The organism is Pedobacter polysacchareus, assembly GCF_019802255.1.
Taxonomy (GTDB): Bacteria; Bacteroidota; Bacteroidia; order Sphingobacteriales; family Sphingobacteriaceae; genus Pedobacter; species Pedobacter polysacchareus.
This window is the reverse complement of sequence record NZ_JAHYSS010000003.1, coordinates 288,358-403,700: the sequence shown is the minus strand read 5'-3', so window position 1 is coordinate 403,700 and position 115,343 is coordinate 288,358. Positions and strand designations below refer to the sequence as shown.

The following is a 115,343-nucleotide window of genomic DNA, read 5'->3' as shown; positions in this document are numbered from 1 at the left end:
ATGTGAACAAACACTGATTTTTCATGAAAGAGTTTATCCAGAACCTCGATGTTTTTGTCGGCCATCCAGGTCCATTTATCTTTGGAAAGTTTAATAATTTCCTGCTCTGCAGCAGGGCTTTGTGCAAAAGAGAATTGTGTACCCGTTAGCATTAGGAATAGTCCGATCGTTAATGATTTCATATGGTCTGTTTATAGCGTTTATAATAGAATGAATGTGTTCTGGTCAGCTTTTATTGGAGGTGCTGATCAAAGAAATTAACCAGTTTAGTGACCGCCTGATTTACGTACTTAGGTTTCCAGTAAGTTTCGATATGTGTGGCTCCATCAATCACAAATAATTCTTTAGTTTTTGCATTGCTCGCTTTTACGAATGCTTCATCTGTCATGTATTTTGTATCGGCTTTGCTTCCTGCAATCATCAATAGGGGTTGAATGATCAAATCCATATTGGTGGCGGCATCAAAAGTCATTAAATCCAGCAGGCTGCTTAACGTATATTTAAAGGTAGAGTTGGGATGTGCATGGGTTCTGTAATAGTAAATAAATCCTTCACGATATAGATCCGTTGGGATCTTGGCAATTTCTTCATCTGTTGGCATGACCAGACCGGTATAAATTACTTCTGCTCCAGCGGCTTCCTGTGCACGGGCATCTGAAGCTTGCTTTAACCGATCCTGAATCGTAGTGAGCTGGGAATTCTGAAAACCATTACGTCTTACCTCACCGGAATTAAACATACTCAAAGTCGCTACAGCTTTAAAGCGTTTATCACCCTGTGCGGCCTTTAAGGTATAACCACCGCCACCGCAGATTCCTAAAACACCAAGGCGATTTAGGTCCACTCCGGGATACTGGCTAATAAAGTCGGCCATTCCATGAATATCTTCAATACGATTTGCAGGTTTATCTACGTTACGCGGCTTTCCACCACTTGCACCCTGATAAGCTGCATCGGCAGTAATAGTGATATAACCGGATTCTGCCAGACGTTGCGCATATAAACCGGTAGTCTGTTCTTTCACGCCGCCATTGGGATGAGCAAGCACTACTGCCGGGTATTTCTTTGTGGGACCATAACCTGCCGGGGTATACACATTTGCTGCAATGTCTATCCCATTCAGTTTGTAGGTGACAGGATGAATATTCAATTTTCTGGATATATTTTCTGTAATAGCACCACCATAAACCAATCCGAAGGGGTTTTTTGATGTAGTTTGAGCAGAAGAAATAATGCTTGTGATCATAAACATGACTATTAGGGTTAATCTTATCTTTTTCATACTTATTTTTAATTTATCAGGCCTATTTTCTTTAACCAGCTTTGCAGCTCAGCCTGGACCTGTTTTTCTTTGTCGCCTTTCATAACGAATAAAATGCCTTCTTTCTCTTTTCCGCCATTAGTAATGAAACCTTCCAATATTTTACTATCGGGACATAATTTTTTAAGGGTTTCAAAACTGCTGCCGATGCCATATCCAGCATTGGTATTAAAGGGGATGACTGTTTTTCCAGTCAGGTTATATTGTTTCAAAAAGCTTTTGACGGGAGGTGGCAGCTGCATTCCCCAGGTCGGAAAACCGATAAATACCAGGTCGTATTTTTCTATATGGTCAATTTTCGTATTTAGTGCTGGTAAAAAGTCGCTGTAATTTTCCGAAGCTACCTGATCCACAGTAGTTTGGTAATGGTCAGGATAGGGATTTACCAACTCTAATGCAACGAGATCGCCTCCCACTTTCTTATGGATAATTTCAGCTACAGCCTTGGTGTTTTGGGTCCTTGATAAATAAACGATCAAGACCTTTTTGTCTTTTAACAATTCAGTGAATCGCGGAGCCGTTTCCTGAGCCCTTGAACAGGATGATAACATCTGCAACAGCGTAAACAGGGATAGGCAACATGTTTTAAATGAGCTCATTGATGTTGTATTTAATCCAGATTGTTTTTTCTCAGCCAGCTGGACAGCACATCAGCTACTTCGACATTATTCAGGTCAGCAAAAAGAAAGTGGGTGTTGCCATGAATGCCGATCTCCGGCAGATGTACTACCGTGGCATTGCCGCCGTGTTTGTTGATTGTGGCTACCCATATCCGCGCCATTTCTAGCCCTGATCGCCAATGATCCATATTCCACACCTTGCTGGGTTCTTTAGCGATGTGATCGCCATAGTAGATGACGATAGGTATCCTGGTCAGTTTAATGAAATCTGACAAGGGAATTACTGAAGCTTTCAGCTCGCCAAAAAGCCCTGTAGATTTTATTGGCTTTGGCAGTTCTCCTGCAGGGAAAACGAAACCGCTGTAAGGTTCGTAAGCGACAACAGCTTTCACTTTCTCATTTTTTATGGCAGTTAACCAGCCGGGGCCACCACCTTGTGAATGCGTGATCAATATACCTGCTTCGATCTTATCAAATAATTTCGACACTGCATCAGTGACCACAATGGGATCATAAGCACCGGTATTTGGCGTCATCTGTCTGTAAAACTGCTCAAGGGAAACCGCATCTTTTGGAAACTGGACATTTGGGAAGTAATCAGGATAATTGCCGATTCTGAATTGTGTGAACCAGAACTGTTCGTCCGGGATCGGGCTGATGGTTGCCGCGACAGTGCTTTTTCCAGCTTCACCTCTTCTGGGTTGGTCGAGGAGATAAACACTGTACCTACGTCTCAGGAAGAGGTTTTGAAAGCCTTCTCTTCCGTCTGGCGTAGTTTCCCATGTCTTTTTTGACTGTCCGGCTCCATGTAGAAAAACCAAAGGATATTGGCGGGCTTTTACCGGATTTTGGTAGAAGACATAGGCATGGTCGCCATGGAAAGTCTGTCCCTGTGCCTTCAGTGCATGATCCAACTCGAAATTTCCTGGTTCGGTTTTCAAGGTTCCTCCAATGGCGAAACTGCCTTGCTGAACAATGGTTAAGGCTTTCTGTTTTTGTTGGGCACTGACCGATATGGTCGTTGCCAGCACCAATGTGAGGGCTCCCAGGCACCTGACGAATTCTTTTTTCATCATTAAATATCTAATTTGCGTTCACTCAGCCATTTTACCATGGCAGGGTCTCTGTGATCAAAAAACAAGCTTGTTTTTGTGTCTAAAGTGTTGATGGACTCCAGATCTTCGCTGGAAAGTTCAAAGTCGAAAATGTTAAAGTTTTCTACCATTCTTTCTTTTCTAACTGATTTAGGAATGGCAACAACACCTCTTTGTGTTAACCAGTGAAGGATGACCTGTGCTACACTTTTATTGTATTTATGTCCAATGGCAGCTAATACTTCATTATTGAAAATGTTGTTTTTTCCTTCTGCAAACGGTCCCCAGGATTCAATTTGTACCTTGTTTTCAGCTAGAAACTTTTGTGCTTCAATTTGTTGCTGGAAAGGGTGGGTTTCTATTTGATTGACTGCAGGAGTAAAGCCACTGTTGATGATCAGGTCAATGACCCTATCGGGTTGAAAATTGGCAACTCCGATCGCCTTGATTTTTCCTTCCTGGTAAAGTTCCTGCATGGCCTTCCATGAACCGAAAATGTCACCGTAAGGCTGATGGATCAGGTATAAGTCCAGATAATCTAATTGCAGTCTTTCAATAGATCGCTGAAATGCTGCCTTTGTTTTTTCATAGCCCGTATCCTGCACCCAAAGTTTGGTGGTGATAAAAAGCTCCGCTCTTGCTATATCACTATTTTTAATGGCCAGGCCTACAGCGGCTTCATTCAGGTAGGAGGCAGCTGTATCTATTGATCTATAGCCTGTTTCGATGGCTTCAATTACTGCTTTTTCGCACTCAGCGGCATTTGGGATTTGAAATACACCAAATCCTAAGATTGGCATTTCTATTCCGTTGTTCAATTTGACTGTTTTCATGGCAACTGTTTTTTAGGATAAGATTTTGATCTTTAAAAGATCAGGTTTAGGAGGAATGAATTGTTACAACACAATTGTGCGATTATCGTTTTAATGGCTGCCACTTTAGGTAAGTTCCAGATCTCCAGAGCCATTCCACAGGGCCATAGCGAAATTTTTTCAACCAGTAATGACTCATCTGGATTTGTAAAACGGTGTAAAACAAGCACACCATCACACTTAAAAACACCCCTAATTCATGGTGCAATGCCAGGCCATAGCCATAGAAAATCAGTACACCTAAAACAGACTGCAGCATATAATTGGTAAGCCCCATTCGTCCGTAGCTGACTATTTTTTCCAGACGTTTTTGTATCGTGGTTTTTCTATAAAATTCAGTGATCAGGATCATCCACAAATACGCCGAAAGCAGGTTGATCAAACTCTCTATAGGAATGGCCAGCCAGGCGGAGAAACTCAGCTTTTGGCCTTGTGGTAAATAAGGTTTTAGGACATAGAGTAAAAGCACCAGGCCTAAAGCAATCCAGGCGGCTTTTAGCAGTTGATTTCGGTATTGATCCAGGTCTTGAAACAGTCGAATACGTCCGGCTAGTAAACCCAAGATAAAAAATCCCATGGTCATGTAAGCACGACCAGATTCTCCGAACTGGAAATTGAATTTAAAGTTGAGCTGTTCGGTGGTATTGTGACGAATATTCTCCGAAAAATCTCCATTAAGGAAGATCTCCTGCCATCTTGCTCTTCGTTCTGCAGGTGCTTCCATCTGCTGGGCTGGACTTGATTGAACTACAGATTTATAGCCGGTATAGGCCAATTGAGCACCACCTAACACAAAAAACAGTGCAATAGCAATCAGCCATTTATCAGGTAAACGATACATCAGCACCAAAGGCAGACCCAATACGGCATAAATGATTAAAATATCATTGCGGAAAATAGCACTATGCGCTAGTCCGATCAAAAAAAGTAAGGTTAAACGCCACACAAATCGCCCTCGAAAATCAATTCCTTTTTTAGCTGCGCTATCCATTTGGATGAAGAAACTCAGGCCAAAGAGAAAAGAAAAAATGATAAAGAATTTGCCCATGACCAAATATTGAAGGATCCAGGTGCTGATTTCATCCATTGTGCCAATCCAGGGAAATAGCGGAGCTGCATTACTGGAAAATGCGCCGAAATGCTGGAAGGCATGTGTGGCGCAAATTCCGATTAAGGTAATGCCACGCATGGCATCGATTACTGTAATTCTCTTGTTTGTACTTTCTTGTTTACTGATTGCCTGCATGAAATGTCATCTTCTAAGGTCTGATGATACAAAAATCAAGAAATTAGCAGCTGCATTTTTGAGGTGGGGAACCAAAGCGAAAATCAAGCACTTAAAGACGAAAGCCGATGCGGAAAACTTATTTTCTTACCCATTGACAAACCAATCTTTAAAATCGGCAGCTTTATTTTTACTGATATAAATGCGTTCAGGAACTTCCGTGTCGAGGGTAATGAGTAACCGGCTGTCAAACCATATCGTAATGTTTTGAACGGCATGTCGGGAAAGAATATATTGTTTGTTTGCCCGATAGAAATGGGCTGGATTTAAGCTGTTAAAAATCTGCTCTAAAGTTTTTGGGTAGCTGTAAGTTTTTCCATTTTTCAGACCCACAATCGTATTTTTATCACTAGTATAAAAAAAAGAAACCTCTTGAATATTAATTGGCAGTAGTTTATCATTCAGGGGAATTAATAGTTTGCTGGTATAACGAGCTGTAGGGGCAAGCTGTGGTAATTTGGATAAATATTCGCTGAGCTGGCTGCGGGAAAGTTTCTTGAATTTCTGAATTGCACGTTGCAATTCATAGGTTTTTATAGGCTTAAGTAAGTAGTCGATGCTGTTTACTTTGAATGCTTCGATTGCGTACTCGTCATAAGCTGTTGTAAAAATGATCGGGATTTCTATGTCTATGTGCTCAAATATCAAGAACGCAGTACCGTCAGACAAATGGATGTCCATTAAGATCAGATCAGGTAGGTTACGTTCCTTCAGCCATTTAATGGTTTGGCTGATACTTTCAGTATTTCCGATCACTTCTATATCAGGATCAATTTCGTTTAAAATCTCTACTAAACTTTCGTAAGCAGCAGTCTCATCTTCAACAATCAGTAGCTTCATATTGGTTATCCTAATGGTAAGTAAACGTTGAATCTATCCGCTTTGTTTTCTATCCGGATCTGCTTATTCATCAGCAATAGAAATCGACTTTCTAAGTTTTTAAGTCCTGTTCCGTTCGTTGCCGCAGGAGCTAGTTTCGGGTAAATGGGGTTAGAAACCACCAATTCATTAGCTGCATTAATAGAGAGGTCAACGGTCATTTTATGATCGCTGTCGATCATATTGTGAACCACTATATTGTCAAGCAGCGGAAGAATAGAAAGGACTGGGATCTTCTGTGACAATACTTTTTCATCAATATCTACACGGTATTCCAGTTTATTTGCAAAGCGGACCTCCATCATATAGCGAAAGGCATCCACAAATGTCAGCTCTTCTCCAAGCGTAACTAGTCCTTTTTTGTTGCTTTGAAGGATGTAGCGAAATACATCAGACAGCTTATTTACATAAGTCAGTGTTTCTTCATTGTTCTTTTTCCGGATTAAGGAGGTCAGGCCATTTAGTGAATTAAAAAAGAAATGCGGATTAATCTGGTTGGTTAAAGCATCATACTGACTTTGCAGATTTTTTACCCTTAATTCCTCAATTTCCTGCTCTCTTTTCCGCTGTTCATGGTACAGGATCACGATATGTCCCATTAGCGTACTAAGAATGGATACCACAAAAAATTGGAACAGGACTAAACTCCCAAAATGTTTCAATCGTCCATAGATCAAAAAAGTAAGGCCTCCGTAGATCATGTAGGCCACCGCAGAAATTAGTGTGTTATAGGCGAAACGCTTTTTGAAGAGCACAGTGTTGATCTGATGTAAGTTGATTTTTATCAATAAAAAGACCAATGCGACCAGGAAAGTATAGCGCAACAAAAAGAAAGCAACATAATTGGTTTTCTCCGATTCAGCAATGTTTTTCAGCTCGAATGGCAACCAGGTCATATCTGGATACATCACAAATAATGCGGCGATCAGGCTGATGAAAAGTAACTGGTAAGAATTGTATTTTTTTAGCAATGTGTTCCTTGTTTTTGTAATAAACGATCTACCCATAATATAAGAAATTAAGGCTTTTCGTCTTTTACAAAGATCAGGTTTTTAGTCACAATTTCTCATGATATGCATCAAAGCGAAAATCATGGGGTTTAAGACGAAAGGGAGGAGGTGTACTATTGTCACTTTAGGGAATTTTATTTTATCATCAACTAATTTTGCACCTTTGGAATTCTCCTTCATTTAATTCCCAAAGCTGTAACCTTTAATTGTACTTTAGATTTGAACAATTTTCTTTTCATTTGTAGCCGTAATCAATGGCGTAGTAGAACTGCCGAAGATATATTCAAAAATGTGGATGGCATCAGTGTTCGTTCTGCAGGGACATCGAGCTCTGCCAGAATTAAAGTAAATGAAAAATTACTGGAATGGGCTGACCTGATATTTGTCATGGAAAAGCAGCATAAACAATGGATACAGCAGAAATATCCATCTTTATTGGATCATAGGCAGGTTGTTGTAATGGATATTCCTGATGATTATCAATATATGGATATCGAATTAATTGATATGCTGGAAATGGTGATGAAACCCTATTTAAGGGGTTAATCTTAAAAAATTTCACTAAAGAATCGGTTCCAAAAGCTGCCCTTATTAGAATCGGTTTTTGGTTTTATACTAGGTGTGTCAATTGGAGTGACTTTAGTCTGCTTGGGTTCTGCTTTTATAGGTTCTGGGATAAAAAAAGTAGATTGATCTAAATTTAAACTATGCAAAAACACTTCGAGATCATAATCATCATGAATTTTGACTTCCCTCGCATTACTTCCGCAAAATGGCCCAATTACTCCAGTAGCTTCTAATTGATCAATAATATGGGAAGCACGATCATAATTAATTTTTAGTTTTCTCTGTATAAGAGAAGTAGATCCCTGCTGATGCATCACAATTAATCTTGCCGCATCAGAAAATAACGAATCACGACGAACCGAAGTTAAAGAGGGAAATGGATCCGTCACATATTTTGACAATAAATAGGCTTCGGGATATCCTTGTTGGTAGCCAATAAATTGATTTAATCTAAGCACTTCTTTTGTATCTACAAAAGCGCCTTGCAAGCGAATAATTTCAGCTCCTGTAGATAGCAGCATATCACCGTTTCCATTTAACAGCTCCGCACCATTATGATCCAGAATTGTCCGGGATTCGATAGGAGACGATACTCTAAATGCTAATCTAGAAGTGAAATTTGCTTTAATTGTACCTGTAATAATTTTCACAGAAGGCTGTTGTGTGGATATGATCAGATGAATACCTGCGGCCCGTCCTAGCTGTACCAAACGGCTTATTAGTAATTCCAGTTGTTTATTTGCTGTTAATAATTCAGCAAACTCATCAATCATTACTACAATAAATGGAAGGAATCGATGCTCATGATTCGTATCTAATTTCTGATCTGTAAACTTTTGGTTGTATTCTTTAATATGACGCAGGCCAGCATTCTTCAATAAATCATAACGTAAATCCAATTCAATAGTCAAGCCCGTGAGTGCATCTATCGCACTTTGTTTATCAGTAATAATAGGATCTACCTTACCTGGTAATTTAGCTAGAAAGTGCTGTTGTATTCCCAGGAAAAGACTCAATTCTAATTTATTAATATCAATTAACACAAACTTCAATTGTGAAGGATGTTTTTTATAAATCAGTGAAAAGAGTATGGCATTGAGACATACCGATTTACCTTGGCCAGTTGCACCAGAAATCAACAAGTGAGGTAGTTTAGTTAAATCGACAATTGTCACCTCATTATTCATAGTTCTACCCAGAGCAATAGGTAAATCAAAGTCACACATTTGGAATTTTTCAGTGGCCAAGATGGACCGAATAGATACTATTCCAGGAGTTTTATGAGGAACCTCGATACCCATAGTTCCCATTCCCGGGATAGGGCCTATAATATTAATATCGGCAGCCAAAATTAGGGCTAAATCACCTTTTAAACTTTTAATTTTTGTGACCCTAGCACCTGGTGCTGTAACAAATTCGTAACGGGTAAGTGTTGGTCCAACTATAGCTCTTATACTTAGTATTTCAATTTTGCTATAGCTGAATGTTTGGACTATTTTGTGTTTATTTACTTCAAGTATTTCTGCATCAATAGCGATGCTTTCATCATAGCTTTCTAATAAATCTAGGCTAGGATATTTATAATTTGGCAGGTCAAGCTTAGGATCGTTAGTACGATTTTCTGATTAGGGCAATGAATCTGTGTTCGAGATTTTTTTGTCCATTTAGTATTGTTGGAGATGTTAACTCACTAAATATAAATATAATATATCGAATCACTTAGGGGTTGCTCTGATGTATTCCATCTGAAACCCATCATAGACGTTATCAGCAAGTGTTAAGCTGTCATTTCGCATGGAAATGATATGGTCTCTACTCGGAGCGGTTAATGTCGATCTGAAACGTATCGCATGATCTTCCTTCCCCGAATAAATGCTTTTCACCTTAAATATTTCATAAGATCCCTGGTCGGAAATCTTGTCGTTTATCTTTTGCTGGTAACGGAACCCATTGTTAAATTGAAGAATCACCTTCCGTGATGGATCGGCTTTTTCTTGTTTGCCGGCATAACCCCCGCTTTTTCCAATGTATTTCCATGTGCCAATGAGGCTGTGCTCCAGAGTACTACCTGATTGTGCTTTTCTGCAGGTGGCTGAACTGCAGAACATGATAACCATAAGAGAATAAAAAGCAGTTTTCATAATTAGGATCTCCTGGTTTAATTATACAATTTCTATTTCTTTCTCTTCAAAGGCTTCAAATATCTGCGCAATCACGATGTTCCTGGTCATATCCGCATTGGAAATGTCCTTACACCAGAAGTATATTTTTATGTTGCTGTTCTGCTTACTCACCGGACTGATCATGATCACTGGTTCTTTGTTGATAAAGACGTTGTTGTTATTGATGATAATATCCCTGATCTGATTCACTACCTCCGTTGAATTGAATGGCTTAGCGATCGTTAAAGAGATGTCTATCCGCATCTGGTTATTGCTGAGCGTCCAGTTGATGATGTTGTTTGATAAAATCGCCCCGTTAGGAATAATAATTTCGGCACCTTCTTCTGTGAGCAGGGTACTCGCACGAACACCAATTTCTTTCACCCTTCCTTTTTTATTGCTCAATTCCACCACATCACCTATACGGATCGTTTTATCAAAAATAAGAATGATCCCTGATACGAAATTGCTCACGATATTTTGTAAACCTAGTCCGATACCCACACCAAGGGCACCAAGGATGACGGTAATTTTGTCGATTGGAAGTCCGGATGCGGCAACGGCGATCATGAATCCTCCAATGAGCAGTACCAGGCGTGTAATCAGTAATTTTGAACGCTGCCCTTTATTGTCTTCAATATCATCATCGCCAGTATCTCCAAAGAAATAGGCAATGTATTTCTGTAAAAAGTTGGCGGTCCAGATGATGCCTAAAAACAGGACGATACCACCAAAGGTAAAGGAGAAGTTTCCAATCGTTCTTTTTTCTATAAGGACTTCCATTAAGGACTCGTACAGGCCATTGAAAATATTAAGGTTGGTGGTGAAAATAATAAACCAGATGATGGTTGCACCAATTCCGGTAATCCTTTTAAGACCTGAAATCACCGGATGCCAGTCGAAATATTCAGGATAACCTTTACGGATCCTGCTGCTTTTCATTTGTAGTAAAAAGGCTTCCACAAATACTTTTGCCAGGATGGTTAAGGAAATGGCATTCAGCAAAGAATTGACTCCTGTGGAATAGAAAATCTGTGTCAGTGTGAAACGGCCAAAAAGATTGCAAAAAACAGCAATGAAGGCGAAGATGGTATAAATATATCCAGTTACCAGGATCATTCTATACCTTTTTTCCTGCTCATCCAGTTTCCTTAGGATCATAGTCCCAAAGACCATAGAACTGATGCTTAGGAAGAGCAGCAGCCAGCGCTGAAATTTTGGAGGAATTCCTAATAAACGTAGAAAAACCGGTGCTAATAGTAGTACTGCAAAGATGCACCAATAGTAAAACAGCTTTGAAGAAAGTCTTTTACGGAAGAAAAATGTCAGTAAAATAGCGAGTATAATCTGTACAGATTCGATGTATAATGCCGGTGCCTTGAGGTCGAATATCGGGGCCAGGGTAAACAGCATGATAAAGGTAATCAGGTAGGGCTGTGGATTCAGTAAAGAGAAGTCGTCGAGCGCTTCCAATCGGTCGTGCCGCTTCATGCTCCTGAAATTAAAGAACACCCAGAAGAAGAAAGTGAGGCAGGTAAAGATCAGTAGCATGCGGCTGCTTCGGGTGTAAACGAAGTAATAGCCTGATATTTCTTGTTCGCCATTGATGAACTTACGGAAGCCAAGACCTTTACCTTTACGCGTTGAAGACTCCCAAAGGTAGCGTCGTTCTTTCCCGAAAGCTTTGATGCTGACTGCATCGAGCTGTCTGTCCGTCAGGTACATCAGTTCTTTAATGTTGATCAGGTTCGCTGAAGTTCGCGCCTGCAGGTTATTTATCGATAAAGTGGCCGTTTTCAGGAGGCTATCCATGACCAGGTGTTTTTTCTGGAGCTCTGCAAATTCGTCTTTAAACAGGGTGCGCATGGAGGGCAGTGTGAAAAGCTTGATCAGCACCGTATCCTTACGCAGGTTGAGGATTTCTGTTTTTAGTTCCCTCAATTCTTTTTCATATTCATCGAGATCTGTCAGGCACTCCGTATTGTTGGTTTGAAGCTCTTTCAGTAAAGTCTGATCCATCTGCAGGTTTTGCAGGTTCGGCGTTCTATCACTTTGGCTGAGCCTGCTTTTGAGTAAAGCAAGGGCAGCTTCATCCTGTGTTAAATGTGCGGCTATGGGAGTCAGCTTCTTAAAGGAACCCACGGTAACGGGAACTTTATTAACCGTTTCAAATACTTTTTCAAGATGGCTGAGGTAATCGCTTTTCGTCAGCGTGGCTGAGTCAGAAAGGATCGAAATGTCCTGATGATCCTGATTTATATGTTTGTTTTTTTGCGCAAAAGCAGGAATAGAAAGGCATAAGGCCAGTAATAAGGCGATCGTCTGGCGAATGGATAGGGAAAAAAGAGGTCTTTCTGTCATTGGATTTTTAGGAAGTAGGGTAGAGCGATCCAACAGTATGAAAGCCGTTGAAGTCGCAAAAATAGTTATATAGATTGTGATAACCCATAATTTTTGATAGGAAGGATAAAATTCAGAAAAGCGTTATTATAAATCCTTAACCTACAATAACAAGAAATGTGGTGCTGATTTCTATTGATAGCTATCGCTGCCCAGCGCCGATAAAATCGGTTAATCACAACTAATGTTAATTTAATCCTAACCAGCCCGGTTCTTTAATTAAGAATCGGGCTTTTTTCATCCACATAAACAATGGTTTAGTTATGGTCGTTTACAAATGCTTAACGAATGTTTAGTAGTGTGTTTATAAACAGAGTTTAGTTTTGCTAAACAAATCAATAACTAAATTATGAATCAATTCTACACAAAAGGGAAATTACTATTCACGGTATTTCTCATGTTCTGCAGCATTAACATGTATGGGCAGTCCAAAATAACCGGGACTGTTGCAGATGAATCGGGGCCGATTCCTGGTGCGACTGTGACGAACAAAAATAACGGAAAAAGTACTTCAACTGATTTTAAAGGGGGATTTAGTATCATTGGAGCACTGGAAGATCTTTTGGAAATCAGATCGATTGGTTACAAGACTAAACAAGTAAAAGTGAGCAGTATCTCTGCAAATAACATCACCTTACAGAGCGACAGTAAATCGCTGGATGATGTGGTGGTGACTGCACTAGGCATTAAAAAGGAGAAAAAAGCAGTAGGCTACTCCGTTCAGGAAGTTAAAGGAAGCGATCTGGTAAAGGCAAGGGAACCCAATGGAATCAGCTCGCTGACAGGAAAAGTTGCCGGTCTGACGATTACCCCAAGTGCCAACCTGTTTGGAGATCCTGGGATTTACCTGCGGGGACAGTCTGGGGTGCTGATCGTAGTAGACGGCGTACCGATCAGCTCCGATTCCTGGAACTTAAGTCCGGATGATATTGAAACGTACTCCGTATTGAAAGGTGCAAATGCTGCTGCATTGTATGGAAGCAGGGGTCAGAGAGGAGCGATCCTGATCACCACAAAAAAAGGAGGCTCGATCAGCAAAGGATTTTCGGTCGACTTTAACTCCAGTACACAGTTACAAACCGGCTATAATGCAATCCCTGATTATCAGACTGCTTATGGTGCTGGCGACAATTTTAAGTATGAATTTAAAGATGGAAAAGGTGGTGGTATCAACGACAATGATTATTTTGTATGGGGACCAAGATTTGAAGGTCAGCTCATCAATCAATACAATAGTCCAGTTGATCCGGTCACTAAAGCGCTGGTACCGATCCCATGGCTGGCGAGAGGAAAAGATAACCTGAAGAATTTCCTACGTGATGGACTGTTGAGCACCAATAACGTCGCAATCTCTACCAAAAGTGAAGTTGGTGATATGCGTGTCTCACTTTCGCAGATGCTGCAGCGTGGTACAGTGCCAAATACCAAATTAGGCAGTACAAACTTTAATTTTTCAGGCGGATTAAATGCAGGTAAAAAAGTAAGGTTTGAAGCGAATATCAATTACAATAAACAGATCACACCAAACTATCCGGATGCGAATTATGGGCCCAACAGTTATGTATACCTGATGAACATCTGGGGTGGTGCCGATTACGACGTCAGAGATCTTCAGAACTACTGGAAACCTGGTCAGGAGAATATTCAGCAATACAACAGAGAATATACAATTTATAACAACCCGTATTTTACGGCTTATGAAAACTTGCATAGCTATGCAAAAGATGATATCTATGGACACCTTTCCATGAAATACAGCATTACCGATAAGTTGAATTTTAACCTTAGAAGTAATGTGAGTACCTGGAACAGGTCCCGCACTAAACGTATTCCGGTATCAGGAAACTTCTATAATGATGGCGTAAACCAGGTAGGTGGTTATCAGGAGGTATACGATAAATTCTGGGAAAACAATACCGAAGCCTCATTCAGCTATGCGGATAGATTTAAAGATTTTGGATTCAAATCTTCGGTTTTTGCAAATTTAAGAACCGTAAAAGTAAGCTCATTAAGTGCAAGTACCAATGGCGGACTGATTGTTCCTGGCGTATATGACCTGGCTAACACCGTATTGCCTTCGGTACCAACGAATGATTATGGGCACAGACAAGTAGCCAGTACCTACGGTTTGGTAGACTTGGATTATAAGAATTATTTGTTTCTGAACTTAACCGGGAGGTATGATAAATCCAGCACTTTACCTAAAAAGCACAATGCCTATTTCTATCCTTCAGCTTCATTAAGTGCCGTAATTTCTCAAATGGTTGAACTGCCAAAAGGAATTTCCTTCTTGAAAATGAGAGGTTCTTATGCCAATGTGGCCTCTGATCTTGCTAAAGAAGATGCACAATACGACATCTATAAATTGAACTCCACGTATACACCTTACGCCACCCGATGGAACAACAATACAGGAGTTACTTATAGCGGCGTCCTGACGAACCCTGATATTTTAGCGGCAAGGGTGAAAACAACAGAGGTAGGACTGGAAGCCAGATTTTTAAACAACAGGATCGGATTTGATGCTGCCGCATTCTATAATATTGAAGGGCCGGAAATTGTAAACCTTACAGTGAGTCCGACTTCAGGAGTGACTTCTACTCAAAAAAATGCGTTTACCTATGTGAGAAAAGGACTGGAAATAACGGTAGACGGAAGTCCGGTAAAGACCACTGATTTCTTATGGAATGTAGTGCTGAACTGGTCAACGAATCACCGCTGGCTGAATAAAATTGATGGCATCCTGGAAAGAGATGGATTAATCAAAGTTGGAGATAGAGCCGATGGTTATTTCATTACCGATTTCCAGCGTGATCCGAACGGAAAAATGATTGTAGGTACGAATGGATTGCCTGCTTTAAATCCTTATAGAAGCCTTGTTGGCTATAGCGACAATAATTTTGTAGCCAGTATCAACAACTCTTTCAGATACAAAAGTATTGGTTTGAGTTTCCAGGTGGATGGTCGTTTTGGTGGCAAAATCGCCAATGCTGTGGATGATTCTCAATGGAACTCTGGAACTGCACCAGCATCTGATAGCCCTTACCGACTGTTGGACTGGCAAAACAGAGCAAACTCCAGTTGGAAAGGCAGCGTGATGACGGATGGTTTAAAGATTGTTAGCGGTGCTTTAAATACCGACCAGGATGGCAATGTGATTTCTGATACCCGCGTATTTGCCAATAATGATGTCCCGGTATTGTACCAGACCTGGGCTAGAAACTTTAACAGATCGAATTATGAACTGATGCGCAGCAGAACATTTGTGAAGCTGAGAGAGGTAGTGCTGACCTATAACGTGCCAGCAAACTTCCTGCAAAGAACAAAGATCCTGAGTGCCGCAAGTCTATCATTGGTAGGTAGAAATCTCCTCTATTTTACGGGTAAAGGAACCAGAAATATGGACCTGGATCAGTTTATCTCCGGTGCTGGATTGCAGACACCCTCGGTAAAAAGCTTTGGTCTCAACTTAAATGTTACTTTCTAAAATTAGACTTATGAAAACTAAAATATATTCAATATTAGCAGGCATGCTGATCATCGCATGTTCTTCCTGCAAGAAAACGGAAGAATTGCAAAAAGATCCTGCAGCCATCTTAAATGTTTCGCCGAAGCTGATTTTTACAGGCTTACTGTTAAACAGCTCACAAGCACCATGGACCACAGACCAGCGCCATAATCAGTTTATGGTGATGAACGAAGCTTACTATGGAAACCAGTCTTACAATTGGACCACTTCAGATTATGCAGCTTATACGCAATTGAGAAACGTGCAGCGCATGGAAATCGAAGCGATGAGAGTGGGGGAACCTGCTGCAGCATACCTGGCACTCGCCAAGTTTTTCAAAGCTTATTTCTTTATTTCTGCTACAGAAATGTTTGGCGATATTCCAATGAGTGAGGCTTTAAAAGGTGCGTCAGAGGCTAATTTCAAGCCGAAATACGATGAACAAAAAGAAGTTTACCGCCAGTCGCTGCAATTGCTGGAAGAAGCGAACACGAATTTAACACCTTTTGTATTGGCGCAGACGAAGGTAGATGGTGATTTCTTTTATGGTGGCGATCTTGCCAAATGGCAGAAACTGGTCAACTCCTTACATTTGAGGATCCTGATCTCTTTAAGTAAACGTGCGGAGGATACGCCAGATTTGAAAATAAAAGAACAGTTTGCAGCAATTGTATCTAATCCTGCTAAATACCCTTTGATCCTGAGCAATGCGGATAATTTTCAGCTGGTTTACAATACCTCGAATGTTTCCAATAATTATCCGCTATGGCCTTCTAATGGTGTAGTATTGAAAAAAGACCTTAGAAATAATCTGGGTGCAACCTATATGAACATCCTGACCAAAACAAATGATCCAAGGGTATTTGTAGTGGCTTTGCCGACCGATTCCGCCAAATTAAGCGGTGATCCTGGTTATGCCAGTCAATTTAGCTCATTTAAAGGAGGGCGCACTGGCGAATTACAGACCACTTTAAAAGATCAGGCCATTGCCGGAAAATTGAGCATGATTAATTTTGACTACTGGCTTTCCTCGCCATCGGGAATTCCTGCAGTTCAGCTTGGTGCGTCAGAAACTAATTTTATCATCGCTGAAGGGATCAACAGAGGCTGGGCATCTGGAAATGCAGCCAGTTATTATGAGCAGGGCATTACGGAATCCATCAAGTTTTATGGCATCACAACGCCTCCTGTAATTTCAGCTTTCCTGACAAAAAACGCGTACATCGGAAATACTAAAGCAGGCTTGGAGCAGATTCTGGAACAAAAATATGTGGCTTTCTTTCAGAATTCTGGTCGCGAAGCTTATTACAATTATAGAAGAACTGGTGTCCCAAAATTTGATATTGGTCCTGCAAATGCCAATAATAATTTGATTCCAACAAGATGGGCTTATCCAACAGGAGAATATACCGTGAATGATGTAAATTTAAAAGCCGCATTGCAGCGTCAGTTTGCTGGAGCGGACAATCAAAATGGATTAACCTGGGCAGTAAAATAATGGTGAGCGGCATCCATTGATAAACTTAAACATAAACACTCCTTTGAAATACGTTTCAAGGGAGTTTTTTCTTTTACTGAAAAGTAATTTTACAGCAGTACTTATTTTTTATATTGTTTTCTATAGGCTGAAGGACTGAGTTTGGAGACTACCTTAAACTGTTTACTAAAATTCGCCCAGCTATTGTAACCGCTGTTGTAACAGATGTCTAAAATTGCACGATCCGTATCCCTTAATAACTTACAGGCATGTCCAATTCTGATCTCTTTCAGGAAATCAAGATAGCTTTTTTTTATGTTGCGTTTAAAGAACCGGCAAAAAGCAGGGATAGACATGTTGGTGATTCCGGAAATTTCCTTTAAAGAAATAGGACTCAGGAAGTGCTTAAACGAGTAATCTATGACAGATTCTATAACCGAATTTTCTGCAGAGCTACTTGATGTACTGCTCGCCATCGTGACCACCTGGTATTCATTAGAACTGCCGATGCGCAGCATGGCATTCAAAAGCAGCTGAATGCGATCCAGACCCTCCGCATATTCGAGCTGCCGGATGATGGCAGTGATCTCATCTGACAATGCCCCTTGTAACTGAATGGCGGTATTTTCTTGCCCTAATAGCCTTGCAACAGGTTTCATCTCCGGCAAGGATAAAAAAACGTCACCCCAGAAATCGCTTAAAAACTGAAGAACAATGGCACTGCCAATAGCATTATTCTGTAGTTTTCTGAACCAATGCGGCACATTGCTCTGCAGAAAAAACACATCTCCTTCCTTATATTCTCCTATATAATCACCGATTAAAGCTGTTCCATTTCCTGCGGTGATCAGGATCAATTCACATTCCAGATGCTTGTGCCAGGCCGTTTCAAAATGAGGTGTTTTATAGGTCCGACAAGCAAAAGAATGATGTTCTTCCACATAAATTTTTTGTATTAATGTTTTCATCAAGGCTGCTTTGTGTGTTGTTTCATCTGCTATTCTAACCTAAAATAAGGTTATTTAATCTAATAATTGATCAGATAGCATATTTTTTTAGCTATATAACAGTTGAATGGGAGCAATGTAATTAGGTACATTTAAAATTAACGTTAAGGATGGGTGCAGGCGATTTTATTAAAATAAACCACACACAAATTGGAAAATAACACTTACGATGCCATTGTTGTCGGTTCCGGCATAAGCGGAGGTTGGGCTGCAAAAGAACTCTGTGAAAAAGGACTAAAAGTACTGATGTTAGAACGGGGAGGGCCTTATGATCATGTTAAAGATTATAAGACCGCTCAGAAAAATCCCTGGGAAATGGAACATCATGGCCGTACCACACAAGAACAGAAAAAGAATTATCCGGTGATTCACCGGGGTTGGGCAGCTGCCGAAGAAGTCATGGATGGCTGGGCAAATGAACAGGACTGTCCTTATACAGAAACCAAACCTTTTACCTGGTGGCGCAGCTACCGAATGGGTGGTCGCTCTATTCTATGGGGTAGGCAGTCTTACCGCTGGAGTCCGATGGATTTCGAAGCTAATGAAAAAGATAATGTCGGCGTTCCATGGCCAATTGGCTATGATGACCTCGCCCCATGGTACGACCATGTAGAGAAATTTGCAGGAATCAGCGGCTCTATTGAGCAGCTTCCCCAATTGCCTGATGGTCAGTTTTTACCGCCTATGGAGTTGAATTGTGTGGAAAAAGACATTGCCGAAAGAATAAAAAAAGAATACCATGAAAAAAGGCATTTAATCATTGGCAGGGTGGCCAACCTGACCGCCGGGATTCCCGGCAGAACAAAATGCCAGTTTAGGAATCGCTGCTGGGAAGGATGTCCGTTTGGTGGATATTTTAGCACACAATCTTCTACTTTACCCGCTGCCATGAAAACTGGAAATCTGACCGTTCGGCCTTACTCATTGGTAAAGGAGGTACTATACGATAAGAATGCTAAAAAGGCAACAGGTGTAGAGGTTTTGGATACAGAAACCAATCAAACTATCGAGTTTAAAAGTAAGCTTGTCTTTCTATGTGCTTCGACCTTAAATACCGCCTGGATTCTGATGAATTCCGCAACTGAGGTTTGGCCAGAAGGTATGGGCAGCAGCAGTGGAGAATTAGGGCACAATGTGATGGACCACCACTATAATATTGGGGCTTCTGGAACCGTAGAAGGTTTTGAAGACCAATATGTGTACGGTAGAAGAGCGAATGGTTTTTATATTCCAAGGTTTGTCAATCTAGGTGGCGATAAACGGGATTACCTGCGTGGTTTTGGCTATCAGGGAGGCGCTAGCCGACAAGGATGGGGTAGGGAGATCGCCGAATTACAGCTTGGCGGCGACTTAAAAGATGCTTTAACCGAACCGGGTCAATGGACGATCGGCGCAACCGGCTTTGGTGAAATCCTTCCATACCATGAAAATAAAATATCCCTTGATAAAATGGTGAAAGACAAATGGGGACTGCCGGTATTGAATATGGATGCCGAATTGAAAGAGAATGAGTTGAAAATGCGCAAAGATATGCAGGAGGAAATGCGTGCCATGTTGGAAGCGTCAGGTGTGAAAAACGTGAATACCTATGATGGTGGCCATGCTTTAGGGCATGGGATTCATGAAATGGGCACTGTAAGAATGGGTAGAGATCCAAAAACTTCGGTGCTGAATAAATGGAACCAGGTATGGGATTGTACTAATGTTTACGTGACCGATGGTGCCTGCATGACCTCCTCTGCTTGTCAGAATCCGTCCCTTACTTATATGGCTTTAACCGCCAGGGCAGTGGATCATGCCGTGTCCGAATTAAAGAAAAATAACAGCTGATTTTATGGATAGAAGAGAACTTTTAAAAATGATCGCTTTGCTTACGGGTGGGGCAATGATTGGCGCTGATGTGCTGCTGACTGGCTGCAGTCCTAACAAAACAGCAAGGCCAAGCTTATTTACGGAGCAGGATCAGTCCTTTTTAGACGAAGTAGCCGATACGATACTGCCTGACACGGCTAAGAGTCCGGGTGCAAAAGCGGCAAAAGTTGGCGCATTCATGACTGTTATCGTGGATGATTGCTATGAAGCAAAAGACCAGAAAGTTTTTAAGGAGGGGATTACACAGCTGGATGCAGCCTGCAAAAAAATGCATGGAACAGACTTTCTAAAAGCAAGCGCTGCGCAGCGCCTGTCCCTGTTGCTCGCATTGGATAAAGCAGCAAAAGACTACCAGGTAAACAAAGGAGATTTGCCTTCTCATTATTTTACGATGATGAAGCAGCTGGCTTTCTTTGGATATTTTACTTCTGAAGTGGGGGTAACAAAGGCCATGCGTTATGTGGCCGCACCGGGTCGGTTTGAAGGGAGTGTTCCCTATAAAAAAGGGGATAAATCCTGGGCCTAAATACACCCAAACAAACGTTTGCGTTGAGATATCCCTGGTCTAAATTACTTAAGGCCAGGGATATTTTTCTTTTCAGCAAAACGACCCCGTTTTGTGAGCCTAATCTGTCTTCTACAGGAGGATCTATAGATGAATTATTGGATAGAAAGCAGGGAATGAAAACACGTCGTTAAATTCTGCAAACGTTTGCGCTATATCAGTATGCAAATTCTTTTTTTTAAGCTCCTTCCTGACGTAATATTAGGTATAGAACTGAAATAATGGCAAAAAAGCAAGCGTATGTTCGTTGAGGCCTGGCTTTATGAAAACGATTACATTTTTTTAGCTTCATTAAGCAGCAGAATAAAACAACCAAACACCAAATTAAACCAATGCGTAAACAAACATTTTTAATACTCTTGATTCCCCTGCTGTTAGGTGCAGGGGTTGCCAGGAGTCAAACAACTAAATTATCAGGAGACTCTATTTTCTATCAAATGAAAAAAGTGGCCGACTGGCAATGGAAGCACCTGGAGACAGCCGGATGGAAAAATCCTAAAAAAGACTGGACAAGTGGTGCTATGTATACCGGGATGATGGCCTGGGCCAAGCTGGCCAACGATGAACGTTATTACCGAAAATTGATTCAGATAGGAGAGGATAATAAATGGGAGGTCGGGCATTACCGCCATTTTGCAGACGACTATTGTGTCGGACAGCTGTATTCCCAATTGTATACCATTTATAAAGACCCTAAATATATTGCTGATTTTAAGGCATTGGCAGATACCATTACCATGCTGCCGCATACAGAAAGTCTGGAATGGAAAAACCGCATTCATTTAAGAGAGTGGGCCTGGTGTGACGCTTTGTTTATGGGGCCACCCGCATTGGCTTATTTAACGGAAGCCACTGCTGATCCTAAATACCTCAATAAGGCCCTGCAGTTATGGAATAAATCAACGGAATATCTTTATGATAAAGACGAAGATTTGTACTACAGAGACAGCAGGTATTTTGGCAAAAAGGAAAAGAATGGAAAAAAGGTTTTTTGGGGACGTGGCAATGGATGGGTAATCGGAGGGCTGGTTAGAGTGCTTTCTGTGATGCCTGCAACCCATCCGGAAAGAAAAAATCTAGAGCAGTTATTTGTGAGCATGTCGGAGAAGCTGGCCGCTTTGCAGCAGCCTGATGGGAGTTGGCATGCGAGCTTGCTAGATCCTGAAAGCTACCCATCTAAAGAAACCAGTGGTACCGGTTTCATTTGTTATGCGATGGCCTGGGGCGTCAACAACCACTTGCTTGCAGACAAAAAATACCTGCCAGTGCTGAACAAAGCATGGTTAGCGATGACTACTGCAGTACATCCAGATGGGAAATTAGGCTATGTACAGGCACAAGGTGCTGCACCTGATAAAGTAGGCTATGACGATACGGATGTATATGGCGTTGGGGCTTTCCTGCTAGCCGGGAGCGAAATGCTGCCTTTGTACCTAAACCATAAAGAAAAGGTATTCATTAAAGAAGTTTACAATGGAACTGCAGCAGCAAAAAAAATGGAGGTCGCATTGAACTGGTCTGATCTCGCTAAGAAGGTTAAGAAAAAGAAACCAAAAAAAATATTAGTTAGAGATGGGGCAACAGGCGAATTTATCCCTGTGGTAATTACTTCAGTAAATGAGGTTCCGCAGGCATTGCGTTTTAGCGTAGACCTTTCCAGTGGAACGAGTAGATATTTTCAAATTAGTGCTAAATAACCCTAAAGACCTTGATTAATGAATAAACTTAAAAGCATGTTTTTGATGGTGGCCATTCTTATGGCTAGTCCTTTTGTTCAGGCGCAATCCTCAAAAAAAACGAAACAAAACCACGTGACAACTGGCGCTCAGGACCGTCAATATTGGGCAGAACTCCTGTATAAAATATCCTCACCCGTGATCTTAAATCTCGCGGATGGTACTTTGAAAAAAAATATGCCGGTAGAAGTACCTCCTGGCCAAAGCACAGATTTCTTTAAAAAAGTAACTTACCTGGAAGCTGTCGGCCGCACCATGGCAGGGGTAGCGCCATGGCTCGCTTTGCCTGATGAGGAGACAAAGGAAGGTCTGATGCGTAAGAAACTGCGTTTGGCATTACTAAAAGGCATTGCAAATGCCGTAGATCCGGCAAATCCTGACTACCTGAATTTTAGAACGGAGAGCCAGCCGATTGTAGATGCGGCTTATATGGCTCAGGCATTTCTGAGAGCACCAAAAGCATTGTGGGAACCATTAGATGCCCTAACGAAGTCGAGAATTGCCGAGGAATTTAAAGCTTTAAGAACACGCACAGGCGCTTATAACAACTGGTTGCTTTTTGCTGGAATCAATGAGGCTTTCCTGCTGAGTATTGGCGAACAACCCGATCCCGCACGACTGGATTTCGCAAAAAGGAAAATCCTGGAATGGTATCAGGGAGATGGCTGGTACAGCGATGGCCCCAGCTTAAGTATCGATTACTACAACTCCTATGTGATCCACCCCATGCTGGTTGATTTTTTCAAAGTATTATCAGATAAGAAAAGAATTACTACAGAGATGTATGATACTGCGGTAAAACGCATGGTTCGCTATTCAGAGTTTTCAGAGCGGATCATTGGGCCAGATGGGACGTATCCAGCAATGGGCAGGTCTGTCACTTACCGTACCGCTGCGTTTCAGGCCCTAGGTCAGGTCGCTTTGATGGATAAATTACCCACACAAATCAGCCCTGCACAAGTGAGATCTGGTCTTACCGCAGTGATGCACCGCATGTTTGAGCAATGTGATAACTTTGATAAAGTCGGTTGGTTAGTATTGGGTTTCTGTGGCTCGCAGCCAGGTATTGCCGATAGTTACACCTCAACTGGGAGTTTGTACATGGCAACACTTGGCTTTTTGCCTCTAGGATTACCAGCCGACAATGAATTCTGGACGGCTCCAGCAGCGGATTGGACGGCTAAAAAAGCATGGTCTGGACAGGCATTCAAAAAAGATTATCATGTAGAATATTAAAATCGCATAGCCAACCAAAATGTGCTATTGAGCAAAACCAGCAAACTCTTCGACGATCTTCTTGTTAAAAGCAGGAAGATCGGCTGGACTACGGCTGGTTACCAGGCCCTGATCAACAACGACTTCCTCGTCATGCCAATCTGCACCTGCATTCACCAGGTCAATTTTAATTGTTTTTGTGGAAGTTAACTTTCTGCCGGCTACAACCTCGGCAGTTATCAGCACCTGTGGCCCATGACAAATGGCAGCTACCGGTTTTCCAGCGCTAAAAAATGCCCTTACAAAGGCAATCGCATCTTCATTCTTTCGTAAAGAATCAGGATTCAATACCCCTCCAGGAATAAGCAATCCATCATAATCATCCGAATTGGCTTCCGTAATGGTTTGATCAACATCCACCTCAATCGTCCATTCCTGATCGCCCTTCATCGCCCTTATCTTACCCGGCTTGGAAGAGATAATCCGAACAGTGGCCCCTTCTTCTTTTAACCTTTGAACCGGGCTGGTCAACTCTGTTTCTTCAAAACCACTTTCCGATAAAACGGCAATCGTTTTATTATTTAATTGTCCCATAGTGTTGCTTTTTTATATTGAAAATCTATGCTAACTAAAACAAGTCAATCTGGTATATGTTTTTATCCCGCCTGTCGCAGCGCTCCGCAGATTAGAAGAAACAATTTCTTAGCCTGGCTGTATTTGCTGAAGTAAAGTATGGCCGATGTAGGGCACAGAAATGATCTAATGAGGTGATCATCAATATCAGTGTGAAAGGCATTAGGCACTTAAGCCTGCCCGGAATGCAGGCTGCCAGGGCTTAGCAAATCTTCCATAAATATGCGCAAACGGTTGCGTTACAAAATGTTTGTAATCGCAGTTATTTATAATTAGCATTGCGATGAACCAAATAAAACCGCATGAAACAGAATTTATTGAAGGAAAACAGAAGAAGCTTTCTGAAAGGAGGGCTTGTGCTTGGGGGGCTGGCCATATTAAAACCAGAGCAGGCAATTTCAAGTCCACAGACTCCTCTCGAGGAAGACTTTAAAATCATTACCGGCCCTTATCTGCAGACTAATTTTGGCAATAGTATCACCATCTTGTGGATCACCAGTAAAGACAGTTCCAGTTGGGTAGAATACGGTGAATCGCCAGAGCAGCTCGATAAAAAAGCTTATGGCAAAAGTGAGATGGGGTTTAAACCTGCAGGACGCTTAAACTGTGTTAAACTGGAGCATCTGAAACCTGGTACGACCTACCATTATAAGGTTGTTTCTAAGGAAATCAAAGATTTTCAACCGTATAAATTAACCTATGGAGCTACCATTTCCGGGAATACGGAAAGCTTCTTAAATACAGATCCTGCGAAAGCAGAAGTTTCTTTTGTGATGATCAATGACATTCATGACCGGCCTAAATCTATCGCCCATCTTTTGGAACTGGATAAAGGAAATCAGCGTGATTTTGTCTTCTTCAACGGTGATGTTTTCGATTACCAATCGGATGAAAAACAGATCGTAAATAATATGCTGCAGCCTTGTGTAGACTACTTTGCAAAAAACACCCCTTTTGTTTATGTACGCGGAAATCATGAAACCAGGGGTAAGTTTGCACGTGATTTTGCTGCCTATTTTGACCATGTAGGGAATACGGCATTTACATTGGGACCAGTTCGGTTTGTGATCCTGGATACCGGTGAAGACAAAGACGATTCACATCCTGTATACGCCGGGATTGTGGATTTCGATCAATACAGAGAACAGCAGGCAGTATGGCTGGAACAGGAAATTAGCCGCAAGGAGTTTAAAAACGCAGCCTTTCGTGTGGTGATGATGCACATCCCTCCGCGTTATTCTGGTGAGGAACATGGCGCTGCTCATTGTACAAAACTATTTGAACCCCTCATGAACCGCGGAAAAGTCGACCTGGTTTTAAGCGGACATACGCATAGGTATAAAATCCACCCGCCAGCTAAAAGCCTGAATAATTACCCGATTATTATTGGGGGAGGACCTAAGGATGGCAACAGAACTTTGACTAAAATTAAAGCGACAAAAAAGCAGATTCAGGTCAGTATGCTAGATGATTCCGGCAAAGAGGTGGGAAGTTATTTAGTTGCGAAACGATAAAAGTTAAATCTGAAATATTAAAACAATTAAATCATTGCGCTAAAATTCTTTCAGGAATTTTTAGCGCAATGATTGATTCTACAGCACAGTCTAATTCGTCTGTTATTCCGTTTTCTTTGCTGCATTCTGTTTTCCTCGCTGCATTTATTCCGTTATTTCAAGACATCAATTTTCTTCGGATACGGCTGAGACTTTCGGGCTTCATTCCAAGAAAAGAAGCGATATAAGTAATTGGAACATTGTGCAGAATTCCTGGGTAGTTTTCAATCAGCTTCAGGTAACGCTGTTCCGCAGTCAGACTGGCTAATTCCACAGACCTTTTTTCATTGTAAATAATGGCTTCCTGAAGTACTTCAATGCTGAAATCTTTCATGGCCATGTTTTTTTTGGTCAGCATTTCCAGGTCGGCCTTAGTAATTCGCAGCAGTTCACATTCAGTAATACATTCTACATTTTCAGGCGATTTACACTCATTTATAAAATTGAAATAAGAGGTGAAAAATCCCGGCGGACAATTAATATGTGTGGTCACCTCATCGCCATTTTCATTATAATGGAACAGTCGAAGGTAGCCAGAAACAATATAATAAAGATACTTTGGTACTTTTCCTTCTTCTTCAAGGATGCGGTTTTTGGGATAGAGGACCGGTTCAAAATATTGTATTATCAAATCCTTATCAGCTTTTGACAGGGGATGTCTGGATTTGAAAAAATCAATTAATTGTTGCTGCAGCATAAATGAGAATAATTTGATCGTTGAAATTACAATAACTATTTCAATAGCGCAGTATGCGTCATTAAGTAAGCTAATGCTTCCCGGACTGCCTGCTCAGGCGCTTTCGGGTTAAAACCCAGCTCTTGCCTGGCTTTGCTGATGTCAAAATCCTGCTGTAAGCCTGAAAACATCGAAATGTTATTCCTGGTGATTACGGGAGTCCGACCGCTCATTCTAGCGGAAAACTCCATGATTCCGGCAATCGTAAACAATAGGAATTTAGGCACAGTACCAGGAACTTGAAGTTTCAACTCCGGGTAAAGTTTACGGGCCAGTTGCGTAGTTTCAGTAATGGTCATACATTGCTCATTTGCCAGGATGTATCGCTCAGCATCCCGTCCTTTTTCTGCAGCCAGCCAACAGCCTTCTGCCACATCTTTTACATCGATCCAGTTCAGCGTAATTTTCGTGTCTATCGGAATTTCTTTGTTCAGTATAAGCTTAAGGATGTTGTAAGAGACATTTAGTGGCAAAAAAGCTTCGCCGCCAATCATTGCAGCAGGCATTACAGAAACCAATTCTATGCCGAGCGTTTTAGCCATTTGGAAGGCCAGTCGTTCACCATCATTTTTTGAGTTGTAATAACTTTCCCGGCGGTCAGGATTGTAACCATAGCTTTCTTTGGTGGGTATTTTTGTGTAGTCCAATGCGGCGATAGAACTTACATAGACAATTCGTTTTACACCTGCTTCTGCAGCAGCTTCAATGGTGTTTCTGGTGCCCTCCATATTGACATCGTAGATTTCCTTTTTAGGATCTTTTGCCCATAACTTGAATGCAGCGCCAACGGCATAAAAGGTTTCTACTCCCTGCAGCGCCTTTACAAATGAAGCTTTGTCTGTAATGTCCGCTTGAACTACCTCTACATCCAGTCCGGCAAAAGGAGTTTTATTGCTAAGGTTGCGAACGGAGGCCCTCACCGGAACTCCTTTGTCAATAAGGAACCTCACCAGATTGTTTCCTAAATGTCCGTTTGCTCCGGAAACCATTGCTAATTTTTTTGTAGTCATCATGTTGATATATATTGATGACACAAAGTTCCTTTAGCGGCTCCCAAAAACACTTGACATTTGTTAGGAATATCAGCCCCAACCAGAAAGTTTTAAAGTATTAACCTGAAACAGGTTTCTTTGTCGTCAGAACTGACCACTAGCTTCCCACCATGGGCTTTTGCAATTTCCGAACAGATATACAGTCCTAGTCCTAACCCTTCTGTACCATTTTTTCCTTCTCCTCTAACATAGGGTTGAAATAAATTGGCAATTCGTTCATCCGATATCGGCTTACCCTCATTGCTCACTGAAAGCTGGAAGGAATCAGCGCCGCTAACGGCATGAACTTTAATCACTCCATTTTTATCTCCATGAGTTAAGGCATTACCCAGTAAATTTGAAAATAATTGTGCAATACGACTGCCATCACATTTAACAGCAAAGGCTAAATCTTCTTCAAAATCTATTCTTCTGTCCGGATAAATGGCCTGAAGCTCAGTAATCACCTCCTGGAGCAATTCGCTGATCGGTTGATTTTCCTGAATATTTAAAGCAATACCTGAACCTTGATCTGCCCGGGCAAAATCCAACACATTTTCAATCAGTTCTTTCATTCTAAAGGAACTGTTTTTTACAATCTCCGCAAGCTTTCTGGTTTTATCATCAAGAGGCTGTCTTAAAATCATCTGAGCACTGGTGGAAACCGCACCGAGAGGATTGCGTAAATCATGGCCTAAAATAGCAATGAATTGTTCCCTTAATTTTAGGGCCTGACGCTCTTCTTTTAGCTGTGATTCGGCAAGGTCAACCCGATCCAGACTGTGTAAATGAAAAGAAATTAGGTCACTGTATAATTTGAACATCTCCACCACCTGAAATTCTTTTAACCTCGCTGGTCTGGGGTCAATCGCACATAATGTACCAAAGAAAGTACCGTCTTTGCGGTAAATTGGCATCGAAATATAGCTTTGAAAACCATACCGCAGTGGAGTATGGTGATTCAAGAAAAGCGGATCTTCGGCTACATGGTCAATAATTACTCCATGACCGCTTTGACGGATTTCATGGCAGATCGTGGTTTCTAACTCTAGTTCTCCACCTGGCAGTATACCAAAGTTGATCTCATCTCTTACACTGCAGGCAATCCATTTCTGATCTGTCACTCTGGCTACAGCGGCAAAACCCATACCGGTTGTTTTACAGATCACTTCCAATATTCTTGGGATAACGGAGATATTTGCAATATCCTGGATATCTTTTTGTATGTCTAATGAAAGTGTATGATTTACCATGTTATTAATTTCTATAAAAATTAGCGGAAAAACTCCTCGTAAAAATACTTAAAAAAAAAACGACTGTAATCCAGTGAGATGCCAATGATTTCAAAGCCCTTGTCATGGTACTTTTATCTTTTCTCAGCACATATTTACCTTTAAAATCTGACAAATGAACGATTTTGCCATTTCGTAATCGATGCGCCAATAGAAGATTGCTGGACCTCCTTTGTTAAAGCAGCAAAAAGCTCAGTGGCCACAGGGTAGTTTGGGTAGGCAATAAAAAGATCATAATCTCAAAGCAGATTCACGACCAGAGCTATAGCTGCTACCTAAAAACTCCTGAACCCGATCTTCCCCCACCATGAAGGGTGTTTAATGTCATCAAGAATTAACAAAAACTTAATATAAGATCCAACTATTGTTTATAAACAAAGTTTAGTTTTGCTAAACATTTACTGTATTAGGCATTAGCTTAATTAAACAATGTTTAGCAAATTGATATGAAAAAGAATAAAATAGCAATGGTGGTTTTTGATATGGCAGGAACTACAGTGAATGAAGATAACCTGGTTTATAAGACGCTCAGAAATGCCATTAACAATGCTGGTTTCGAATTTAGTTTGGATGAAGTACTGGCTCAGGGAGCAGGTAAAGAAAAAAGACAAGCCATTCGTTCTGTACTTTCTACTTATGGTGGAATCACAGATGAAGCGCTTACCACAAAGATTTATGAAGAATTTATCATCAGCCTGACCGATGCTTACGCGAAAGAAGAAATATTGCCTCAGCCCAATGCCATCGAAGTATTTTCGGCATTAAAAGAGAGAAACATTCTGGCTGTGCTCAACACAGGTTACGACAGGCCTACTGCAAGCTCCATCATTGAAAAGCTGGGATGGAAAGAAGGAGTAGATTTTGATGCCTTAGTGACGGCTTCAGACGTACCTAGTAACAGACCTGATCCTGATATGATTGATTTTGCAATGAAACGTTTCGATATTACAGACCGGGGCAGTGTAGTTAAAGTTGGAGATTCTACAATTGATATAGAAGAAGGACAGAATGCAGGCTGCGGATTGAGTATCGGTATTACCACAGGTGCACATACCGCTGCTCAGTTGCAAACCGCTAAACCTGATCAGATCATCCATAACCTGATAGAACTATTGCCATTAATTGATTAATAGGATGGGGATGCGGTGATGAATCAGCATCCTCCCTTATGCCTTTTCAGGATTTTACTCTTTTACTTCAGTGGATTTTATCCAGACTAACTTGTTGCCAGATTCAAAACGGTACACATCTTTCCACCACCTGGCACCACCGCGACAAGAACTGTACAGCAGCTTTTTATTTTTATCAATGGAAACATTGTTCAGCCCGGAGCATTTAAGCCTGGAATCACTGGACTCGGCCAACTTTTCAAAACGTTTTTTAGCCGGCTGATAAAGGTATATGCTGAAAGTCCGGTAAACCCCCATGCCAGCATCTGGGATGGAAAAGGCAATGTCATCATAGCCATCAAAATTGTAATCGGCAATGTAGCTGTTCCTGACAGAACTCGGAGAGTCAAAATCCGGTAATTCGAATGCCTTTTTTTGCCCGTCAGGATAAACAATACGGAGCCGGTGGTGGTTCATATAATTGAAGGAAATTAGAGCTTCATGCAATAGGTATTTGTTTTCCCCGTCGTATTCGCCTGTTTCTTGTCTGAGGTATTCCATCGAAAAGCGCTTGCCATCTTTCTTTCTCACATACCAGATGTCGTCCAGATTCCGCAAGCCCTCTACCAATCCATAGCTACCGGTAACCTGGCCGTCAATCACCTCATCCCATACGTAAGTGGTCATATCCGGCTGGCCATTCTTACGCTCAGTACTGTCTACACTACGGCTTTTTATCCGTAATGGGATGATGCCTTTCTGACCGGCATATTGTACAAAAGCGCCTTTTCCCATTGCGCCGTAGTAAATCTGGAAGCGAAAGGGCTTGGCCAGACCTACCGATTTAACAGTGAAAGGCTGTGCATATAAGGAATTTATACTGAGCATCAGGAATGTAATTACTAGGATTCTTTTCATGGTTTGCGGTCTGTTTGATCTAATCAGGTTGCTGGTTTCAGTAACTCAATACCCCAGTTGTTCAGGTTCCAAAGCGCCGCTACCAGTTGATTGCCTGAGCTGGTTAACTGATATTCTACTTCCAGTGGTTTTTGTTTAATGATGGTCTTGAAGATGATGCCACTTTCTTCTAATTCTTTCAGCTGTCTTGTGAGCACTCTTCTGTTCATATCCGCGATGTGCAGAAAAAAATCTGCAGGTCTTTTTACACCCTGATGGAGGTGCCATACAATTGGGATTTTCCATTTACCACTGATGGTATTGACTGCATGTTCTAATGGACAAATTTTATTCTCTGTGATGCGGAGTTTTGTTTTCATAAGCAACAGGTGATTTCACAAAATGGCAGGGACAAATTTGTCCATTATTGTTTTGCATAGATGAGTGACCGAAATTAGCATTTCAAATCACATTCATCAAATGAGAACAAAAATAAATCAGAGAAATGACCAGTTTAATCAGGCAATCCATCATCAGGATGGCCATGCACTTTCATTATTATATACCGTTGACGCGGTACTTTATCCTCCAAAACAAGTCACCGTTAAAAGCAGGGAAGCTATAGCGCAGTTCTTTGATGCTGTTTTTAATTTGGGTGTGTGTAAAGGAGGTTTTAGTACTCAGGATTTGGTGATTTCAGGGAATTATGCTTTTGAAGCTGGTGAATATGTTTTGCTGAATGCGGAAGATCAGCAGCTGGCAAGGGGATTTTATATGTATGTCTGGCAGTATGTGGAAGGAGAGTGGTATATCATAAAGGACATTTGGAATGACTAAAAGTGAGGTATGCTGCGGTAGGAAAGGGGCTTCAAAATCTAAGGATATCCCGGCGGAAGTGCTCATTGAATTGAATAAAGGAACAATTGAAAGCCTGAATCTTACAGAATGGCTTGCTGTTGATCATCTGGTGCTGCTTCAAAATGTGCTGTCTGACTATCCGGTTCTGCTGCAAGCTTGTGAAAATCGGTTGGGGAAACTGCGGAATGCCAGTGTAAGAACATGGGTCCTGGAAATCAGTAAAACATTACTTTCAGGTATAAAAGAGGCTGAAGCGCCTCGGCTGTTTGGATACCTTGCCCATCACCCCTCTGATAGTGTCCGCTGCTGGGCAGTCTATATGGTTGGAATGGATCATGAATTGAGTATAAATGAGCAGTTTAAAGCGATTTCTCCATTTGCAGCCGACACTCATTTTGGGGTTCGGGAGCTTGCCTGGATGGCGATGCGTGAAACTATTGAAAACCATTTGTTGGAAAGTATCTGCATTCTTATGGATTGGACAAATAGTGCGGATGAAAATATCCGACGCTTTACCACAGAAGCGACACGACCTCGTGGCGTATGGTGTAAGCACCTCAAAGTATTAACAGCGCAGCCAGAATTGGCCATGGGATTACTGGAAGCATTAAAAGCTGATCCCTCTGCTTATGTGCAGCACTCTGTGGGTAATTGGTTGAATGATGCCGGTAAAAGTCGGCCTGATTGGCTCATTGATGTGTGTAAATCATGGTTGGCCGACAGCCCGAGTCAGCACACGCTGAAAATTGTGAAACGTGCCACCAGAAATATTAGTTTTCAATTCTGATGGCTTTTTTTCTTAATGTATTAGGAATGTTTTATTTGTTTGTGGCGTTTGTTTATTGTTGGCTCTGGTATAGCGACTGTCGACGAGGCTGAGTTCTGGTGAAAAGAAAAATCCCTTATGAAATCAAGCTTCATAAGGGATTTTAAACAGTCTTTTGTAAGGTATGTTGTTATTTTGTTTTCAAGTCAAACCTATCCAGATTCATTACTTTAGTCCAGGCGGCAATAAAGTCTGTTACAAATTTACGCGGAGCATCTGCACTTGCATATACTTCCGCAACGGCTCTCAGTTCTGAATTAGATCCAAAAACAAGGTCTGCCCTAGATCCTGTCCATTTTACCTCGTTGCTGGCACGGTCACGTCCTTCATAAACTTCTTTGTCTTCTGATATCGCTTTCCATACCGTGTTCATATCGAGTAAGTTGACGAAGAAATCATTGCTGAGTATACCTGGTCTTGAGCTGAAGATACCATGTTTCGATTGGTCAAAATTGGTATTTAGGGCGCGCATACCACCTATAAGAACGGTTAATTCAGGGATAGTCAGTGTCAACAAATGTGCTTTATCTATCAGTAACTCTTCTGTGGATACCGGGATTTTTGATTTACGGTAATTGCGGAAACCATCTGCCAATGGTTCCAGGTAGCCAAATGATTCCACATCTGTTTGTTCCTGTGTCGCATCCATCCGCCCAGCGGCAAAAGGAACAGTTGTAGGATAACCGGCATCTATAGCTGCTTTTTCAACTGCTGCTGAACCTGCAAGCACGATTAAATCTGCCAGAGAAACCTTTTTGCCATCAGTCTGCGCGCTATTAAATCCCTGTTGAATGTTATCCAGGATGCTCAATACTTTTTGCAGTTGCGCCGGTTGGTTCACCTGCCAGTCTTTTTGCGGAGCCAGACGAATCCGGGCGCCATTGGCACCACCGCGCTTGTCAGTGCCACGGAAGGTAGCAGCTGAAGCCCATGCCGTAGAAACCAATTCTGAAGTGCTTAAACCTGTATCCAATATTTTTGCCTTCAATGCGGCTACATCATTTTCATCGATTAGCTTGTGGTCAACTGCAGGAATAGGGTCTTGCCATAGCAATTCTTCCTGTGGTATTTCTGGGCCCAGGTAACGGTCTCGGGGGCCCATATCACGATGGGTTAATTTATACCATGCACGTGCGAAAGCATCTGCAAACTCATCTGGGTTTTCTAAGAAACGGCGGGATATTTTCTCGTATACCGGATCAAACCTTAAAGCAAGATCGGTTGTGAGCATGGTGGGCCGGTGTTTTTTTTCGGTATCAAAGGCATCAGGAATAATGGCTGCTGCATCCCTGGCCACCCATTGGTGTGCACCTGCCGGACTGGTGGTTAATTCCCATTCAAAGCCAAACAGGTTTTCAAAGAAATTGTTGCTCCATTGGGTTGGCGTGGTGGTCCAGATGACCTCCAGTCCACTGGTAATTGCATCCGGGCCTTTGCCTGTACGGTAGCTGTTGGCCCAGCCTAAGCCCTGCATTTCAAGGTCTACAGCTTCAGGTTCTTTGCCTACATTGTCTGCAGGTGCTGCACCATGTGTTTTGCCAAAACTATGTCCACCAGCGATTAACGCTACAGTTTCTTCATCGTTCATGGCCATTCGGCCAAAGGTATCACGAATGTCTTTGGCGGAAGCTATCGGGTTAGGATCGCCGTCCGGGCCTTCTGGATTCACATAGATCAATCCCATTTGTACTGCTGCCAATGGCTTTTCCAGTTTACGGGAGTGGGTTGTACCATCCGTATCATCATCAGAAACCAACACGCCATGATCTTCTGTTACACCTTCTGAGCCTTGTGCATATCTGATATCGCCACCCAGCCATTTGGTTTCAGAACCCCAATAAACAGATTCATCTGCTTCCCATAAATCAATACGTCCACCGGCATAACCGAAGGTTTTAAAGCCCATGGATTCCAGCGCTACGTTACCAGCAAGGATCATTAAATCGGCCCAGGAAATATTGCGGCCATACTTTTGTTTGATTGGCCATAACAATCGGCGTGCTTTATCCAGACTCACGTTGTCTGGCCAGCTGTTAAGTGGTGCAAAGCGCTGCAGTCCTGCACCAGCACCGCCACGTCCATCGCCTACGCGATAGGTTCCGGCACTGTGCCAGGCCATTCGGATGAATAAACCACCGTAATGGCCAAAATCTGCAGGCCACCAATCCTGAGAATCGGTCATGAGTGCATGAAGGTCTTTTTTTACTGCTGCGAGGTCCAGGCTGTTGAAAGCTTTGGCATAATCAAAATCTTCCCCCATAGGGTTTGATAAGGAAGAGTGCTGACGTAGGATACTTAGTTTTAACTGATTTGGCCACCAATCTTGGTTCCTGGTGCCGCCGCCACCAACATTGTGTTTCAAGCTGCCATTATGAAAGGGGCATTTACTGATGTCATTAGATTCGTTTTCCATATTTAAAATGTTATATATTAAATAATGCTTGTTCCTCGCTAATCGTAAAGCAGTATAAAAATAACATAATTGAGGAAAGAATCACAATCAATTCTCCCGAAAATCCGACTCCTTGATGAATAGCAGGATTCTTGTATTGACCTGCAGCTTAGAGCTTTGCTGCGAATTCTTTTGCGAAATCTTCCAGTTTTGTGTTTCCATTCACTGGAGAACCGCTCTTTTGAAAATCTGTGCTTAGTTTTCCTGTAAGAAAAGCATTGCTTATTTCCGTGTATAAACCGGCAATTTCTTCTGGAATTCCAGCCGGTGTGATTCCTTGTAAAGGCACTGGACAGTATCTGCAGCAGTATTAAGCAGGCCATCGCTAACATTCATACTAAAAAAATAAAAGGCTGGATCATTGATTTACGTGTAAATACTGGTGGAAATATGTATCCTATGATTGCAGGTTTGACAGATTTCCTGGGAACAGGAAAAGTGGGTGGATTTTATGTAGATTCTATCCAGGTATCTCCTGTTAAATATGAGGGATATCCCATAAAGAAGGACCTTCCAATAGCGGTTTTAATTAGTGGTTATACCGCGAGTTCTGGTGAAATGACTGCAATTACTACCATCGGTAGAAAAAATGCTGTCCTGATTGGGGAACCTAGCGCCGGCTATACGACAACTAATCTTGGGTTTGAATTAAATGCCTATTCTGGACTTAACCTGGCGGTTGATTATGCAACAGATAGGAAGGGCAGGGTTTACCCTAAAAATATAACGCCTGATCATCTGGTAAAGGATGGTGATCATTTTGAAAAGTTAACTGAAGATAAAAAAGTACAGGAAGCGATTTTATGGCTTAAAAAGCTCAAGAGATAAGCTCATCCGACATTCGAATTTCTATTTTTCTGGTTTTTATACTGCCTCCGTTATTACGGCGAGGGTGTTAAGGTTAACAAAAGGTTAATGTGGAGTTAAACTGAAGGGGGATTAAAGGAAGTAATTTCGCCCTTCAATGAATATTAATTTTCATCGACATAACAAACCGCCTTTAACCAGTATATGAAAAGAAGAGATTTTGTAAAAAGCACGGCTTTTACCGCATTGGGAGCCAGTTTTTTAGCGCCAATACAGGCAATAGCAGCCGATGCAGAAACCCATCTTGAAAGTGAAGATGTTGCACCTAGTGCTGCATTAAAGGATGATTACCCTTTGCATTTTGTGGCTATCGGAGATTGGGGCAGGACAGGTTATGACCATCAGATCCATGTGGCCAGGCAAATGGGAAAATGGGCTACCGAACATCCAAATGATTTTATCCTCTCTTTAGGTGATAATTTTTACCCCAAAGGAGTAGTTAGTGAACATGACCCTTTATGGCATTATTCTTTTGAAAATATTTACACTGATTTCTCACTTCAGGAGGATTGGTTTCCCATCTTAGGAAATCACGATTATCAAAGTGATCCTGATGCTCAGGTGAAGTACAGTAAAGTGAGCAGAAGATGGAATATGCCTGCGCGTTATTATTCGAAAGAAGTAGCGCTGGGAAATAAGGGCGATAAAGTGCTGATGGTTTTTATTGACACTTGTCCACTGATACCAGAGTTTCACAACAACCCCAAATATGCACCCTATATAGATGATCAGCAGCCAGAGTGCCAACTGGCTTGGATTGATGAGACGTTAAAAAATTCCGGACCTCAGGTGAAATGGAAAATGGTAATGGGGCACCATCCCATATATACCGTTGGACCGAGGATAAAAAACTACGATACACTTGCAGTGAGGAAGGTACTTAAAGACATTTTCGAACGCAATAAAGTAGATGTCTATTTGTCTGGACATGACCATTCTTTACAGCATTTAAAGCCGGAAGGTTATACCCATCAATTCATTTCTGGTGCCGGATCTGAAGTGACACCCGTTAGCGCAGGAGTAGCCTATAGTAAATTCGAGGCTGCAGAGCCTGGTTTTATGTATTTTTCGATAGATAACAAAAGGTTAAATGCACAGATTATCCACCATACCGGAAAAGTAATGTATGAAACTACTTTAACTAAATAAGGGGCATTTAACTTATACCGCTAAGACCCTGTTTTCTTCTTTTTTTCTCCTGTTAATACGGTATTGAATGGGGGAAACTTTCATGTTTTTCTTAAACAGTCTGGAGAAATGAAAGGGGTCGTCGTAGCCGATTTCTAACGCGATGTCTTTGATTTTAGTGTTATAACCAGCAAGTACCACACAGGCATGTTGTATCCGCAAATGGATAAGGTAATCCAATGGAGACATGCCTGTTGCTTTTTTAAACAAGCTGGAGAAATGAGAGGTTGAGAGGCTGTTTTTTGTCGCCATGTCCTCGACAGTCAGCTTCAAATCCAGGTTTTCTTTTAAATACAGGATCGTGTCTTTAATCATGTTCTTTTCATCCTGAATTTCTGCATTGGTATGCTGTTCCGGGTATAGAAAAGTGGCCAGGAAGTGATATAAAGATAGATTTACATGACTTAAGTTTTCCTGGCTATAACCAAGTTCCAGGTTCCGGTACATGGATTCCCAGATTTTTATTCCTTGTTCATTCAGTAAAATTTCCCGCGCGCCATCCTCCATTTTTATATTGAACCCTTTGTTAAAGGAAGTCATGTTGTTTCCACTGAAATGTACCCAGTAAATGGTCCAGGGCTCTTGTTCGTCAGCGCCATAACTCATGGGGTCTTTTGTGCTGGGTGCAATGATAAATTCGTTTGGGCTGACTTCAAAGTGCTGGCCATTGAGTTTAAACCAGCCTTTCCCACGGATACAATAAATCAAGATATTGTCTTCACAGCCCTCAGGTCTTTCCCGGTAATGGTAAGCAGCCTTAGGAAAGTATCCAATATAGGTGACATAAAGTTGAGCCATCAGCGGATTTTCTCTGATCGCATTTCTCCATGCACTTTCAGGAACACTGATGTATTTCTCACCCTCAAAACCATCCCTTCTTTTGATGTTGTTCATTCCGTAGTTCTATTTGGTGTGTCTTCCGGATCATTATTTTGGGGAGATCCATGGGATAGGATAAATATAGTATTTTTGGATAGGAATCAGCAAATACTTCATCTCGATTTATTACCGGCAATACCACCCTTATAAAACCCGGAAATTCCAGCATTTTATAAGGGTCTTTTTGGTGTTTAAGAAATAGCATTTATTTCTTGTTTGTTGTACTGTCTGCCCAATCATCTGTTTTGAACGGGGAAGCTGGCAGACCGGCTTGGTTAGTCAGATTAGATTCCGGATTATTCGCCCAGGCGTAACGAACTGCTTTAGGATCTGTAACACTTGGGGAACTCACTATAATCTGATTTCCTACAATCCGGGCATCTGCCCAGTAAAATACCTGATCCGCTCCAGCAATTGAAAAGCCTTTTACTGCCGCGCCATCTTTTGTCTTCAACGCGCCATCACCAGGATTGAAATCCAGTTTAACCGCGTCTTTTTCAATGGTATATTTTTTTAATTCTGGTCCGGAGTAGGGGATTTGTTTTCCATAAGTTTTAGCCAGTGCAATTAAGGCCAGTCTTCGTCCTACTTCCTGTTTGTTTTTAGGGTGGATATCGGCAGGATTTCCGATGTCTATGGCCACAGCCATCCCTGTATTGTTTAGTTTTAAAGCATCTTTTTGAGCATCCCTAAGTTCTGCCCATGGAGAAGCAGCAGGACCAGGTTCTGTTTTCATAAAACCGGCAAGCTGTACAAAGTAAAAAGGGAAATCTCCGATATTCCAGGATTTTCTCCAGTCGTTGATCATCGCTGGAAAAAGTGTACGGTATTGGTGTGCACGATCGGCATTGCTTTCTCCCTGATACCATATTGCTCCTTTAATTGCGAAATTTAAGAAAGGATGGATCATCGCATTGTACAATACTGTTGGCCGATTTGGCTGGTTATCACTGACGGGCATCGCTGGAACTTTCTTTAGATCCAAGCCTACTTTGTACTGCCAATCGCCAGATAAATCCATAATTTCTCCATTTGCAGCAGTAATGGACAGCTGACTAGGTTCTCCATAAATACCTCCGCCGCCACTGCCATCAAAAACTCTGATGGAGATCACATTTTCATCATCCACCAATTGATCGGCCGGGATTTTATAATTCCTGCTCAGGTTATACCCTTTTGTTTCTCCGATTTTCTTACCATTAAAATAAGTCAGGTCGTTGTCATCGATCGTACCCAGGTGTAAGGTTAATTCCTGGCCTTTCCAGGAAGCAGGTAAGGTTACTTTTTTACGGAAATAAACGGCTCCATCAAAACCTGGTAATGCGGAATCTTCCCAAAGGCCAGGTAGACGCATGACTCTCCAATTGGATTCATCGGTTTGCGCATCCAGCCAATGAGCTACACCAGATTTATAACCTTCATCACGGTCTAATACCATTTGCTCCCAGTCTTGCAGCTGTTTTTCGTAATCTACTTTGTTTTGTACTTTTTTCTGTTTTTCAATGGCCTCTGCAAACTCCTGGAAACTTTTCAGTCCGGAGGCACTGGTCCAGGCTTCTGCAATGGTACCGCCCCATGACGTATGAATTAGCCCGATAGGAATACCTGTTTTTTCATAAACTTCTCTGGCAAAAAAGTAAGCTGTGGAAGAGAATTCAGGGATATTTTCCGGACTACAAACTGTCCAGCCGCCATTTGCTAAATTCAATGATTCCAATGGAGTACTGCTTGCGGTATGGTTTACCTGTAATAGCCTGATTTTTGGGTAATTTGCGTCTTTAATTTCCTGCTGGAAATTGTTGATTTTCCCCCAGCCAGCCAATGGCATTTCCATATTAGACTGGCCCGAACAAACCCAGACATCACCCAGCATGACGTCAGAAAGCTGGAAAGGGCTGCCATCGGAAATGTTGATTTGGTATGGGCCGCCAAAACCCGGCGTCGGAATTCTTATCTTCCAGTTTCCGTTTTGATCTGAAGTGGTTTTAAACACTTTTGATCCCCAGCTGGCCTGGAGATCTACCGTTTTTCCTGGGTCTGCTTTACCCCATAAGACTACATGTGTTTTCTGCTGGATCACCATGTGGTCACTAAAAACAGGTGCTAAAGTAATTTTGGCATTTACCTGAAAGCTAGCAGCAACCAAGGCCAAAAGGGCAGCAGTGCTAAGGTACGAGCGTTTTAATTTCATGGAATGATTTAGTTTATTTTGCTTGTTCAATTTTCAAAATGACACTGGTTCTAATCTGCTTTTATAGTAGAATTGGTGCCTGGATATATCCTTTCAATAAAATAGGGGAGCTACTGTTTGCACCATATCTATTGTTGACAAGATAATTAAAAAAACACCAGTTGTTTTATCCTCAATTACATAAAGCATGGAAGCTACATTTGAGGTTCTTGGATCCGATAAACGGTACTGATCTCCAGCCCAAATCGTGCATAAGCGTTTCAGAATTACCACAACTGAAATAGGAGTGCCCTCAGTTAAAGGATTTTTTATATTCTCAGGCGGTTTGAGATAAGTTTTAAGGCCAGCAGATTGCTGTAGCAAGAATAAATTGAGTCAATTCCAACCACATTAGTTTTATTTACAATAATTTTGCGGCGAAATAATAAATTCATAACGCATTATGTTTAGTAAGGATCTGCTGAAATGGGATAACATAAAAGCCAGGTTGATCAGTTTAGTATATGGTGAATATTTTACGGATGCCTTACGAAATACCATCACCATAGTTTTACCTTTTGTACTGTTATTTTATTATCATCAGCCCAATATGGCCATTGGGATGGGAGTTGGGGCATTACTCATCAGTTTAACTGATGCCCCAGGAAACCGCGCAAATAAATTTAAAAGTGCCATTGCGAGTATCTTGTCTTTCTTTTTTAGTGCTTTAATTATTGCTTCATCCTTAGGGAATCCGTGGCTGACCACTGCTAGTATTTTCCTGCTGACTTTTATCTTTTCCATGCTGGCAATGTTTGGCAGCAGGCTGGCCTTAACCGGAACCATGGCCATTATCCTGGGGATATTCACCCTTGGTTTACACCCCGTAAATCCATTGTTATTTAGCTGGTATATTCTGCTTGGTGGATATTGGTATTACCTGATCAGTTTGATTCAGATTGTGATCTGGCCATACCGATCTTTACATCAGGCCATATTTGAATGCATTACTACGACCTCTGTATTTCTAAAATCCAAAGCCCGTTATTATGATCCCGAAGTAAATCTGGAGGATTGTTACAGTGAAACAATTGCTTTGCACATTAAGGTGAGCGAAAAGCAGGAACTGGTAAGAAACCTGCTATTAAGCGATAAAGCCGCGATGAAGCCTGCAAATGAACGTGGGCAGCAATTACTGCGTACGGCTGTCAGCGTAATTGATTTATACGAGCAAGTAACCGCCATTCATTACGACTATACTTATGTCAGAAAAAAGCTGGATCAAACCGGTGCATTGGATCTGATTATTGAATTAATTGAAATTCTGGCAGAAGAGTTACAGGTACTTAGCCATGTTTTTCTAAGACCTAAAAAGGCGCATTCGGATTCGAGATTGCTGAAGTATGAGCAGTGTAAAACGGAACTGAGCAAGCTAGCAGTTTCAACAGATGAAGCCAATGCCCAGATCATATTGAAAGTATTAAAAAACCTGGAAGGAATTGTGCTGGATATTCAGGTGATTAAAAACAGCAGACCAATGTCTGCAATCCCTGCAAATCTGGATGCTGAGGATATCGCCTATGAAGAGTTTTTATCTCCTCAGCTGTTTAGCCTGACATCGTTAAAGCAGTATTTTTCTTTTCATTCTCCTGTCTTCAGGTTTTCTTTGAGGCTGGCGCTGATGTGCGGTATTGCTTATGCATTCACACTAGCATTTCCATTAGGCAAATACAGCTATTGGTTATTGCTCACGATTGTGATCGTTGCAAAACCTAGATTTGGACTTACCTGGAAGAGGAATGTGGAGCGTTTATCAGGAACGTTTATTGGTGCGGTACTAGGGATTATTGTATTATTAACCATTCATCAAACGGCAGTGTTGCTGGTTTTATCGGCATTTATGTTGCTTGGTTTTTTTACTTTCAACCGAATCAAATATTCGGTAAGCGTGATATTTGTAACCGCTATGGTCATCCTGTCGCTCAGCGTTTATGACGGTCATTCTGACCACATCATTATGGAACGGATTTTATATACGATTGTCGGCTGTGTAATTGCTTTTCTTGCTGCTTTTCTTTTTCCTGTCTGGGAGATTAAAAACCTAAAATCACTGATTTCAAATATCCTGGAAGCGAATAGCAATTACCTGAATAAAGTAAGGGAAGAGCTGTTGGGCACTGCCGAGAGTGTAACGGCATCAAAACTGGCCAGAAAAAACAGCTACATCCAGCTGGCCAAATTTTCTGAAACACTGCAATATCTGCACCTAGAGCCGAAAAGTAAAGAAGTGGATATGAAAGGAGTTTTTGCCATTCAGATCCTAAGCTACAGGATCAATTCTATCGTGGCTTCTTTATCATTGTCGGCAAAGCGAAATACAATGGGCGAGTCGGGAATATTATTGGTTTCAGAGGCATTATCCAATATGCAATATTGCGTTGAACATAGTGATAAATTGAACCTGCAAAACATTAAAGATGTGGTGCATAAAGAGAACGTCGAAGAATATAACGATGCGGAAGGTACGCTTCAACATCGGTTAAACCTCTTGCTGGCTTTGTCTTTAGAATTGAAGATGTATTTCATCTAAAAGCGGTATCACTAACTTTCTTTTTACCTGAACAGGACACGATAAGGGCGTTTTTTCCTCTCTTGTACTTAATTAATATCCTTAGTTCTGCTAACTTAGCCGGGCAAGTGTGGAGCTTGTTAACGGAGAAAGAGAGCGGAATATGAGTAGTAAAACGTATTTAATTTATGGGATTAGTAAAGGATTGGGCAAAGCATTTACGCAGTTGCTTCCATCAGCTAATGACCAGATATATGGCATTTCCAGAACTAAGCCTACTTACCTGGAAGATCAGGTAAATCTAACCTGGGTTCCTGCAGATTTGTCGAAACCAATGGAGGCCCTCAATGAAATAAAATCAAAAATAGGGGAGCGAAAGATTGATTACCTTATCTATAATGTTGGGATCTGGGAGCAAAATGCTTTTTCCGACGATTATAACTTTCAGGAATCCAAACCAGAGGAAATGCTAACGATGGTCAATACCAATGTGAGTTCTTGTCTCCTCGCGCTGCAATCCTTCATTGAAAATCTGAAGCTGTCAGAAAACGGAAAGGTGATCATCATTGGTTCTACCTGGGGACTTGATCATCCCAATGGGAAGGAAGTCGCTTTCTCAGCCACAAAGTTTGCCGTAAGAGGCATTGTACATGCCTTAAGGCCTTAGGGAGCATCATATAGGGGTTAGTGTGCTGAATCTTGGTTTTCTGGAAGACATGTCGGTTAAGGATGATCTCCTTAAATCAGAACAGGTTGAAAGCTATGGTATACTTGTTCAAGATGTAATTCATGCGGTTAAATTTATCCTGTCGACTTCCAATGCTTCCTGTGTAAAAGAGATAAATATGCCTGCAATGCAGGATGTGAATATGTAAAGATATCTTGATGCCAAAATCGGCAGGTATTTTATTCCACTATGTAAAGTCACATGAAAAGGAGGTTTTAAGGTTCAAAAATGAACTATATTTAGACCTTAATCAATTTCAATAATAGCCTAAATAAGCATGTCTGATACTAGTCGGTATGAAATTCTAGATTCGTTGCCAAGTTATGGTCCGATGTACATTCCTGTTAGTGAGTACAGTAAGCGTTATTATTCCGAGGGATTTGTTGTTCGCTTTTATACTTCAATCCACACTAATTGGGTGGGTAATTTTGAACCTGGATGGTCTAAACTTAATGCAGTTTACGATTTTGGACCAGAACTTTATGTTTTAGTCATTGCAGGAGGAATTTGTTATTTAATGAATCCAGATGATCATGAACCAATTTCAATATTTGGTGCAGACTGCCAAATGGTGATCAAAGGCTTGGATGGAAAACTCATTCTTAATGAATCCACTTATATAACTGTTTTTGAAACAAGTGGAGAACATTGGTCTACTGAAAGAATTTCTTATGATGGATTGGTTGATTTGAATCTTGAGGGAAATTTATTAACTGGACTTAGTTTTGTTCCTGAATATGAGGACGGAGAATGGCTGGAATTTGCTGTTGATCTTGAAACAAGGGTTGTCAAAGGCGGAAGTTTTAGACATGATGAGTTACAGTCGCTGATTCCAACAGTTCTAAGTATTTCCCAAAAACAAGAAAAAAAGGAGTGGTGGAAAATATGCTTCTATTCTTTGATGAGCATTACAAGCTCAATTAGAATCTATTTTCTAGGAAGATAGCGGTTTCTTGAGCGCAGTTGAAGCAATTGACCGCCTTTACTATCGATCTAGCTTTTAAGTTAATTCAGGAGGGTTACATAATTAGGCTTTTTATTGATAATTAATTTTATAGATTTGTTATTGTTGATTTAATTAATAATATTAGTCCTTTGGTTAATATTAGGAGGTTATTATTCCTGGGGCTTTTGATGCAGGAGGAATAACATTGGGCTCCTTTTGTTTGCCTGACCAATTTGTAACTCATTAATTATAGCGACTTTATTTATGAAGATTGATCGATTAATAATAAAGAACTTCAAGACTTTTGAACTAGTCAGTCTTGATCTCGAGCCCGGAGTCAATGTTTTTGTAGGCAGTAATGGGAGCGGAAAGACGAGTATACTTGAAGCAATAAACATAGCAATCGGTGACTTTTTTTCCTCTCAGGATGCTGGCTTGAGCAGAGTAATCAGGCTTGATGAAGTTAGAATTTCTCAGCACTGGAGACAAGAGGAAGCATCTGTAACTGCAACATCAAAGGATGTGAAAGCTGAGGACTGGATACGCAGTTTTCATGCTTCCGGTAATAGAAACGATCGCAAGGGGTTAAGTGCGATTGCTGAGATGGGACAGGCATATTTTGACAAGTACTTTCTTGATCCTAATGATAGCACAATAGCCCCTTTAATTGCCTACTACTCCAGCCAGCGTGTATTCAAGAATTTCAATCATCCTGAAAAACAGAAGTACGGTCCAGATGTTGGACGGTCTATAGGGTATTTACTTTCATTGGAGGAGATCGGTATTAATGATGTTTTGGAAGAATGGTTGAAAAATGCGATTACGAAGCGGGATTCTAAAGTCGCAATTGGAATTGAGGCTACTGATTTTGTGCTCGAAAATGTAGAGAAAGCAGTTGAAAATACATTAATGTTTGTGTTGGATGAACCAGAAGATCTGGAGCTTCATATTTACCATGATCCAGACTTTGGTGAAATATTTTTGAAGTATGATGAAGACCATGACCTTCCTTTGAGTTATTATTCTGATGGTTTTAAAAACTTACTTTATCTGGTTATAGATCTGGTTTGGCGCGCTTCTCAATTGAATCCATGGATGAATTTGAAAGAACTTTCTGCACAGGTAACCGGAGTAGTGACCATTGATGAAATTGATCTCCATTTTCACCCTAGATGGCAAGTAAAAGCAGTGGATGTGGTGAGTAGATTATTCCCTCATGTACAGTTTTTTATTACGACACACAGTCCTTCTGTCGTAGGAAATCTAGAACATGGTGCTTTGTTTTTGATAGCTGATCATCGTATTGAACGCTATAGTGAAGGATTTTTTGGGAAGCAAATTGGTAATGTGCTGTGTACTATTCTTGGAGGATCAGATCGTCATATCCCTACGCAGTTAAAACTAAATAAACTATTTAGCTTGATAGATAAGGGAGACAGGGAAGCTTACCGCGACTTATTTAATGAGTTGCTTAAGCAATTGGGATATGAGGATATAGACATCAATACGGCCAGAGCATTGATGGCAATGGAAAACATGTAATTGTAAAATTGAAATGCAATATATAAAAAAGCATAATACCCCTCCGAGTGATTGGGACGCATGGTTTACTACAGCGACGAATGTAAGGTCATATAATTATAGGCTAGATCAGGATGCCTTAACACAATTGAAATTTGCAAAACAGCACTTAATAGATGCGCAGGATGGACTTTGCGCTTATTGTCAGAAGAGGATTGATATGGAAACCGCGTCGATAGAACATGTATTGCCAAAAGAATTTAACGTGGAGGGATCTACCAATTATACCAATTTGGTAGCAGTTTGTAAAATACCTTTGATAGATCCCATTGATAAACGTGATCATTGTGATAAAGTAAAGGGAAATATGGTGATCACCCCTTTAATCTTTTTATCTAATTGTGAGGTGACGGAGACCATAAATCATGCTTATTTTGATGTGGACGTCGATGGAAGTATTTTGGCGAAACCTAGGTTGTCAAGTAACCATAAAGGACAAGTTGAAGCCTTTATAGATACCCTTAATTTGAACCACAGTCTGTTAAAGCAAATCCGGGCAAATTATGTATTGGCTTGTTATGTTCGTGCATCAAGACAATTAAAAGGATCACAGCAACGCCAGTATTGGAAGGCTCAATTCGATATTATTTTCAAAGATAAAAGGCAACCATACAGGCAGTTCTTGCTAATTTTTATGGCTAAAAAGTTAGGTATTAACTGACCAATAGTTTTCTTCCTGTTGTTCTTCAGATGCTCATTCAGACCTTCTATAACCCAGTTCTGCACCGCCACTAACCGCTAAAGTTGTTCCCGTGATAAACCTCGCTTTATCAGAAAGAAGAAATACACAGGCATCTGCAATTGCATCGCCATCCGGACAATAACCCAATGGATGGATGTCGTCCAGGTACTTTTCAATTGAACTCGCATTCGGTTGCTCCTTGCTCCATTCCCTCAGCATAGGTGTCCATACTCCGGCAGGCATTACTGCATTTACGCGGATTTTATCCTTCGCATAATCCAGAGCCATAGACTTGGTTAAGGCATTCATGCCTCCTTTTGTAGCGGTGTAAGCTGCATGGTTTTCCTGTCCGATGTCTCCAACCAAACTACTCGTATTTAAGATACAACCTTTGCTTTTCTGCAATGCTTTAAACCCATATCTTGTGGTCAGTAAAACGCTTTTCAGGTTTACATTCATCAGCTGATTCCATTCTTCATCACTAGTTTCATGTAAAGGCTTAGAAGGGGAGGCAATACCTGCATTGTTGTGTATCGCGTCTATTTTGCCATATTTATCCAGGGTTTTCTGTATGGCATTTGCTACTTGCGCAGCATCAGATACATCGCAGCTAATCCCTAAATGTTTTGAACCCAACAGCTCAATCGCTGCGGTTATTGGCCCAGCTGGGAAAGCAGCAATTACTACAATTGCTCCTTCTTTGGCATAACTCTTTGCGCATTCCAGGCCAATACCCATTGAACCTCCTGTGAGGAAAATAACTTTTCCAGATAATAATTCCATATCTTTTTCAGTCCTTAATTTGTGTGGAATACTTCTTCCATATTGGTCCATATTTCGTTTTTTGCGGCTGCTTCCGGGAGGGGCTGCTGACAAGGGTCGGTTTCTTTCCACCAACGTTGGGTATCCGGATCTGCCGCCATCTTTTTCATATCTCCATCAAAATTATCACCTGAATATTCGAAATAACTGAACAGGTAGTATTCGTTGTTTATTTTCTTTAGGTAGATGGAGTAATTATCAATGTGACACGCTTTGATTTTGTTTAAAACTGAGGGCCATGCTTTTGCATGTAAGGCTTTATAAGTGGCTAATTTATCTGCCTTTAAGCCGGTGATCGAGGCAAAGCGCTTTACCGGCTTAGTTTCCTTTTGGCAGGCTGATAAAGTCAGGAATATTCCTGCCAATAATATGGTGATGATCTTTAGTTTCATTTTTCTATCTGAATATATAATATAACACTGCTGTAGTTGCGAGGAGCAAGGCGGAGAGCACTTTGTAATTTCCAATGCCCTTCCAGGCTGGCCCTTGTAATGGCTCCCAAGGTGTTTTCCAATATAGTTTTGAACTTTCTTCGGTATGCTGAACAGGATATACGTAGGAGAAAACTACTTGAATAACCACGCAAGTGCAGAAAAGATAGAAGGCCATCATCATAAAAGGAATATGCCCGATCATGGATTCAGGAAGTAATTTGTTAAGGATAAAAACCAACATGCCTAAGCCGGATCCCATCCAAAGTGTCAGCTTTGCTGACGCAGCTGAAGCACCTTTCCAGAAAACACCGAGTAAAAATACACAGGTAATTGGAGGGGCAATATGTGCTATGATATCGTTTATCCCACTAAATATACTTTCGTATCGGTTGAGTAGAGGGAGCAAGCTAAGGGAAAATACCAATGCAATACCTGCAGCAATTTTCCCTACACGGATCAACTGTTTATCGCTTGCTGCTGGGCGGTAACGCTGATACATATCGTAACTGACCATGGTAGATATGGAATTCAATGCGCCTGAAACCTGACTCATCAATCCTGATAATAAAGCGGCCACCAGTACACCTACCAATCCAGACGGCAGCAGCTGGGTAATCATCAGGGTATAAATTCCTTTAGAGTTCACATTTCCTTGCGCATCTACACCCAGGCTACTGAGGTCCAGGTGTCCGGATTTGGAAAGTGTATAAGCAAAAAGGCCAGGTAGAACAAAGATAAACACGGGCAACAGTTTGATAAATCCACAGAATAAAGGGCCTACACGGGCGTGATTTTCATCTTTAGCACCTAGCACGCGTTGTACAATAGTTTGATCTGCGCACCAATACCAGATGCCCAAAATTGGATAGCCCAATAATACGGTATACCATGGCATTCCACTGCTATCGCCGTGCGGACGCAACATAGAAAGCTTGTCCATCTGGTTGTTGGCTTTTAAAACGTCTGTCATTGGTTCCCAGCCACCCATCTTTTGAAAGGCAGCATAGCTGATAATGAAAGCGCCTCCGAGTAAGACTACTGTCTGAATAGATTCAGTGACGACCACTGCTTTTAGTCCGCCAATGATGGTGTATATAGCCGTGATCACACAGATCACGATGATGCTGACGTACATATTGAGCCCAAACAGTGTTTTTAGCACAATCCCTCCGGCAAGCATCGAAAATGCAATATGAATAATGATTGCAGAAACTACCGAAATTATGGCCAGCCAATCCCGACTGGATCTGTCATACCTTTTTTCCAGGAAATCGGGCAGGGTGGCTACTCCGGATTTAATGTAAAAAGGGACAAAGAATAAGGACAGCAGGATTAAAGTAAATGCGGCCATCCATTCAAAATTTCCATTGAGCAGACCACTGTCGAAGCCACTTTGTGCCAGACTCACCAGGTGTACTGTGGAGATGTTGGTGGCAAACAGGGCAAGTCCGATTGCTGGCCATTTTAAAGTTTTACCGGCCAGGAAATATTCTCCGGCTGCATTGGCTTTACTTTTACGTCGGTGACTGATTCCAGCCCATAGTCCTACTGCCAGAATGCCGAGAATATATAAAATACTAATGCCTAAGTCCAGGGAGTTTAACATCGTCTTATGATTTCAATGATTTTAAATCGCAACTGCTTCCTGGCTCCATAGGAGTTTGATACACGCCATTTTCAATGCGGACAGGGTGGACAAAATGCTTCTGCAAATGGGGGATATGTTCCAGGAATAAAGCTTCATGCCCCATAGAAATATGGTTAAACAAAACCAGGTGTTGGTGCAGCTGTCCCATGTCGCCTACATGCGGCACTACCGGGATATTGAACTTACGACACAGCAAGCTAACTGTAATGAATTCGCTCACACCGCCTACACGAACGGCATCTACCTGCATAAAACCTGCAGATCCGGTTTGCAGATAGTTCTTAAAGATGATGCGGTTTGGCACATGCTCGCCCAAAGCGAGTTTGGTTGGCGCGATGGCTTTTGCTAAAGTAGCATGAGCGAGGACATCATCAGGATGTGTAGGTTCCTCCATCCAGTAAGGATTCATGCTTTGCAATTCCTTGCAAATCTTTATTGCTTGAGGCAAAGTCCATTGCTGGTTGGCATCGAGCATCACTTTGATGTCGGCACCGGCTACTTCCCGCACAATATGTGCTCTTCGGATATCTCTTTCATGGTCAATACTGCCCACTTTTAGCTTCATGGCGGTAAAACCTTCTGCTACTGCTTTTTTACAGTTTTCACGTACTTTCTCGTCTGGATAATTAAACCAGCCGATGGAGGTATCGTATCCTGGATATCCGGATTTAAGAATTGGTAGACGATCGGATTTGGTGCTTATATTGCTTTGCAGTAAAGCCAGGGCTTGTTCGCGCGTCAGTTCGTCTTCGAGGTAAGAAAGGTCCAAAGTATTCAGGATCTCCTGGGCAGTTAAATCGCTGAGGAGTTTCCATAAAGGGACCCCTCTTTTTTTTGCCCATAAATCATAGCAGGCATTGGTTACTGAGGCAAGTGCGAGGTGAACTACGCCTTTATGCGGACCTAGCCAGCGGAATTGCTGTTCGTTAGAAAACTGATGAAAAACAGTGCCGAAATCAGCCATCAGTTCTTCAATATCTTTTCCTTTAAGCTGTTCTGCATAAAAGGCGGCGGCTTTACAAACGAGATCGTTTCCTTCACCAAGGGTAAAAGCGAAACCAGTACCAACAAGACCACTGTCGTCTATTAAATTGGTGACGGCATAAGAATAGATCGGGTCACGGTGTATGGCATCGCTGCCAGCACCTTTACCCAAAGGGAAACGGGCATCGTTAATTTGTATTTTAGTAATCATGGTTTAGTTTAGGAGATGATGGGCAAGTTTTCTGCATTGGTGTTTAGTTCCAGAACAATCACTGAATCTTCTGCATTTGGCAATTGCTGAGGCAGTTGAAGGGTGATGATGCCGGCAGCATCCTGACGATGACTGATTTCAGCACCTTTTAATAGGTAAGCTTTGTTTATTTTAGCGCCTTTTAGTGCTGGTAAGGTTAAATCATTAGATTTTCTTTCGAAAACATGAATGTAAAGTTTGTTGCCTTTGCGTGTAGCCGCAAATACTTCATTAGGTTTAAAAGGACCACCTTTAGTACCATAAATGCTTTCTCCGTAGATTTTTAACCAATCGCCCATCTCTTTTAATCTATCGATCTGACGTTGTTCAATACGTCCATCCAGCATTGGGCCTACGTTAAATAAAAGATTCCCGTTTCCGCCAGAAGTTTTTGCTAAGGTCTGGATACAGGTTTTTAATGTTTTCATTGGATCGTTTGGTTTCCATGCCCATTGATTACAGATGGTCATACAGGTTTCCCATGGATTATTCATGTTCAGCTCACCGATCTTTTGCTCTGGGGTGGCATAGTCTCCGAGCGTTTCAGGGGTTAAATAAGCATGGTCAATGCCTTTTGAAGAACCAATTCTATTGTTAATGATCACCTTAGGATCCAGTTTTTTCAGAAAAGTATAGACCTCTGCACCATATTCGTTTTTCCATGGGCTTTCCCAGTTGCCATCAAACCAGAGCATATATGGATGGTATTGGGTTACAATTTCCTGTAACTGGTTTTTCATGGTCGCTACAAACTTGGTCATGTCTCCTTTTGGGTCTGGCTTTCCACCATTTACGCGGATAGGATAATTGGGGTCATGCCAATCTAAAACGGTAAAATATACGCAAAACTTTAGGTCGTACTTTTTACAAGCCTTAGCGAGTTCGCCAACAATGTCTTTTTTATAGGGAGAATTCATGATATTATAGTCCGAAAACTTTGTCGGCCATAAGCAAAAGCCATCATGGTGTTTGGCAGTGATGGTCAGGTATTTCATCCCTGCATCTTTCGCTGTTTTTACCCAGGCATCTGCATCAAATAAAACCGGATTGAACTCTTTAAATAGGTTGTCGTATTCGTGTGTAGGCACATCAGTACTTCTGCTCCAGCCGATTTCTGTACCGCGCAGGGCAACAGGCCCCCAATGGATAAAAAGACCAAAACGCTGGTCCATAAAATCATTTAAAACGGCTTTGGGTGTTTTTATTGTTGGATTGATTGTAGCAGTCTGGCCCTGGCTTTGAGAAAACAAGCAGAGAATTACCAAAAAGGTGAATAGCTGTTTCATGGTGGTCTGGTTTATATTGGTTTAGGAAATACTAAATTATTGCCTTTAAATTCAGAGAACAATGAACTATCCTTCTTTTTTAATGGATTATTAGATGATTTATGTTACTCAAGATACAGGGTTAGACTGCGTGTGTTTCTGGAAAATGGTTATGGTAATTGTGCGAAGATAGGTATGCTGCACTGGTTGCTAATAGGAGTAGATAGGTATTGTGATCAGGTTGGTGTTAAATAATAAAAGCGCATTGTAAAATGCGCTTTTATTATAGAGTTATTGTAATAGGCTGATTTTCTATCGCTTGTAGTTTGTTCATTACACTTTGATCGGAGAAAACATACGGCAAAATCTGTATCCTATAATAATCGTTTTTCTGTGTCTGTATCTAGCTGTGTTTGCGGTCTATTTTTGTGATCTAATACCTACGTTATGAATACACAAGATCCAAAAACTACGAGTATTGAATTCCGAAAAGTGTACCTGTCTGATTTGAAAGCAGTCATCAGCATTTATCAAAAGAAAACTAAGGCGTCAATAGCAATGGAATTGACTTCAGACTTTGGTCTTCCTTTAAGTGTTGCTGTAGACAATAACGAGGTCATCGGCGTTGCCTTTGCTTCGATTAATGAACTGGGAAAAGTAGTGTTGAATGCTCAGGTGGTATCCACTTTTGAAACTGGTCATATTGGAAATACACTGGAGGCAGAAGCAGAAAACATTCTCTTTGCGACATTTGAAAACATCAATAAAGACCATACGCCATTAAAGAACTCCATTCAACAATTAGTTGGCTGGTTAAACAAGTGTGCGAATTAAAATCTGGAGGATACAGCTTTGTTTTTTGTAAATTTACAGGATACAAGGATCGTGTTTTGGAGTACAAGAATGTAAAACCTATTCACCATAAAAGAAAAGATACTGTATAGCAAATGGCTCAAATGAAAAAGGAATCATTATACCTTAAAATCGCAAAAGTGATGGAGGAGCAGATTGCAACTGAGACCCTAAAACTAGGGGACAAGCTGCCATCGATCCGTATGGTTCAAAAACTCTATAATGTCAGCATAAACACGGCTAAACAAGCCTATTTAGAACTGGAAAGTAAGTCGCTGATTGAGCCAAGGTCTAAATCTGGTTATTTTGTAAGTAAAGCTTCCATGAGAAAGTTTTCTTTGCCTTCTGTAGGTAAAATGAAAAGTTCCAACCAGGAAAAGGAGCCAGTAGATTTAATCAGCAAGGTTTTTAACACGCTGAATGATAAAGAAATTACTCAGTTTTCATTAGGTGTGCCGGCGAATAGTATGCTGCCTATTGCAAAATTAAACAAAGGCGTGATCAGTGCCATTCGTAGAATGGAAGATGGGGGGACGGCTTATGAGCCTGTAGAGGGAAGTACCAATCTGAGAAGGACCCTTGCCAAATGGTCATTTGTATTGGAAGGCAAGCTAACTGAGCATGATATCGTTACCACATCTGGTGCGATGAATGCTATTTTTAACTGCCTGATGGCGGTCACCAAGCCTGGTGATACCGTGGCTGTTGAAAGTCCAGTATATTTTGGGATCCATCAGATGATAAAATCGCTGGGTTTAAAAGCGATTGAGATTCCTACACACCCGGTTACGGGGATAGACTTAGAAGCAGTTAAGAAAGTACTTCCACGATTAAATGCCTGCTGTTTCATTAGCAATTTCAGCAATCCACTAGGTTGTTTGATGCCTGACGAACATAAAAAGGAACTGGTCAGAATGCTGACGGAATATGATATTCCACTGATCGAGGACGATCTCTATGGGAATTTATTCTTCGGCACAGAACGACCAAAACCCTGTAAATACTATGATGAGGCGGGTATTGTAATGTGGTGCGGTTCTGTATCTAAAACATTAGCCCCGGGATACCGGGTAGGCTGGGTGGCTCCTGGGAAATATAAAGAAAAGATCATCAGACAAAAGTTAGTTCAAACGATTTCTACGCCTTCGATGTTTCAGGAAGTGATTGCTGATTTCATGGAACATGGTGGTTACGATCATCATTTACGTACGTTGAGAAGTAAGCTTTACACCAATTGTTTGAAATACCAGGGAGCAATTGAAGCTTATTTCCCTTCTAATACCAAAATATCACAGCCTCAGGGTGGTTTTATGCTTTGGTTGGAATTAGATAAGAAAATAGACACAGCTAAATTATTTGACCAGGCGATCAAGCAAAAGATCAGTTTTGCACCTGGCAGAATGTTCACGCAATACAATCAATACAACAATTGTATGCGATTGAACTTTGCTTTAGACTGGAATGAAAAGCTCGAGTCCGACATCAAGCGCTTAGGTCGATTGGTTAAAGCAAGTATGTAAAAGATTTAGATAAAAGCTTCGGAAAACAGGCCAAAGACGCTGAGCTTATTTTCTGAAGCTTTTAGATAGCAGCAAACAAGCCAGCGTACCTACCGCATAAGCAAGCAAATCAGTCCATAGAAAGCCGTGCCCCAACACCAATGCGCCAAAAGTGTTGTTCCTAATCTGGTTGATCCATGGCGCATGGTAAAGCTGACTAAATTCAATCAGAAAACATATTGATAAACTGATGATGCCGATTTTACGATAATCTGTATTAATGAGCAGAAACTTAATCATCAGAAACATCATCACCGCATACAATGCATCGCCAGTAATGGCTGGTATTAGTGTTGTTTTTCTGGAGAGGAGCCCTGCAATGATGGTGATAATAATCAATAGCCCGCAAATAAGTCGCTTTTTAAGATTGCTGTTTTGTCGTTTCATGTGAAGTGTTAGCGCCATTTTGGAAAACTTGATTTTTAAATATACCGCCTTGTTTTCACAAGTGTCTTTTGATTTCCAGCAATCAGCATAGAAAACAAAAGATACTCATAAGCGATATTTTTCTAATGATCGAAGCTAATGTCCAGATTGTATTGATACAGTAGTCCAGCCAGATTCATCGCCGAGAATTTCGCCTGTTTTACCTTATTCACTGCCGGATCAAGACTGAAGTTTCTTGCTGTACGGAAGTCTGCTTTTTCAAGGATGGACCTGACAAATGTTGCTCCTGAAAGGTCACAATTGTGGAATGTGCTGGAAGTTAAATCTGCCTCTTCAAAATCAGTTTCTTTAAGTGAGCAGTCGGTGAATTTAGTTTTACGCAGTTTGGTGCCGTAAAAAGTGGAATAATCCAAATGACACTGCTGAAATTCGAAGGAAAACAGGAATTTATTACATTTAGAAAAATCTATTCCCAGTACTTTGCAGCCAGTAAAAGTAACATCCTTAAATCCAGTACCAGTGACCACTGTTAATGAAAAATTACACTGTTTAAACTGACAATCCATAAAGTCATTGCGACTTAAATCACTTTTAGAGAAATCACAGTTTACAAATTCACATCGTATAAATTCTCTATTCTCTAATCGTTTTTCTGAATAATTGATCGCAGTAAAAGTTTTGTCCTCATGGACGATATTTGATTCGTTCATCATGTTTTTGTAACGGGGTAGTGGGTGTAGGCTTTCGCCATAAATTAATAGGTTGCAAAAGGATGGGCATTTAAAACGGTACAGCTTAGTTATGTTTCGGCCCTTATAAACTGGCTAGTTTGTTGATAATTTGATACTTTTTCTCCTCGCTGATGTTGTAAAAGCCAAGGTTATCTGCGTACCACAACCCATCAGTAACTAACATAATGATCAGGTTATTGAGTGCTAAATCTTCGGCATTGCCGCCAGAAATGTGCTCTTCAAAAGCATCCTGCCACATCTTTTTGTATTTATCGTTGAACAACGCGGCCTTTAAGATCACCTTCATCGTTCTCCGATAATGTAGATCCTTGCTCTTTTTTACTACAAAACGAAGAAATGCCATCGCTGGAAGCTCATCAGTTGAGTTTTTTTTTGCTTCCGACAGCCATTCAGTTAATTCCAGAAGACTCAGTTTTACCAGCTCTTCCAGCAGTTCTTCTTTATTGCGGAAATGATGTATAATACCGCCTTTACTCAATCCTGTTTTGTCAGCAATGGCTTGGAAAGTGACCTGATTCCAGTCTGCAGCAGCGCCAATCTCGGCCGCAGTCTCCAGGATCAGCTGTCGATTCAACTCAGGCTCTTTCTTGCGTTTATAAGGGTTTTCCATTTAACAAAGATACCGAACGGCTGGTTTGTTTGCAAATAATTTAATACATTTGATGCCCCTACAAGGCAGTATATTATAAAATCATCAACATGTCTAACTACATTATCATAATATCCAGTACCATTGAAAGCCCCGTTGATTTGCAAAATATTGAGCAAGCAATTACCGGTTTCCCGGAAATATCAGCATGGTCTGTGGACCTGGAAGATTGTGATAAAATACTGCGCGTGTCTTGTAGTCGAAATATCAGTGCTGAGCTTGCTGCAGGACTTACAGCAATGGCAGTAAACGCTGCAGTATTAGAGGTTTTTGATGAAAAGGGGAGGTCTATTGCTGTAGTCGTTGATTAGCAATGGGAAGCCACGAGTTTAAGCGTGCTTCTCCATCAATTCTTTGGCTACGTTTTTAATAAATAAGTAATTGATCGTGCCGCCAATTACGCCACCTACTACTGGTATCAAACGGCGACTAACTTTAGAGCCTAAGCTCATGAAAATCTTCTCTGCAACTTCTTCCATAATGTTTTTACTCAAAACCAATTTAGTGTCGGCCTTCACAGAGGAAGCGACAATCTTGAAAAAGTCTTCAAAACTGATCTTGGATTTTCCGGTATGGTGATAGGATATAGCTAGCGTGACGCGAAATTGCTGGGTGATAATGTTGATCATATCCACTGGAGTCCCAATCAGCATGGTACTAATACCGCCTACTCCAGTGATTAAGCCAGAGCCTGCAGCCAGATAGGCGCATTGATTGATGAATTTATCGATGCCAAGCGTATCCACACCTTTTTTGATGTTTAGCTGGTCTATTCGGCTAAAAATCTGCTTAAAGCCCCCTGTAGCCAGGTTGCTTAAACCTTTTCCTACATCTTTCTTTACTTTTTTAAAGTTAATTCGCTTAATCGATGGTAAGTTCATAGTTATTAATTTGATAAATAACACTGTACTACTATCATGCCAGAGCTGAAATACAGGATGTTTAGGGTTAACCTCAGCTGTCGATCCTTAGGTCCTGATCTTTAAATCAGCAAAAGAGTGAAAAAAATAATGGAAAAAACCAGGGCTGCCAAATATTACCCTAGTGTTCTCCATTAACGTGTTTTATACTTTAACAGGTAGAATTTGATTTTACCAGGTATACAATTGGTCTGAATCTTCTAAACCTTTCACTAAAGTTTGTGATGTATTTGAAGTGTAAACAGGTTGTATACTAGGATTAGAAGGGTATGTTTTTCCATCAAACTTGATTAGATGGTCTTTACCATCACTGTGTAGGATTAAATCATTCCAGCCTTTGGTCTTGGTATCAGCAACTAAAATTGGACTGCCGGTCACTGTAAATCTGGTAATCAATGCACCTTTAGCGCTTAATAACAATACCGTACATCCGCCTGAACCGCAAAAATTAGATCCTGTTAGGCCAACAAAGATTTCCTTTTCAGGGTCTTTATTTAGGTTGTGCTCAAAGAGCCTGAATTTTCTGCTTTGTTCGTCGATCAGTTTTTTGGAAAGCTCATCTTTGAACATCTCGGCTAAACTGGCTTTCACTAGATTCACGGTCTTTTCGTTGCCTGTACTGTCTGAATACGGAATCGAATTCGTTGGCGCCGGAGCTGGAATCATGGTTGTAGCTGTGGTGTCACTAGGCACTGCTACGGTATCGTCATTCTTGTTCGTACCACGCTTATCGCTGGTACAGCTAAAAAACAACACAGTGCCAAGCAGGCCGACTATTGGATAAATGATTTTCATAAGATGGATTTTTTGGAAGTTAAATTACGCGCATTTGTAAGTAGATTAACTAGTAATTATAGAAGTTACTAGCAAAATAAATGCCGCTTTTTTTGTAATATTGAAGGGCTATATTTGTTTAACCTATGATCTCAAAAAAAATAAGCTGCTTTTTTTTATGTGTTAGCACGGTTTTTTGTAGCCTCAGTATACTTGCGCAAAACCGGGATACCGCGCATACGTCCAAAGTTGCTGACAGCTCAAAATTGAATTTCGTTGATAAAATGCAGGCCTTTGCAAAGGTTTCTTCTGGAAAAAGCGCAGCAGATTTCAATGCAGATAAAGCCAGGATTGCTCAAGTTAAAACCTTTGATGAAATCAGAAGGACGATGCAAAAAGCAAAGATCTACCTTAAAAGTAACCTGGATACCCCCAGTACCAAAGCGGAATTGCTGCAAACGGAGAAAGATTTTGTGATCGCCGGAGATGGAGTTTTTACCAATAAAGGCACTGCACAAACTTTTAGAAACTTAACCGCGACAGCTAAGATACTTGGAGAATTATTGGATAAAACCAATAAAAGGAAGTCTAAGCTTGATATTCGTCAGCAGGAACTGAATAATTTTCGATACCAGTTAGATTCACTGTTGAGTGTACCGGCTTTGTTTAAGTTCCCGACAGACTCTACATCGCTCATGAAATACCTGCAAAAGATCCAGGTAATTGCTTATGAAACGACTCCGGTAGATAGCTCATTGAATACCGCGAACAATACCGTTCAAACCTTACTAAATCAGGTAAATATGATGGTTTTTAAGCTGCAAAGCAGCTTAGAAGAGATCGAATCCTACCAGCAGGAGATGGTGGGGCATACTTTTAAGAGAGAATTTAGTAACATTTGGGAAGTCCAGGGTTTTTATCGGCCTTTTGAAGAAATTCTGGATTTCTCGACTACAAAAGGACTATTGACACTTAGTTTTTATATAGAAAATAATGCGGGAAAATTCGTCGTATTGATTTTACTGATCCTGACTTCCTTTATTTACCTGCGCTCCCTGAAAAGTATTTATATCCAGGCTAATTTGTTAAAGCCAGACTTTGAAGGACAATTGGTGCTGCGATACCCATTGCTTTCTGCGATGCTGCTGGTGATCAGTATTTTTCAATTTGTATTCATTTCCCCGCCATTTATTCTGAACGTGATTTCATGGGCAATATCCTGCATTTGCCTCAGCTTTATTTTTAAGGGCTATGTGAGTAAATACTGGATGAATATCTGGTTGATCATGGTGCTAGTTTTTTTGATGGCAGCCTTAGGAAATCTGGTGCTCCAAGCTTCAAGAGTAGAACGCTGGTTCATGTTGGTTACCGCTATTGCCGGTGTAGCTGTTGGTTTGTTCAGCTTTCTAAGAGGACCTCAGGAACAATTGAGAGAAAAATGGATCAGATGGTCTATCGCTTTTATGGTGTTTCTGGAATTGGCCTCCATAGCAGCAAATGTTTTTGGCAGGTATAACTTGTCTAAAACCTTATTCATCAGTGGGTTTTTAAACGTTGTGATTGCGATTCTTTTCCTTTGGACTGTGAGGCTGATTAACGAAGGTCTTTTCCTGGCTTTTAATGTCTATTCTGGTCAGGACAGAAAACTCTTTTACCTTAATTTTGAAAAGGTAGGAAAAAAAGCGCCAGCACTATTTTACGTCTTGCTGGTAATAGGATGGGTGGCATTATTTGGACGTAACTTCCCTGCTTTTGACTATTTATCGAAGCCATTGATGAGCTTTTTTAGTCAGGAACGTACCTTGGGGAGCTATACTTTTACCATCAACAACCTGCTTTTATTTATGACGATCATGGCCACCTCGGTCATCATTTCTAAAGTGGTATCTTTCTTTGCAGCGGATCGGCAGGTGGCGAATAATAAGTTAGGACGTCAGGGAATAGGTAGCTGGCTGCTGCTGGTGCGTATTTCTATCTTGTGCATTGGCTTGTTTTTAGCGGTTGCGGCAGCAGGAATACCGGTAGACCGGATAACCATTGTTTTAGGTGCATTAGGTGTGGGCATCGGATTTGGCCTGCAAACCTTAGTGAACAATTTGGTGAGCGGACTGATCATCGCATTCGAAAAGCCTGTGAATGTAGGGGATATTGTGGATATCGCCGGACAGGGAGGAAGAATGAAGTCCATCGGATTTAGAAGCAGTGTGATTTCTAATTGGGAAGGCGCAGATGTGGTGGTGCCTAATGGTGATCTTTTAAACTCCCATCTGATCAATTGGTCGCTTGGTGGAAACCGTAAACGCGTAGCCATCAACATTGGTATTGCCTATGATTCCGACCTGGAGAAAAGCAGGCAATTGCTGATGGATATTTTGAATGCAGAACAACGGATCAGTAAAAATCCTGGTCCGGTGGTTCAATTTGAACAATTTAGTGATAGCTCAATTGATCTTCGGATTTACTTCTGGACCAAACACATCGGAGAGGCTTTAAGTACTAAAAGCGATCTGATTGTAGCTATAGCTGCGGCTTTTAAGGAAAAAGGCATTCTGATCCCATTTCCTCAGCAGGAAATTTTTATTCGAAATTTGGATAAAAACACTGGAGAGGAGAGAGAAAAATTGTAAAATCAAGCTAATTAATTAAATTTGGCTAATTATTACGAAATCAACTAAATTGTATGAACAAAATCTTACTAACTTCTGCTGTCGTTTTAGGTTTAGCATTCGGTGCTAAGGCGCAGGAAGGAAACCACAAATTACAAATTTCAGGTCAGGCAGCAATCCCTACATTCGATCTTTCAGATATCGCAAATGTAGGTTTCGGCTTTGCCGCAAAAGGCATGTATGGCTTCGGATCTGCACCGCAGCATGCTACATTAGAACTTGGCTATAACAGATTTGGTCTTAAAGACATGATCTCTGGAATTGATGCAAGTTTCTCAACCGTACCAATTTACGCTGGATACAGATATACGCTTGGTAAATTCAACCTGGAGCCACAAATAGGTATTTCCATCAACAAAGTTGGTGTATCTGCAGGTAATCAGACGGTAAGCGAGAACAATACCAGCTTTGGCTGGGCAGCTGGTGTAAGTTATAACATCTCTAAAGTGGAGTTAGGCCTTAAATATCAAAGTGCAGAAATGAAAGATGCGGATTCAAGCACTTCTTTTCTAGGCATCCGTTTAGCTTATAATTTCAGCTTGTAACAAAGAATTTTTACAAAGAAACGCTGGTCAAAACATGGCCAGCGCTTCTTTTTTATGAAATTGTTACCGTTTTTTTCTTTTTTAGGAGCAAAGAAACCAATACATTTGAGGAGTTGAAGAAGCACGTATCCATATTTGTAACTATCATCCTCCTCATTTTTTCTACCGGATTGCAGGAATTAATCAAACTGCCCTTACTTTTTCAACACTACTTTGAGCACAAGGCTTTAAATGAGGATATTAGCTTTTCTGTATATCTCTTCGATCATTACAACTCTATTCCTCATACCGATAACGACGAAGACCGCGACAATCAACTGCCTTTTAAATCGATCGATAAAAACTCTGTTTTAACTAGCCCGGCAACCCCACCATTCCATAAATACACCATCAAAGCATTCAGTGCTTTATTGAAATTACATCCGGTGATCTATCACGATGACCATATTCCTTATGCCTACCTGGATACCATCTGGCAACCGCCAAAAGTTTGATTTATGCTACTAAGCCAGAGCAATAATCTCTTGGTTTAGCTTTTATTGTTAGAAGAATAAATCATAATACAATCTTTTTATGTTGAATAAAATCATTGGGTTTTCTGTAAAGAATAAACTCATAGTGGCGCTATTTGCCATTGCGCTAGTTATTTACGGTGTTTTTGAATTGACAAAACTGCCGGTAGATGCTGTACCTGATATTACCAATAATCAGGTGCAGATCATCACCACCGCGCCCTCTTATGGCGCAACGGATATTGAAAGACTGGTCACTTTTCCGGTAGAACAGGCGAGCAGTAATATCGCTGGTATTAAAGAAATCCGCAGTTACAGCCGTTTCGGACTTTCTTTGGTTACCCTGGTTTTTAATGATGATGTAGATGTTTATTGGGCCCGTCAGCAGGTTTCAGAGCGTCTGCTTACCGTGCAGGCCAGTATCCCGGATGGAATTGGAAAGCCAGAAATGGGACCTATTTCTACCGGCCTTGGAGAAATCTACCAATATGTATTGAAGCCAAAAAAAGGCTATGAAAGCAAATACGACATTACCGAATTGCGTACCCTACAGGATTGGATGGTGAGGCGGCAATTATTAGGCGTAAAAGGAGTAGCTGAAGTGAGCAGTTTTGGTGGTAAGCTCAAGCAATATGAGGTGGCCATTAATCCTAATAAATTACAGGCCCATGGAATTACCATTGCCGATGTGTTTAATGCGCTGGAAAGCAACAACCAGAATACCGGCGGTTCCTATATAGAAAAGCAGTCGTCCGTAAGCTATATCAGAAGTGAAGGATTGATCGAAAATAAAGACGACATTGAGAATGTAGTCATCAAAAACAAGAATAATAATGTGCCTTTATTGGTCCGTGATGTTGCAGAAGTGAAAATAGGTTCAGCAACAAGGTATGGTGCTTTAATCTACAATGATGAAGGAGAAGTTTCCGGCGGAATTGTCATGATGCTGAAAGGTGCCAACAGCAATGTGGTGATCGAGAGCATCAAAACGAAAATCGCGGAGATTCAAAAGTCCTTGCCGGAAGGTGTGGTCATAGAACCATTCCTGGACCGTACAGATATGGTGAGCAATGCGATTGATACCGTAAAGACGAACCTGATGGAGGGGGCGTTGATCGTGATCTTTGTATTGGTCTTGTTTTTAGGAAATGTGCGTGCAGGGTTATTAGTGGCTTCTGTAATTCCATTATCCATGCTTTTTGCCATCATCATGATGAACTTGTTTGGCGTAAGCGGTAACCTGATGAGCCTTGGTGCGCTGGATTTTGGGTTGATTGTAGATGGTGCAGTCATTATTGTGGAAGCAGTGATGCACCAGCTAACCCATAGTAAGAAGTTTGCCGGACTAAGGACTTTATCCCAGCAGGAAATGGATAAAGAAGTGAAGAGCGCTTCTTCTAAAATGATGAACAGTGCGGTATTTGGGCAGATCATCATCCTGATTGTCTACCTGCCAATTTTCAGCTTGCAGGGAATTGAAGGAAAGATGTTTAAGCCAATGGCGCAAACGGTGGCTTTTGCTTTGTTAGGCGCCTTTATCTTGTCGCTTACCTATATTCCCATGGTCAGCAGTGTGTTTCTCAGCAAAAAGATCAGTGATAAGAAGAATTTCTCCGATCGCCTGATGGCAAAAATAGAAGCTGGTTATAGTAAAATTTTGAATCGGGCATTGGCGATTCCAAAGCTCATTCTGAGTGTAGTGGTGGTCATGTTTGTCTTTGCTGTGTTTTTACTGACAAGATTAGGCGGTGAGTTTATCCCATCCATCGAAGAAGGAGATTATGCAGTAGAAACGCGGGTGCTTTCCGGAAGCAGTTTAAACACCACAATTGAAAATGTACAAAAAGTTTCAGCGATTCTCAAATCCAGGTTTCCGGAAGTGAAAAATATCGTGACCAAAATTGGCAGCAGTGAAGTACCTACAGAACCGCTGCCTATGGATATGGGCGATATGATCATCAACCTGAAGAAAAAAAGCGAATGGACCTCTGCCAGTTCCTTTGATGAACTGTCTGAGAAAATGAGTAAAGCAGCGTCGGAGGTTCCAGGGGTGACCACCAGCTTCCAGTTTCCTGTACAAATGCGCTTTAATGAACTGATGACAGGGGCCAGGCAAGATGTAGTGTGTAAGATTTATGGGGAAAACCTGGATACTTTGAGTGTATACGCGAAGAAATTGGGGAATATTGTGAGAACTGTAGAAGGGACTACGGAGCATTATGTGGAACAGATTAGTGGAACCCCTCAAATTGTGATTAAATACAACAGACCTGCGATTGCACAGTACGGGCTGAACATTTCCGACATCAATAGAAACATCAATGCGGCATTTGCAGGACAAAGTACCGGTTTAGTTTTCGAAGGTGAGAAGCGTTTTGAACTGGTGGTTCGATTGGATAATGACAACAGGAAAGACCTTGCGGATGTGCAGCAGCTGCTGATTCCTACACCTGCAGGAAACCAGATTCCATTGAGTCAGGTGGCCACTGTAGAGCTGGAGGACAGTCCAAGTCAGATACAAAGAGAAAATACGCAGAGAAGGGTGCTGGTAGGCTTTAACGTGAACGGACGGGATGTAGAGAGTATCGTGAACGAGCTGCAGGAGAAAGTAGAGGAGCAGATCAAATTGCCTGCGGGTTATACGGTGGCCTATGGTGGGTCTTTTGAGAACCTGAATGAGGCTAAATCCCGATTGTCAGTGGCCGTTCCGGTATCGCTGATCCTTATTTTCCTACTGTTATACTTTGCTTTTGACTCTATAAAATATGGACTATTGATTTATACTGCCATCCCTTTATCGGCAATTGGCGGGATTTTCCTGCTCGCGATGAGGGGTATGACTTTCAGTATCAGCGCAGGGGTAGGCTTTATCGCCCTATTTGGCATTGCGGTGCTGAATGGAATTGTATTGGTTGCAGAGTTCAACCGCATTAAAAAATCAGGAGAAACAGAGATGAAAAATGTAGTGATGCAGGGCACGATGACCAGGCTAAGACCAGTATTGATGACTGCTTTTGTAGCTTCTTTAGGCTTCCTGCCAATGGCATTGAGTAATGGGGCCGGTGCCTCTGTACAAAGACCATTGGCTACCGTTGTGATCGGGGGATTGATGATTGCGACTTTATTGACGCTTTTTGTATTGCCGATTTTATATGTGGCTGTGGAGAAGGGGATTAAGCCGGGTAAGCATAGCAAGATTATAGTTTCCGTGATCTTGTTGTTTTTTGTTTTCAGTCCTGCAATTGCACAAAAACCAATTGGCTTACAGGAAGCACTGGACAGTGCAGCCGCTGGAAATATGCTGTTAAAAGGCCAGAAGCTACGGGCTGAACAAGCCCGGTTGTTGATTAAAGCAGGCATGGATATTCCTCAAACCAGCCTGTCAGCTCAATATGGAAAGTTCAATAGTGCTTTAATTGATAATTCAGTTGGAGTTAGTCAAAGTTTCAGTTTACCAGTGGTTTATGGTCGAGAAAAACAAAGGTTATCGGAAGAGTGGAAGCTGAAATTATTGGAGGTAGATTTAAAGCAGTCGGAGGTTAAAAAGATGACTACTTCCATGTTTTACGAGCTTTTGGTAATTGCAGAGAAGCAAACTTTGCTGCGGTCAATGGACAGTACCTATCGGGAGTTCCTGCGGATTGCTGCATTGAGGTTTAAAGCTGGTGAGACGAATATGCTGGAAAAGGCAAGTGCTGAAAATCAGTTGACACAGATCAGCAGACAACAGAAAGAGCTACAAAAGGAATTTAGTTTCCTCCAGCAACAATTCCTTTTGCTGATCAATGCAGGCGAAATGCGCTTACCACAGGCTTCCGCTTTTAAAATGGAATTTGATGCGGTAGATCCGGCTATGCTGGAAAATCATCCAGTATTAAAACTTCATTTACAGGAAGAGCAGCTGGCAAAAAGTAACACAAAAGTGGAGCAGTCAAAATTGTTGCCTGGACTAAGTTTAGGTTATCAGAATATGAGCTTGCAAGATGGCATTCGTTATGATCTGGGATCCAGATTTCATTCGGTTCAGCTGGGTGTTGGTATTCCAATCTTTTCTGGGGCGCAAAAGGCAAGGATAAGGTCGGCAAGAGCACAGCAGGATGTTGCGGCAATGGAAAGCGGTTATGTGCGAAAACAGCTGCAGGCAGAGATGGAGGATGGTATTCAGCAGTTGAAAAAGAACAAAGAAATTGTGCATGACTTTGAAGACAATGCTTTGAAAAATGCCAGAGAAATTACCTCAGTACTCAATCAACAGCTGCAAAAAGGGGAAATCAATTACCTGGAATGGACCCTGTTAAACCAACAGGCTTTAACCCTGCGCATGGATTATCTCAACGCAGTAACCAGCCTGAACAATAGTATTATTCAATTGAATTACCTTTTATCAAAATAACATGAAATCTATCATTTTTAAATATTTGCCAGCATTATTGATTCCCGTATTTATTTATGGATGCAGCAGCAGTGCGCATGAAGAGTCGAAAGTAAAAACAACTACGGACGAAAGTATCGTTCAGTTGAGCCCGGAACAGGCCAAGCAAATCGATTTGCAGCTTGCCGATGTGCAGCAAAAGGAAATCAGTACGGTGCTTAAGCTCAATGGACAGATCGAAGTGCCACCGCAAAATTTGGTGTCTGTAAGCGTGCCTTTAGGCGGCTATCTGAAATCAACGCAGATGCTGCCGGGGACCAAAATCAGCAAAGGCCAGCTACTGGCTACGATTGAAGATCCACAGTATATCCAATTACAGCAGGATTACCTGAGTACTAAAAATAAACTGGGCTTTGCGCTGAAAGAATACAACAGGCAGCGTGAACTCCATTCGGCAAAGGCGGGAAGCGATAAGGTTTTTCAACAGGCAGATAATGAGTATAAAAACTTTAGCATTGAAAGTAAAGCTTTAGCAGAAAAGCTGAGGTTGATCGGCCTTAATCCAGCTAAGCTTACCGAAGACAACATCAGTAGGACGATTGGAGTTTACTCGCCAATTAATGGATATGTGAGCAAGGTGAATGTGAATATCGGGAAATATGTGGTTCCTTCGGATGTGATTTTTGAACTCGTGAACCCGAATAATATTCACTTAAACCTGACTGTATTTGAGAAGGACCTGAGCAAGATTAAAATTGGTCAGCAGGTGATGGCTTATAGTAATGCAAGGCCTGATCAGCAATACCGCACAAAGGTAGCCTTAGTGAGCCATGCCTTAAATGAGGAAAGAAGTACGACGGTTCATTGTGATTTTGAGCAGTACGACCAAAAGTTGGTGCCAGGCATGTATATGAACGCCTCAGTACAGGTCAATAATGACAAAATAGATGCCTTGCCAGAAGATGCCTTTGTAAATTATGAGAATAAAGACTATGTTTTTGTGAGTAATGGCCCTCAAACTTTCAAGATGACGGAAGTAAAAAAAGGGATTTCGGAAAAAGGTTATGCTGCACTAAATTCAGACTTAAAAGGCAAGAAGATTGTCGTAAAAGGCGCGTATTCCTTATTAATGAAGTTAAAAAACACGAGCGAAGAGTAAAAGCTTTGCCATGAATTAAGGGTGCATGCGCATCCTAAGCACCTCAAGCGCTAGTTGTCTTCTCATTGTGCTGCGGTTGTGTTCGGGGTTGACGAGGGCTCATGCCTTGTCAACCCCTGCTCAAGTCGCCATTAAACTCGAATCCTACCCGAAGACCATGCATTCCTCTTATACTTTTTAATTAAGATACCATTATTCCTGCTGCAAACATTTGCGCTAATAAGTAGTTATATTAGTCAGTGTATTTTTAAATCCGTAAAAGCAGCAAGAAATGAAACATTACGATGCGATTATTATTGGAGCAGGGCAAGCTGGGGTACCATTAGCTAAAAAGCTGGCTGAAGCGGGGAAAAAGACCGTTCTTATTGAAAAAAGATGGGTTGGTGGTACTTGCATCAATGATGGATGTACGCCAACAAAAACGATTATTGCTGCTGCCCATGCGGCGCATCAGGCGAGGAAGGCAAGCCTGCTCGGACTAGAAATTGATACAGTTAAAATTGATCTGAAAAAGATCATGAAAAGGAAGGATGAAATCGTTGATTCCTTCCGGTCAGGCGCTAAAAAGGGTATTGAAGCCACTAAAGGTCTGGACCTTATCCAGGGTGAAGCGACGTTTTCAGGGCCAAAGGAATTAAGGATAAAAACTTCAGATGGAGCAGAACTTTTGTTTTCCGCAGATTTGATTTTCATCAATATTGGGGCAAGAGCAAAGATTCCAGCGATTCCTGGCCTAACAGCAGCAAACTACCTGACTTCCACTACTATTTTAGATTTAAAGGAAATTCCAGAACATCTGGTGGTGCTTGGCGGTAATTATATTGGATTGGAGTTTGCTCAGTTGTTTCATCGGTTTGGCAGTAAAGTAACCGTTCTTGAAAAATCATCCAGAATTGTAGGACGGGAAGATGAAGATGTTTCTTCAACGCTCACTGAAATATTAGAAGAAGAAGGGTTGAAGGTGCTGACAAAAAGCACGTTAGAAGAAGTTAAAGGGGTTCAAGGCAAATTAAGTATTCAATTGAAAACCGCTGATGATACAAAAAATATTAAAGCCAGTCATCTGCTGCTGGCCATCGGGCGAACGCCAAACACAGATGCCTTAAACCTGGATATACCAGGTATAAAAATAGATCAGAACGGTTACATCCTGGTCAATGAAAAGCTCGAAACAAATGTAAAAGGAATTTATGCACTTGGGGATGTAAATGGAGGGCCTGCCTTCACCCATATTGCCTATAATGACTATACGATTGTGTATAGGAATTTGATAGAGAAAGAAAAACTGAGTACCACAGATCGACAAGTTCCTTACTGCATGTTTACTGATCCGCAGCTGGCAAGGGTAGGACTTTCCGCAGCGCAAGCAAAGGAGAAAGGATTGGATTTTCTGGTGGCAAAAATCCCAATGACGCAGGTCGCCAGGGGCATAGAAACAGGGCAGACTTTAGGTTTTATGAAAGCCATTGTAGACCGTAAAAGCAGAAAAATATTGGGTGCCTGCCTGCTTGCAGCAGAAGGTGGTGAGATTATGGCGGTCCTACAGATGGCCATGCAAGGCGGCATTACCGCCGATGCGATCCGGTATGGTGTTTTTGCGCATCCTACGTTCTCGGAGTCCCTAAACAACCTTTTTATGAATATGAAAGAGAAATAAATGATTGAATTATTGGGCGTCAGTAAGCACTTTGGAAGTACAGCAGCGGTAAAAGAGGTTTCCTTTACAGTACAGGAAGGTGAAACCATGGTGATTCTAGGAACGAGTGGCTGTGGGAAAACGACCACACTAAAGATGATCAACCGCCTGATAGAACCAGACTCCGGAAAAATCCTCATCGATGGGCAGTCCGCATCTGATGAAAAACCGGAAATGTTAAGGCGAAAAATCGGTTATGTAATGCAGAATATTGGTCTTTTTCCTCATTATACGGTTGCGGAAAATATTGCCGTTGTTCCGAAATTGCTGAACTGGCCGGCCTCCCAAATTGAGACCCGGACACTTGAGCTGCTGGAAAAACTTCATTTATCGCCGGATTGCCTGACATTATTTCCTCATGAATTGAGTGGTGGACAACAGCAGCGGGTGGGGTTGGCAAGGGCACTAGTGGCCGATCCTGCAATCTTATTGATGGATGAGCCATTTGGCGCACTGGATAATGTAACCAGAACAAATATCCAGGTAGAATTTAAAGCTTTAGAAGAACTCAAGCGAAAAACGATCGTAATGGTGACACACGATGTGCAGGAAGCTTTTGAACTGGCCGATCGGATTTGTTTGATGAGTAAAGGAGAGGTCGTTCAAATCGGTACGGCACAAGACCTCCTCTACCGACCAGTTAATGATTTTGCACGCCAGTTTCTGGATGGGGCACGTTTAGTCCTTGAATTCCTATATCAAAACAAGAATATTCATGGATGATCGCCAGCAAACTTTATGGAATTTCATGTGGGAGCAAAAGGATAAGCTCTTAAGTCAGACTTTACAGCACCTTGGGCTCACTTTTACGGCTTTAATACTTGCCATTGCAATTGGCCTTCCCTTAGGCATGTTTATCGCAAGGAAACGTAAATGGGCATCAGGAATTTTGGGCTTCGCAGGTGTATTACAAACGATTCCCAGCATCGCACTGCTTGGTTTTATGATTCCATTATTAGGAATTGGAGCAAAACCTGCTATTGTCGCTTTGCTCGTATATGCGCTATTACCCATCATCCGAAATACTTTTACTGGTCTAACTGGAGTAAATGCCGATGTTGTTGAGGCAGCAAATGCCTTGGGAATGAGTAAAAAACAAGTGCTTTTGAAGGTAGAACTGCCTTTGGCGATGCCAGTGATCCTGGCGGGAATTAGAACTGCGGCCGTCATCAATGTTGGAGTGGCCACACTGGCTTCTTTTATTGCTGCCGGCGGACTGGGGGAGTTTATTTTTGGAGGGATTTCGCTGAACAATAGCAATATGATTCTTGCGGGTGCAATTCCAGCAGCTCTACTGGCGATCTTGATTGACTTCTCCCTTTCCGGACTTCAGCAGCTGAATTTCCTGAAACTTAAAAGATTGGGCTTTGCAGCAGTGCTTGTGATTATCTGCCTGATCGGATATGAATGCTGGCCTGCTGCTGGAGGCCAGCATAAATTGACCGCAGGATTTACACCCGAATTTATGGGCAGGCAAGATGGAAATCTGGGTTTAAAATCTGTTTATGGATTAAAGATCCCAACAAGGGTAATCAGCGATGCGGTGATGTATAAGGCAGCTTATGAAAAGGACTTAGATGTCATCAGCGGCTACTCTACCGACGGGCGCTTAAAAGCTTTTGACCTGGTAGTTTTGAAAGATGATAAAGGAATATTTCCGCCTTATGACGCGGTGCCTATCATCCGTCAAGCAGCTTTGGATAAATTTCCACAGTTGGAAGAAGTGCTGAATCTTTTGGCTGGAAAGATTAATGATTCTACGATGATTTCCTTAAATTACCGTACGGATTACATGAAACAGAGCCCTGAACGTGTGGCCAAAGATTTTTTACAGTCAGTGGGCCTGTATAAAAGTCCGCGGAGAGGAAATGGAACTGTAATAAGGATTGGTTCAAAAATATTTGGTGAGCAATATATTCTTGCTCAGATTTATCGAATGCTGATAGAAGGTAATACCGATTATCAGGTGGCTACAAAATCCGGGTTAGGTGGGACAAAAATCTGCTTTGACGCATTGGTAAACGATCAGATTGATTTTTACCCGGAATATACCGGTACTGGTTTACTGGTACTATTGAACCCAGATCAGTCCGTACTTAAAAGTGTTGGACAAGACAAAAAGAAGGTATACGACTATGTGAAGAAAACTTTTCAGCAGCAGTACAAAATTAAATGGCTTAATCCCATAGGTTTTAATAATTCTTATGCCTTAATGATGAGAGAAAAACAATCGAAAGCACTAGGTGTTAATACCATTACAGAACTTAAAAACTACTTAGAGACCAATTAATGATATTATCGGAAAAGTACCTGAAGATTAGAAAACATTCAGAACAGATTTGCGAACCCTTAGAAACCGAAGATTATGTAGTGCAGCCCATTGTGGATGTAAGCCCTCCTAAATGGCATCTTGGCCATACTACCTGGTTTTTTGAAACATTCATTTTACAGCCTTTTTCTTCTGGTTATGAGGTGTACAACGACGCTTATAATTATGTGTTCAATAGTTATTATGAAACGATAGGAAACAGGGTGATTCGTACGGATAGGGGGAATTTGAGCCGCCCTGGAGTAAAAGAGATTTATCAATATCGGGCTTATGTTGACGAAGCAATGCTGAGGTTATTGGAAAATCCTTTAACTGAAGAGGTTGAGGAATTATTGTTTCTTGGTTTCAACCATGAACAGCAGCATCAGGAGCTTTTGCTCACGGATATCAAATATATTTTGGGAAATAATCCACTCTTTCCTGCTTATCATCCCGAGGTAAAAGAAAGCAATGCACTGCAAACTAAAACACGCGAAATGATCGGTGTCGCAGAAGGGGTGTATGAGATCGGTTATACGGGCACATCATTCTGCTTTGACAATGAATTAGGGCTTCATAAGGTTTATTTACAGCCATTCTCTATCAGTTCAAATCTGGTAAATAATGCGGAATACCTTGAGTTTATAAATAGCGGAGGCTATCAGAATTTTGAGTATTGGCATTCGGAAGGCTGGGACTGGGTAAACAATAACCAAGTAACTGCGCCAATGTATTGGCATCTTATAGAGGACCAATGGTATCGTTATGCCCTTTCAGGTTTAAGGCCAATTGATCTTCAGGAACCAGTTACCCATATCAGTTATTATGAAGCCTATGCTTATGCCAGCTGGGCTGGTCTGCGACTACCTACCGAGTTTGAATGGGAAGTGGCAGCTCAGGCTTTCAACTGGGGCCAGCGCTGGGAATGGACCGAAAGTGCTTATCTGCCATATCCAGGCTTTAATAAAGCACCTGGGGCAATAGGAGAGTATAATGGCAAATTTATGGTGCAGCAGAAAGTGCTCCGCGGTGCTTCTATAGCTACACCTGAAGGACATAGCAGAATCAGTTACAGGAATTTTTTTCATCCACATTTAAGGTGGCAGTTTACAGGCTTACGACTTGCCAAATAATATGATCAACAACAAAACAGCAGCACAAAGCATTGCAGAATGTCAATTCATGCAGGATATTTTAACAGGATTGCAAGCCAGCCCTAAATTTATGCAGGCTAAATATTTTTATGATCGGGAGGGGGATCTGCTTTTTCAAAAGATCATGAAATTGGAAGAGTACTATGTGACCAATGCAGAAATGGACATCCTTTCCAAGCAAAGCGGTGCTATTGCAGATCTGATTACTATGGAAAATACGGCTTTTGACCTCATTGAACTTGGCGCCGGTGATGCCACAAAATCTATTCACCTGCTGAAAGAACTGAGTAACAGGAAATTGGAATTCACCTATATGCCCATAGATATTTCTGCAGGAATGATCAGTCACCTGGAAAATCATTTGCCAAAAACTTTGCCAGGATTGGCGGTAACCGGCTTGAATGGTGACTATTTTGAGATGTTGAAAAAAGGCACTGCACTTTCCGGTCGCAGGAAGGTGGTATTATTTATGGGGGCTAATATTGGTAATATGGACGTTGCGGAAGCAACGGACTTCTGTAAAACACTGAGGGCCTCTTTAACCAAAGGTGATATTTTAATCATCGGTTTTGACCTGAAGAAAGATCCAAAGAAAATCTTGGCAGCTTATAATGATTCGCAAGGGATTACTGCGGCTTTCAATCTTAATTTGCTGACCCGCATTAACAGAGAACTAAATGCTAATTTTGAATTGGATGCTTTTGAGCATTATCCGTTTTATGATCCGGAATCAGGTGCTTGCAAAAGCTACCTGATTAGCTTGAAATCACAGGAGGTTCAGATTGGAAAGGAAGCCCTCATTCATTTTGAGGCCTACGAGCCTATTTATATGGAAATTTCACTGAAATACTCCCTTCAAGAGATAGAGGAGATGGCGATCGCAACAGGATTTCAATTTAACCAGCGCTTCTTTGATGAGCATAATTATTTTGTTGATGCGGTCTGGACGGTAGTCTAATTTATAAAAACTTTATTTCCAATGGATTGTCTTAATAAAAAAAGAGAATCATGTTGAGAAATTCAAAATCATTCAGCTCATTTTCAGTGGATCATCTGGAAAAAGCAAAAGCATTCTATGGAGAGGTTTTAGGATTAGTATTGAAAGATAACCCGATGGGGATATTGGAACTTCATGTGGAAGGATCAACACCTATTGTGATCTATCCAAAGTCCAATCATCTGGCCGCAACCTTCACTGTGTTGAATTTTCCCGTTGAAAATGTTGAGGAAACAGTCGCAGTTTTAGTAAAAAAAGGAGTAAAATTTGAACACTATAATGAACCAAATTTTAGAACAGATGAGCAGGGCATATTTCGTGGTGAAGGTCCCGTAATCGCCTGGTTTAAAGATCCGGCAGGAAATATTCTTTCGATCATTGAAGGGGGTTGAAATATAGTTTTCAAGATAGGGATCGTTTTGTCGTGTTTCCGCTTTTGAACACTATTTAATGGGTTTTGGCATGGGCTTTGTAACTGTTGCGTTACAAATAAAACACATCCCATTATGAAAAAAGCAATTAGAATTTTCAGTTTACTATTGATCGCTACGACGATTTTGATCGCCTGTAAGAAAGACACAGATCCAGCAGAATCAGACTTCTTTGTAGGCACTTACAGCGGTTCTGTTTCTTATCTGAAAGATGGTAATTTAACCAAGAGTTCTGACGGAAAAATCACAGTTAGTAAAGTAGGAGAGACCTACAATTTTTATTTCGGTAATAGTATTCCTGATATCACAGGTGTGAAATTCGAAAAATCAGGAGATAATAGTTATGTAAGTATCGGCAGTGGGTTAACAGGTATTAAGATTGATGCCAGTACCCTAAAAATGCTGGTGACTAGAGACGGGGCAACCTGGACTGCAGATTGTACCAGATAATCAATTAGATAAAAAAAGACTGCATCATGAAATCACGATGCAGTCTTTTTTTATGCTCATTATTTTATTCTGAGCCTATTTATTGCCTTTACCCATGATTCATGCTGGCATTTGTTGCAGGTATGCTTTGGGGATGGTGCTAACTCCTCTACATTGCCGCAATAAGCACAAGCGTATATTCCAGAAGTTTTGATGGATTTGTGACAATCGTCAAAAAGTTCGGGTAGTATTGGAAGGCCATATTTAACCTGTTCATCCGAAAAGTAATAAATACTAAGGTTACCGGAGGTTTCCAAAATAACTGATTCTACCTGTCCGAGATGAGAAATACTTTGCTGACGCATTTCTGAGAAAAACTCATCATAAGCAAGGCCTTCTTTTCCAAAGTCTTCAATAGAAAATTCTCCATCTTTAATGAGGTAAACGCAGGTTCCTTCAATGAGGTCGTCCATTTTTTTACTTTTGGCCATTAAAAAGGTGGTCATGCGGTAGGCGCTTACAATGACTGCAAAGATCAACACGGGTACCAGTAATCCTATTTCTTTGTAAAACATGGGGTCGCCGGCTGCTGAGCCCAGGCTAATGATCACGACGAGTTCAAACACCGAAAGTTGTCTGACGCCACGTTTTCCCAGCAACCGCAAGCCAATTAAGATGATAAAATACATGATGAGGGTACGCAGGCAGATCTCTACCATGAATTCCCAATCTGCCTCCCCAATTAGAAATTTAGTCCAGTCGATGTTTAATAGCATTTAAGATGTGAAGAAAGTTGAAATGATAATTTAAACTATAACAAGTCTGCTGCTTTAAGGTTTATGTATTGATTAAACTTTCAATTTTCTGAAGCAGCAGCTGCATTTCGAACGGTTTTGCCAGAAAATCATCAGCTCCACTATCCATTGCAGATGTTTTGATCTCTCTGCTAGCAGAAATCATGAGAACAGGGATGTTTTTAGTGGTCAAATCGGCTTTCAGCTGCCTGCATATATCCCTGCCATCGATACCTGAAAGCCAGATATCAAGAATTAAAAGATCTGGACTGGGCTGCATTGCTTCTAAAATGGCAGCCCCATTTAAAGTAGAGGCTACATCATAACCCATTAACTCCAGCATTAAGCTGGTCGCATCAACAATTGCGGCATCATCATCTGCTATAAATATCTTTTTCATGTGTAGGATTTCGTTTAATTGCCGTTATTTAAAGGAATAGAAAAGCAAAACGTGGAACCCTTTTCAATCACAGAGTTTACCCATATCTTTCCGCCAAGTTGTTTAATAATTTCTGAGGAAATGTAGAGACCGAGCCCGAGCCCCGGAAATGTATGTTCTTTAGTCCCGCTCACCCGATAAAATTGTTCAAATACACGATCCATCTTATCTCTTGTTAGTCCAATGCCAAAATCCTGTACACACAATTGAACTTCGGTATCGTGATCTTCGGTGTAGATGATGATCCTGTCTGCATTTGGAGAGTACTTTATCGCATTGGTGATCAGGTTAATCACAACTTGTGCAATTCTTTCCCGATCTCCGGTTACCATTCTTTTAAAAGAAAGCTGGTGTTTGATTTGATGCCTGCCGGAAGTGAGCTGCATATCTTCAATAATTTCCAGCATCATTTGGTTAAAATCAAAGGGTACATTGTCAAATTCCAGTCTGCCGGAATTGATTTTAGTCACATCGAGCAGATCTCCGATTAAACTGGTTAATCTATTGATTTGCCCATCCATTTTTGACATTAACACTGCATTTTTAGCGTCTCCTGCACGATTCAACATCATTTCCAATACCTGGGCATATGCTTTAATACTGGTTACGGGGGTTTTTAACTCGTGACTAGCTACAGCAAGGAAGTTATCTTTTTGTCTTTCCAGTTCTTTTTGATCGGTAATGTCGGTATTGGTACCATACCATTTAATGATTTTATCATTGGCATCTTTTAGCGCTAATGCCCTTACAAGCCACCATCTATAATTGCCATGTTTGTCTAACATTCGGAACTCCGTTTGATAAGGATTGCCGGTATCGACACTTAATTTCCACCTTTGCGTTACTCCTTTTACATCATCGGGATGCATCATCCTGATCCAGCCATGGCCAAGCGATTCGGCGATACTTACGTCGCTTCTTTCGTGCCAGCGGTCATTGATATAGTCCAGCATTCCATCAGGATGGCTGGTCCAAACGACTGCAGGAACTGTGTTTGCAAGAAATTCCATCTCCTTAATGGCTTGCTGTAATTCTTCTGTTTTCTTGTCTACTGCTTTTTTTGCATTCAATTCTCTTCTCAGGTCGCGGGCGATTCCGGCAATGGCCACGGGTTCGTTGCTGAACTCCTGACGGATGATGAATAGTTGTTTATGAATAGGGATGATTTCTCCGGTAACCTGATGCACCAGTTCTAATCGTCCTGACCATTTTCCATGGGTATAGAGTTCTGGAATGATCATATCCCGGATTTCAGCAGAGGAAGCGGCACTATGGTACTGGTACAAGTTTGTTTCATTGATATTTTCTGGGTCAATACCAATTAATTTGCCCCCTGCCTCATTGATATAAATGGTATTGCCATGCAGATCGCAGTAATTACAGAAATCTTCAGAGATATCTACTATTGTTGCCAGGCGCTTCAGTTCTGCTTTCGCTTTGATCTCCGGTCGTAGATCTCTTGCGGTGGCGCCTCTTCCAATGATGGCTCCTGAAAATGGATCTTTGATGAGAATATAATTCACATCGCATGGGATTTCCTGTTTGCTTTGGTAATTCCGTAGATGGATGACTCCTTGCCAACCACTTTCTTCAGAAATTTGTGGAATTAAAGTTTGCTGTACGCGGGTTAATTCTTCAGGAGTATAGAAGTCGGCTGCCGTCATAGTCGTAATATCGGCATCTTCAGGAACGCCCAGCATTTTTCTGCCCGATTGGTTCATGTAGATGAGCCTGCCTTCCATATCTGCAATAGACATGTGGTCTGCATTGTGCCTGATTAAAGAAAGCAGCTGCTGTTCACTTAGGTTGGCAGTAATTTCTTTGGTGATGTCCATAGCTATTCCAGCAAAACGGTAAACTTCCCCGCGATCGTTGAGGTACGCTTTCCCCTTACAGTGTACCCACCTAAGGGTTTTATCTGACTGACTCACTGTTCGATAGCGTAAGTCGTAAGCCGCTGTACGATTGGGATCAATAGCAGCTGCCACTGCCATGACTACTTTATGTTTGTCGAGGGGATGAATACAGTTGAGTACCGATTTATATTCGATTTCCTCATGACCATCGAATCCGAAGATTTCCCGGCACCTTTGGTCCCAAAAGACAGTTTCATTTAAGGGGTCCATTTCCCAGGTTCCAATTTCTGCAGATTCAAGTGCAAAACTCAGGCGTTCCTCGGTTTCGCTGATTCTTTTCTTTGTCAGTACGAGTTCCGTGACGTCGATCGCATTGTGAATAATTGCCATCGTCTTTCCATTTTCATCCTTTAATGGTTTATAGGTGAAATTGAAATAAGAAGTTTTCAGCTGCCCGTCTACAATGAGGTCGGCGGCTTCCTGTTCTCCCTGATAGGTGATTCCTGTATCGTAAACTTGCTTCAGCAAGTTGATAAATGGTTGGTTGATCAGTTCGGGAATAGCATCTGCCATTCCTTTACCTATAACGGAATTATTTTTTCCCCAAAGGGCTAGCATTTCTTGGTTTGCAGCTGCTATGGTAATATTCCTGTCGGAATAAATTGCTGTAGCAGTGGGGTAGGCTTCAATAAGCGCATTAAAGTGTTTTAGATCGTTTACAGAATTCATCTGGAGATGGAGATAAGAGCCCTAAGTTACTTTATTTCTGTGCCTTTAAAGAAATAACTTAAACAATAGATTGAGGGTTTGAGATTTGAATTATAAACTATATTTTACTCCTTTAAGTTGTCTAAAGGTGCATTAAATTGATTGGTTTATCCCGCCAGCAAATAAAAAAAGAGGATGATTTAGGTCGTTTATCATGGTATAAGGTCATAATGATGGTGTTTTAACATATATTTAGCCATTGATATGGTCGGATAGCTACACTGTAGTAAGATGACCGGTTAAAATGTTTAAATATTGATATGAAAAAGAATTACTTTGCTGTTATTTTACTATCGCTGGGTGTTTGGAGTACTGTGACATTTGCTCAGGGCAGATCTGAATTGGTACTTGAAAAAAATTGGAAGTTTACCAGAGCAGATCAAGCTGATTTCACTAACGTTAAATTTAATGATAGTAAATGGCAAAATGTGAGTGTTCCTCACGATTGGGCGATTTATGGTCCTTTTAGTGCTAATAATGATAAACAACATGTTGCCATCTCACAAGATGGACAGAAAGAAGCATCAGAACATGCCGGGCGGACAGGTGGTTTGCCATTTGTTGGTGTAGGCTGGTACCGGAATAAATTTATGGTGCCTGGATTTAATAAAGGTAAAAAAGCTTCGATCATCTTTGATGGTGCAATGAGCAACGCCACCGTGTACTTAAACGGTAAAAAGGTAGGGTTCTGGCCGTATGGTTACAATACTTTTCATTTTGATATTACTGAGTTTTTAGAGCCTGGTAAAGAAAATATATTGGCAGTAAGATTGGAGAACTTTCCGGAATCGTCCAGATGGTACCCTGGGGCCGGTTTATACCGAAATGTTCATGTAGTGTTGACTGAAACGGCACACATTCCAGTTTGGGGAACACAGTTGACCACACCGGTCATTCATAAGGAGTTTGCGAAGGTGAATTTGAAAACAAAGGTGATAACTGGATCAGGGGATGTGGCTGGATTCCAGTTGGCAACCGAAATTAAAGATGCGAATGGCAAGGTAGTAGCCAGTATGAAAACCTCATTGAGTAAATATGAGGAGGAGACTTTTAATCAGGAACTGCTGGTCTTGAATCCGCAGCTTTGGGATACGGAAAATCCGGTTTTATATACTGCAGTTTCTAAATTGTACGAAGGAAATGACCTTCGAGATGAGTACAGTACTACTTTTGGTATTCGATCGATAGAAATCATTCCCAATAAAGGTTTTTTTCTGAATGGAAAAAGAACGCAGTTTAAGGGAGTTTGTTTACACCATGACCTAGGCCCCTTGGGCGCGGCAGTAAATGATGCAGCCATCAGAAGACAGATTCGCATTATGAAAGATATGGGCGTAAATGCGATCCGGACTTCTCATAATATGCCAGCACCAGAGTTTGTAAAAGCTTGTGATGAAATGGGAATGATGCTGATGGCCGAAACTTTTGACGAATGGAAAGCACCAAAACAAAAGAATGGTTACCATAAATATTTTGATGAATGGGCGGAAAAAGATGTGGTCAATCTGATCCATCATTATCGAAATAATCCGAGTGTAGTGATGTGGTGTATAGGAAATGAAGTTCCTGAGCAAGGGATGGTAGGAGCTGCTAAAACGGCAAAGTTTCTTCAGGACATTTGTTTCCGGGAAGATCCTACACGTTTTGTTACGCAGGGAATGGATCAGCCAGGATCTGTGATCAACAATAATTTTGCCGCAACGATGCAGGTCGCAGGCTTTAATTATCGCCCTTTTGCCTATCCTGAAGCTTATAAAAAACTGCCGCAGCAGATTATTCTGGGCACGGAAACGGCTTCTACAATTAGCTCAAGAGGAATTTATAAATTTCCTGTAGTCAGACGTGCGATGCCAATCTATGAGGATCTTCAGGTGTCATCTTATGATGTAGAACATTGTGGCTGGTCTGATCTGCCAGAAGATAATTTTATTCAGCATGATGATCTGCCTTATGCCATCGGCGAATTTGTGTGGACCGGTTTTGATTACTTAGGTGAACCGACGCCATATTATACCAACTGGCCAAGCCATAGCTCACTATTTGGAATTGTAGATCTAGCAGGGATTCCCAAAGACCGCTATTACTTGTATAGAAGTCACTGGAATACTGCCGCAAACACACTTCATATCCTTCCAAGCTGGAATTTCAAGTATAGAGCAGGGCAAACTACGCCAGTTTTTGTGTATACCAATTACCCTACTGCCGAATTGTTTATCAATGGTAAAAGCCAGGGAAAGAAAACAAAGGATACAACGTTTACGGTTTACAATACCGGAGATAAGCAATCGCTGGAGAATTTTGACCGTCAGAAAAGGTATCGGTTAATGTGGATGGATACTAAATATGAACCGGGAACGGTTAAGGTAGTCGCTTATGATGCGAAAGGAAATGCAGTGGAAGAGAAAGAAATCCATACTGCCGGAAAACCTCACCACCTGGAATTAAAAGCTGATCGTACGCAATTGACTGCAAATGGAAAGGATCTTTCTTTTGTGCAGGTTAGTGTAGTAGATAAAGACGGGAATCTATGTTCTGAAGATACCAGAGAAATCAGCTTTAAAGCTACTGGAGCTGGGAAATTCCATGCAGTAGCGAATGGAAACAGTGCGAGTCTGGAATCTTTTCAGGCGCCAAAAATGAAAGCTTTTAGTGGTCAGCTGACAGCTATTGTTAAGTCTGAGGAAAAGCCGGGGGTGGTTTACTTTGAGGCCTCTGCAAAGGGATTGAAGTCTACGGTGTTAAAGATTGAAGTGAAATAATTCATTTAAGTAATCAGAAAAGCGCTAGCTGGTTGTAAATGAGCTGAAGCCCAGGAGTTAGCTGAAAACTCTTGGGCTTCAGTTTATTTATCTAATACTTCTAGCTGGCTTTCTGTTTTCAGTTGAGTTTTTTTCTCTATTTCCCGTATCACCATTTCTGCAAAGCCTTTTAAAGTCTCCACTTGTTCAGCACTAAATTCCCTCAATTTGGTGTCAGTAATGCATAAGGTGCCAATCATAAATCCATCTGAAGTGATTAATGGAGCGCTGGCATAGAACTTAAAACCATATTCTGCAGCAATGACTGGATTGGTTAATAAGCACTTTTCTTCTTGAGCATAATGTATGATTAAGGGTTCAGTGTCTAGAATAGCAATAGAACAAAGACTTCTTCCTCTTAATGTAGATTCAGCTCCACTTGTCCCAATCCCTGATTTAAAGAATACCTGATCGAGGTCTACTAATGAAATCAAGGCCATTGGGGTATCAAATGTTTTTGCGGTGAGCTGTACAATCTGATCCAATACTGGTTCATCAAAAGCATTGATTAAATGGTAACGGTTTAAAGCAGCAACGCGCTCAAAGTCATTGGAAGGGATGATGTTTCTGTTAAAAATGTTTTCCATGGCTGCTTTTTAGGGAATGATCACGGTTCCTGAGTGTTTTTAAGAAAAGCATGAATCAAATAAGGTGTTTTTCTTGATTAGATTTTTTTAATTAGGATGTAAAATAACAGAATTATTTTAAAAGGTGGCGATAAAATTTTGTAACCTCTTAGGTAGATAGTCTTTTGGAACAGATTGTTTTATGTCGAATATACTGGCAAAACCTGTTTTTATAACTGTTACTCATTGCAATACTTCCCTTAGTTAATAGGAGGCAATTGCCATTAATTTCAAGCACATGGTCGCTGTTGACTATGAATGACTTATGAACGCGGAAGAAAGTAGGCTGATTTTCAAACCAGATCTCCATCCCTTTAAGCGTATTATAGATGGTATAAGTTTTATTTGCAGTATGTATAGCCACATAATTTTGAGCACCTTGAATATAAAGAATTTCGTTTTTATGGACACGAACTCGTTGTCCGCCTGCTCCAGATGGGAGGTAGTAAGACCCATCATTGAGGTATTCGGTGTTATTTTTTTTGATACTGGATATCGTCTTGCTGATCATGGCTTCGAAATGTAGTTGGGCGATTGGTTTCAAAAGACAATCTTCTCCTTGATATTCAATAGCATGGTTCTGGAAGGTGCTGGTATAGATGTTTTTTTTGATTTTATGCTTCAGACTTTCCGTAAGCCTAAGTAGGACAAGTGTAGGGATATCAATGTTCAGAAACAGCAGATCAATAGTAGGGAGGTTTGACAGTTCAGCGAGCGCGATTATCGGGTTTGTATAGACCTGTTGTAAATTGAGCTGAGGAATTCCTGCGATGTGATCTTTTAGGAGGTTAATGGAAAATTGATCTTCATCGATAATTATACAGTTAATTTTAGTTTTCATGAAATGTCATTTAGGTGGTAATCTAAGCTTATATTTCTTAGTATGAAAGTTAATTGTTTTATTTTAATGCTTTTTTGTAAAAATGTTTTAAATAAAGTAATTATTATTTAGTTAAATGTATTTTTCACATACGCTTGGATGGCTTTCGTGTAGCAGGATATGCGTTTCGTGTAACAAATTATATTTAGTGATGATTTTGTCGGAAATTGTAAGAAACTAAACTAAATGATATGATTTCTGATGGCTCGTTTAATCTATTGCTTGCTGTGTTAAAGGAATATGCTATGCCCAGCCCAGCCTTGGTTGTTAAATTGCGACCATTATTACATGAGATGATGGTTGAAAAAGGAGAGATTTTATTACCTACAGGAGTCAAGCATCACTTAGTTTTTTTTATCATCAATGGCGTTTGTATGGAAGCTTTAATGCATCCGGAAACCAATAAGAAAGAAACCAGCTGGATGTGGTTTTCCGGTGATTTTGTTTATGTCTCACCAGGTTTTTTCAGTCAGCAATTCGCTGGGAATAGTGTAGAAGCACTGCAGGAGTGCAGGTTGATTTATATAACCTATATGGATTTTATTTTGCTGCGCCGTAACTATGAAGAACTGGGGCATTTAACAGAATTAATTCGTGACCATTATACTGTGGCTTTAAAACGTCATGCCTTGGATCTAGCCAGCTTAACCAATCAACAGCGATACGATCAGTTTATTGAAAAACATCCTAAAGCCTTACTGACATTGAGCCATAAGCCAATTGCCAGTTTTCTGGGCATTCTCGACAAAGGATTGGGGCGTTATAGTAAAAGGTAGTTCTCTTTTCCACTTTTGTAATGCATACTGCCACATCTGTGGACTTTCTTTTCCCTTCTGCTCCAGAACTTAGTACTGTAAAAGGAATAGGATCATGAAAGCTCAAACGATGATTAAAATTACAGAGGGGATCGGCTATCTGTTTGTTGCGTTATTCGTTTATACCGCATCCAGCAAACTTATGAATTTAACTGCTTTCGAGAAAGTGCTGAGTAGAAGCCCGCTCATTGCAGATTTTAATGAGCTGTTTGCCTGGATAATTCCCTTAATAGAAATCTTAATCGCGGTGCTGTTAATTATTCCCCTTACCAAAAGAATGGGCTTGTATGCTGCATTAGGGTTAATGGTAATTTTTACCGGATATCTGGGGTACATGGTTTTATCGATGGCCGGTCAGGACTTGCCTTGCAGTTGCGGAGGAGTGATTTCATTCCTCAGTTGGCAGCAGCATGTTTGGTTTAACCTGGTGTTTATTGGGCTTGGCATTATTGGCCTGATTGGACATAAAAGAAGAAATTACGCGTGTGATACAGGCCGAAGGCCGTAACCTGTATAAAGAAATATGGCTATTTAATTAACATCCTAAATTTTAAGAAAATGAAAAATTTATTTTACGGCTTGGCAGTTGCAGCAATTGCTTTAGCGACCAGTGCATTTACAAGTATGCCCGATCAAACTGTTGGGAAAGCGACAAGGGTAGGTGGGATTACAGCAAATTATTTGGTACAGCCAGCACCAGGTTATTTCGAACAGTTTTCCATGGGGACGCCAAATAACCTTAATTGTTTAGGTAGCTCTGATAGGCATTGTATTTACCGCGTTACCTCGGCAGGAAAAGATAGTATTCCGGATTTAACCAACTACGAAAAAAGCCAAATAGATAGTTATCTATCAAATGAATGGATCGAACCTGCATCTTTTTCAGTGAATAACAAGGTTTATAATGTTGAATAATGTGGTTTCAGAAAATACAGGGGGATCATAGATCCCTGCTGTATTTTTTTGTTTTAGAGGTTTTTGTTTATTAATTTTTTGAAAGCCAAAACGGTCTCAGGTTTTCCTTTTACAGGTCTCGGCATTGTTGCTGTAATGATGTGCCCATTCTTAGAAATTAAGAACAAAGCAGGGTAGGATTGGACACTAAAATCGCGTATGATAAGATGTTGCTCACCCAATCCACTTGTGAATAAATTGATTTGGTCTTTATCACTGTAAGTTTCTTCATTTACACTTTTCAACCATACTTCTTTGTGTGTGTCGATACTAATAGAAATAAATTCTATGTCTTTGTTTCCACTATAGGACTGGATGATTGGTTTTAGTTCTTTAGCTAAGACAGAACAGCCTAAACATCCAGTGAACCAAAAATCCAATACAAGCAATTTACCTTTAAACTCACTTAAAGACCTAAGCTTTCCATATTGATCATATAATTTAAATTTATAGATAGTGGCTGAGTAATTTTTTAATAGTTGAGACATGGAAGTTTTAAATATATTGGTACCCATTGCTTTGTAAGCCGGTTCTAAGTAAGCGCCTCCATCTTTAAATACCAGATTAATATAAAAAGTTAAAAGAGTTACCTTATCTCTTATGATTCCGTTGTGGTTATTTTGTATCGAATCATAAAGTGCTTTAAATGTATAAGGGACCTTCTGTATACCATTATCTTTTCGGTTAATAAATGAAGTTTCAAATACTGCTTTATCAAATAGAAAATCACAGTACCGAAATGATTTTACGATTACATTTTCATTTAAACCATCTGTTTTTATATCTTTTAACCATTTATCGTAGGTTTGGATAATTATCTTTTTCTTCTCCTCATCCGAATTCGACGCCATCTTAAGTATTACAAGTAACTCAGAGTAATAATAAGCCAGGCAATCTGCCAGCATTAGATTGTAAATTTCAGGGTTTAACTTTGATTTGTACTGATAAATTAGATTCTTTTTTACCTTAAAGACAGAATCTTCTCGGCTCTTTAAAAACTCAAACATTTCTTTATATTTCTTCTGTGCAGCAAACTTATGGTAGTCAGTTCTATCATAGTTTGAATCTGAATTAATGCTTTGCATACAATTGTACTTTTCTGTTTTTCTCCCTTCAAATCGTATGGTTCTTTTTGTGATAATTAACTGTATGTCATCGCCTTTCTCAAAAATGTAAATGGAAGATCCAGTTTCATCAAATGGTTGCAACCTTATTTGACCATCATAGAAACATTTGATTCTTCCATAATTTACATTTGTTGATAACGGGACTTTAATTCGCGTGTTTTTTTTGTTGATTTTAAATTTGTAAAAGTCCTTATCTAAAGTGAGGTTGGTGTTTACATTGTTCTTATGCATCTCAAATTGAATATAAAAATTGTTCAGCATCGAAGAATCCTGAACGATTAAATCAATAACTACAAACCGTTTTGATGATTTACTCTGGGCTTTCAGATGTAATTGGGAAATGAGCATTAGGAAAGTAGCTAATAAGATCAGCTTTGCTTTTTGTATAGAAAAATGGTTCATAAATATAATTTTAATTGGGGTTTTATTTATCGTTGGTTTTGTGCTATGCCACTAAGAGTAACCTCATCATCTGGAATTGGGAACACCCAGCGTGGGTCGTTTGATGGTAGTGTATATCGGGTTCCTAAAAGTGTACGGCTAATTGTAATTTGAGCTCCCTCTTTATTGAGCCTCTTTAAATCATGCCACCTTTGACCTCTAAAAACTAATTCTTTTCTTCGCTCTTGTAGTATGATGTCAAGTGCGTGTGCATTTGAGCTTGCTCTCAATGGGATAAATACTGATTTGTTTGAATAACGGGTAATTAGTAATTCATTAAGCTTGTCCATTGCCAAATTTGGCATTCCATTTCTTACTAGGCATTCCGCTTTTATGAGATAAATTTCATCAGTAGCGAGCCCTGAAAAAGGGTAGGATCCCAAGCCATAGTAGCCCGACTTTTTTGTGTAATAGCCATTTGTTTGATTAAGTAGGAAGAATATGGTTTTACGCAAGTCATTAATGTCGTAAGATTGAACAAGGGAGTTAACTACCTTTGACGGGCTTAAGGAATACGCGGACGTTAATTCATAATTTGGAACTGTGGCCGTATTGTAAATAAGTTCTTCGTTTGTAATACTGAAAGGTCTACTTGCTGTTAAGCTTAAAGTATTGTAGTCGATTAATTTACTGTATAGATTTAAGCACTTATCAGCATAAATTTCTGCCTGAACGTAACTCCTCATTTCTAGATATATCCGAGCGAGCAATGCATAAACTGCTATTCTTGAAGGTCTATTTAGATTTGAAGAGTTCCTTGTTTTAGGTAGCAAGTTTTCAGCACTTGTTAGATCGCTGATGATCTGGTCAAATGTCTTCTGTAAACTGGCTCTTTTCTCCAGCTTATCAATGCCTGATTTTAGTCTTATAGGTATTCCCAGGTCCGTGGTCGCTGTGCTTTCATCATAGGATTTGCAGAAATTGCGAGTAAGATCGTACATGAAATATGCTCTGTTGAACAAAGCCCAACCTTTTAGAAATTGGCCTCTTTCAGATGAATTGCTGTCGGATTTGACCAAACCCTCAAGCACTGCATTGGAATAAAATATGTTTTTAAAAGGGATGTTCCAATCTGGGATTTCTTTCGTACCTCCGTAAATGTCTTTCGCCCATATATACGAATTTTGTTCTGTAATCGATTTATTAGCTAAATCGGCCTCATTGGCCAGAAAATAATCATCGTCTGCTAACTGAGCTAGAGCAGAAGTACCTTGAATATTAGTGTTATCAAGCAAATATTGAAAATCTGATAGTGTGGTAGGGGTGATGATGGTAGTTGTTGGTTTCATTTCCAAAAACTCTGATTTACTGCAGCTGCTTAAAAGAAAAAGTAGCGTGAACAGGTTAATCCATTTTGTGTATTTTTTCATATTAGGTTTGGATTTTTTGTGAATTAAAGATTTGCTTTCAGTCCTACTGAGATCGTTCTTGCCGAAGAAATACTGTGAGGATAATCAGGATCAAGACCTTGTTTATTGGCTTTCCATAAAAGACCAATGTTATGGACCAGCACAAAAAGATTTAAGTTGTTGAATACGAGACCAGGTCTTTTATTTAGCGTGTAACCTAGTCTAATGTCCTGGAGTCGTAGATGATCTCCTTTTTCAATAAGCCCTTCTGAATAAGTATAGATGGCATATCGGATAGGGATATTTGGATAAACTAAAGCAGGAACTTGAGTTTTCAATTCATCACCTGGATTTTGCCACCTGCTTTGGTAGTCAGCCATCTTATATATATTTCCATTAATGGTATAAATGTTATTATCTACAGAACTCCTGCGGAAATAATAACCAAACTTGTAAATAATGTTAAAGGACAGGTCAACATTTTTATAGGTAAAGGTATTCCTTAAACTTCCAAAGGACGTTGGAATAGCAGAGCCACTATATTTCAGATCATTCCTATTTAATGAGTTTCTAATCGCCGTATAATCTGTGCTTCTTTCTCCATTTAAATAGCCTATTGGATTTCCTTTAGTATCCAAACCAGCATATCGGTAACTGAAAATAGAGTAATAAGGATAGCCAATTAATGGGTTATTGTAACCTGTGGAAATCACATCTGAGTTACTTCCATTATTTACATTGTATGCAGTGACCTTACTTTGGCTATAATTGTAAAGTAATGTAGTATACCATTTTAAACTTCCGTTAAGATTGCTGGAGTTGACCTGAATATCTATTCCTTTGGTCATTGTATTTGCTGAATTTCCTGTGAATAAACTGATTCCTGTTTGGGGGGCAATAGGACTAGTGCCAATAAGTTCCAGACCTTTTTTTGTCCAGTAATCAATGCTTCCGTTTATTCTTCCTGCCTTTGTACTAAAATCCAATCCCAGATTTAGGTTTCTTACCCTTTCCCATTTTAGCCCTGGATTTGGTGGGTTAATGATCTCAGTAGAATATGCTCCATATCTGTTGATGAGATCTCCACCTCTGGCGGTTAAATAGGCGGAAATACCTTGGTTCACATTTCCAGTATAACCGTAAGTAGCCCTAAGTTTTAATTGCGATAACCAGCTGATGTTATAAAATGATTCGTTATTAATAATCCATGCCAAACCAGCACTCCAAAGTGGAACTCCTTTCAAATTACTGCTTACCCCAAATAAATTGGATTCGTCTTTACGTGCGGAAATGGAGGCGACGTATTTATTGGCATAAGTATACGACCCATTGATATAGTAAGAGAAAAATCTGTTTGTGTTACCCACTTGGTCCGAATTTGGAGCAATTCTGCCAGTGCTGGAAGGGTTGTAAAAGATCGGGTTCTCATCTCTGAAGTTTACTGAAGCATTCTGATTACTAGCTGTTTCTGGATAATAGCCGTAAAGTGTGCCCCGGCTATTGAAATTATTAAAATCTCTAATTTCTACACCTGCAATGGTATTCACTTGATGTTGATTCCATTGCTTGTCATAGTTCAACTGAACGCGTCCATTATGCGACTTGATATGGTTCAAACTGGTGTTTAATATTCCTCCATAGGGAATAGGGTAGATCAGGTTCTGGTTGAGCGGATCAATTTGCGTGTAGGTATTGATGAGATCACGGGCATAATAAGATGATACTTCGTTTAATGTGTTCGTTTCGCTGATTCCTTTTTCATAACCGTATAAAGCAGCAACTTTTAGCCCTTTTATGATGGTATAACTTAAGGATAAATTGATTCGGTAATCACTGAGGTTGTTACTGGTCGTACTGTAGCTGTTATTTAATTCTTCCAGCGGCTTGTATAACCAGTTCAATAGCCTTCCGTTCCCTGCTTTACTGGCATAAGTGCGACTTAGATTTCTCGCTACGGTTAAAGGATTGCCATCTGAATCGGCTAGCCGATCATAAGGATAGGCCATAGTGATCCCAGGAGTGGATTTGCCGAGGCTACCTGTATAAATGATGTTTGAAAATAATTCGAGCCTGTTTTTTAAAAAGTAATAGGTATTACTGGCATTCAAAGTAACCCGATTATAGCTGCTATTTTTGGTGTTACCCAAATTTGTGTCATATCCTGCGGAAACAAAGTACTTCTGACTACTGCTGCCACCATTTATACTCGCCTGGTACTGCTGATTTACACTTGGCCTATAATAGTATTTTAGCAAATCCTTTCTGGCATCATAACCTTTTAGCGCCTCAATCTGTGTAATGGAATCAGCTTTCGAAATGGTTTTGTTTCTTGCTGCAAGGAAAATCTCTACTCCTGGTGATAATGCGGCATATCCGTTATTGATATTAGCATTATAAGCACCTTTCCTAAATAGGAATTGCTCAATATCCAGATATTCGGATGAGCTCAGTTGCGGCAATTCATAAAGGTCTGGTTTTTCCCCAACAGTAACGTTTGAATTGATGCTCACAGTTGGAGCGGTGTTTAAGCTGCCTTTTTTTGTCGTGATGACAATGACGCCATTTCCTGAGCGGGATCCCCAGGCAGCTGCTGCCGCTGCATCTTTTAATATAGTGATGCTTTCCACATCATTCGGATTGATGTTGTTTAAATCGCCGTCATAAGGGAAATTGTCGACAATAATTAAAGGGTCTGGATTGGAGAATAAGGTTGCTCTTCCCCTGATTTCAATGTTACTCTGTCGGAATTGCTTGTTTCCCGGCGGGGTGAAGATCAATCCACTGGTCACCCCGTTTAACCTGCTCAGAATATCTGTGCTCAGACTCCTGCTGAGTAAAGAATTGTCTATTTGGGTAAAGGATCCTGTGGCTCTTTCCTTTGGAATGTTCTGGAAACCAGTACTGACTACTGCTACTTCTTTCAGTTGATTAGGATCTGATTGTAGTGTGATCGTAATCCAATCAGAATTTTTGAAGGAGGTGATTTCCCGGGTTAGGTAACCAATACAGCTGATAAATAGTACAGAGGGGACAGGAACTGCATTTAAAGTAAACTGGCCGTTCTGATCCGCTGACACATGGATATTTTCAGCTTTTACCCTGATGGTTGCGCCGGGAATTGGCATTCCTTTCTCGTCAAGGATTTTGCCTTTGATAGACTGACTGCTGCTCTGTGTTTTTGCGTTAAAAAAAAGGCAAAGCGTGGCCACTACGACTAATAGTATCGTTTTTTTCATATTAATGATTTAAGTGCTGGATTATTAAATAGAAACTTGCGACTTACATATAATTAAGTCATTGTTTTTTTGATCTAAGGTTACACAGGGGCCTTGATGATATTCTTGAACCTGTTTTTTAAGTAATAAAGGGGATTAAAAATGTATAAACCGGTAATTGCTGCCAGAAAAGGATGGGTAGTGCTTAAAGTGCTGTGGTAATATTTTAAATTCATGACCTGAGGGTTTTAATTGGATAATTTGAAACGTATTTTGATAAATTTTGAACGATTCCATCAGGAGTACTGTTGAAATGGGTTGATTTCTGACCAAACAGAAACTAACAATTCCTGAACGCTCAAGTTGAAAATCTAAAAGAATCATTTAATGGTTGAAAATTGATCTTACAATTTATTGGTGTAAAGTTTATTTTAGTGTAATATTCAACTAATAGTAGTGTTATTTGATGTCTTATTAGTAACTTATGATGAATATAACGATATTATTTTACTTCTTGTTTATATTAACAGGTATTAATTTTAAAAAAGGTGCGACATTTAAAGAATGAAAGATTTATTCAAAAATGATTACGAGATAGTTGGAGAGAATGTAAGAGCCATCCGCAAGGCATTAGGCTTAACTCAAGATGAATTAGCGCAGAGGTGTTCTGTTAATTCCGCCAAAATTAGTAAGATTGAAAATGCCAGAACTGATTATATGTTCTCTACGTTATTGGAAATTTGTGAAGGACTCAAATGCGATTTGATAGATGTCATCGGGAAAAAAGTGGTGGAGCCGCCCATTGTGGAAGAGGAGCCGATGCTTGCAATTGAAGGGCCTAAAATGCTTTTATTAAATTGATTATTAGCGATCTCGTTATTTTAATAGCTGGTGTTGTCTGGATAAATGGTATACTGATCCCTACCCAAATATAAAAGAACCCATTGGGTAGGGCAGGAATGATTTAAATTCATTCTGTATTCCAAAGGAATTTTATCTATAATTACAGCAACTAAATATAATAGGAATCAATTGGCCTCCTCGGCAATGAATTGATCTCTCCATCTTGTAATGCCAAACGATGAAATTTTACCGCCTTATTTTCCTGTCTACCTTTGCTTTCCTGATTTTTTTACAAATCAATACTAAAGCTCAGCTCCCAGTAAAGATGGATGATAAAGTACCTCATCATATCTTTAATTATGGAGAAATTGAGCTACTGGAAGATACTGCTGGAACACTCAGCTTTCAGGACATCTTAAAACCAGATTTGGATAAACAATTCAGTAAAAGTCAAATTTTATCCCAGTAAAAGGTAAAACTGTCTTGAATGCTTTATCCCTGAGAAAACTAAATTAATCTGTGATGTTATTTAGGAACAGCAGATGCTCCATATAAATTTATTGATCCATAAGCTGATACTTTTTCTAAATTTGAACCTTAACCATTTGATATGAATTTGCTTAAACTCAATTTAGTCCTTCTTTTGCTTTTTTGTACTGCTGCTTTATCTGCACAAGAACCGGATACGGCTACTGCAGGACTTTTTAAACAAGATCAACTCAAATTAATAGCTAGTGATTTTAGTTTTACAGAAGGTTGTTCTCCAAACCAGTATGGAGATGTTTTCTTTACAGATCAGCCAAATGATAAAATATGGAAGTACAGCAGGGAAGGTAATTTATCGATATCTCTGGATCAATCTGGTAGAGCTAACGGGACTTATTTTGATTCAAAAGGAAACCTTGTCGTTTGTGCTGATGCTAAAGGAGAACTTTGGGCAATCCATCCCTCTGGAAAAATTAAGGTGCTATTGGCAGATTTCGAAGGTAAACAGTTTAATGGCCCAAATGACCTTTGGATCAATGCTAAAGGAGGAATCTATTTTACGGATCCTCATTACAAGCGCGACTATTGGACCAGAACGGGGACTGATTTAAGCAGTAACGACGTTTATTATCTTCCCAAAGGAGCAAAACAGGCGAGACGTGTGGCTGATGGGATGGTCAGACCAAATGGTATTGTAGGAACTCCGGATGGAAAATATTTATACATCGCCGATATCGGGGCAAATAAAACGTATCAATATTCGATTAAACAAAATGGCGATTTGGCTGACAAACGGTTATTGATGGAATATGGCTCAGACGGAATGACATTAGATGAAAAAGGCAATATTTATCTGACAACCTCAGAAGGGGTGTTAATTTTTAATGCTAAGGGCCTTCGGATAGCCAAGATTAAACTTCCTCATCAACCTAGTAACCTATGTTTTTACGGAAAAGAGAAGAACATGCTGTTCATTACCGCACGTCAGGCAATCTATAGCTTGCCAATGAATGTAAAAGGAATAGAATAATTCCTTCAGAGGTGAAGGATCGATTAAAATGATCGGAAGACATTAACGGTAAAATAATAAACCCGGTAGCTTAAACAGCCGACCGGGTTTTTCGTATATCATGTATTATTGAGGCAGTGTAAAGTGATTAATTCATGTTCAGGCGTTTCTCACAATCCTTGATGAACTTATTACCAAGTTTCTGAACAATCAATTTTAAGCTCCCATGGCGCCCTGTCGCCGAGCAGAAATAGTAATAAGCAATTGTAGCATCATCCAATGCTCCACGATGAGTAGGAGGAAGTGGCTGATCACAATACTTAGTAAATAAGTCAGTAAAAGTGTCTTCTAATCTATTGTCGGATTTTAAAGTGAGGTAACCTCTGGAATCCCTATAGTTCATAGCCGCATTCAATTCTGCAATGAATTGATCATATTTATGCGAAAAGTCAAAATCAGTCTGGTTCATATTTGGTTAGTTTAAATTTCCGGTAATCCCCTAACTTGCTGATTTGTTGCAGTGTTTTGCTGAGGAATTACAATACAATATACTGAGTTTGTTTTATTTTACCTAATTAATTTCAAAGCCTTGCTCACACGCGCCCAGCTGAATTGCGGAACTTCATTTTTAAAGAAAGGGGGCTTCAGACTGATGAAATCATTTATTTTTCTGAAATTTTAAGGCTTTTGTTTATTATTGATAATCTTTGCGATTTGGGGAATCAGTAGCTTTTATCCCCCAGTAAGTAACCCAATTCTAGCTGAGGAAAGCCAACTGCTCATTGTAGGTTGCTGCCGATTGCGTTAAAATACATTTTTGTGGTGTAAATGATTAACCCCTAAAATTAAACACCATGAAGAAAAACTTTTTATTGTCATTAATCTGTCTGATCATAGGCTTCATGTGCAGACCCTCCGCATTTGCACAAAAAGGAAATCCAGCCTTCGGGAATCAAATCTACTTTAACAATTATGCCACGGATGTAAATTCAAAAATGCGAACCCCCAGTACGATTAGTGCGGCTGATACGGCTGTTTATCAGGCCTTCACCATGCTTTCGCCCGATCCTCTTTCTCCTAGTGAAAATAGAGTCCCAAAAAGCCCGATTATGTTGGGTGTAAAATTGAGCCCCAGTTTAACTAATTTTTTTCCAGTGGATGTGAAGTCGATATCGAAATCTTATTCCAGTTATTTAATCTCAGACGGTTCAGAGGCCATATTAATTGCGGTGGGGATCAACAAAGAAAATGTAGGTGATTATCGTTACCGGGTGGTGGAAAATGACAGTGTCGAATTAGTACCCTGGTCTAAAATTCCTGCATTAGCGCAAAATTATGGCGCGAAACAGCCTTATGGATTTATTGGTAAATTTCAATCACCAGGAAAACAGGTGTTCGTAGAGGTGGTCAACATCCATAATTATGGAATTAGGGATGGGGTGATTTTTGATTGGCGCAAAAGTTTTAAACCAGTTCTTCTTCAAATGGGCGTGCTGCAGTCAGAAAGTAAAAATACGCCAACCGCATATTATAATCTCCTGGCAAGAGTACCAAATGCTGGTCTTGCAAGTAAATACGATCCTATAACAAATATTCCTTTAAACTTTGCCTTCCCTGTGGATCGCATTAGTAACATGACTTTGTACTTTAAAAATCATGAAACGGTGATGTACTCCATCTTTTTGATTTGTAAAGTAAAAGGAAGACCAGATACCACCAGGCTTAGGGAAGTTTTTAGGGACGATGTCTTTGAACTGGATAGTAAGTATTATCAGAACCCAGGGAAATATGAAATTCTAATCCAAAGGGCAGGAGACATTGGTTGGTGGCCGGAAAGTCAGATTCTTCGGATTCCATTTGAAGTGAAACCAGCCCCATTAATTGACAGCAAGGTTTCCATTAAACAGATTTTACCTTATTTCTTAGCAGCACTCTCGGGTGTTGCTTTGCTTTTTCTGCTTTATTACAGACGTCACAAGAATAGGTTGGCGCGCGCAGCAAGAGATCAGCAGGTGATGGGGCTAAAACTGAGGTCCATACGTGCACAGTTGAATCCCCATTTCATGTTCAATGCGCTTTCTTCCATTCAAAATCTGATCAATAAGAACAACATCCCCGAGGCAAACTATTACCTGTCGAAATTTGCCGGTTTAACCAGACAGGTGTTAGATAGCGACAAAGAAGAATTAATCAGTCTGGAAGATGAATTGCAATTAATGTCTGATTACCTGCAAATGGAACAGCTTCGTTTTAACTTTCAATATGAAATTCAAGTGGATGAAAGAATCAATCAAGCCAATGTGGAGATCCCCGCGATGTTATTGCAGCCATTTATAGAGAATGCCGTAAAACACGGAATAGCTGGCTTAAAAGGAGAAGGAAGGATTTTAATGACCGTCAGTTTAAAAGAAAATGATCTCGTATTTACGATAACAGACAATGGTAAGGGCTTCGATTTTCAAAAAAAAGCATCCGGTTACGGATTAAAATTAACGGAAGAGTATGTAGCTTTACTTTGTCAGATTTATAAAGAACAACCTACAACATTACACATAGATTCAAATGAAAAAGGGACAACTATTCGCATTCAATTATCAAACTGGAATCCCTAATGATTAACGCAATTATAATTGACGACGAACAGCATAATATTGAAAATATAAAAAACATCATTGATAAGTACAGATCTGATATTCAAATTGTTGCTGTGGCGGAGGATGCCGATGAAGGGATTTCTGCAATTAAAGCCTGTACTCCGGATCTGGTTTTTCTGGACATACAAATGCCTGGTAAATCTGGCTTTGAGGTTTTGAGCAGTTTGCCAGGATTGAATTTTGAGGTGATCTTTATTACTGCTCACGATAAATATGGGATTCAGGCCATCAAGTTTTCCGCGTTAGATTATCTGTTAAAGCCGATTAACATCAAGGAATTTAATGAGGCAATTGATAAAGCAAAGCAAAAGATAAACACAAAAAAGCAGAACCATAATATTGAAAACCTGCTGGAATACCTGAAAGCCGGAAATAAAGAGAGTCCTAAGATTGCCCTGCCCACCTTAAAAGAAATTATGTATGTGCGCATTGCCGATATCATTCGCTGTGAGGCGACCAACAATTACACAAACTTCTTCCTGCAAAATGGAGAGCAGGTACTCGTTTGCAAAACATTAAAAGACTTTGCCGAACTATTACGACCTCACCAATTTGTTAGAACCCATCAATCACATCTGGTAAATATTCAATTTGTGAAAAGCTACCTCAAAGAAGATGGAGGAACCTTATTGCTAAACGATTTACAAAAAGTACCGATTTCCAGACAAAATAGAGAATTGACTAAGAATGCACTGAACTCGGCGCTCACTATTTAATCTTTATTTACCCTTTACTCGATCAATTTTTCTTAGAAATACATCAGATCCCTTGCCAATCTGGTTCAACAAATGGCTAATCGCACAGATATTTTTATTCATCAGCAACTATAACTTTATGATTAATTAGAGAACTAACAAATAATTAATTATACATTTTATAAAATGATGAAGCCAAATTATTTAATTTATCTGCTCCTTTTATCACTTTTTTTGAATACTTCCTGTAGAAAGAAAAATGTGATCGATACCATTGTCGATGTAAACGAAACTACTGATTTTTTGGGTAGCGACTGGGCACTGTATACGCCAGTGAAGAAGATCCATCTGGATGATGATGTCGGACTGAAAACTTATGCCTGGACAACCTACAAATCTGCCTGCTCGCCCGTGATCTGTTCTGATTACAGTTATGATAGCAGCACGTTCACAGAAACATTTCAGATTTTAACAACAAAGTCGAATCGCTCAGAAATCCGGATAGAGGATAATTACAGCACAGGAAGCAGGCAGTTTTCGGGCTATCTTAAATTTGATGCGCCGCTGAATGATGAAAGTCTGATGCAGATTTTTGGCAGTACTTCAGCAAACGCCACACAGCTGATGATTCGTGGTTTTGCCGAGAATGGGGGAACACTGAAAATTTCCAATAGCTCAGTTTTAGCCACAGGCGTATACAATAAAGAGGTTCATGTCAACGTGATTCACTTGCAGGAAGACACTGGAAGCAAGATGATCGTTTATATAGATGGCGAAAAGAAGTTTGAAAAGCTTGATGGCGAAAGTGCGACTAATTATATGAAATACGGATGTTATGGTACCATGAAAACTGGTAAAGCTGTGGTACAATGGAGAGATGTGAAATTTTATAAGAACGGTACAGCGCCCGATTAAATCGCTTCAAAATGGATGCAGCCCTTTACAGGGCTGCTCAATTTAAAGTAAAAATAAAATCTGAAGCAGCGCTATTGCCCACATAGAACTTAAGCGTCGTCTTTGGGCTTTTTAATAATGGGGCATATGGTCCAATGAGGTCCGAAAACTGCATTTTTAAAACGTCCATATCTGTGTCTTCAGGTACACGAATCAATAAATCGCCACCACTTGACCTGATTTTCCAATCCTTAAATGCTTCTTCTGTTTGGAGCATTTTTTTCCATTCTTGTTGGTACTTGCTCATGATTGTGATTCCTCTTTTATTTTCATTCTGTGGTCTAATCCCCATTGCGCAATATGTTCTGTTAGGGGAACTACAGTTTTACCATATTCAGTAATGGCATAACTCACGGTGATAGGGCGAGTGTCCTGAGGGCTTCTACTCACCAGGCCATTGAGTTCCAGTGCGTGCAGCTCTTTAGTCAGCATCTTAGCAGAAATGTTTTCAATCTCGCGCTCGATCTTTTTGAAAGTATTGTTTTCATCCAGTCTGCCATTTAAATACCGTAGGATCCTGAGCCGCCATTTGCCGCCTAAAACATCGAATGTATCGTTTATAGCAAGCCTTTCCTGTGCACAGGTCGCCTCTGTTGTGATGCCTTTTTCCTTAACGGTTGCCATAATGGTTTTAACTAAGCGATGAGTTACCTCGGGTTAACCCATAGCAAAAATAAGCTTTTCAGGAATAATTTTGTACTTATGAAACAGGATAAAATGAAAGCAATTGTCTTAAAAGGATTCGGTGGTGCCGAGAATTTTGAATTTACCGAGGATATAACCATTCCAAAAGTTGGCCCGGAAGACGTTTTAGTGAAGATTGAAGCCACGGCATTCAATCCAATAGATTATCAAATGAGAAAAGGGATGCCGGAAAGCAATCGGATACATTCTCCTGTTTTAGGCAGGGAGTTTTCAGGCATTGTAATCAGTGCTGGCGCTGCGGTTACTCGATTTAGTCCGGGACAAGCGGTATTTGCTGGATCTGGCAGTATGGGTTCTAATGGCACCTACGCAGCCTATATTGTAGTTCCAGAAAGCATCCTGGCCCTAAAACCCAGGAACATTAGTTTTCAGGAAGCCGCCGCTGTTCCCGTAGTTTATTTAACAGCGCTTCAGATCCTAGACCGTTTGCCGCTTGATCCAACAACCAGTATTCTGCTGACAGGAGCCGCCGGTGGGGTTGGGCTATCCCTGATGAAATTGTTGATTGCTGGCGGACATATCAATCTGGTACTTACTGTTGGAAATTCTAAAAGTCAGGATGTCCTTATTGCTAACGGAGCATCAGCATCGCAAATTGTCGATTACCATAGTGAAGATTTGGCACAGCTGATCCTGACAAAAAATCAAGGAAAACTTTTTGACGTTTGCATTGATCTGGTAGGCCTGGAAATGTCGGAATTATGTGCTCAGGTGATCCGAGTAAATGGCAGCTACGCAGATGTAACGGCCTTCGAAACTGCAAAAGCCCGGTCTGATTTCTTTGATAAAGGAGCGACAGTATACCATATCTCAAACTATGCGTACTCCCTTTCTGGTAATTTCAAATGGTATGGAGCTCAATTAGGTCGAATCGCAGAAATGATCGAAAAAAGAATTATTACCGCGCCTCCAATTTTGCTTTTTGAATCATTTAGTACCCAGTCTGTTGCAGATGCCCATCGCATTCTGGAAGAAAATAATACGAATGGAAAAAAAATAGTGATGAATATCTGCTGAAAAAATAGATGACAATTGGCCATGAAAACTAGATTTTTGATACTGCATAGGCTTTTTTAGGACAATACATCTTTTTGAGACAAACAAACAAGACATAAAGTAAAGTTTATTTTACTTTATGTCTTGTTTGTTTGATGTGAATGTTTTATGTTTATTAAAAAAACGCTATATGAAAAATCATCTTTTGTTACCCAGTAAGTACAAGGTATTTGGCTGGATTCTTTTTTTAGTATCCGCAGTATTATACATTTATTGCTGTTCTATTTATCCTAGTATGCATGATGGTAAAAATTTAGGTATCCCTGGCTTTACCTGGAGTTATCCAAGTCTGTTTACTTTTGGAGATAATGAACTGACGACGGCAATATTTTCCAGTGGTGTATTGATGGGCTTATTGATGATCTGTTTCTCTAAGGAAAAAAATGAAGACGAATATATTTCCTTAATTAGATTACGGTCCTGGCAATGGGCAGTGCTAGTTTATTTTGGTATTTTATTTTTCGTGAATTTATTGGTTTATGGAATGGAGTTTTCAATTTTTGCATTGTATAATGTGCTCACCATATTTATTGTATTCATTGTTAAATTTTATTACAGTTTATTTAAGTTAAGTAGAGAAAGGTTGGTCGATGAAAAATAATATGCGGGTCCTGAGAGCGATAAAGAACATCACCCAGGCAGAACTTAGTGAATTGATACAGGTTTCCAGACAAACCATCAACACCATCGAATCCGGTAAATACGTGCCTTCCACAGTACTCGCGTTAAAAATGGCCAAAGTATTCAATGTTACTGTTGAGGAGATTTTTGAATTGGAGCCAGAAGATTAGATATATTAATTCCGGAATTATAATCGTGTTTCTTTTTTAAAAAGCCATTTGAATCACCGATAAGATCACGATCTTTAGCCGCTATGAAGGATTCTGTTTTTGAAATTCAGTTAAAAGTGAGAGATTACGAATGTGATATCCAGGGTGTGGTGAACAATGCCGTGTACCAATCTTATTTAGAGCACGCCCGACATGAATATCTGCTTTCTAAATCGCAGTGCTTTAAAGAACTCACCGCGCAAGGAATTCTGTTAATGGTAGCCCGTATTGAGATGGATTTTAAAAGACCACTCAGCAGTACCGATGTGTTTGCAGTTCAGCTTAGAACGGAACGTCAAGGCGTAAAATTGGTGTTTTTCCAGGAAATCATCCGAATCTCTGATCAGGCATTATGTCTGAAAGCGAAGGTCGATGTGATCGCAAAAGTAGGTGATAAACTGAGCCGGGGAGAGGTCTTTGATGCCTTGGATATCTAAAACTGATGTAGAAACTGCCATAAATATTCAGTAAGGCCGCCTGCAAAGGCGCCCTTACTGTCAGCTCCGGAAATGACTAAAGCGCTGACCGTACATTTTTGATGATCTTTTACACCAGATTTTGATAAGCACAATTTCCTTTGTGATACAATGCTTTAATCGTCGATTGTCGCGCTACTGCTTCTGCAGAGCAGCTAGCCTCTACTAAGTTGAAATTTGCCTGATCACCTGGTTTTGGCCATTGCTGGTTGCCCTGTTCATCTAAAGGCAGCACATTATTCGTCGCAATTTTCAGACATCTGGAAAGTTCCAGCTCTGTGGAATAACCATAAAGCTGTGCCATCAAATTCGCTTTTTGTAGCATACTGCCAGTCCCAAATGGACTCCAATGGTCTACTACGCTATCCGTACCAGTCATGACAGACACACCATGTTTGTATAAAGTAGGAATTGGCATGATCAAGCCGCCAAAAGGAATAGTGGAAATGATCCCAATGCTGGCAGCCGCCAATTGTTCGCAAGTCTCTTCCAGCACTTTACCCTGGATTTTCCCCAATGCAAAGCAATGACTAAGGAATGTTTTTCCTTTAAGTTCCGGACTTTCATTTACCTTTTTAATCAGATATTGAACAGTCTTAAAACCACTTTCTCCAGACTCATGTAAATGGATGTCAATCCCGCGTTTGTAATCCAGCGCCAGCTGTACCGTAAAATCTATGGATTTCTCGATATTACCATCAATGTTTTGCGGGTCTAATCCACCGATAAAATCAATGTCCATCTGAGCAGCTTCCCGCATTAAGCCTTCGGATTTTGATTTGAAAAGTCCATGCTGAGGAAAAGCAACAATTTCCACTCCAAAGCTTCCCTTCTTGTTCTCAATAGCTTTATAAAGATGCTTTAAAGAATTCAATTGAGAAGTTGGTTCAATATTCACATGACTTCTGGCAAAATCAGTTCCCTTGGATTGCAGTAATTCAATGAGACTTTCAGCGCGGGCTGTGGAAGTCTTTAGCATTTCCGGCAGAATCTTCTCCTCTAATGAAATCATGTCCTGCACAGATCGCTGACGTTTGGAAGTTGCCTTCCATTTTCCCCCATAATAGGTCTTGTCCAAATGAATGTGCATATCTTTCATGGCAGGTAACAAGAGGTATCCTTTCGCATCTATTGCTCCCTTTATATGGCTATTTGGTCCGATAGACTTGATTTTTCCATCTTCAACCACCATAGAGAATAAAGCAGTTTTGGTGCCGGTGATTTCGAAATCGTCGCGCTCAAACCCAGTTTCCAGCAATACATTTTTAAAAATTAATGGCTTTGAAGAAGGTAAGCGGTCTGGTGTTTCCATAGCATAAGTTGAATTAGGAATAGCGCTGGCGGCGATGCCATATCCAATTGCGCCCATTGTTTGTTGTATGAATTTTTTACGTGTCAGCTCTTGATGAATCATGTGTATTGATAAAAATGATAAGGACAAAGGTAAAGGGTCCATCCTGAATTTGCAGGTAAAAATTTGATTGGAAAGACCCTGAAGAAATAAAAGGTATTAATGATTTTTTTATAGGTATTCTGATTAAAAATTGTATTTATTTTTCAATTGAAACAGAATTTTGATCTAAATAGAAGTATTTCTTTCTTATTTTAGAGAAAAATCGACTATTAATTAGTTTTTTGATGTTTTTAATCGTATTTTGTTTAAATTTATTGGTTCATTATTCTGAATGAAATGAATAGATTGAATGATTCTCTGAATAATCACTCTTTTTTCTCATAAAATCCCATTTCATTGATAAAATGCGCGTGTTTTTGTGGTTAAACTTCGCTGAACAGAAGTGTTCTTCAATACTTCCCTGTAATTTCTTTATTGATTCTATGATTATATTCGGCCAGTGTTTGGCCAAAACTACTGAGGCGCGTCCTGAAAAGCCTTAAAAGAGTAAGGAATTTAAATCATTAATCCCTATTATGAAAAATTTAGAATTGAAAAACCTAGGTGTTCAAGAAATGAACACAGTTGAAATGACAAAAGTTGAAGGTGGTGGTATCATCGGTGGTATCTTAGACAGCCTTTTGACATCTGTATCAGGTACTTTAAACACTTTAGGTGCTGATACTTCGGCATTCCTTACCAAAACATTGAATAATGTGATGAAATTCGTTTGGAGCCTATAAAAAATTGAATTACAATCGGTATTCTGCTTGCAGAATGCCGATTGCTAATACAAATCAAGCATGGCTATTTCTACCTATTCTACCGAAACTATATCTGAGACTTCAATTGTCTACCGTTCACAAATTAATAAGTCTTCCCAAATCATTTATCAGGTAACCGTCCTGGTTATCCTCCTCACTTTTGCCGCATTACCATTTATTAAAACCCCAATCAGTGTGCAAGGAAATGGGATGCTGCAATCCGCTCTTGAAAAAACAGAACTGGCTATCCCAATTAACGGGCGCCTGGTTAAATACCGTCTTTCCGACAATAAAAAAGTGGAGCAGGGCGATGTCCTTCTAGTCATCGACGCAGGACTACCAAGTCAGCAGAGCGCATTAGTGAATACGCGGGAAGGACAGCTGCGTCAATTTCTGACAGACATATCCAGTTTACTGGCATTCAATAGCCTGGAAAGATCTAATTCACCAAACCTGCACACAGGGCAGTATAATGCTTCCTGGCAGCAGTTCGTGCAAGAACTGGATAATGCCGGTATTGCAAAGCGACAAGCGGCAAATACTTTTTCCCGCTACCATAAATTATATCAGACGAAGTCGATCACCGACGCCGAACATGATAAATATAAATATGAATATGAGCAAGCCGAATCCATGTATGAAATGGTTCGGACAAAATATAAAACGCAGTGGCAAACAGAAGCCAATGAATACCGAAATGAACTGCGGCAGCTTTCCGGGCAGCAGGCAGAACTTGCCGAGCAGAAAAAACAATACACTTTAAGAGCACCAATAGGCGGATCGGTACAAAACCTCGTCGGCATGCAGAATGGCGCTTATGTTTTTGCCAACCAAAAGATCGGAGAAATTTCCCCAGATGCAAGCCTAACCGCCTTTTGCTACATTAAACCAGCAGATATCGGGCTGATTAAAAAAGGCCAGGAAGTCCGGTTTCAGATCGATGCCTATAATTATAACCAATGGGGATCAGCATCGGGAAAAGTCATCGATATTTCTGACGATATCGTCATCATAAACGGAAATCAACCCGTATTTAAAGTGAAATGCGGCCTTGATCAGGACCACCTCAAATTGAAGAACGGTTATAAAGGTTATTTAAAAAAAGGGATGAATTTTACCGCCCGTTTTACAGTCACCAGTCGCAGTCTATATCAGTTACTTTACGATAAAGTGGACGACTGGGTGAATCCTAATGTAAGCGGAAAGACAATTTAAGCAATGAGTATCAAAGTAAAACAACGGGACATCACCGATTGCGGGGCAGCTTGTTTAGCTTCAATTGCATCACATTATAAGTTAGATCTGCCAGTGGCCAGAATCAGGCAATTTGCTGGTACAGATAAAAAAGGAACCAATGTGCTGGGAATGGTAGAAGCCGCCCAAAAACTAGGCTTTGAGGCTAAAGGCGTAAAAGGCCCCTTTGATAGCCTGTTCAAAATCCCAAAACCGGCAGTAGCACACTTGATTGTCAAGGAAGTGCTGCAGCATTATGTGGTCATCTATAAAGTGACCAGTAAATATGTAGAAGTCATGGATCCTATCGACGGACAAATGCACCGCCGCAGCCATGAAGAATTTAAAAAGGAGTGGACTGGTGCCCTGGTACTGCTGCTGCCATCAGAGGATTTTCAAACAGGAAATGAGAAAGGATCCATCGCTGGTCGCTTCTGGAGCCTGATTAAGCCACATAAAGGAATTTTATTACAAGCCTTATTTGGTGCAATAGTCTATACCATCCTAGGCCTTTCTACTTCTGTTTTTGTACAGAAACTGGTGGATTTTGTATTGGTAGATGGTAACCGGAACCTGCTCAACCTGATGAGTATAGGTATGGTGATTATCCTTGCCATCCAGCTCTTTATCGGCACAGCCAAAACAATTTTTACGCTCAAGACCGGGCAGATGATTGATGCGCAGCTGATTTTGGGGTATTACAAGCATTTACTGCGATTGCCACAGCAGTTTTTCGATACCATGCGTGTCGGAGAAATTGTTTCCAGGATCAATGACGCCGTAAAAATAAGGACCTTTCTGAACGATGTCAGCATCAATTTCCTAGTCAATATTTTCATTGTCGTGTTTTCATTTATCATGATGTTTACCTACTACTGGAAACTCGCATTGCTGATGCTGGCGGTAATTCCACTGTACCTGCTCATCTATTTGATAACCGATAAACTGAATAAGAAAGCGCAAAGAACTTTGATGGAAGACGCTGCAGAACTGGAATCTCAATTGGTAGAAAGTTTGAACGCAGTTGGAACGATTAAAAGATTCGGACTGGAATCCTTCGCTAATGAAAAAACAGAAATCCGCTTTGTAAAACTGCTTAAAGATAGTTTTAAGTCGAACATGAACTCCGTGTTTTCGGGTACTTCTTCTGAACTGACCTCCCGTTTACTCACCATTATCTTATTATGGGTAGGTGCGGGTTATGTAATCGACAGCAAGATTACACCCGGAGAACTCTTGTCCTTTTATACCTTGATCGGATATTTTACCGGCCCGGTTTCCTCCCTGATCGGGATGAATAAAACGGTGCAGGATGCCGTGATTGCAGCAGATAGGCTGTTCGAAATCATGGACCTGGAACGTGAAAGTGAGGAAAGTCAGATTGAACTAAGTCCAGATAAAATAGGAGACATCCATTTCGAAGATGTTTCCTTCCGTTATGGCACTAGGATCGCTGTTTTCGAGCATTTAAATTTAACCATCCCATCTGGTAAATTTACCGCAATCGTAGGGGAAAGCGGCTCTGGAAAATCAACGCTAATGTCGATCCTGCAAAACATTTATCCCATTCAAAGTGGCAATGTCAGTATTGGTCAATACGACCTGAAATACATCAGCAATTCCTCTCTGCGCAGATTGGTAGCTGTGGTACCGCAGCAAATAGATTTATTTGCAGGAAATGTAATTGAAAACATTGCCATAGGCGATTATGAACCTGACCTGCAAAAGATCATCGACATTTGTACGCAATTAGGTCTGATTGGTTTTATAGAATCTTTGCCTAAAGGTTTTCAGACTTACCTGGGAGAGAATGGAGCCAGTCTTTCCGGCGGACAAAGACAGCGGATTGCCATCGCAAGAGCGCTGTATCGAGAGCCGGAAATTCTGATCCTGGATGAAGCCACTTCTTCGCTCGATTCTGCTGCTGAAAAGTATGTACAGAAAATGATCGATATACTGAAAGGAAAAGATAAAACAGTAATCGTGATTGCCCACCGCTTAAGCACACTCAGCAATGCGGATAAAATCATTGTGCTCGATAAAGGATTAGTAGTAGAAGAGGGGAGCCATCAGGAATTAAGGCACAATCCAAATTCTGCTTATGCGAACCTATGGAAACTGCAGGTGCCGGAAGAGGTGTAATTCCTATCCAGAAGATATTGAAATACAAAAGGCAGTACCATTGATGAAAATGATACTGCCTTTTTGTGGAAATGGATTACTTCATTACTTATTCATGTGCAAAATCAGCTGCGCTTACCGTTTTACGCTGACCATCCGGGCCAACATAGTCCAAAGCAAGCGTATAACCACCGCCACCTTCAATAAACAGCAATTTGAAAGGGTGGTAGCCTTTACCTAAAGCCACTTGTGCCGACTTTTCAATTGCGCTGTGTAAACCATCATTGTCAACCAGTAACTTGTTGTTCAAATACAAATTACTCCCATCGTCCGCACGAAGATAAAACGTGTATACACCATCCTCAGCTGCATAAAAATAACCTTCATGCTGTGTTCCAAAAGTCGGCGCCTGTTCTTTCACCGGAATCTCAATTGCAGCAGTAATGGCATCAGATTTTTTATCCGATTCCTTAATCTCAACCACTGATTTATAAGACTTAGGATAATAAGAGAATTTCAAACCTTTTTCCGCTTTACCTAAGGATACCGCTTTTGAATAGGCTTGCTGGTCGTAATCAATGGTATAAACTTCACCCATTTTTCCATTTGGACGGAAGGCCGCAATTTTAACCTGAACAGGTTTATTGATCAGCAGCTGCCCATTATATACCGTAGAATTAACCGTCGGATTGCTGCCATCTGTCGTGTAATGCAGGATAGAACCAGCTAATGGGTTGATGATTTTCAAAGTCGTCTGATCTACAAAAACACTTTTCGGAGAAAAGCCAGTCAGGTCCGGCTGACGGTAATTGATGTTCATGGCATCCAATAAAGGATACTGTGCATTCATTCTCTGCTCAAAAGAAGCCCAATCTTTTTCTCCGGTGCTCCAGGCCACTTCAGCAAGTGCCTGCATTCTAGGAAAAACCATGTATTCCAAACGTGCTTCCGAAGGAATGTATTCTGTCCAGATCCCTGCCTGAACACCCAATACCAATTTCTCTTCTGCTTTGGTAAAGCCGTAATTGTAGGGATTAAATCCATAAACCTTTTTTAATGATCCTGCATCCTGCTGAGCATCAAAATAACAGTACTCACCAGGCATCATGATCATATTTAAGCCCTTTTCTGCCGCATGTTTTGGTGCTTTAGGTACCCATGCTCTCCAGTACATCATGGTTGCAGTAGGAGATACGCCACCCTCCAGAATCTCATCCCAGCCGATCATCTTTTTACCTTTGCTATTGAAAAAGCGCTCCATACGGTGCACGAAATGGCTTTGTAACTCTTCCACGCTTTTTAAGTTTTCGCGTTTCATCATTTCCTTGCATTCCTCAGATTTAGCCCAGCTGTCTTTTTCTACCTCATCAGCCCCTAAATGCACATATTTGCTTGGGAACAGTGCGAAAATCTCCGAAAATACATTTTCAGCAAACTCGTATGTCGTCTCTTTACAAGGGCATAAAGGCTCGGAGAAGGTTTTTCCTTGCTGACTGATTCCAGAAGCCGTTAGCCATGGCATGAGTTTCGTAGCCGCCATCATGTGGCCCGGCATATCTATTTCAGGGATCATCTCTACGCCACGGGAGCTCGCATAGCGAATCAGGTCGCGCATTTCATCCTGGGTATAAAAACCACCGTACATTCGTTCGCCATCAATAGTTTTGAAATGTTTTTCCGGCAGGGCATAGTCTGGATTGTCTTTCGCCAGCTTCAAACAAACAGAGTCCTGGCCATTTAATTTCCTCCATGCACCTTTTGAAGTCAGCTCCGGATATTTCTTAATCTCTATACGCCAGCCTTGATCATCGGTCAGGTGGATGTGGAATTTGTTAAATTTATACAAGACCATGCGGTCGATAAAGGTCTTTAAATAAGCCATATCGAAGAAATGTCTGGATACATCCAGGTGGATGCCGCGCCAGGCAAATTTTGGTGCATCAGCAACCTTCAGCGCTGGAACCACAAAAGATGCCGCACCAGGTTTTAAGGCAGGGGCACCAATTAATTGTTTTAAAGTCGAGATGGCCCAAAAAGCACCTTCCGGGTTTGCAGTCAAAATGGTGATCTGAGTAGGTTCTACCAGCAGTTTATAGCCTTCTGCAGCGGTAATTCCCGGATCTTTCTTGATCAGGATAAAGTTAGGACGTTTGGTGCTGCTCCTTAAACCAGCAGTAATTTGCTGAAGTTCTTTGGCCGCATCGGCAAAACCAGCTCCTCCGCCATTGCGGATCACCGTGTTCTTGTACCAGTTGAATTGGCCTGGCATCTTTTCCAGCTGCGCAGGCTTAGGAATAATCGGGTAACTCGCTTCCTGTGACAACACCGTAAAACTGGTGCTGACAGCTAGGAAAGAAACTAGTAAAAATCGTTTTAGGTTCATTTAAATCGTGTTGTGTGTGTTTCAAATTAACTAAAAAATATCCGAACAATAGCTATAAAACAGGATAGTTTGAGGGGAATACTTTCCTAATTAATTCCTCTAAAAGCTTTTTTTATTAAAAGAACACACTATTTTTAGAATATGAAATTGTATCGTCCGAAGCTCCAGCGTTTTCTCCTTAGCTTTTCCCTTGTTTTTATCAGTACTGCCGGCAGTATTTATGCCCAGAAAAAACCAAATATCATTGTGTTTCTTGTCGACGATATGGGTTGGCAAGATACTTCTTTGCCTTTCTGGACACAAAAAACACCTTTAAACGAACGTTACCATACGCCAAATATGGAAAGACTGGCGAAAGATGGTGTGAAATTCACGAATGCCTATGCTACCCCAGTATGTACGCCAAGCAGGGTGAGCATGATCACAGGAATGAACGCGGCACACCATAAAGTAACAAACTGGACTTCTCCTCAGCTCAATGTTTCTTCCGATAACACAGATGAGCAGTTTGCACCTGCCACCTGGAATTATACTGGTCTAAGTCCTAAAGCAGGCATTTCAAATACGATCTATGCCACTCCATATCCGCAATTGCTAAAAGATGCCGGGTATTTCACGGTCCATGTAGGTAAGGCCCATTGGGCTTCAGTAGGTACGCCAGGGGCGAGTCCTTACAACCTTGGCTTTATCGTAAACGTGGCTGGTCATGCCGCTGGTCATCCCCAAAGCTATTTCGCACAGGATTATTATGGCAATAAACCGGGTAAAAATACCATGCAGTCGGTACCGGATTTAGAAGAATATTATGGCTCAGATACTTTCCTGACGGAAGCACTAACGCTGGAAGCGATGAAAGTATTGGATGGCCCGATAAAGAATAAGCAGCCTTTTTATTTGAATATGGCGCATTATGCCGTTCATGATCCTCTACAAGCTGATCCTCGTTTCTATCAGAAATATGTAGCTAAAGGTTTAGATCCGCAGGAAGCCAAATACGCTTCTTTAATAGAAGGAATGGATAAAAGCCTGGGTGATATTATGGACTATTTAAAAGTAAAAGATGTGGCTCAAAATACCATTATTATCTTTATGAGCGACAATGGCGGACTCAGTCTGACACCACCGAGAGGGGGTCTACCACATACACAAAACTTACCTTTGAAGGCTGGTAAAGGCTCTGTAAATGAAGGAGGTATCCGCGAGCCAATGATCGTGAAATGGCCTGGTGTGGTAAAACCTGCTGCAACTGCAAACCAGTACGTCATCATCGAAGATTTCTTTCCAACCATACTGGAAATGGCAGGGGTAAAATCATATAAAACCATTCAGGAGGTAGATGGAAAAAGTATCGTACCGATCTTAAAGAATGTAAATTATACCGATAACGAACGTGCGCTCTTTTGGCATAGCCCGAATAAATGGATCTCTAAAGATGGGCCAGGAATCAATTATAAATCTGCCATCAGAAAAGGAAACTGGAAGTTGATTTATAACATGCGGGACGGCAGCAAAGAACTTTATGACCTGAAAACGGATATTGGAGAACTAAAAGATCTGGCGCTGGAAAACCCAGGAAAAGTAAAAGAATTGTCTGCCTTACTAGCTGGGCAATTGAGGAAATGGGAAGCACCTATGCCCATTGTTAAAAGCACCGGAAAACCAGTAGCAATGCCAGATCAGACCGACAAATAATACCTGAAAAAAACCTAAACAAACAAATGAAAAGATACCTGATATCCATGGTCATGATCATGGCTTTAACTAATTTTAAGCCCGCATCAGCACAAGAAAAGAAAACCTGGAATCCAGCAGCAGATAGTCTCCAGGTCATTCATGGCAGAGGCTGGTCAAATGGCTATAAAAACAGTTACGACCGCCTCCCTGCAGCTGCAGAGCAAAAGGTTCGGACTGCAGTTTGGAACCTGGCCGAAAATAGCGCTGGACTAAACCTGAGGTTCAAAACTGATGCAGAAGAGATCGTCGTTAAATTTACAGTAAAAGGGGCACTTCAGATGCCACACATGCCGGCTACTGGTGTGAGCGGTGTAGACTTATACGTCAAGGACATCAATGGGAAATGGCTCTGGTGTGCCGGTAAATTCGCCTTTGGAGATACCATTCAATACCGCTTCTCGAATATTTTGGGAAAAGAAGGTCAGGTGAAAGATCGGGAGTACAGATTATACCTGCCCCTGTACAATAGTGTAAAATGGATGGAAATTGGGCTTCCAAAAGAAGCCAGTTTAACAAAAATTCCTGTACAGCAGGAAAAACCAATTGTAGTATATGGCACTTCTATCGCTCAGGGTGCCTGTGCCACAAGACCAGGTTTGGCCTGGACCTCCATCACCGGAAGAAAATTGGACCGGCCAATGGTAAACCTGGGTTTCTCAGGAAACGGGAAGCTGGAGCCCGAACTCCTGGATTACCTCACGCAAATAGATGCCAGTCTATATGTGCTGGACTGCCTGCCTAACCTGATCAGCAAAGACATGAATACCACACTGAGTAAGAAGATCGTAAATGCCATCAGACAAATACAGCAGAAAAGGCCTGGAGTTCCTATCTTACTTACAGAACATGATGGTTTTGCAGAAGCTGAAATGCAGCCGATCAGAAAAAGGGAAATAGAAACGATCAATGGAATCCTTAGAAACACCCTAGATTCCCTAACCAATATAGGGGTTAAAAACCTATACTTGCTTTCCAAAACAGCGATTGGGCAAGACATTGAAAGTATGGTGGATGGGGTACATCCCAATGATATCGGCATGATGAACTATGCAAGCGCATATGAAAAGAAGATCAAAAGCATTTTTAAAGAGGCGGAAGGTAATGTTTCTACCACTATTCCGGTTACTCAAAGAAGAGATGCCAACACTTACGACTGGGAGACCAGGCACAACCAGGTTTTAGCATATACAGCAGCACATCAGCCGAAACTGGTTTTTATCGGAAACTCCATCACCCACTACTGGGGAGGGCAGCCCGCTGCACCGCATGTGAATGGAAAAGACTCCTGGGCCAAATACTTTGGAAATAAAAATGCAGTGAATATGGGCTTTGGATGGGACCGGATTGAGAATGTAATTTGGCGCGTCAATCACGGAGAATTGGATGGTTTTTCTGCTCAACAAATTGTGCTGATGATCGGTACCAATAACCTGGAATTCAACACAGATGAAGAGATTATACAAGGGCTTAAAATGCTATTGAAAACCATGAGGGATAAGCAGCCAGATGCAAAAATATTAGTGGTTGGTATTCTGCCAAGAAAAGGCATGGAGATGAGGATTGGAAAGCTGAATCTACTAATCGCCAAAATTGCTGCGGGCAAAGATCTTAAATTTATAAATGCCTCAGCTGTTTTCCTGAATCCCCAAAAACGGATTGATGAATCCTTATTTTCTGATGGCTTACACCCAAATGAAAGAGGATATGAGCGATTAGGGAAGATCCTGGCGCTGGAGATAGAGCCATCAACCCGGTGATTTTGTACATAAAAAAAGGCGGCTTAAATTTTAAGCCGCCTTTTTTAGAAATGAAATTCCTTATTTCACACGCTCCACATATTCACCTGTGCGTGTATCTACTTTTAATTTATCACCTTCGTTTACGAACAATGGAACTCTGATTTCGATGCCATTTTCTGTCGTAACCATTTTCTGAGCACCAGAAGAAGTATCGCCTTTAACTGCTGGTTCTGCATAAGTTACCATCAATTCAACGAAATTTGGAGCCTGAGCCATAATTGGTTCTTCACTTTCAAAAGAAACAATCACATCCATTCCTTCTTTTAGGAATTTCGCTGATTCACCGAATAATTCTTTAGCAACACTGAACTGCTCGAAAGACTCATTGTCCATTACTACAAAATAATCACCTTCTTCATATAAATATTGGTAGTCACTAGTCTCTACGCGGCAAATTTCTACTTGCTCATCAGTTCCTAAGCGGGCTTCCACAATTTTTCCAGTTTTAATGTTGCGAAATTTACCTAAGTAGAATGCGCCACCTTTACCTGGGGTACGGTGTAAGATTTCAATAACTGTTACCAGTTCGCCGTTAAAACGTAAAATGTTTCCTACTTTAATTTCAGATGCCTTTGCCATATAAATGTAATTGTAAAATTTGAGTCCAAATATATGTGCTTTTTTGGTTATTTATACTTTTGCCAGCTAAGAAATTGCGCTTTCTTTTCACAATTTCATTTAAAAGCATCGTCCTGCTGCACTATTCTGAACTTATAATTCTAATAGACATCGCATTTACCACGGTCATTATGGTTCCAGGCTTAAGAAGCGGGATCTTTTTTGACACCATAAAAAACCGGAGGTACTAGACCTGAAACGAATTAATGAGTGAAGAAAAATGTTGGGAATGAAGGCGGTGACTGCTGAGGCTAAAGTAAAGATGACGGGGATAGACGATGTGATGGGGAGTTTACAAACTAAGGCGAAGTTTGCCGAATCATTTAACTTCAGCTATGCTACCAGCCAGTTGGCTTTGGCTTTCCTCAAAAAGTTTTAACTCTAATAACTGCTGACATTCTTCGTAGTCTTCAATAGTTACCGCGTTATCCAATGCCATCTGAAGCAGAGATAACCTGATTTGTTGTTGAACTGTATCTTCCATTTTTGCTAGTTGAAAGGTGATTTTGAAAAATTTTGCGCGTATACATTATAGTAATGGAAGGGCTATTAAAATTTTGTATAGAATGTGATAACATTTAATTGGCAAAGTTGTTTTTAATAATTTTTTTTATTGACCGCTATTTGGGAATAAAGAATTTTGAAGGTAACCCTGATTTGTTTTGGCAGGATAAATGTTGCTTTTTATTTATGAAAGCAATCGTAATTACCTCCTTTGGGGCCCCTGATGTATTGAAACTAGAGAATAGAGAAAAACCTGTGATCAATGAAAATGAAGTGTTAATCAGGGTAAAGGCCGCCGGAGTGAATCGTCCCGACGTATTTCAGCGAAAAGGCAGTTATCCTCCACCTCCTGATGCGCCACAGGATATTCCAGGATTAGAGGTGGCAGGAGAGATTGAAGCATTGGGTACAAATGTGAAACAATGGAAGCTAAATGACAAAGTGTGTGCGTTAGTGGCTGGTGGGGGCTATGCAGAATATGTAAAAGTTAATGCTGGGCACTGTTTGCCTATCCCAGAAGGACTAACTTTCATAGAAGCCGCTGGCTTGCCCGAAACTGTATTTACGGTTTGGAGCAATGTATTTCAGCGTGGTCACTTACAACCTGGAGAGCGTTTGTTGATTCATGGTGGCAGCAGTGGGATCGGCACAACCGCTATCCAATTGGCAAAATATATCGGCGCAGCAGTAGTCGTTACTGTCGGCTCTGAAGAAAAAGGGCAGTATTGCCTGGAATTAGGAGCAGATCGTTTTATCAATTATAAGACGCATGATTTTGAAGCTGAATTGAAAGATCAGCCGGTTGATGTCGTGCTGGACATGATTGGCGGTGCTTATTTTCCAAAGAACATCGAAATTCTAAAGCCTGATGGCAGATTGGTATACATCAATGCCATGGAAGGGAATACGGTTTCGTTGAACATCATGCAAATGATGCGCAAAAGACTCAGTATCACCGGAAGTACTTTGCGCAATCGCGAAGCAGAATTTAAAACCGCCCTGACTCAGGATATTTTAGAAAAGGTATGGCCAATGTTTGCCAAAGGGAAATATAATCCCACGATTTTTAAAGTTTTTCCTTTAGCTGAAGCCAGCAAAGCACATGAGTTGATGGAAAGCAGTGCACATCTTGGTAAAATTATTCTTGAGCTTAAATAGCTGAAATAGAAAACTTGGTTTTTTACGCTTGTAAAGCTGAATAATTGAAGTAAACTTTTGTTTAGTATTTGTATATTTGGTTAAAACCAACCAAATATAAACAGCTAATGAATAGAAAAGAATTTCTCAAAAATTCCGGACTTGCAGGTGGTACACTGCTTTTTGCAAAGTTCCCTGAACTAACTCCAGCAAAAAATAAGGTCAGATTTGGCATGATCACAGATTTACACCATGATATCATGCACGATGGGATGGATCGCTTGTCCGCTTTTATCAAGGAGATGAATATTGAATCACCAGATTTTATCATACAGGGTGGTGATTTTTGCTTTCCAAAAAAGGAAAACCTTCCATTGATGGAGGTTTGGAATAAATTTAAAGGACCAAAATACCATGTAATCGGTAACCACGATACAGATGGTGGATATACGCGGGAGCAGGTGGTCGACTTTTGGAATGCGAAAGGAAAATACTATTCATTTGATGTGAATGGTTTTCATTTTGTAGTCCTGGATGGTAATGAACACAATCCAAGTGAATACCGGCCGCAGGGTTATGCACGTTACATCTCTCGGGTACAGTTGGATTGGCTGAAAAAAGACCTGAAGGAGACGGCTTTACCAACGGTAGTTTTTTGCCATCAGGGTTTGGATAATGATTCGGGTGGCCTGGAAAATGGAACGATGTTAAGGTATACACTGGAGCAGGCAAATGAACAATCTGGTCAGCAGAAGGTAGTGCTGGTGCTCAGTGGCCACCACCATCAGGATTATTACAATTACATCAACAAGATTCATTATGTGCAGATCAATAGTGCTTCCTATCAATGGTTAGGTGATGATTATAAGGAAAGCCGCTATTCTGAAGTGGTAGATAAATCACATCCGAATATTAAATATACCGTTCCCTATAAAGATCCAATATGGGCAATGATAGAAATTGAAGGGAAAGGAAAGATTACGATTAAAGGGAAGAAAACAGTTTTTGTAGGTTCATCACCGGAAAAAATGGGGGTTAAGATGGACGATTATATCTATCCGATTGTGCCTTATATTTCAGATAGGAAACTGGGCTAGTCAAGAATGGCCCAGCAATGTTAAACCTGCAAATAACCTATCTTTTGATCGGTATTTGCAGGTTCCTTGTGCCAGACCATTGTATGGTTAAATTTTGCTCCCCATAGCAATCTTCTTACTGATAAACTTCTTTTTATTAGGAATAGATTCCATCTTTCCAGGCTTTAGTAAAATTCTTTTACTGCCATTCTTTGCATAACTAGCCCTATGTGTAAAATATTTTCCATCAGACTGCTGTTCATAGAAGCTGATCTCTAAATCCATATGAGGGTATCTATGCTTTGTAGACTTTGCTGGTGCTGCCCAGCCAAAAGTTGCAAGGAGAATAGACAGCCGAAGTATTCCATATCTCTTTCTGCAGCGGCTGTTGCGCTGAGCCGACTAAGAATAGAGGTTGCCACAGGGAATGACCAGTAATTTGTCAGTATTTTAAAAGTATTTTCAATAGAGGTTGATAGGGCCTATACAAGCCTAAAGACCTATCAAAGTCTTATGAAATTCCTTTAAACTTTCTTTTAACGCTGTACTAATTAAAAACTCAACAGCAACAATACCTCAGATATAATCCGTATGTTTATCCTATTGAATCGGATCTTATTCTTTTTAATATCAATCAATTAACGTCTCTTAATCACTCAA

Annotated in this window: 104 protein-coding genes (1 of these 104 running past the window's edge); 56 read left to right on the top strand and 48 right to left on the bottom strand. The window is 40.7% G+C overall.

Going from position 1 to position 115,343, the window contains the following annotated elements:
- From K7X70_RS09445 to K7X70_RS09410, 8 genes are all read right to left on the bottom strand, one after another.
- Positions 1 to 182 carry the start of a nuclear transport factor 2 family protein gene (locus K7X70_RS09445; RefSeq protein WP_222536820.1) on the bottom strand. Its footprint begins 265 nt before the window's first position, so only the first 182 of its 447 coding nucleotides appear in the window; the start codon lies at positions 180 to 182; its stop codon lies beyond the left edge, outside the window.
- 50 nt (positions 183 to 232) lie between these two features.
- Positions 233 to 1,246, bottom strand: coding sequence for an alpha/beta hydrolase (locus K7X70_RS09440; RefSeq protein WP_255607037.1), 1,014 nt, complete (start codon positions 1,244 to 1,246; stop codon positions 233 to 235).
- 44 nt (positions 1,247 to 1,290) lie between these two features.
- Complete coding sequence (locus K7X70_RS09435; protein ID WP_255607035.1) at positions 1,291 to 1,872, bottom strand: flavodoxin; 582 nt, start codon at positions 1,870 to 1,872, stop codon at positions 1,291 to 1,293.
- Positions 1,873 to 1,931: 59 nt separating this feature from the next.
- Complete coding sequence (locus tag K7X70_RS09430) at positions 1,932 to 3,017, bottom strand: alpha/beta hydrolase (protein ID WP_222536817.1); 1,086 nt, start codon at positions 3,015 to 3,017, stop codon at positions 1,932 to 1,934.
- Positions 3,017 to 3,868, bottom strand: a complete 852-nt coding sequence (locus tag K7X70_RS09425; protein ID WP_222536816.1) for an aldo/keto reductase — start codon at positions 3,866 to 3,868, stop codon at positions 3,017 to 3,019. The genes K7X70_RS09430 and K7X70_RS09425 overlap by 1 nt, the downstream gene beginning before the upstream one ends.
- Before the next feature lie 82 nt (positions 3,869 to 3,950).
- Positions 3,951 to 5,153: a DUF418 domain-containing protein gene (locus K7X70_RS09420; protein WP_222536815.1), complete on the bottom strand. Its 1,203-nt coding sequence runs from the start codon at positions 5,151 to 5,153 to the stop codon at positions 3,951 to 3,953.
- A gap of 126 nt (positions 5,154 to 5,279) precedes the next feature.
- Positions 5,280 to 6,032 (bottom strand): LytR/AlgR family response regulator transcription factor, encoded by a 753-nt coding sequence (locus K7X70_RS09415; protein WP_222536814.1) that lies wholly within the window; start codon positions 6,030 to 6,032, stop codon positions 5,280 to 5,282.
- Positions 6,033 to 6,037: 5 nt separating this feature from the next.
- Positions 6,038 to 7,078, bottom strand: coding sequence for a sensor histidine kinase (locus tag K7X70_RS09410; RefSeq protein ID WP_255607034.1), 1,041 nt, complete (start codon positions 7,076 to 7,078; stop codon positions 6,038 to 6,040).
- A 222-nt stretch (positions 7,079 to 7,300) separates the two neighbouring features.
- Here K7X70_RS09410 and K7X70_RS09405 point away from each other — a divergent pair, with 222 nt between their 5' ends.
- Complete coding sequence (locus tag K7X70_RS09405) at positions 7,301 to 7,627, top strand: low molecular weight protein tyrosine phosphatase family protein (RefSeq protein WP_222536813.1); 327 nt, start codon at positions 7,301 to 7,303, stop codon at positions 7,625 to 7,627.
- Between the two features lie 2 nt (positions 7,628 to 7,629).
- Here the strand turns inward: K7X70_RS09405 and K7X70_RS09400 are convergent, their stop codons facing one another.
- From K7X70_RS09400 to K7X70_RS09390, 3 genes are all read right to left on the bottom strand, one after another.
- Positions 7,630 to 9,240, bottom strand: coding sequence for a DNA translocase FtsK (locus K7X70_RS09400; protein WP_222537166.1), 1,611 nt, complete (start codon positions 9,238 to 9,240; stop codon positions 7,630 to 7,632).
- Between the two features lie 123 nt (positions 9,241 to 9,363).
- Positions 9,364 to 9,789: a hypothetical protein gene (locus K7X70_RS09395; protein ID WP_222536812.1), complete on the bottom strand. Its 426-nt coding sequence runs from the start codon at positions 9,787 to 9,789 to the stop codon at positions 9,364 to 9,366.
- A gap of 21 nt (positions 9,790 to 9,810) precedes the next feature.
- Positions 9,811 to 12,171, bottom strand: coding sequence for a mechanosensitive ion channel family protein (locus K7X70_RS09390; RefSeq protein WP_255607033.1), 2,361 nt, complete (start codon positions 12,169 to 12,171; stop codon positions 9,811 to 9,813).
- Between the two features lie 388 nt (positions 12,172 to 12,559).
- Here K7X70_RS09390 and K7X70_RS09385 point away from each other — a divergent pair, with 388 nt between their 5' ends.
- Both K7X70_RS09385 and K7X70_RS09380 read left to right on the top strand, forming a co-directional pair.
- The gene (locus K7X70_RS09385; protein WP_222536811.1) at positions 12,560 to 15,697 is read left to right on the top strand and encodes a SusC/RagA family TonB-linked outer membrane protein; all 3,138 of its coding nucleotides are present in this window, start codon (positions 12,560 to 12,562) and stop codon (positions 15,695 to 15,697) included.
- Positions 15,698 to 15,707: 10 nt separating this feature from the next.
- Entirely contained in the window at positions 15,708 to 17,216 is a 1,509-nt protein-coding gene (locus K7X70_RS09380; RefSeq protein ID WP_255607032.1) for a SusD/RagB family nutrient-binding outer membrane lipoprotein, read from the top strand.
- A 101-nt stretch (positions 17,217 to 17,317) separates the two neighbouring features.
- Here K7X70_RS09380 and K7X70_RS09375 read toward each other — a convergent pair whose 3' ends face one another.
- Positions 17,318 to 18,163 (bottom strand): AraC family transcriptional regulator, encoded by an 846-nt coding sequence (locus K7X70_RS09375; protein WP_222536809.1) that lies wholly within the window; start codon positions 18,161 to 18,163, stop codon positions 17,318 to 17,320.
- Between the two features lie 189 nt (positions 18,164 to 18,352).
- Here K7X70_RS09375 and K7X70_RS09370 point away from each other — a divergent pair, with 189 nt between their 5' ends.
- From K7X70_RS09370 to K7X70_RS09355, 4 genes are all read left to right on the top strand, one after another.
- On the top strand, positions 18,353 to 20,032 hold the full coding sequence (locus K7X70_RS09370; protein ID WP_222536808.1) for a GMC oxidoreductase: 1,680 nt from the start codon (positions 18,353 to 18,355) through the stop codon (positions 20,030 to 20,032).
- A 4-nt stretch (positions 20,033 to 20,036) separates the two neighbouring features.
- Positions 20,037 to 20,600, top strand: coding sequence for a gluconate 2-dehydrogenase subunit 3 family protein (locus K7X70_RS09365; protein ID WP_222536807.1), 564 nt, complete (start codon positions 20,037 to 20,039; stop codon positions 20,598 to 20,600).
- A gap of 371 nt (positions 20,601 to 20,971) precedes the next feature.
- Positions 20,972 to 22,336: a glycoside hydrolase family 88/105 protein gene (locus K7X70_RS09360; RefSeq protein ID WP_222536806.1), complete on the top strand. Its 1,365-nt coding sequence runs from the start codon at positions 20,972 to 20,974 to the stop codon at positions 22,334 to 22,336.
- A gap of 18 nt (positions 22,337 to 22,354) precedes the next feature.
- Entirely contained in the window at positions 22,355 to 23,611 is a 1,257-nt protein-coding gene (locus K7X70_RS09355; RefSeq protein WP_222536805.1) for a DUF2264 domain-containing protein, read from the top strand.
- Between the two features lie 24 nt (positions 23,612 to 23,635).
- Here K7X70_RS09355 and K7X70_RS09350 read toward each other — a convergent pair whose 3' ends face one another.
- Positions 23,636 to 24,184 (bottom strand): type 1 glutamine amidotransferase domain-containing protein, encoded by a 549-nt coding sequence (locus K7X70_RS09350; RefSeq protein WP_222536804.1) that lies wholly within the window; start codon positions 24,182 to 24,184, stop codon positions 23,636 to 23,638.
- 341 nt (positions 24,185 to 24,525) lie between these two features.
- Between K7X70_RS09350 and K7X70_RS09345 the strand changes: the two genes are divergently transcribed.
- Complete coding sequence (locus tag K7X70_RS09345; RefSeq protein ID WP_222536803.1) at positions 24,526 to 25,737, top strand: purple acid phosphatase family protein; 1,212 nt, start codon at positions 24,526 to 24,528, stop codon at positions 25,735 to 25,737.
- A gap of 157 nt (positions 25,738 to 25,894) precedes the next feature.
- Here the strand turns inward: K7X70_RS09345 and K7X70_RS09340 are convergent, their stop codons facing one another.
- From K7X70_RS09340 to K7X70_RS09330, 3 genes are all read right to left on the bottom strand, one after another.
- On the bottom strand, positions 25,895 to 26,407 hold the full coding sequence (locus K7X70_RS09340; RefSeq protein WP_255607031.1) for a Crp/Fnr family transcriptional regulator: 513 nt from the start codon (positions 26,405 to 26,407) through the stop codon (positions 25,895 to 25,897).
- A gap of 101 nt (positions 26,408 to 26,508) precedes the next feature.
- A complete protein-coding gene (locus K7X70_RS09335; protein ID WP_255607030.1) occupies positions 26,509 to 27,525 on the bottom strand; it encodes an NAD-dependent epimerase/dehydratase family protein in 1,017 nt (338 codons plus the stop codon).
- Positions 27,526 to 27,614: 89 nt separating this feature from the next.
- Complete coding sequence (locus K7X70_RS09330) at positions 27,615 to 28,796, bottom strand: GAF domain-containing sensor histidine kinase (RefSeq protein WP_222536801.1); 1,182 nt, start codon at positions 28,794 to 28,796, stop codon at positions 27,615 to 27,617.
- A 485-nt stretch (positions 28,797 to 29,281) separates the two neighbouring features.
- On the opposite strand from K7X70_RS09330, the gene K7X70_RS09325 reads away from it, so the two are divergent.
- Positions 29,282 to 29,965, top strand: coding sequence for a phosphonatase-like hydrolase (locus tag K7X70_RS09325; protein ID WP_222536800.1), 684 nt, complete (start codon positions 29,282 to 29,284; stop codon positions 29,963 to 29,965).
- 54 nt (positions 29,966 to 30,019) lie between these two features.
- Here the strand turns inward: K7X70_RS09325 and K7X70_RS09320 are convergent, their stop codons facing one another.
- Together K7X70_RS09320 and K7X70_RS09315 are read right to left on the bottom strand one after the other, a co-directional pair.
- The gene (locus K7X70_RS09320) at positions 30,020 to 30,862 is read right to left on the bottom strand and encodes an XAC2610-related protein (protein WP_222536799.1); all 843 of its coding nucleotides are present in this window, start codon (positions 30,860 to 30,862) and stop codon (positions 30,020 to 30,022) included.
- A gap of 23 nt (positions 30,863 to 30,885) precedes the next feature.
- Entirely contained in the window at positions 30,886 to 31,221 is a 336-nt protein-coding gene (locus K7X70_RS09315) for a winged helix-turn-helix transcriptional regulator (protein WP_222536798.1), read from the bottom strand.
- Between the two features lie 100 nt (positions 31,222 to 31,321).
- Here K7X70_RS09315 and K7X70_RS09310 point away from each other — a divergent pair, with 100 nt between their 5' ends.
- Positions 31,322 to 31,678: a YybH family protein gene (locus K7X70_RS09310; protein ID WP_222536797.1), complete on the top strand. Its 357-nt coding sequence runs from the start codon at positions 31,322 to 31,324 to the stop codon at positions 31,676 to 31,678.
- Entirely contained in the window at positions 31,671 to 32,486 is an 816-nt protein-coding gene (locus tag K7X70_RS09305; RefSeq protein ID WP_222536796.1) for a DNA alkylation repair protein, read from the top strand. The genes K7X70_RS09310 and K7X70_RS09305 overlap by 8 nt, the downstream gene beginning before the upstream one ends.
- Positions 32,487 to 32,655: 169 nt before the next feature.
- Here the strand turns inward: K7X70_RS09305 and katG are convergent, their stop codons facing one another.
- Entirely contained in the window at positions 32,656 to 34,938 is a 2,283-nt protein-coding gene (katG, locus tag K7X70_RS09300) for a catalase/peroxidase HPI (protein ID WP_222536795.1), read from the bottom strand.
- Between the two features lie 148 nt (positions 34,939 to 35,086).
- On the bottom strand, positions 35,087 to 35,266 hold the full coding sequence (locus K7X70_RS09295; protein ID WP_222536794.1) for a hypothetical protein: 180 nt from the start codon (positions 35,264 to 35,266) through the stop codon (positions 35,087 to 35,089).
- On the opposite strand from K7X70_RS09295, the gene K7X70_RS09290 reads away from it, so the two are divergent.
- Complete coding sequence (locus K7X70_RS09290; protein ID WP_222537163.1) at positions 35,266 to 35,805, top strand: S41 family peptidase; 540 nt, start codon at positions 35,266 to 35,268, stop codon at positions 35,803 to 35,805. The two genes, K7X70_RS09295 and K7X70_RS09290, sit on opposite strands and share 1 nt — an antisense overlap.
- Positions 35,806 to 35,988: 183 nt before the next feature.
- Positions 35,989 to 36,993 (top strand): metallophosphoesterase, encoded by a 1,005-nt coding sequence (locus tag K7X70_RS09285; RefSeq protein WP_222536793.1) that lies wholly within the window; start codon positions 35,989 to 35,991, stop codon positions 36,991 to 36,993.
- 12 nt (positions 36,994 to 37,005) lie between these two features.
- Here the strand turns inward: K7X70_RS09285 and K7X70_RS09280 are convergent, their stop codons facing one another.
- Both K7X70_RS09280 and K7X70_RS09275 read right to left on the bottom strand, forming a co-directional pair.
- The gene (locus tag K7X70_RS09280) at positions 37,006 to 37,926 is read right to left on the bottom strand and encodes an AraC family transcriptional regulator (RefSeq protein ID WP_222536792.1); all 921 of its coding nucleotides are present in this window, start codon (positions 37,924 to 37,926) and stop codon (positions 37,006 to 37,008) included.
- A 190-nt stretch (positions 37,927 to 38,116) separates the two neighbouring features.
- Complete coding sequence (locus K7X70_RS09275) at positions 38,117 to 40,102, bottom strand: sialate O-acetylesterase (protein ID WP_222536791.1); 1,986 nt, start codon at positions 40,100 to 40,102, stop codon at positions 38,117 to 38,119.
- A 442-nt stretch (positions 40,103 to 40,544) separates the two neighbouring features.
- Here K7X70_RS09275 and K7X70_RS09270 point away from each other — a divergent pair, with 442 nt between their 5' ends.
- From K7X70_RS09270 to K7X70_RS09245, 6 genes are all read left to right on the top strand, one after another.
- The gene (locus K7X70_RS09270) at positions 40,545 to 42,671 is read left to right on the top strand and encodes an FUSC family protein (protein WP_222536790.1); all 2,127 of its coding nucleotides are present in this window, start codon (positions 40,545 to 40,547) and stop codon (positions 42,669 to 42,671) included.
- Positions 42,672 to 42,813: 142 nt separating this feature from the next.
- On the top strand, positions 42,814 to 43,317 hold the full coding sequence (locus tag K7X70_RS09265) for an SDR family oxidoreductase (protein WP_222536789.1): 504 nt from the start codon (positions 42,814 to 42,816) through the stop codon (positions 43,315 to 43,317).
- A 22-nt stretch (positions 43,318 to 43,339) separates the two neighbouring features.
- Positions 43,340 to 43,525, top strand: a complete 186-nt coding sequence (locus K7X70_RS09260) for a hypothetical protein (protein WP_222536788.1) — start codon at positions 43,340 to 43,342, stop codon at positions 43,523 to 43,525.
- 129 nt (positions 43,526 to 43,654) lie between these two features.
- Positions 43,655 to 44,323: a hypothetical protein gene (locus K7X70_RS09255; RefSeq protein WP_222536787.1), complete on the top strand. Its 669-nt coding sequence runs from the start codon at positions 43,655 to 43,657 to the stop codon at positions 44,321 to 44,323.
- A gap of 264 nt (positions 44,324 to 44,587) precedes the next feature.
- Complete coding sequence (locus K7X70_RS09250) at positions 44,588 to 45,865, top strand: AAA family ATPase (protein WP_222536786.1); 1,278 nt, start codon at positions 44,588 to 44,590, stop codon at positions 45,863 to 45,865.
- Between the two features lie 13 nt (positions 45,866 to 45,878).
- On the top strand, positions 45,879 to 46,565 hold the full coding sequence (locus K7X70_RS09245; protein WP_222536785.1) for a retron system putative HNH endonuclease: 687 nt from the start codon (positions 45,879 to 45,881) through the stop codon (positions 46,563 to 46,565).
- Between the two features lie 33 nt (positions 46,566 to 46,598).
- Here K7X70_RS09245 and K7X70_RS09240 read toward each other — a convergent pair whose 3' ends face one another.
- From K7X70_RS09240 to K7X70_RS09220, 5 genes are read right to left on the bottom strand one after another with little or no spacing between them, the layout of a single operon-like run.
- Positions 46,599 to 47,420, bottom strand: coding sequence for an SDR family NAD(P)-dependent oxidoreductase (locus K7X70_RS09240; protein ID WP_255607029.1), 822 nt, complete (start codon positions 47,418 to 47,420; stop codon positions 46,599 to 46,601).
- Positions 47,384 to 47,800, bottom strand: coding sequence for an L-rhamnose mutarotase (locus K7X70_RS09235; protein ID WP_222536784.1), 417 nt, complete (start codon positions 47,798 to 47,800; stop codon positions 47,384 to 47,386). Before K7X70_RS09235 ends, K7X70_RS09240 begins: the two co-directional genes overlap by 37 nt.
- 4 nt (positions 47,801 to 47,804) lie before the next feature.
- Positions 47,805 to 49,448 (bottom strand): sodium:solute symporter, encoded by a 1,644-nt coding sequence (locus K7X70_RS09230; protein ID WP_222536783.1) that lies wholly within the window; start codon positions 49,446 to 49,448, stop codon positions 47,805 to 47,807.
- Positions 49,449 to 49,452: 4 nt separating this feature from the next.
- Positions 49,453 to 50,685: an enolase C-terminal domain-like protein gene (locus K7X70_RS09225; RefSeq protein WP_222536782.1), complete on the bottom strand. Its 1,233-nt coding sequence runs from the start codon at positions 50,683 to 50,685 to the stop codon at positions 49,453 to 49,455.
- 8 nt (positions 50,686 to 50,693) lie between these two features.
- Positions 50,694 to 52,010 carry an alpha-L-fucosidase gene (locus K7X70_RS09220; RefSeq protein ID WP_222536781.1) on the bottom strand — a complete coding sequence of 439 codons (1,317 nt, stop codon included), beginning with the start codon at positions 52,008 to 52,010 and terminating at the stop codon, positions 50,694 to 50,696.
- A 426-nt stretch (positions 52,011 to 52,436) separates the two neighbouring features.
- Here K7X70_RS09220 and K7X70_RS09215 point away from each other — a divergent pair, with 426 nt between their 5' ends.
- Both K7X70_RS09215 and K7X70_RS09210 read left to right on the top strand, forming a co-directional pair.
- Positions 52,437 to 52,823: a hypothetical protein gene (locus K7X70_RS09215; RefSeq protein WP_222536780.1), complete on the top strand. Its 387-nt coding sequence runs from the start codon at positions 52,437 to 52,439 to the stop codon at positions 52,821 to 52,823.
- Positions 52,824 to 52,945: 122 nt separating this feature from the next.
- Positions 52,946 to 54,361, top strand: a complete 1,416-nt coding sequence (locus K7X70_RS09210) for an aminotransferase-like domain-containing protein (protein WP_222536779.1) — start codon at positions 52,946 to 52,948, stop codon at positions 54,359 to 54,361.
- Between the two features lie 45 nt (positions 54,362 to 54,406).
- Here the strand turns inward: K7X70_RS09210 and K7X70_RS09205 are convergent, their stop codons facing one another.
- The 3 genes from K7X70_RS09205 to K7X70_RS09195 all read right to left on the bottom strand — a co-directional run bounded on the left by K7X70_RS09205 (position 54,407) and on the right by K7X70_RS09195 (position 56,149).
- Positions 54,407 to 54,787 carry a ribosomal maturation YjgA family protein gene (locus K7X70_RS09205; RefSeq protein WP_222536778.1) on the bottom strand — a complete coding sequence of 127 codons (381 nt, stop codon included), beginning with the start codon at positions 54,785 to 54,787 and terminating at the stop codon, positions 54,407 to 54,409.
- Positions 54,788 to 54,909: 122 nt separating this feature from the next.
- On the bottom strand, positions 54,910 to 55,500 hold the full coding sequence (locus K7X70_RS09200) for a pentapeptide repeat-containing protein (protein WP_222536777.1): 591 nt from the start codon (positions 55,498 to 55,500) through the stop codon (positions 54,910 to 54,912).
- Positions 55,501 to 55,600: 100 nt separating this feature from the next.
- Positions 55,601 to 56,149: a TetR/AcrR family transcriptional regulator gene (locus tag K7X70_RS09195; RefSeq protein WP_222536776.1), complete on the bottom strand. Its 549-nt coding sequence runs from the start codon at positions 56,147 to 56,149 to the stop codon at positions 55,601 to 55,603.
- An 89-nt stretch (positions 56,150 to 56,238) separates the two neighbouring features.
- On the opposite strand from K7X70_RS09195, the gene K7X70_RS09190 reads away from it, so the two are divergent.
- On the top strand, positions 56,239 to 56,499 hold the full coding sequence (locus K7X70_RS09190; RefSeq protein WP_222536775.1) for a hypothetical protein: 261 nt from the start codon (positions 56,239 to 56,241) through the stop codon (positions 56,497 to 56,499).
- An 18-nt stretch (positions 56,500 to 56,517) separates the two neighbouring features.
- Here the strand turns inward: K7X70_RS09190 and K7X70_RS09185 are convergent, their stop codons facing one another.
- Both K7X70_RS09185 and K7X70_RS09180 read right to left on the bottom strand, forming a co-directional pair.
- Positions 56,518 to 57,069: an EcsC family protein gene (locus K7X70_RS09185; RefSeq protein WP_222536774.1), complete on the bottom strand. Its 552-nt coding sequence runs from the start codon at positions 57,067 to 57,069 to the stop codon at positions 56,518 to 56,520.
- Between the two features lie 210 nt (positions 57,070 to 57,279).
- Entirely contained in the window at positions 57,280 to 57,903 is a 624-nt protein-coding gene (locus K7X70_RS09180) for a COG3650 family protein (RefSeq protein ID WP_222536773.1), read from the bottom strand.
- 245 nt (positions 57,904 to 58,148) lie between these two features.
- Between K7X70_RS09180 and K7X70_RS09175 the strand changes: the two genes are divergently transcribed.
- The 12 genes from K7X70_RS09175 (at position 58,149) to K7X70_RS09120 (ending at position 74,172) form a co-directional block, all read left to right on the top strand.
- Entirely contained in the window at positions 58,149 to 60,509 is a 2,361-nt protein-coding gene (locus K7X70_RS09175; RefSeq protein ID WP_255607028.1) for a mechanosensitive ion channel domain-containing protein, read from the top strand.
- A gap of 53 nt (positions 60,510 to 60,562) precedes the next feature.
- Entirely contained in the window at positions 60,563 to 61,093 is a 531-nt protein-coding gene (locus tag K7X70_RS09170) for an outer membrane beta-barrel protein (protein ID WP_222536771.1), read from the top strand.
- 113 nt (positions 61,094 to 61,206) lie between these two features.
- On the top strand, positions 61,207 to 61,587 hold the full coding sequence (locus K7X70_RS09165) for a hypothetical protein (protein WP_222536770.1): 381 nt from the start codon (positions 61,207 to 61,209) through the stop codon (positions 61,585 to 61,587).
- A 79-nt stretch (positions 61,588 to 61,666) separates the two neighbouring features.
- Positions 61,667 to 65,998 (top strand): CusA/CzcA family heavy metal efflux RND transporter, encoded by a 4,332-nt coding sequence (locus K7X70_RS09160; protein WP_222536769.1) that lies wholly within the window; start codon positions 61,667 to 61,669, stop codon positions 65,996 to 65,998.
- A gap of 1 nt (position 65,999) precedes the next feature.
- Positions 66,000 to 67,136, top strand: coding sequence for an efflux RND transporter periplasmic adaptor subunit (locus K7X70_RS09155; RefSeq protein WP_222536768.1), 1,137 nt, complete (start codon positions 66,000 to 66,002; stop codon positions 67,134 to 67,136).
- A 271-nt stretch (positions 67,137 to 67,407) separates the two neighbouring features.
- The gene (locus K7X70_RS09150; RefSeq protein ID WP_222536767.1) at positions 67,408 to 68,793 is read left to right on the top strand and encodes a mercuric reductase; all 1,386 of its coding nucleotides are present in this window, start codon (positions 67,408 to 67,410) and stop codon (positions 68,791 to 68,793) included.
- Positions 68,794 to 69,555, top strand: coding sequence for an ABC transporter ATP-binding protein (locus K7X70_RS09145; protein ID WP_222536766.1), 762 nt, complete (start codon positions 68,794 to 68,796; stop codon positions 69,553 to 69,555).
- On the top strand, positions 69,548 to 71,122 hold the full coding sequence (locus K7X70_RS09140) for an ABC transporter permease/substrate-binding protein (RefSeq protein WP_222536765.1): 1,575 nt from the start codon (positions 69,548 to 69,550) through the stop codon (positions 71,120 to 71,122). The genes K7X70_RS09145 and K7X70_RS09140 overlap by 8 nt, the downstream gene beginning before the upstream one ends.
- Positions 71,122 to 72,273 carry an ergothioneine biosynthesis protein EgtB gene (gene egtB / locus K7X70_RS09135; protein WP_222536764.1) on the top strand — a complete coding sequence of 384 codons (1,152 nt, stop codon included), beginning with the start codon at positions 71,122 to 71,124 and terminating at the stop codon, positions 72,271 to 72,273. Before K7X70_RS09140 ends, egtB begins: the two co-directional genes overlap by 1 nt.
- Position 72,274: 1 nt before the next feature.
- Positions 72,275 to 73,252 (top strand): L-histidine N(alpha)-methyltransferase, encoded by a 978-nt coding sequence (egtD, locus tag K7X70_RS09130; RefSeq protein WP_222536763.1) that lies wholly within the window; start codon positions 72,275 to 72,277, stop codon positions 73,250 to 73,252.
- Positions 73,253 to 73,302: 50 nt separating this feature from the next.
- Entirely contained in the window at positions 73,303 to 73,683 is a 381-nt protein-coding gene (locus tag K7X70_RS09125) for a VOC family protein (protein ID WP_222536762.1), read from the top strand.
- A 114-nt stretch (positions 73,684 to 73,797) separates the two neighbouring features.
- Positions 73,798 to 74,172, top strand: a complete 375-nt coding sequence (locus K7X70_RS09120; RefSeq protein WP_222536761.1) for a hypothetical protein — start codon at positions 73,798 to 73,800, stop codon at positions 74,170 to 74,172.
- A gap of 59 nt (positions 74,173 to 74,231) precedes the next feature.
- Here K7X70_RS09120 and K7X70_RS09115 read toward each other — a convergent pair whose 3' ends face one another.
- The 3 genes from K7X70_RS09115 to K7X70_RS09105 all read right to left on the bottom strand — a co-directional run bounded on the left by K7X70_RS09115 (position 74,232) and on the right by K7X70_RS09105 (position 77,969).
- Positions 74,232 to 74,927: a DUF421 domain-containing protein gene (locus tag K7X70_RS09115; protein WP_222536760.1), complete on the bottom strand. Its 696-nt coding sequence runs from the start codon at positions 74,925 to 74,927 to the stop codon at positions 74,232 to 74,234.
- A gap of 61 nt (positions 74,928 to 74,988) precedes the next feature.
- Positions 74,989 to 75,345, bottom strand: coding sequence for a response regulator transcription factor (locus tag K7X70_RS09110; RefSeq protein WP_255607027.1), 357 nt, complete (start codon positions 75,343 to 75,345; stop codon positions 74,989 to 74,991).
- A 14-nt stretch (positions 75,346 to 75,359) separates the two neighbouring features.
- A complete protein-coding gene (locus K7X70_RS09105) occupies positions 75,360 to 77,969 on the bottom strand; it encodes a PAS domain S-box protein (RefSeq protein ID WP_222536759.1) in 2,610 nt (869 codons plus the stop codon).
- 299 nt (positions 77,970 to 78,268) lie between these two features.
- Between K7X70_RS09105 and K7X70_RS09100 the strand changes: the two genes are divergently transcribed.
- Positions 78,269 to 80,767, top strand: coding sequence for a glycoside hydrolase family 2 TIM barrel-domain containing protein (locus K7X70_RS09100; RefSeq protein WP_222536758.1), 2,499 nt, complete (start codon positions 78,269 to 78,271; stop codon positions 80,765 to 80,767).
- An 83-nt stretch (positions 80,768 to 80,850) separates the two neighbouring features.
- Here the strand turns inward: K7X70_RS09100 and K7X70_RS09095 are convergent, their stop codons facing one another.
- On the bottom strand, positions 80,851 to 81,393 hold the full coding sequence (locus K7X70_RS09095; RefSeq protein WP_222536757.1) for a GAF domain-containing protein: 543 nt from the start codon (positions 81,391 to 81,393) through the stop codon (positions 80,851 to 80,853).
- Positions 81,394 to 81,541: 148 nt separating this feature from the next.
- Positions 81,542 to 82,273, bottom strand: a complete 732-nt coding sequence (locus K7X70_RS09090) for a LytR/AlgR family response regulator transcription factor (RefSeq protein ID WP_222536756.1) — start codon at positions 82,271 to 82,273, stop codon at positions 81,542 to 81,544.
- A gap of 230 nt (positions 82,274 to 82,503) precedes the next feature.
- Between K7X70_RS09090 and K7X70_RS09085 the strand changes: the two genes are divergently transcribed.
- The 3 genes from K7X70_RS09085 to K7X70_RS09075 all read left to right on the top strand — a co-directional run bounded on the left by K7X70_RS09085 (position 82,504) and on the right by K7X70_RS09075 (position 84,042).
- Positions 82,504 to 83,088, top strand: a complete 585-nt coding sequence (locus K7X70_RS09085) for a Crp/Fnr family transcriptional regulator (protein WP_222536755.1) — start codon at positions 82,504 to 82,506, stop codon at positions 83,086 to 83,088.
- Between the two features lie 94 nt (positions 83,089 to 83,182).
- Entirely contained in the window at positions 83,183 to 83,635 is a 453-nt protein-coding gene (locus K7X70_RS09080) for a MauE/DoxX family redox-associated membrane protein (RefSeq protein WP_222536754.1), read from the top strand.
- Between the two features lie 50 nt (positions 83,636 to 83,685).
- Entirely contained in the window at positions 83,686 to 84,042 is a 357-nt protein-coding gene (locus tag K7X70_RS09075; protein WP_222536753.1) for a hypothetical protein, read from the top strand.
- Positions 84,043 to 84,095: 53 nt separating this feature from the next.
- Here the strand turns inward: K7X70_RS09075 and K7X70_RS09070 are convergent, their stop codons facing one another.
- The 4 genes from K7X70_RS09070 to K7X70_RS24405 all read right to left on the bottom strand — a co-directional run bounded on the left by K7X70_RS09070 (position 84,096) and on the right by K7X70_RS24405 (position 90,449).
- Positions 84,096 to 85,610 (bottom strand): TlpA family protein disulfide reductase, encoded by a 1,515-nt coding sequence (locus K7X70_RS09070; RefSeq protein ID WP_222536752.1) that lies wholly within the window; start codon positions 85,608 to 85,610, stop codon positions 84,096 to 84,098.
- 26 nt (positions 85,611 to 85,636) lie between these two features.
- A complete protein-coding gene (locus K7X70_RS09065) occupies positions 85,637 to 87,019 on the bottom strand; it encodes a RagB/SusD family nutrient uptake outer membrane protein (RefSeq protein ID WP_222536751.1) in 1,383 nt (460 codons plus the stop codon).
- A gap of 23 nt (positions 87,020 to 87,042) precedes the next feature.
- The gene (locus tag K7X70_RS09060) at positions 87,043 to 90,234 is read right to left on the bottom strand and encodes a SusC/RagA family TonB-linked outer membrane protein (protein ID WP_222536750.1); all 3,192 of its coding nucleotides are present in this window, start codon (positions 90,232 to 90,234) and stop codon (positions 87,043 to 87,045) included.
- 80 nt (positions 90,235 to 90,314) lie between these two features.
- Positions 90,315 to 90,449, bottom strand: coding sequence for a hypothetical protein (locus K7X70_RS24405; RefSeq protein WP_255607026.1), 135 nt, complete (start codon positions 90,447 to 90,449; stop codon positions 90,315 to 90,317).
- A gap of 328 nt (positions 90,450 to 90,777) precedes the next feature.
- Here K7X70_RS24405 and K7X70_RS09055 point away from each other — a divergent pair, with 328 nt between their 5' ends.
- The 3 genes from K7X70_RS09055 to K7X70_RS09045 all read left to right on the top strand — a co-directional run bounded on the left by K7X70_RS09055 (position 90,778) and on the right by K7X70_RS09045 (position 92,572).
- Entirely contained in the window at positions 90,778 to 91,074 is a 297-nt protein-coding gene (locus K7X70_RS09055; RefSeq protein ID WP_222536749.1) for a helix-turn-helix domain-containing protein, read from the top strand.
- A gap of 220 nt (positions 91,075 to 91,294) precedes the next feature.
- Entirely contained in the window at positions 91,295 to 91,525 is a 231-nt protein-coding gene (locus K7X70_RS09050; RefSeq protein WP_222536748.1) for a hypothetical protein, read from the top strand.
- Between the two features lie 141 nt (positions 91,526 to 91,666).
- Positions 91,667 to 92,572 (top strand): SMP-30/gluconolactonase/LRE family protein, encoded by a 906-nt coding sequence (locus K7X70_RS09045; protein WP_222536747.1) that lies wholly within the window; start codon positions 91,667 to 91,669, stop codon positions 92,570 to 92,572.
- Between the two features lie 127 nt (positions 92,573 to 92,699).
- Here K7X70_RS09045 and K7X70_RS09040 read toward each other — a convergent pair whose 3' ends face one another.
- Positions 92,700 to 93,020: a hypothetical protein gene (locus tag K7X70_RS09040; protein WP_222536746.1), complete on the bottom strand. Its 321-nt coding sequence runs from the start codon at positions 93,018 to 93,020 to the stop codon at positions 92,700 to 92,702.
- A 385-nt stretch (positions 93,021 to 93,405) separates the two neighbouring features.
- Between K7X70_RS09040 and K7X70_RS09035 the strand changes: the two genes are divergently transcribed.
- The 3 genes from K7X70_RS09035 to K7X70_RS09025 all read left to right on the top strand — a co-directional run bounded on the left by K7X70_RS09035 (position 93,406) and on the right by K7X70_RS09025 (position 96,815).
- Positions 93,406 to 95,163 (top strand): sensor histidine kinase, encoded by a 1,758-nt coding sequence (locus K7X70_RS09035; protein ID WP_222536745.1) that lies wholly within the window; start codon positions 93,406 to 93,408, stop codon positions 95,161 to 95,163.
- Positions 95,163 to 95,921 (top strand): LytR/AlgR family response regulator transcription factor, encoded by a 759-nt coding sequence (locus K7X70_RS09030; protein WP_222536744.1) that lies wholly within the window; start codon positions 95,163 to 95,165, stop codon positions 95,919 to 95,921. Before K7X70_RS09035 ends, K7X70_RS09030 begins: the two co-directional genes overlap by 1 nt.
- A 213-nt stretch (positions 95,922 to 96,134) precedes the next feature.
- Positions 96,135 to 96,815: a polysaccharide lyase family 7 protein gene (locus tag K7X70_RS09025; protein ID WP_222536743.1), complete on the top strand. Its 681-nt coding sequence runs from the start codon at positions 96,135 to 96,137 to the stop codon at positions 96,813 to 96,815.
- Positions 96,816 to 96,852: 37 nt separating this feature from the next.
- Here K7X70_RS09025 and K7X70_RS09020 read toward each other — a convergent pair whose 3' ends face one another.
- Both K7X70_RS09020 and K7X70_RS09015 read right to left on the bottom strand, forming a co-directional pair.
- A complete protein-coding gene (locus K7X70_RS09020) occupies positions 96,853 to 97,101 on the bottom strand; it encodes a hypothetical protein (RefSeq protein ID WP_222536742.1) in 249 nt (82 codons plus the stop codon).
- Entirely contained in the window at positions 97,098 to 97,478 is a 381-nt protein-coding gene (locus tag K7X70_RS09015; RefSeq protein ID WP_222536741.1) for a winged helix-turn-helix transcriptional regulator, read from the bottom strand. The genes K7X70_RS09020 and K7X70_RS09015 overlap by 4 nt, the downstream gene beginning before the upstream one ends.
- A gap of 78 nt (positions 97,479 to 97,556) precedes the next feature.
- On the opposite strand from K7X70_RS09015, the gene K7X70_RS09010 reads away from it, so the two are divergent.
- From K7X70_RS09010 to K7X70_RS08995, 4 genes are all read left to right on the top strand, one after another.
- On the top strand, positions 97,557 to 98,576 hold the full coding sequence (locus tag K7X70_RS09010; protein ID WP_222536740.1) for an NADP-dependent oxidoreductase: 1,020 nt from the start codon (positions 97,557 to 97,559) through the stop codon (positions 98,574 to 98,576).
- Positions 98,577 to 98,745: 169 nt separating this feature from the next.
- Complete coding sequence (locus tag K7X70_RS09005; RefSeq protein ID WP_222536739.1) at positions 98,746 to 99,216, top strand: hypothetical protein; 471 nt, start codon at positions 98,746 to 98,748, stop codon at positions 99,214 to 99,216.
- Positions 99,206 to 99,406: a helix-turn-helix transcriptional regulator gene (locus tag K7X70_RS09000; protein WP_222536738.1), complete on the top strand. Its 201-nt coding sequence runs from the start codon at positions 99,206 to 99,208 to the stop codon at positions 99,404 to 99,406. Before K7X70_RS09005 ends, K7X70_RS09000 begins: the two co-directional genes overlap by 11 nt.
- Positions 99,407 to 99,489: 83 nt before the next feature.
- Positions 99,490 to 99,882, top strand: coding sequence for an acyl-CoA thioesterase (locus K7X70_RS08995; protein WP_222536737.1), 393 nt, complete (start codon positions 99,490 to 99,492; stop codon positions 99,880 to 99,882).
- A 109-nt stretch (positions 99,883 to 99,991) separates the two neighbouring features.
- Here K7X70_RS08995 and K7X70_RS08990 read toward each other — a convergent pair whose 3' ends face one another.
- Positions 99,992 to 101,335, bottom strand: a complete 1,344-nt coding sequence (locus K7X70_RS08990) for an amidohydrolase (protein ID WP_255607025.1) — start codon at positions 101,333 to 101,335, stop codon at positions 99,992 to 99,994.
- Positions 101,336 to 101,850: 515 nt separating this feature from the next.
- On the opposite strand from K7X70_RS08990, the gene K7X70_RS08985 reads away from it, so the two are divergent.
- The 3 genes from K7X70_RS08985 to K7X70_RS08975 are packed head-to-tail and all read left to right on the top strand — an operon-like array spanning position 101,851 to position 105,453.
- Complete coding sequence (locus K7X70_RS08985; RefSeq protein ID WP_222536736.1) at positions 101,851 to 102,057, top strand: hypothetical protein; 207 nt, start codon at positions 101,851 to 101,853, stop codon at positions 102,055 to 102,057.
- Between the two features lie 60 nt (positions 102,058 to 102,117).
- Complete coding sequence (locus tag K7X70_RS08980) at positions 102,118 to 103,293, top strand: HlyD family secretion protein (RefSeq protein WP_222536735.1); 1,176 nt, start codon at positions 102,118 to 102,120, stop codon at positions 103,291 to 103,293.
- Between the two features lie 3 nt (positions 103,294 to 103,296).
- Entirely contained in the window at positions 103,297 to 105,453 is a 2,157-nt protein-coding gene (locus tag K7X70_RS08975) for a peptidase domain-containing ABC transporter (protein ID WP_222536734.1), read from the top strand.
- A gap of 88 nt (positions 105,454 to 105,541) precedes the next feature.
- Here K7X70_RS08975 and K7X70_RS08970 read toward each other — a convergent pair whose 3' ends face one another.
- A complete protein-coding gene (locus tag K7X70_RS08970; protein ID WP_222536733.1) occupies positions 105,542 to 107,815 on the bottom strand; it encodes a family 20 glycosylhydrolase in 2,274 nt (757 codons plus the stop codon).
- Between the two features lie 141 nt (positions 107,816 to 107,956).
- Here K7X70_RS08970 and K7X70_RS08965 point away from each other — a divergent pair, with 141 nt between their 5' ends.
- Both K7X70_RS08965 and K7X70_RS08960 read left to right on the top strand, forming a co-directional pair.
- Positions 107,957 to 109,507 carry a sulfatase gene (locus tag K7X70_RS08965; protein WP_222536732.1) on the top strand — a complete coding sequence of 517 codons (1,551 nt, stop codon included), beginning with the start codon at positions 107,957 to 107,959 and terminating at the stop codon, positions 109,505 to 109,507.
- 26 nt (positions 109,508 to 109,533) lie between these two features.
- Positions 109,534 to 111,306 carry an SGNH/GDSL hydrolase family protein gene (locus K7X70_RS08960; protein WP_222536731.1) on the top strand — a complete coding sequence of 591 codons (1,773 nt, stop codon included), beginning with the start codon at positions 109,534 to 109,536 and terminating at the stop codon, positions 111,304 to 111,306.
- Between the two features lie 60 nt (positions 111,307 to 111,366).
- Here K7X70_RS08960 and efp read toward each other — a convergent pair whose 3' ends face one another.
- Entirely contained in the window at positions 111,367 to 111,927 is a 561-nt protein-coding gene (gene efp, locus K7X70_RS08955) for an elongation factor P (RefSeq protein WP_062548962.1), read from the bottom strand.
- Positions 111,928 to 112,186: 259 nt separating this feature from the next.
- Here efp and K7X70_RS08950 point away from each other — a divergent pair, with 259 nt between their 5' ends.
- From K7X70_RS08950 to K7X70_RS08940, 3 genes are all read left to right on the top strand, one after another.
- The gene (locus tag K7X70_RS08950; protein WP_222536730.1) at positions 112,187 to 112,345 is read left to right on the top strand and encodes a hypothetical protein; all 159 of its coding nucleotides are present in this window, start codon (positions 112,187 to 112,189) and stop codon (positions 112,343 to 112,345) included.
- Between the two features lie 311 nt (positions 112,346 to 112,656).
- Positions 112,657 to 113,628, top strand: coding sequence for an NAD(P)H-quinone oxidoreductase (locus tag K7X70_RS08945; protein WP_222536729.1), 972 nt, complete (start codon positions 112,657 to 112,659; stop codon positions 113,626 to 113,628).
- A 107-nt stretch (positions 113,629 to 113,735) separates the two neighbouring features.
- Positions 113,736 to 114,704, top strand: a complete 969-nt coding sequence (locus K7X70_RS08940; RefSeq protein ID WP_222536728.1) for a metallophosphoesterase family protein — start codon at positions 113,736 to 113,738, stop codon at positions 114,702 to 114,704.
- Positions 114,705 to 114,791: 87 nt separating this feature from the next.
- On the opposite strand, the gene K7X70_RS08935 is transcribed toward K7X70_RS08940, so the two are convergent.
- On the bottom strand, positions 114,792 to 114,968 hold the full coding sequence (locus K7X70_RS08935; RefSeq protein WP_222536727.1) for a hypothetical protein: 177 nt from the start codon (positions 114,966 to 114,968) through the stop codon (positions 114,792 to 114,794).
- Positions 114,969 to 115,343: the final 375 nt, after the last annotated feature.

What these genes read in the sequence shown, in the direction of transcription:
- K7X70_RS09440 (WP_255607037.1), bottom strand. Translation starts at nt 1,246, where the DNA reads ATGATCACAAGCATTATTTCTTCTGCTCAAACTACATCAAAAAACCCC.
- K7X70_RS09435 (WP_255607035.1), bottom strand. Translation starts at nt 1,872, where the DNA reads ATGTTATCATCCTGTTCAAGGGCTCAGGAAACGGCTCCGCGATTCACT.
- K7X70_RS09430 (WP_222536817.1), bottom strand. Translation starts at nt 3,017, where the DNA reads ATGATGAAAAAAGAATTCGTCAGGTGCCTGGGAGCCCTCACATTGGTG.
- K7X70_RS09425 (WP_222536816.1), bottom strand. Translation starts at nt 3,868, where the DNA reads ATGAAAACAGTCAAATTGAACAACGGAATAGAAATGCCAATCTTAGGA.
- K7X70_RS09420 (WP_222536815.1), bottom strand. Translation starts at nt 5,153, where the DNA reads ATGCAGGCAATCAGTAAACAAGAAAGTACAAACAAGAGAATTACAGTA.
- K7X70_RS09415 (WP_222536814.1), bottom strand. Translation starts at nt 6,032, where the DNA reads ATGAAGCTACTGATTGTTGAAGATGAGACTGCTGCTTACGAAAGTTTA.
- K7X70_RS09410 (WP_255607034.1), bottom strand. Translation starts at nt 7,078, where the DNA reads ATGGGTAGATCGTTTATTACAAAAACAAGGAACACATTGCTAAAAAAA.
- K7X70_RS09395 (WP_222536812.1), bottom strand. Translation starts at nt 9,789, where the DNA reads ATGAAAACTGCTTTTTATTCTCTTATGGTTATCATGTTCTGCAGTTCA.
- K7X70_RS09390 (WP_255607033.1), bottom strand. Translation starts at nt 12,171, where the DNA reads ATGACAGAAAGACCTCTTTTTTCCCTATCCATTCGCCAGACGATCGCC.
- K7X70_RS09385 (WP_222536811.1), top strand. Translation starts at nt 12,560, where the DNA reads ATGAATCAATTCTACACAAAAGGGAAATTACTATTCACGGTATTTCTC.
- K7X70_RS09380 (WP_255607032.1), top strand. Translation starts at nt 15,708, where the DNA reads ATGAAAACTAAAATATATTCAATATTAGCAGGCATGCTGATCATCGCA.
- K7X70_RS09375 (WP_222536809.1), bottom strand. Translation starts at nt 18,163, where the DNA reads ATGAAAACATTAATACAAAAAATTTATGTGGAAGAACATCATTCTTTT.
- K7X70_RS09365 (WP_222536807.1), top strand. Translation starts at nt 20,037, where the DNA reads ATGGATAGAAGAGAACTTTTAAAAATGATCGCTTTGCTTACGGGTGGG.
- K7X70_RS09360 (WP_222536806.1), top strand. Translation starts at nt 20,972, where the DNA reads ATGCGTAAACAAACATTTTTAATACTCTTGATTCCCCTGCTGTTAGGT.
- K7X70_RS09355 (WP_222536805.1), top strand. Translation starts at nt 22,355, where the DNA reads ATGAATAAACTTAAAAGCATGTTTTTGATGGTGGCCATTCTTATGGCT.
- K7X70_RS09350 (WP_222536804.1), bottom strand. Translation starts at nt 24,184, where the DNA reads ATGGGACAATTAAATAATAAAACGATTGCCGTTTTATCGGAAAGTGGT.
- K7X70_RS09345 (WP_222536803.1), top strand. Translation starts at nt 24,526, where the DNA reads ATGAAACAGAATTTATTGAAGGAAAACAGAAGAAGCTTTCTGAAAGGA.
- K7X70_RS09335 (WP_255607030.1), bottom strand. Translation starts at nt 27,525, where the DNA reads ATGATGACTACAAAAAAATTAGCAATGGTTTCCGGAGCAAACGGACAT.
- K7X70_RS09330 (WP_222536801.1), bottom strand. Translation starts at nt 28,796, where the DNA reads ATGGTAAATCATACACTTTCATTAGACATACAAAAAGATATCCAGGAT.
- K7X70_RS09325 (WP_222536800.1), top strand. Translation starts at nt 29,282, where the DNA reads ATGAAAAAGAATAAAATAGCAATGGTGGTTTTTGATATGGCAGGAACT.
- K7X70_RS09320 (WP_222536799.1), bottom strand. Translation starts at nt 30,862, where the DNA reads ATGAAAAGAATCCTAGTAATTACATTCCTGATGCTCAGTATAAATTCC.
- K7X70_RS09315 (WP_222536798.1), bottom strand. Translation starts at nt 31,221, where the DNA reads ATGAAAACAAAACTCCGCATCACAGAGAATAAAATTTGTCCATTAGAA.
- K7X70_RS09310 (WP_222536797.1), top strand. Translation starts at nt 31,322, where the DNA reads ATGAGAACAAAAATAAATCAGAGAAATGACCAGTTTAATCAGGCAATC.
- K7X70_RS09305 (WP_222536796.1), top strand. Translation starts at nt 31,671, where the DNA reads ATGACTAAAAGTGAGGTATGCTGCGGTAGGAAAGGGGCTTCAAAATCT.
- katG (WP_222536795.1), bottom strand. Translation starts at nt 34,938, where the DNA reads ATGGAAAACGAATCTAATGACATCAGTAAATGCCCCTTTCATAATGGC.
- K7X70_RS09285 (WP_222536793.1), top strand. Translation starts at nt 35,989, where the DNA reads ATGAAAAGAAGAGATTTTGTAAAAAGCACGGCTTTTACCGCATTGGGA.
- K7X70_RS09280 (WP_222536792.1), bottom strand. Translation starts at nt 37,926, where the DNA reads ATGAACAACATCAAAAGAAGGGATGGTTTTGAGGGTGAGAAATACATC.
- K7X70_RS09275 (WP_222536791.1), bottom strand. Translation starts at nt 40,102, where the DNA reads ATGAAATTAAAACGCTCGTACCTTAGCACTGCTGCCCTTTTGGCCTTG.
- K7X70_RS09270 (WP_222536790.1), top strand. Translation starts at nt 40,545, where the DNA reads ATGTTTAGTAAGGATCTGCTGAAATGGGATAACATAAAAGCCAGGTTG.
- K7X70_RS09265 (WP_222536789.1), top strand. Translation starts at nt 42,814, where the DNA reads ATGAGTAGTAAAACGTATTTAATTTATGGGATTAGTAAAGGATTGGGC.
- K7X70_RS09255 (WP_222536787.1), top strand. Translation starts at nt 43,655, where the DNA reads ATGTCTGATACTAGTCGGTATGAAATTCTAGATTCGTTGCCAAGTTAT.
- K7X70_RS09250 (WP_222536786.1), top strand. Translation starts at nt 44,588, where the DNA reads ATGAAGATTGATCGATTAATAATAAAGAACTTCAAGACTTTTGAACTA.
- K7X70_RS09245 (WP_222536785.1), top strand. Translation starts at nt 45,879, where the DNA reads ATGCAATATATAAAAAAGCATAATACCCCTCCGAGTGATTGGGACGCA.
- K7X70_RS09240 (WP_255607029.1), bottom strand. Translation starts at nt 47,420, where the DNA reads ATGGACCAATATGGAAGAAGTATTCCACACAAATTAAGGACTGAAAAA.
- K7X70_RS09235 (WP_222536784.1), bottom strand. Translation starts at nt 47,800, where the DNA reads ATGAAACTAAAGATCATCACCATATTATTGGCAGGAATATTCCTGACT.
- K7X70_RS09230 (WP_222536783.1), bottom strand. Translation starts at nt 49,448, where the DNA reads ATGTTAAACTCCCTGGACTTAGGCATTAGTATTTTATATATTCTCGGC.
- K7X70_RS09225 (WP_222536782.1), bottom strand. Translation starts at nt 50,685, where the DNA reads ATGATTACTAAAATACAAATTAACGATGCCCGTTTCCCTTTGGGTAAA.
- K7X70_RS09220 (WP_222536781.1), bottom strand. Translation starts at nt 52,010, where the DNA reads ATGAAACAGCTATTCACCTTTTTGGTAATTCTCTGCTTGTTTTCTCAA.
- K7X70_RS09215 (WP_222536780.1), top strand. Translation starts at nt 52,437, where the DNA reads ATGAATACACAAGATCCAAAAACTACGAGTATTGAATTCCGAAAAGTG.
- K7X70_RS09210 (WP_222536779.1), top strand. Translation starts at nt 52,946, where the DNA reads ATGAAAAAGGAATCATTATACCTTAAAATCGCAAAAGTGATGGAGGAG.
- K7X70_RS09205 (WP_222536778.1), bottom strand. Translation starts at nt 54,787, where the DNA reads ATGAAACGACAAAACAGCAATCTTAAAAAGCGACTTATTTGCGGGCTA.
- K7X70_RS09200 (WP_222536777.1), bottom strand. Translation starts at nt 55,500, where the DNA reads ATGATGAACGAATCAAATATCGTCCATGAGGACAAAACTTTTACTGCG.
- K7X70_RS09195 (WP_222536776.1), bottom strand. Translation starts at nt 56,149, where the DNA reads ATGGAAAACCCTTATAAACGCAAGAAAGAGCCTGAGTTGAATCGACAG.
- K7X70_RS09190 (WP_222536775.1), top strand. Translation starts at nt 56,239, where the DNA reads ATGTCTAACTACATTATCATAATATCCAGTACCATTGAAAGCCCCGTT.
- K7X70_RS09185 (WP_222536774.1), bottom strand. Translation starts at nt 57,069, where the DNA reads ATGAACTTACCATCGATTAAGCGAATTAACTTTAAAAAAGTAAAGAAA.
- K7X70_RS09180 (WP_222536773.1), bottom strand. Translation starts at nt 57,903, where the DNA reads ATGAAAATCATTTATCCAATAGTCGGCCTGCTTGGCACTGTGTTGTTT.
- K7X70_RS09170 (WP_222536771.1), top strand. Translation starts at nt 60,563, where the DNA reads ATGAACAAAATCTTACTAACTTCTGCTGTCGTTTTAGGTTTAGCATTC.
- K7X70_RS09160 (WP_222536769.1), top strand. Translation starts at nt 61,667, where the DNA reads ATGTTGAATAAAATCATTGGGTTTTCTGTAAAGAATAAACTCATAGTG.
- K7X70_RS09155 (WP_222536768.1), top strand. Translation starts at nt 66,000, where the DNA reads ATGAAATCTATCATTTTTAAATATTTGCCAGCATTATTGATTCCCGTA.
- K7X70_RS09150 (WP_222536767.1), top strand. Translation starts at nt 67,408, where the DNA reads ATGAAACATTACGATGCGATTATTATTGGAGCAGGGCAAGCTGGGGTA.
- K7X70_RS09145 (WP_222536766.1), top strand. Translation starts at nt 68,794, where the DNA reads ATGATTGAATTATTGGGCGTCAGTAAGCACTTTGGAAGTACAGCAGCG.
- K7X70_RS09140 (WP_222536765.1), top strand. Translation starts at nt 69,548, where the DNA reads ATGGATGATCGCCAGCAAACTTTATGGAATTTCATGTGGGAGCAAAAG.
- egtB (WP_222536764.1), top strand. Translation starts at nt 71,122, where the DNA reads ATGATATTATCGGAAAAGTACCTGAAGATTAGAAAACATTCAGAACAG.
- egtD (WP_222536763.1), top strand. Translation starts at nt 72,275, where the DNA reads ATGATCAACAACAAAACAGCAGCACAAAGCATTGCAGAATGTCAATTC.
- K7X70_RS09125 (WP_222536762.1), top strand. Translation starts at nt 73,303, where the DNA reads ATGTTGAGAAATTCAAAATCATTCAGCTCATTTTCAGTGGATCATCTG.
- K7X70_RS09120 (WP_222536761.1), top strand. Translation starts at nt 73,798, where the DNA reads ATGAAAAAAGCAATTAGAATTTTCAGTTTACTATTGATCGCTACGACG.
- K7X70_RS09115 (WP_222536760.1), bottom strand. Translation starts at nt 74,927, where the DNA reads ATGCTATTAAACATCGACTGGACTAAATTTCTAATTGGGGAGGCAGAT.
- K7X70_RS09110 (WP_255607027.1), bottom strand. Translation starts at nt 75,345, where the DNA reads ATGAAAAAGATATTTATAGCAGATGATGATGCCGCAATTGTTGATGCG.
- K7X70_RS09105 (WP_222536759.1), bottom strand. Translation starts at nt 77,969, where the DNA reads ATGAATTCTGTAAACGATCTAAAACACTTTAATGCGCTTATTGAAGCC.
- K7X70_RS09100 (WP_222536758.1), top strand. Translation starts at nt 78,269, where the DNA reads ATGAAAAAGAATTACTTTGCTGTTATTTTACTATCGCTGGGTGTTTGG.
- K7X70_RS09095 (WP_222536757.1), bottom strand. Translation starts at nt 81,393, where the DNA reads ATGGAAAACATTTTTAACAGAAACATCATCCCTTCCAATGACTTTGAG.
- K7X70_RS09090 (WP_222536756.1), bottom strand. Translation starts at nt 82,273, where the DNA reads ATGAAAACTAAAATTAACTGTATAATTATCGATGAAGATCAATTTTCC.
- K7X70_RS09085 (WP_222536755.1), top strand. Translation starts at nt 82,504, where the DNA reads ATGATTTCTGATGGCTCGTTTAATCTATTGCTTGCTGTGTTAAAGGAA.
- K7X70_RS09080 (WP_222536754.1), top strand. Translation starts at nt 83,183, where the DNA reads ATGAAAGCTCAAACGATGATTAAAATTACAGAGGGGATCGGCTATCTG.
- K7X70_RS09075 (WP_222536753.1), top strand. Translation starts at nt 83,686, where the DNA reads ATGAAAAATTTATTTTACGGCTTGGCAGTTGCAGCAATTGCTTTAGCG.
- K7X70_RS09070 (WP_222536752.1), bottom strand. Translation starts at nt 85,610, where the DNA reads ATGAACCATTTTTCTATACAAAAAGCAAAGCTGATCTTATTAGCTACT.
- K7X70_RS09065 (WP_222536751.1), bottom strand. Translation starts at nt 87,019, where the DNA reads ATGAAAAAATACACAAAATGGATTAACCTGTTCACGCTACTTTTTCTT.
- K7X70_RS09060 (WP_222536750.1), bottom strand. Translation starts at nt 90,234, where the DNA reads ATGAAAAAAACGATACTATTAGTCGTAGTGGCCACGCTTTGCCTTTTT.
- K7X70_RS24405 (WP_255607026.1), bottom strand. Translation starts at nt 90,449, where the DNA reads ATGAATTTAAAATATTACCACAGCACTTTAAGCACTACCCATCCTTTT.
- K7X70_RS09055 (WP_222536749.1), top strand. Translation starts at nt 90,778, where the DNA reads ATGAAAGATTTATTCAAAAATGATTACGAGATAGTTGGAGAGAATGTA.
- K7X70_RS09050 (WP_222536748.1), top strand. Translation starts at nt 91,295, where the DNA reads ATGAAATTTTACCGCCTTATTTTCCTGTCTACCTTTGCTTTCCTGATT.
- K7X70_RS09045 (WP_222536747.1), top strand. Translation starts at nt 91,667, where the DNA reads ATGAATTTGCTTAAACTCAATTTAGTCCTTCTTTTGCTTTTTTGTACT.
- K7X70_RS09040 (WP_222536746.1), bottom strand. Translation starts at nt 93,020, where the DNA reads ATGAACCAGACTGATTTTGACTTTTCGCATAAATATGATCAATTCATT.
- K7X70_RS09035 (WP_222536745.1), top strand. Translation starts at nt 93,406, where the DNA reads ATGAAGAAAAACTTTTTATTGTCATTAATCTGTCTGATCATAGGCTTC.
- K7X70_RS09030 (WP_222536744.1), top strand. Translation starts at nt 95,163, where the DNA reads ATGATTAACGCAATTATAATTGACGACGAACAGCATAATATTGAAAAT.
- K7X70_RS09020 (WP_222536742.1), bottom strand. Translation starts at nt 97,101, where the DNA reads ATGAGCAAGTACCAACAAGAATGGAAAAAAATGCTCCAAACAGAAGAA.
- K7X70_RS09015 (WP_222536741.1), bottom strand. Translation starts at nt 97,478, where the DNA reads ATGGCAACCGTTAAGGAAAAAGGCATCACAACAGAGGCGACCTGTGCA.
- K7X70_RS09010 (WP_222536740.1), top strand. Translation starts at nt 97,557, where the DNA reads ATGAAACAGGATAAAATGAAAGCAATTGTCTTAAAAGGATTCGGTGGT.
- K7X70_RS09005 (WP_222536739.1), top strand. Translation starts at nt 98,746, where the DNA reads ATGAAAAATCATCTTTTGTTACCCAGTAAGTACAAGGTATTTGGCTGG.
- K7X70_RS09000 (WP_222536738.1), top strand. Translation starts at nt 99,206, where the DNA reads ATGAAAAATAATATGCGGGTCCTGAGAGCGATAAAGAACATCACCCAG.
- K7X70_RS08995 (WP_222536737.1), top strand. Translation starts at nt 99,490, where the DNA reads ATGAAGGATTCTGTTTTTGAAATTCAGTTAAAAGTGAGAGATTACGAA.
- K7X70_RS08990 (WP_255607025.1), bottom strand. Translation starts at nt 101,335, where the DNA reads ATGATTCATCAAGAGCTGACACGTAAAAAATTCATACAACAAACAATG.
- K7X70_RS08985 (WP_222536736.1), top strand. Translation starts at nt 101,851, where the DNA reads ATGAAAAATTTAGAATTGAAAAACCTAGGTGTTCAAGAAATGAACACA.
- K7X70_RS08980 (WP_222536735.1), top strand. Translation starts at nt 102,118, where the DNA reads ATGGCTATTTCTACCTATTCTACCGAAACTATATCTGAGACTTCAATT.
- K7X70_RS08975 (WP_222536734.1), top strand. Translation starts at nt 103,297, where the DNA reads ATGAGTATCAAAGTAAAACAACGGGACATCACCGATTGCGGGGCAGCT.
- K7X70_RS08970 (WP_222536733.1), bottom strand. Translation starts at nt 107,815, where the DNA reads ATGAACCTAAAACGATTTTTACTAGTTTCTTTCCTAGCTGTCAGCACC.
- K7X70_RS08965 (WP_222536732.1), top strand. Translation starts at nt 107,957, where the DNA reads ATGAAATTGTATCGTCCGAAGCTCCAGCGTTTTCTCCTTAGCTTTTCC.
- K7X70_RS08960 (WP_222536731.1), top strand. Translation starts at nt 109,534, where the DNA reads ATGAAAAGATACCTGATATCCATGGTCATGATCATGGCTTTAACTAAT.
- efp (WP_062548962.1), bottom strand. Translation starts at nt 111,927, where the DNA reads ATGGCAAAGGCATCTGAAATTAAAGTAGGAAACATTTTACGTTTTAAC.
- K7X70_RS08950 (WP_222536730.1), top strand. Translation starts at nt 112,187, where the DNA reads ATGTTGGGAATGAAGGCGGTGACTGCTGAGGCTAAAGTAAAGATGACG.
- K7X70_RS08945 (WP_222536729.1), top strand. Translation starts at nt 112,657, where the DNA reads ATGAAAGCAATCGTAATTACCTCCTTTGGGGCCCCTGATGTATTGAAA.
- K7X70_RS08940 (WP_222536728.1), top strand. Translation starts at nt 113,736, where the DNA reads ATGAATAGAAAAGAATTTCTCAAAAATTCCGGACTTGCAGGTGGTACA.
- K7X70_RS08935 (WP_222536727.1), bottom strand. Translation starts at nt 114,968, where the DNA reads ATGGATTTAGAGATCAGCTTCTATGAACAGCAGTCTGATGGAAAATAT.